This is a genomic window from Lacrimispora sp., from assembly GCF_047605665.1.
Classification (GTDB): domain Bacteria; phylum Bacillota; class Clostridia; order Lachnospirales; family Lachnospiraceae; genus Lacrimispora.
This window is the reverse complement of record NZ_JASGFH010000017.1, coordinates 1-103928: the sequence shown is the minus strand read 5'-3', so window position 1 is coordinate 103928 and position 103928 is coordinate 1. Positions and strand designations below refer to the sequence as shown.

The window sequence follows — 103928 nt, the reverse complement described above, 5'->3', positions numbered from 1 at the left end:
GAAACACCCCGCGGGTGTACCAAGATGCCCAGAAAGCATGGGCAGTAAATAGGAAACACCCCGCGGGTGTACCAAGATGCCCAGAAAGCATGGGCAGTAAATAGGAAGCACCCTGCGGGTATACCAAGATGCCCAGAAAGCATGGGCAAGAAATAGGAAAGGACATCGTAAGTGTACATATGAATCAAACGGCTGAAAAAGGCGTCAAAGCCTTGTCCGTTCTCGGACTGATTGTAACGACTATTATATGGGGCAGCGCCTTTGTTGTCATGAAAAATTCCATAGGGGTCATCTCGCCAACTTATGTGCTGGCCCTGCGCTTTACCATCGCCGCTGTTGGGCTGGTGATCATATTCTGGAAACGGATCAGGACCCTTAAAACGCCGGATTTATTAAGGGGCGGGCTTTTGGGAGTATTTTTGTTTATCAGCTACTTTTTACAGACCTACGGTTTAAAATATACCACAGCCAGTAAAAATGCCTTTATCACAACCCTGTATGTGATTCTGGTGCCCTTTCTCCACTGGTTTTTCAATAAAAAAAGCCCCTCCAAGAATCATGTGACAGCGGCTGTCATCGCTGTCATAGGGCTTGCGCTCTTATCTCTGGAGGGGGATTTATCTATTAATATCGGTGATTTTTTAACCTTTATATGCGGCATTTTCTATGCCATCCACATCGTGTTCATTGACCGCTATACCGCAGACCACGACCCCGTTGGCTTAACGGTCCTTCAGATGGTGGTCGCGGCTGCCTTAAGCTGGCTGGTGGCCCCTGTTTTAGAGGGCACTCTGGATTTTACCGTGATTCATGGGTCAATTCTGACTGGGATTTTGTATCTGGGTATTTTCAGCACCATGCTCTGCTTTTTATTTCAGAACGTGGGGCAGAAGCATTTAAGCCCCAACACTTCTTCTATTATATTATCCTTTGAAGCGGTGTTCGGATTGATATTTTCCGTCATATTTCTGGGAGAAGAGATTACCCCCAGGCTCATCGGAGGATGTGTGCTCATGTTTGCCGCAATCATTTTATCCGAATACAGAAAAAAGGGCACCTCATAACAGTTCAGGAGTTTTGCATACATCGATCCATTCCGCTGCCTTAGAAAGCTTTGTGAGCTCGTCGCAGGTCACTTCAACGGCTGAGTTAGAGCTTCCGGCAGCAGGAAATACGGTGTCAAAGCGTTTTAAGGAAATGTCTAAAAAGGTGGTGACGTGTTCTGGATTTGCAAATGGGCACACGCCGCCGATTTCATGTCCTGTGAGCATGGACACCTCATTAGCCCCCAGCATTTTGGCTTTAAAGCCGAACTGCTTTTTAAACTTTCCGTTATCGATTTTTGTATCCCCTGCCGTCACCACCAGAATGCAGCCATTTGTTTCATTTCCATGAAAGGACATGGTTTTTGCAATGCGGGCAGGCTCCACATCAAGGGCCTTAGCAGCCAGCTCCACAGTTGCGCTGGACACGGTAAATTCCTTTACAAGGCTGTCTTTACCAAATTCTTTTAAGTATTCTTTTACTGTTTGTACTGACATCGATCAAAAACTCCTTTTCATAAGCGTAATAAAATCATAAAGAAATTGTTTGTTATTGTACCATTGATAATCTGTTTTTTCAATGTTATAATAGGCTTTGCCGTAAAAATTTGCTATTCACGAGTTTTAATGATATAATAGTAGGGTTACTATTAAAACAAGCAGCAGGGTGATATATGTCGAAATCGTTATACATTGCAGAAAAACCGAGCGTGGCCCAGGAGTTTGCCAGTGCCCTAAAGGCAGGCGGAAGGCGCAAAGATGGATACATAGAATCGGATGAGGCTGTCATAACCTGGTGCGTCGGCCATCTGGTCACCATGAGCTATCCGGAAAGCTATGACCCGAAATACAAGCGGTGGAGTCTTTCCACCCTTCCATTTCTCCCAAAGGAATTTAAATACGAGGTAATTCCCGGCGTGGAAAAGCAGTTTCGGATCGTAAGCGGTCTTTTGAACCGGCCTGATGTGGACACTATTTACATTTGTACTGACTCAGGACGGGAAGGAGAATACATATACCGCCTGGTGGCTCAAATGGCAGGAGTGAAAGGGAAGGTCCAGAAACGGGTATGGATCGATTCCCAGACAGAAGAAGAGATATTAAGAGGAATCCGTGAAGCCAAAGATGCATCAGAATACGACAATCTTTCCGCATCAGCTTACTTAAGGGCCAAGGAAGATTATTTAATGGGAATTAATTTTTCCCGTCTGCTCACACTAAGGTATGGGCAGCATATTTCCAACTATTTAAAAAGCGGAAAAAATACGGTCATATCCGTGGGCCGTGTCATGACCTGCGTCATGGGAATGGTGGTGCGCAGGGAGCGGGAGATCAGGGAGTTTGTAAAAACACCGTTTTACCGTGTCATCGGAACATTTACCAATCAGGATATGGATTTTGACGGGGAGTGGAAAAGCGCTCCCGGTTCCAGGTACTTTGAATCCCCCTTCCTCTATAAGGAAAATGGCTTCAAGGAGAGAAAACACGCGGAAGAGCTGGTCGGGATTCTTGCGGAGATGGACCCTATGGAGGCGGCAGTCGCTTCTATAGAAAAGAAAAAGGAGACAAAAAATCCTCCCCTTCTTTATAACCTGGCAGAGCTTCAGAATGACTGCTCTAAGATGTTTAAGATCAGTCCCGATGAAACCTTAAAGGTGGTCCAGGAGCTCTACGAAAAAAAGCTGGTCACTTACCCCAGAACAGATGCCAGGGTTCTTTCCACAGCAGTGGCAAAGGAGATTCACAAAAACATCGGCGGGCTTAAGGGCTTTGAGCCTTTGTCCCCGGCAGCGTCAGAGGTGCTGGAAAAGGGTTCTTTTAAAACCATTGAAAAGACCAGATATGTCAATGACAAACAGATCACGGACCATTATGCTATTATCCCCACAGGACAGGGTATGGGAGCTTTAAGAAGCTTATCCGGCCTTTCCTCCAAGGTATATGAGGTCATAGCCAGGAGATTTTTGAGCATTTTTTATCCTCCGGCAGTGTACCAGAAGTATGCTCTGGAGCTGGAAGCCGACAGAGAACACTTTTTTGCCAATTTCCGGGTGATGCTGGAGGAAGGCTATTTAAAGGTGGCAGACGTGTCGGGCGGAAAGAAAAAGCAGGAGGAAAAAGGCGAGGGAACAGCTTCTGATGAAGAAACCCAGGAAGCCTCCCAAAACAATATGGATAATCCGGCCTTTATCGCCATGCTGGGTTCTTTGAAAAAGGGAATGAAGCTTCCCATAAAAGAACTGACCATCAAGGAAGGAGAGACTTCTCCTCCCAAGCGGTATACCTCCGGTTCCATGATCTTAGCCATGGAAAATGCGGGACAGTTAATTGAGGACGAGGAACTGCGGGCCCAGATCAAGGGCAGCGGCATCGGCACCAGTGCCACCAGAGCCGAGATTTTAAAAAAGCTGTGCCACATCAAATACCTTTCCTTAAATACCAAGACCCAGGTGATCATTCCCACCCTTTTGGGCGAGATGATCTTTGATGTGGTCAATACCTCCATCAAACAGCTCTTAAACCCGGAGCTGACGGCAAGCTGGGAAAAGGGGCTGACCTATGTGGCAGAGGGGAGCATAACCCCGGAGGAATATATGCAGAAACTTGAGAATTTTGTTGCCGGACGTACCTCAGGCGTGTTAAGGCTGAATAATCACTACGATCTTTTCAGTATATTTGATGCCGCGGCAGCTAATTATAAAAAACAAAAATAGGAGATTGTGAACATGAAAAAAGAAGATATGACAAACCAGGACTTGTTTGACACAAACCATACTCTGGCTAAATTATTATTTGAACAGACCACCTACCCATGGGAGGTTCTTCCTAAGATCAGCGAATTCATCGTTTCTTTAGGAGAGCGTCTTCCAAAGGATGAGTACGTTCATGTGGGAAAAGCCGTATGGATTCACAAATCTGTAAACCTTCCGCCTACCGCTTGTATGGGTGAAAATGTCATCATCGGCAAGGGAGCTCAGATCCGCCACTGTGCATTCATCAGAGGAAACGCCATTATCGGCGATTTTGCCGTGATCGGAAATTCCTCAGAAGTGAAGAATGCCATTGTCTTTGACGGCGCTCAGGTTCCTCACTTCAACTACCTGGGAGATTCCATTTTAGGCTTTAAGGCTCACATGGGCGCATCTTCTATCGCTTCCAACGTGAAATCAGATAAATCTCTGGTCACAGTTCACGCAGAAGACGGAGATATTGAAACAGGACTGAAGAAATTCGGTGCCATCATCGGTGACTTTGCAGAGATCGGCTGCGGCGCAGTCTTAAATCCAGGAACTGTTATCGGTCCTAAATCTAATATTTATCCTCTGTCCTGTGTCAGAGAATGTGTGGATGCAAACTCCATATATAAGAAGCAGGGTGAAGTTGTTGAAAAGGTTGTAACAGAGGAATAACTCGATCAAGAATAACGCTATTAAGAAATAAGGTATACCGGATATGCAGAGAACAAGCAGATTTGTTCTTTTCATATCCGGTATTTTTTTACTTGTTTTCTCTGAAAAACAAAAACATAGCTTTCTGGTATGAAAATAAGTGATGGGAGAAATGTTAAAAAGTTGTCTATTACATACAAAAGCAAGGAAGGTAATTTACCCATTTTTATTTATATTGACATATAGAAAAGATAGTGTTAAGATGAAAATAAGCACTAAAAAACTTTTTTTACTTCAAAAAATTTTTTAGATAAAAATCTTTTTCAGGGTCCTCAGGTGATGCGGACGCGAGTAAAAGAAACAGGGGGTGATTTCTTTCGAAAAGGCAAATGAAAAAATGAAAGATGTGACAGCCGCAATTTTATGCGGAGGAAAAAGCAAAAGGATGGGTTTTGATAAAGCATTTCTCATGGAAGAGGAACATTATCTGCTGCTGGAGACAGCCAGGAATTTAAAAAGCCTGTTTGAGCATGTGGTTCTCGTAAGTGATACAAAATCAAAATTCGCCGGTGTGAAAGGTTTTGAAGAGTTTGGTATTTTAGAGGACGGCTATATCCAGAAAGGTCCCATAGGAGGAGTCAGTACTGCCTTAGAACAGATTCAGACGGACTATGCTTTTGTCATGGCTTGTGACATGCCATTGATGAATCTGGACTTAATTGACCGGATGTACCGGAAGCTGGGTCAGAAACAGGTTTTACTTTGCAGCCATGGAGAAAAGCTGGAGCCTTTATTTGCTTTTTACCATAGGTCCTGTATTCCTGTTTTTAAGGAGCAGATTGAAAAAGGAGAGCTTAAGCTGCGCAGCGCTTTTTCCAGGCTGCAGGTGGGCACCTATTGTTTGAGTGAGGCCGAGATAAGCGCCATCACCAATTTAAACACACCGGAAGATGTGGAGAAATGGAACACGAACATATTAAAAAATAAGTGATCTTGAACAGGAGGCGAAATATGGGATTCTTAAGTCCGACAGAAGTTTTAGATATTTTAGGAGACAAAGCGAAAGCGAAAACAAAGTTATCTTTTTTAAAGTTATTTTTACTCTCTATTTTGGGAGGAACATTTATTGCAGAAGGATTTTTAGCCTGCATCCGCGTTTCAGGAACCATGCCGGCACAATGGGGAAGTTTTGCCACCTTCATGGGAGGCTGCCTGTTCCCGATCGGACTCGTGGCAATCATGATGGTAGGAGGAGAATTAGCTACCGGAAATATGATGACCATGACAATCGGCGTATTTCAGAAGAAAAATTCCATTGGAGATTTAATTTATAACTGGATCGTGGTTATGGTGGGAAATATGGTGGGAGGCTTTCTCATCGCTTTTCTTTTCGGCCATGTGGTTGGAATGACGGAAGGGGCCTTCCTGGATAAAACTCTTGCGATTGCCAATGCCCGTATCAATGATTCACCTATGGTGGCACTGATTTCCGCCATTGGCTGCAATATCTTCGTCTGTATGGCCGTATGGATTGCAACCGGCGCCAGGGACTCTGTAGGCAAGGTTTTCGGAATGTGGTTCCCGATCATGGTTTTTGTGACCATCGGATTTCAGCACGTGGTGGCAAACGCTTTTGTCATTCCGGCAGCGATCTTTTCAGGTGCATCTGATATCACCTGGGCAGCTTACATGGAAAATTTCGTTATTGTGTTCATCGGCAATGCCATTGGAGGAGCCCTGGCCTTTGCTTTACCCTGCTGCCTGATGCACAACAGCCAGAAGGTGAAACAAGCCAGTGAATGTGAGGCAAAAAAAGTCATAGAAAGGATTAGTTAAATGGATACAAGGGTAAGAGAAGAAAAACTGAGAATCATTCGTCAGGACAGGAAAGAACAGGAAAATATTTTAGAGATTTTAATTGATCTCCAGTTCGCCTCAGAAGGCGGCTACATTGACCAGGAAACAGCAGCCCTGGTGGCAAAAGAACTGCATATGACGGAAACCCGTGTGTATGAGATTGTCAGCTATTACGCCATGTTAAAGGATAAACCGCAGGCAAAATACGTTCTCAAAATCTGCAACAGCTCACCTTGTCATTTTTCCCGTTCCGAAGAGGTGGCCTTATCTCTGGAGAAAAAGCTGGGCGTGCCCATGGGAAAGACAACCGATGACGGACTTTTTGCCTATCACTACATTCCCTGTGTGGGAGCCTGTGATATCGGCCCGGTCATTAAAATCAAGGATACTGTATTCGGCAATCTCAGCGACGAAAAAGTATCTTCTTTGATTGATGATCTGCGCAGAGACAAAATAGTTGTTTAAGAGGAAAGGGGAAAAGACAATGGCAATGAAAGAACCGGTCCTGTTAAAACGAGTTGGGAAAATGAAAGACCCTACCTCTATTAACGAATTCATAGAATACGGCGGCTTTGACGGGCTGAAAAAAGCCGTAACAATGGACAGAGAAGATATTTTAAAAGAATTGGATACTGCTTTGCTTCGCGGAAGAGGCGGCGCAGCTTATCCTTTAGGACGCAAATGGCGCCATTTATACGAAAGTGCTGATACTCCCAAATACATTGTCTGTAATGCAGATGAAGGAGAGCCAGGCACCTTCAAGGATAAAATGCTTTTAGATAAAGATCCCCTCAGCATTATCGAAGGCATGCTGATCGCTGCATATGTCTTTGGCTCCAATGACGGATTTATCTATATCCGCGGGGAATACCGCCACATTCAGGCAGTTTTCCATCAGGCAGTGAGCAATGCACAGGATGCCGGATATCTGGGAAATAACATCATGGGCATAGAGGGCTTTGACTTTCAGCTTCACATCGTTTCCGGCGGCGGCGCTTATGTCTGCGGAGAAAACTCCGCACTCTTAAACTCCGTGGAAGGAAAAACAGGACGTCCAAGAGTAAAGCCGCCTCATCTGGCTGATGTGGGACTTTACTTAAAACCAACCCTTGTAAACAATGTGGAATCCTTTGCCTGCGTTCCCAACATCATCAACATGGGCGGAGAGGCATTTTTCCAGCTCGGCACAAAGGATGGCGGCGGCACTAAGCTGATCTGCTTATCCGGGCATATTAAAAACAGAGGTATTTACGAGGTTCCCCTTGGAACTTCTTTGGATGAGATTCTTTACAGCGAAGAATACGGCGGCGGCACTTCCACCGGAAGGCCCATCAAATTCTGTCATTTCGGCGGACAATCCGGTCCTATCGGAACCAGCGAGCAGATCAAAGGCCGTATGTATGATTACGGCGATTTCTGGTTTAACAAACTGGCTATTGGCTCCGGTGCTATTGTGGTCATGGATGACAGCGTGAATGTAGTAGACTATATTGCCAGTGTCATAGAATTTTTTGTTCATGAGTCCTGCGGCAAATGTACACCCTGCCGTCTTGGAACCACCCGTCTTTTGGAAATGATCCATAACTTCCAGCGCCACAAAGGAAAACCGGGCGATCTGGAAAGAATGGAACAAATGCTGGAACATATCACTTATCTGTCCGCATGCGGACTTGGTCAATCGGTATCGGTTTCTGTGAACTCTGCCTTAGCGGGCTACAGAGATGAATTCGAAGCCTGTATCAATTAATGGAGAAGGAGGAAAAAACTGTGTTATCAACAGAGAATAATAACTCTATGATTGAACTGGAAATCGACGGTCACGCCATTTCCGTACAAAAAGGAACTACCATTTTAGAAGCCTGTAAAACACTTGGTATTGAAGTTCCAACCCTTTGCCATATGAAGGAACTGGCTCCGGATGGCTCCTGCCGTATGTGCGTGGTGGAAATTGAAGGCGGAAGAAAAGGCGGACTCGTTCCTTCCTGTGCCGAGCACTGCGCTTCCGGAATGAAGGTGCACACCCGTTCCCAGAAGGTAGTGGAATCCCGGAAATTTATCCTGGACCTTCTCAGCAGCAACCATGTGTTTACATGCTTTAACTGCGCCGCCAACGGTGACTGCAGGCTCCAGGATTACTGCCTGGAATATGGAGTGGATAAAACCAGCTTTACTTATGGAAAGCGTGTGGGAATCAACGAATCAGACAGAAGCAATCCATTTTTCACCTTTTACCCGGAAAAATGTGTTATGTGCCGCCGCTGTACCAGAGTATGTCAGAAGCTTCAGGGCCGGGATGTAATCAGCGTTTCTAACCGCGGCTTTGATGTCCGCATGAGCCCCAGCTATCAGCTTCCCTGGAGAGAGTCTACCTGCGAATCCTGCGGAAACTGTGTGTCCAACTGTCCTACAGGCGCTCTTTCTTCCAAAGATCAGGAGAGAAATTACAGAGCCTGGGAAGTGAAAAAGGTGCGTACCACCTGTCCTCACTGCGCCACCGGATGTCAGATGGATCTTCTTGTAAAGAATAACAAGGTAGTGGGCGTAGACCCTGCCGACGGCCCGTCAAACAGAGGACTCCTCTGCGTAAAGGGCAAATTCGGTTCCTATAAATTCGTTCATTCAGGAGACCGTCTCACCCATCCGTTAATCAAGCGCAACGGCCAGTTTGAAAAGGCCAGTTGGGATGAGGCTCTGGATTTAATCGCCAGCCGTTTTAAGGAAATCAAAAAGAAATACGGAGCAGATGCCAATGCAGGATTTTCCTGTTCCCGTGCTCCAAATGAAGACAACTACGTATTCCAGAAAATGATGCGCGCTGCCTTTGGAACCAACAATGTGGATAACTGTGCGAGAGTCTGCCATTCCGCATCTGTTCACGGCCTTGCCACCACCTTAGGTTCCGGTGCCATGACGAATCCCATCCGGGATATTACAGAGGATATTGATATGATCCTTCTGGTAGGTTCCAATCCTACAGAGGCCCATCCGGTCGTAGGTGCTCAGATTCGTCAGGCTATCCAAAGAGGTACAAAAATTGTTGTAGTAGATCCCCGTAAAATTGATTTGGTAAAAGATGCGACCATTCATATGCCTATTAAGGCAGGAACCAACATCGCCTTTGCTAATGCGATGATTCACGTGATCATCGAAGAGGGGCTTGCAGATATGGACTTCATCCGTGAGCGGACCGAAGGCTTTGAAGAATTGGCTGAAATCGTAAAAGATTACACTCCTGAAAAGGTTGCCGAAATCTGCCATATCGATGCCGAAGACATCCGCCAGGCTGCAAGAATGTATGCCAACGCGAAAAAAGCGCCTATCATCTACTGTCTGGGCGTGACAGAGCATTCTTCAGGAACAGAAGGCGTTATGAGCTTATCCAACCTGGCCATGGTAGTAGGAAAGCTTGGAAAATCCGGCTGCGGAATCAATCCTCTGCGCGGACAGAACAATGTTCAGGGAGCCTGCGACATGGGCTGTCTGCCTTATGACTTCCCAGGATACCAGAAGGTTGCCAACAAAGAGGTCCGGGAGAAATTTGAACGGGCATGGGGAGTTCCCCTCAGTGAAACCACTGGCCTTATGGCTACCCAGGTACTGCCGGGCGCCATTGACGGACGGATTAAGGGGCTTTACATTTTCGGGGAAGACCCGATAGTCACAGACCCGGATACCGCACACGTAATCAAGTCACTGGAAAGCCTGGAGTTTTTCGTGGTACAGGATCTGTTTATGACTGAAACAGCCAAGTACGCTGATGTGGTTCTGCCCGGTACCAGCTACACGGAAAAAGAGGGTACCTTCACCAATACGGAGCGCCGCGTTCAGAGAGTGCGCAAGGCCGTAACTTTAGAGGGCGAGATGCGTCTCGATACGGATGTGTTCTACGATGTGATGAACCGCATGGGCTATGCCTGTGAAAGAAAGACCGCATCTGAAATCATGGATGAAATCTCCAGCGTGACACCGTCCTTTGGAGGAATCAGCTTTGAACGTCTCGATAACGGTGAGACACTCCAGTGGCCTTGCCTGGACAAAGAGAGCAAGGGCACATATATCATGCACGTTGGAAAGTTCTCCCGCGGCCTCGGTTATTTCTATCCTGCAAAATACCGTCCTTCTCAGGAAATGCCTGATGAAGAGTATCCGTTTATGATGGTTACCGGACGTATGCTCTATCATTATAACACCAGGGCAATGACGGGACGGACAGAAGGCCTTAATGAAATCTGCGGAGATTCTTACATTGAGATCAACGAGGGAGATGCTGCTGTTTTGGGAATTAAAAACGGAGACAGAGTTAAGGTAGCTTCCCGCCGCGGCGAAATTGAAACAAGAGCCGTAGTAGGAGATAAGATGTTCCCGTCAGAGGTATTTATGACCTTCCACTTTGAAGATGGAAATGTAAATAAAATTACGAATTTTGCAATTGATGACATCGCCCGCATTCCGGAATACAAAGTCTGCGCAGTGACTGTAAAGCGCGCTTAAACTTATTATTTAAGAAAATCCGGTGTTTCGAAATGCTGAAACGCCGGATTTTATATAGAAAGGAAGAGCCTGATTGATTGAGTTGGAAGAAGCTATCGATCTGTTGGTAAACAGCGTAAAAAGTAAAACAGAGACGGAAAGACTGGATATTTTATCTGCATCGGGAAGAATTGCGGCAGAAGATGTGACTGCCCTGTTTCCCGTTCCCCATTTCCCTAAATCGGGAATGGACGGATATGCGGTCAGAAGCCAGGATACCAGGGGGGCATCAAAAGAAACGCCAATACACCTTCAGGTGATTGGTGAAATTTGTGCGGGGGAATACCTTTCTGTTTCAGCAAAGCCTATGACAGCGGTCCGGGTGATGACAGGCGCCCTCATACCGGAGGGCTACGACAGTGTCATCCGCCAGGAGGATACGGACTACGGCAAGGAGAAGTCTGCCATATATGCAGAAGTGAGGGCAGGACAGAATTACTGCGGGATTGGAGAAGATATTGAGGCGAAAAGCCTGATCATTCCCCGCAGCACCCGTCTGGAGGCAGGCCATATCGGTGTGCTGGCCAGCATGGGGATCATGGAAATCGAGGTGTTTCAGAAGCTGGAGGTTGGCATCATTTCAACGGGAAGCGAGCTGGTGCCTTTGGCAGGCTCCCTTGGAAAAGTGGGGGTATATCCCAGCAGTGCGTATGCCCTTGCCGCCAAATTAAAGGAACAGGGTGCTCAGGTGACTTTTATGGAAATCTGTCCCGATGATCCGGAACTGTTTTTTTCAATGCTGGATCAGAAAATCGGTCAGGCAGATGTGATCATCACCACGGGAGCGCTATCCGTAGGAAAAAAAGATTTTCTTCCCGAAGCTTTGGAAAAAATGGGAGCAAAAAGGCTGTTTCATGGGGTGAATATGCGTCCCGGAACGCCTGTGATGGCCAGTGAGTATAAGGACAAGCTCATCTTAAGTCTGTCAGGCTATCCGCTTGCGGCCATGGTCAATTTTCAGTTGTTTTTCTGGCCTGTGATGGCGAAGATTACGGGGGATGAATCCCTTTTTGGGAAAAAGACAACGCGCACGGTTGTGGAGGGAAGCACCAATGAAGCGAACCGGAGACGGTTTGTCCAGGCTTTCTGCGATGAAGCCGGGGTTCACATTTTAGAGAGAAAGCACCACTCTTCTGTTTTATCCGGCATCCTCAGTTCAAACTGCATCATTGACCAGAAGCAGGGGACCGTAATCCTGCCGGGAGAGACGGTGGAGATTCTCTATTGGAAATAAAACGTGAAAGGGAGCGGAGAGATTATGCCCAGACTTGTTTTTAAAAATATGGAAAAAGAAGAGGTGAAAAAATTCTCTCTGGAAATGTCGGAGGAATTATCCCGGATCATCGGCTGTCCCCAGGACTGGCTCACCTTTGAGCACCTTGAAAACACTGTTTTTGGCGGAGGAAGCGATATTACAATGCAAAGCCTTTACGTTGAAATCAGTTGGTTTAAGAGAGAACAGGAGATTCAGGACCGGCTTGCCGCTGAAATTCACGGCGCTCTGGACAGACAGTTTAAAGGCACGAGAGAAATCACCATCATTTTTTATGAACTGGCAAAAGAAAATTATTATGAAAACGGAGAGCATTATTAATCCGTTTCTTCTATTAAAGATTAAAAAGCTGCCCGGTCAGGAACCTTATACAAAAGGTTTCATGGCCGGGCAGCTTTTTGATCTTTATTTTTTGTTTCGATTTTATTTGGTTCCGAAAATACGGTCTCCTGCATCGCCAAGTCCAGGGCAGATGTAGGCGTTTTCATTTAACTGGCGGTCCAGATGTCCGACGTAGATCTGAATGTCCGGGTGAGCTTCCTGAAGCCTTTTTAAGCCTTCCGGAGCTGCGATGATGGCCATGAATTTGATATGCTTGCCTCCATGGGCCTTGATGAAGTCAACAGCAGCAACAGCGGAGCCGCCGGTTGCCAGCATGGGATCGGTGACCACAATGGTTCTCAGCTCAATAGGGCTTGGCAGCTTGCAGTAGTATTCGTGAGGCTCATGAGTGACCTCATCCCGGTACAGTCCGATGTGTCCAACCTTTGCAGAAGGAACCAGGGCTAAAATGCCGTTTACCATTCCAAGTCCTGCACGGAGAATGGGGACAACAGCCATTTTTTTGCCTGCAATCATAGGAGTCATACATGTTTCTATGGGAGTTTCCACTTCTACATCCTGTAAGGGAAGGTCTCTCAATGCTTCAAAGCCCATAAGCATGGCTATCTCTTCAATGAGGGAACGGAATTCGTTGGTTCCGGTTCTCTTATCTCTTAAGATGGATATTTTATGCTGGATCAGGGGATGGGTGAAAATTGTGACATTGTTCATGGAATAGTTCATAGTAGTTTGTCCTTTCTTTAGTCATTTGCTACATCAGGCGTTTCCGGCAGGATCAGGTTCGTAAGGACACCTATCACAACTGCGATGAAAAGACCTGAAATGTTTAAGGTAACAGTACCAATTTCTATATCAAGGCCTCCAATCTGAGCAAAGCCAAGGCCAAATACCAAAATCAATCCCACGATGGTTAAGTTTCTGCTGTGGGTAAAATCCAGGTTGGATTCCACAAGAGAGCGGACACCAACGGCGGCGATCATGCCAAAGAGCATGATTTCCACTCCGCCCTTTACAGGTCCCGGAATGGTCTGCAAAACAGCGCCTATTTTTCCGAGTAATCCCAGGAAGATGGCAAATACTGCAGTGAGCCGCAAAAGCTTTGGGTTATAGTTTTTGGTCGTTGCCAGAACTCCGGTGTTTTCCGCATAGGTGGTGTTGGCCGGTCCTCCGATAAAACCTGCAAATAAGGTGGCCAGACCGTCCCCTGCAAGAGTACGGTGAAGTCCGGGATCTTTTAAAAAGTCTTTTCCAACTACTGCTCCATTGGTGGTGATATCTCCGATGTGTTCCATAAAAGTGACACAGGCGATGGGAGCGATGGAAAGGATGGGGCCCAGGCTGAATTTCGGAAGTGACATAAAGGATACTCCGTTTAAATCCTTGGTCTGGAATGGAATATTGATCCATGCTGCGGCAGAAATGGCTGAATAATCCATTTCAAATATGCCAAAAGCCCCTAAGATGGCACATAAGAGATAGCCTGATGTGATTCCGATGAGGATTGGAACCAGCTTGAAAAAGCCGCGGGCGAAAATGGAGCATAGAATTACCACAAAGAGGGTAAAGAAGGCAATTCCCAGATTTAAGGCAATGGTTGGAGTCACTCCGTCTGCAAGGCTTAAATTGTTGGTGGCATCGTTGAGGGCAGTGCTTGCCAGGTTAATTCCGATGACCACAATGACCGGCCCTGTAACGACTGCCGGAAATACTCTTTTAATCTTGTCCGCACCGATGCGGTAAACGATTAAGGCGAACATAAAATAGACGAGACCGGCAACCACTATTCCGCCCTGCGCTAAAGGTATGTTTTCCGGTATGATGGTTCCTTCCGGACGGATCACTGCTGTGACAGCCGGCAGAAAAGCAAAGGAAGAGCCAAGAAAAACAGGAACCTTGAATTTAGTGCAAAAGTGGAAGATCAGTGTGCCCACACCGGCAGAGAACAAAGCCAGAGCTGGATTGAGACCTGTCAGCAGAGGCACCAGTATGGTGGCCCCGAACATTGCAAATAAATGCTGAATACTGAGTAAATAATCTCGTGTTGTAAGTTTTGTGCTGTTACTCATTTGTTTACTCCATTTCTTTTTATTTTCCGAATAATTTTAACAGAGATAGCCATAAATAGCAACTGTAAAACCGTGGCTTTCAATAAAAAAATTGATTTTTGGGATGACTTGTAATATAATTAATATTTAGCTTAGAAATATCTGGAATAGGAAAAGGAGACCAGGAACCGATGAAGAAGATTCTTGATTTAATTACGGCAGAGATGAAGACAGCCTTTGCAGAATGCGGCTATGACGAGGCTTATGCAAAGGTGACCTTATCAAACCGCCCGGATCTTTGTGAATACCAGTGCAACGGCGCCATGGCAGCAGCCAAGGCTTATAAAAAGAAACCCTTTGATATTGCGGCAGAGGCAGTGGAAAAGCTTTCCGGCAGCGAGGTGTTTGCTGCGGTGGAAGCAGTGATGCCGGGCTTTATCAATTTAAAGCTCAATCCGCAATATTTAGCAGAATATATGAACGCAATGGCTGACAGCGGACGGGGCGGATGTGAAACCAGCGAAAACCCTCATACCATTGTGGTGGATTACGGCGGCGCCAATGTGGCAAAACCTCTTCACGTGGGACATCTCCGTTCCGCAGTCATCGGTGAGAGCATCAAGCGGATGGGCCGTTTCCTGGGCCATACAGTCATCGGCGATGTTCATTTAGGAGACTGGGGTCTTCAGATGGGACTGATCATTGAGGAATTAAAGGACAGGAAGCCTGAGCTGGTTTATTTTGACCAGGCCTATGAAGGCGAATATCCAAAGGAAGCGCCTTTTACCATCAGCGAGCTGGAGGAAATCTACCCGGCAGCCAGCGCAAAGGCTAAAGCGGACGAGGCATTCAGCGCAAGAGCTCACGAAGCTACCTTAAAGCTTCAAAACGGCTATCAGCCATACAGGGCCATCTGGCAGCATATTATAGAAGTGTCTGTTGCTGATTTAAAGAAGAATTACGGAAACTTAAACGTTTCCTTTGATTTGTGGAAAGGGGAAAGCGATGCAGAACCCTATATTCCGGGACTGATTAAGGAGCTGGAGGAAAAAGGCCTTGCCTACGAAAGCCAGGGCGCTTTGGTGGTGGACATCGCCCAGGAAGGCGATTCCAAGGAACTGCCTCCCTGTATTGTGAGAAAATCAGACGGCGCAGCCCTTTATTCCACCTCTGATTTGGGAACTATCATTGAGAGAGAAAAAGATATTAAACCGGACTGGTATATTTATATCACGGACAAGCGTCAGGAGCTTCACTTTATCCAGGTATTCCGGGTGGCAAAAAAAGCCGGTTTCGTAGTTCAGGATAAGAAGATGTCTCACTTGTGCTTCGGAACCATGAACGGAAAGGATGGAAAGCCTTTTAAGACGAGAGACGGCGGAGTGATGCGTCTGGAGACACTGATTGCGGACATCAGCCAGGCGGCTTATGAAAAGATCATGGAAAACCGCACCGTTTCCGAGGAGGAGGCAAGAGAGACCTCCAAGATCGTGGGAATGGCGGCTTTAAAGTACGGAGATTTATCCAACCAGGCTTCCAAGGACTACGTCTTTGACATGGACCGCTTTGTATCCTTTGAGGGAAATACGGGACCTTATATCCTTTATACCATTGTGCGGATCAATTCCATTCTGGCAAAATACAGGGGACTGGAAGACAAGTACGAAGGAAAGGAAGAGATTCTTCCCGCCTTATCGGCTGCGGAAAAGGATTTGATGCTTCAGCTTTCCAGATACAATGAAGTCATGGAAACCAGCTTTGCAGAGCTGGCGCCTCATAAAATCTGCCAGTATGTATATGAATTGTCCAATGCCTTCAACCGGTTCTATCACGATACCAAGATCATATCCGAAGAGGACAAAAAGCAGCAGGCCTCCTGGATACGTCTGATCGGCCTCACCAAAGAGGTATTGAATGGCTGCATCAATGTACTGGGAATTGAGGCTCCGGAACGAATGTAAAAAGGGGAACGGATGTGAGACGCTATGAAAATATCGCAGATGACCACAAATGCCTTTTGGAAGGGCGAATCAGGCGTCAGAGCCCTGGTGGAAGATCAGGGAAAAGAATATAAGGCTGTCCTGCACTTAAAAGGGGATCAGGTTCTGGATTATTCCTGCACCTGCGCGGCGGGAAACTCCTACAAAGGCATGTGCCCCCACTGCCGGGTTCTCCATAAAGTCTATCAGGAGCAGGCGGCCGAGAGGCAGGTAAAACCTGTCACCACTTCCCCAAGAGCCAGGTCCATGATCCGGGAATACACCAACCGTGAGGTATCCCGGATCATGAGCGAGGGAGAAGAGGAGCAGATCAGGCTTTCGGTGTCCATGCTGTTAGGACGGCAGGACATCAGGCTGGAATTCAAGCTGGGCAGGGACCGCCTTTACCTGATCCGGGACCTGGTGGCTTTTGCAAAGGCAGTGGAGAGCGGAACGTATGTGGAGTACGGGAAGAATCTGGCCTTTCACCATGACCGCACCGTCTTTGTAAAGGAGAGCAGACCCCTTCTGGAATTCATCCTGGAGGTGGTAAACCTTTACTGTGAACATTATGAGCAGTTTCAGAAAAGCTCTTTTTCCACCCCTCCTGTCCTCCGGTTTTTGAGCTTGAATCAGGTGAACAGGGACCGCTTCTTCAGCATTATGAAGGGAAATATCCTGGAGACAGAGGATTATAAGGGAAAGAAGCGGAATCTGGAAATCCTGGATCAGAACCCGGATTTAAAGGTCAATGTGAGAAGGCAGGGACAGAGCGGGGTGCTGGTGTCCATTGACAGGGAGATCATGGCCTTTCAGGGGGAACACCATTTATATCTGGCGGTTGGGGATCACTTATACCGCTGCGACCAGTCCTGCAGTGAAAACCTGGGTGTATTTTTGGAACAGATGATGGAGGGCTTTGACGCCTCCTGCAGGCTGGAGATCAATGACAAGGATATGCCTCTTTTTTATGAACGGGTGTTAAAACGGATTGCCTCTGACTGCAGCATTGATTCCGGTGATCTTGACCTGGAAATCTTTAAGCCTGAGGAGTTAAAGGCCAGATTTGACTTCGATTCCAACGGTCCTGATGAGCTGGTTTTAAAGCCCACCCTGTCCTACGGGGATTACTCCTTTCAGCCGGTAGAGGATGAAAAGCTTCCCCGCACGGTTTGCCGTGATGTGCCGGGAGAGTTTCGCATCAGCCAGCTCATTACCCGGTATTTTAAGTACAAGGAACAGGATTCTCTATATCCGGTGATTCGAGAGGATGAGGATGGGGTTTACCGCCTGCTGTCAGAAGGCATGAGTGAATTCATGGCTTTGGGCGAGGTGTATTTCTCAGAATCCTTTAAAAGCTTAAAGGTGCTTCCGCCTCCCAAGGTTTCCATCGGCATCCGCAGCAGCGGAAACTGGCTGGAGCTTCAGGTGGATACAGCCGGTTTATCAGCCGCAGAGCTTTCCGGGCTCCTGGCGGGATACAACCGGAAAAAGAAGTATTACCGTCTGAAAAACGGCGAATTTATCAGCCTGGATGACAATGGCCTCATGACGGTGGCAAAGCTGGTGGAGGGACTTTCCATCGGCCGCAGCGAATTAGAGGGCAAGGAGATCCGCCTTCCTAAATACAGGGCTCTTTATCTGGACAGCCTGTTAAAAGAGGGAAGCGGCATCACCCTTTACAGGGACCAGCTCTATAAAGCGGTGGTCCGGGGGATGAAGTCGGTGGAAGACAGTGATTTTGAAGTTCCGCCCTCTCTGAGCCAGATTTTAAGAGGATATCAAAAGACCGGATACCGGTGGCTTAAGACCTTGGACAGCTATGGCTTTGGAGGAATCCTGGCAGACGACATGGGCCTTGGAAAGACCATTCAGATCATTGCCCTGCTTCTTGATGAAGCGGGAAAAGAGGAGCATACCACCTCTCTTATCATCTGTCCGGCTTCTCTCGTCTACAACTGGGAAAATGAATTCCGCACCTATGCTCCTTCCCTTAAGATACGGACCGTTACAGGCACCTCCCAGGAGCGGGAAGCCATGCTGGCCCACACGGAGGAAGCGGATGTGCTCATCACCTCCTATGATCTGCTAAAACGGGACAGGGACCTTTATAAAGGCAAGACCTTCCGCTTCCAGGTCATTGACGAGGCTCAGTATATTAAAAATGCATCGACCCAAAGTGCCAGAGCGGTGAAAGGCATTGACGCAGGCTGTCGCTTTGCCCTGACCGGAACGCCTATTGAAAACCGTTTATCTGAGCTGTGGAGCATATTTGATTTTCTGATGCCGGGATTTTTATTCAGCTATCAGCGGTTTAAAAAGCAGTATGAGGCACCCATTGTCAAAGAACAGGATGCATCGGCCTTAGAGGAGCTTCACCGCCTCATCAGCCCTTTTCTCCTGCGCCGCTTGAAACGGGATGTGCTGAAAGAGCTGCCGGATAAGCTGGAAACCGTGATTTACTCTGCCTTTGACAAGGAGCAGCAGGCCCTTTACGGAGCCAATGCCCTTCGCTTAAAGGAGGAGCTGGAAAGCCTGGGAAGCCAGACGGGAAGAGATCAGATACAGATACTGGCAGAGCTCACCAGACTCCGCCAGATTTGCTGCGATCCCCATTTGTGCTATGAAAATTACAAGGGAGCTTCGGCAAAGCTGGAGACCTGCATTGACATGGTGCGAAACGCTGTGGAGGGGGGCCATAAGATTCTGCTCTTTTCCCAGTTCACCTCCATGCTGGGAATCATTGAGGAAAGGCTGAAAAAGGAGAACATCCCCTATTACATGCTGACCGGCTCCACTCCGAAAGAGGAGAGGCTGCGCATGGTGAACTCCTTTAAAAATGATCAGATACCCCTGTTTCTAATCTCCTTAAAGGCGGGCGGAACAGGACTTAATTTAACTTCTGCCGACGTGGTCATCCACTATGATCCATGGTGGAATGTGGCGGCCCAGAATCAGGCCACAGACCGGGCTCACAGAATCGGCCAGGAAAAACAGGTGTCTGTGTTTAAGCTGATTGCAAAGGGAACCATTGAAGAGAATATTTTAAAGCTGCAGGAGTCGAAAAAGGATCTGGCGGATCAGATTATCGCAGAGGGAACCATTTCTCTGAGCAGTCTGACGAAAGAGGATTTGATGGAGCTTCTGGGCACCAAAGACGAAAGGATGGATGAGTGATGAAAGTACTGATGTTAAACGGAAGCCCTCATGAGAGAGGATGTACCAGCAGGGCCCTTATTGAAGTGGGAAGGGCTTTAAATGCAGAAGGCATTGACACAGAATATTTCCATGTGGGAGGGCAGACCATCCATGGCTGCATTGCCTGTCAAAAGTGCGCTCAGACTGGCAGATGCGTGTTTACGTATGACATGGTCAATCAGGTGCTTGATGAGATGGAAACGGCCTCAGGAATCGTGGTAGGCTCTCCGGTTCACTACGCTTCCCCTAACGGCACCATAATTTCCTTTTTAGACCGTCTGTTTTATGCGGGAAGGAATTTTGCTTTTAAACCGGCGGCAGCCGTTGTTTCTGCCAGAAGAGCGGGAACCACCGCTTCCCTTGACGCGTTAAATAAGTATTTTACCATTGCCCAGATGCCTGTGGTATCGTCCTCTTACTGGAATATGGTCCATGGGTTTACCCCTCAGGAGGTGGAGCAGGATTTGGAAGGGCTGCACACCATGAGGACTCTTGGAAGAAATATGGCCTGGATGTTAAAATGCATTGAGGTGGGAAAAGCAGCAGGAATCGAGCCTCCGTCCTGGGAAGAAATTCCGCGGACAAATTTTATCAGGTAAGGATGGAAAAATCTCCTTTACTTTTTTTCTATGTGGTGTATAATGATATAGACACTATATCTAGTGGTTATAAATTTTACGATACAAAATATAGAATGGGTTAAGGTGAGAGAGTTATGATTAAGGTTCAAAAGCGTGATGGAAGAATTGTGGAGTATGACAGAGAAAAGATTATTACAGCGATCCGGAAGGCCAATGCAGAGGTGGAAGTTTCTGAGCGGGCCGAAGAGGACATGATTAACGTCATACTGGACCATGTGGAGAAGGAAAATGACGGAGTCGTCAACGTAGAAGCCATTCAGGATATGATTGAAAGCGCTCTGGTGAACAAAAATAAATACGTCCTTTCCAAAAAGTACATCATTTACCGCTATCAGAGAGCACTGCTTCGAAAGGCAAACACAACGGACGAATCTATTTTAAAGCTGATCAAGAATGAGAACAAGGAGCTGGCAGAGGAAAATTCCAACAAGAATACGATTCTGGCTTCCACGCAGAGAGATTACATTGCAGGAGAGGTATCCAGGGACTTGACCAGAAGAATGCTGCTCCCGGAGAGAATTTCCATTGCCCATGACCAGGGGGCCATTCATTTCCACGATGCAGACTATTTTGTGCAACCCATATTCAACTGCTGTCTGATCAATATCGGGGACATGCTGGATAATGGAACCGTGATGAATGAGAAGATGATCGAAAGCCCCAGAAGCTTTCAGGTGGCCTGTACGGTCATGACTCAGATCATCGCCGCTGTTGCCAGCAACCAGTACGGGGGACAGTCTGTAGATGTCCGCCATCTGGGGAAATATTTAAGAAAGAGCAATGATAAATTCCATAAGCAGATCCGTGAGGAATTTGGAGATACAGTAACCGGTGAGGTGGCAGAGCGGATGGCTAATATCCGCCTTATGGATGAGCTGAAATCCGGTGTCCAGACCATACAGTACCAGATCAACACCCTGATGACTACCAACGGCCAGGCTCCTTTTGTGACCCTTTTCCTCTGTCTTGACGACCAGGATGAGTACATTGAGGAAAATGCCATGATCGTGGAGGAAATCCTTCGCCAGCGTCTGGAGGGAATTAAAAACGAGGCCGGAGTTTATGTGACTCCTGCATTCCCCAAACTGGTTTATGTGCTGGATGAGAATAACTGCTTAAAGGGCGGAAGATATGACTATATCACAAAGCTGGCGGTTAAGTGCTCTGCCAAGAGGATGTATCCGGACTATATCTCTGCCAGAAAGATGAGAGAGCATTATGAAGGCAATGTGTTCAGCCCTATGGGGTGCCGCAGCTTTTTGGCTCCATGGAAGGATGAAAACGGCAATTATAAGTTTGAGGGAAGGTTTAATCAGGGAGTGGTGAGCTTAAACCTGCCTCAGATCGGCATCCTGGCTAAGGGAGATGAGGAAACCTTCTGGAAGATTTTAGAAGAGCGTCTGGATCTGTGTTATGAAGCTCTTATGTGCAGGCATAAATCCCTGCTGGGAATCCTTTCCGACGTGAGCCCCATCCACTGGCAGTACGGCGCCATTGCAAGACTTAAAAAGGGAGAAAAGATCGATCCCCTGCTTGATAAAGGCTATTCCACCATTTCTCTGGGTTACATCGGCCTTTATGAGGTGACAAAGCTCATGAAGGGAGTCAGCCAGACGGTTCCTGAGGGCGAAGAATTCGCCTTAAAGATCATGAACCGCATGCGCAGGGCTACGGACAAGTGGAAAGCGGACACCGGACTTGGCTTTGCCTTATACGGCACCCCGGCGGAATCCCTGTGCTACCGTTTTGCCAGAATTGACAGGGAAAGATTTGGAAATATACCTGATGTGACCGACAAGGGATATTACACCAATTCTTATCACGTTGATGTTCGGGAGGATATTGATGCCTTCTCCAAGTTCACCTTTGAAAGCCAGTTCCAGAAAATTTCTTCCGGCGGGTCTATTTCCTATGTGGAAGTTCCCAACATGCAGAACAATCCGGAGGCCATGGAGGAAGTGGTGAAGTTCATTTACGACAACATCCAGTATGCGGAGTTTAACACCAAGTCCGATTACTGCCGGGAATGCGGTTTTGACGGGGAAATCATCATCAATGAGGATATGGAATGGGAGTGCCCTCAGTGCCATAACAAAGATAAAGCCAAGATGAACGTAACGAGAAGAACCTGCGGTTATCTGGGAGAAAATTTCTGGAATGCCGGAAAGACCAAGGAAATCAAATCCAGGGTTCTTCATCTGTAAGGTAATGTGAGCAGGAGGCAGTGCCATGAATTACGCGGCCATAAAGCCTAATGATGTAGCCAACGGGCCGGGCGTCAGGGTGTCCCTGTTTGTCAGCGGATGTACCCACGGCTGTCCGGAATGCTTTAATCAGGAGGCATGGGATTTTCAGTACGGCCAGAAGTACACACCGGAAATCCAGGAAAAAATACTGGGGTATTTAGACCGTAATTATATTGCAGGCTTAAGCCTTTTGGGCGGAGAGCCTTTGCACCCGGCAAACCAGAAAGAGGTTCTCTCTCTGGCGGAGGCGGTGAAAAGTCGGTTTCCTGAAAAGACCGTCTGGTGCTATACCGGCTATGATTTTGAACGGGATATTCTCGGAGATATGGCGTCCAGATATGAGGAAACCAGCAGGCTTTTAAGGTGTATTGATGTGCTGGTGGACGGAAAGTTCGAAGTTGCAAAAAAAGATTTAACGCTGCGGTTTCGAGGCTCGTCAAACCAGAGGCTGATTAAGGTTCCTGAGTCTCTGGCTTCGGGGAAAATCGTGGTGTGGGAATAAAGAATATGAGGCGCATTGCCTTTCCGGAATTCGGAAGGCAATGCGCCTTCTTTTATGGGTTTTAGACATGAAAGATATCCACAGTCCGATTGCCATGGAAAAAGAACTTGCAATATTATCTGAATCAGTTATTCTGGAAGTAGAATAACTAGATAAGGAGAAAACCGAGATGAATGCTGTACTGGAAAAAGCGGAGTCAGTTTTAGAGCTGCTGCCCGGTTTCCAATATCTCTATAGTGGAAAAACCGATGATTCCATTTTGGAATATCTGCTAAAAAGGGGCTGGGCCATAGAAGCCCGGAATGAGGAAACTGTTTTACAGGCAGAAAGGGCAGGAATGGACCGGTATGATATCTATTACACAGCACCCTGTAAAGATCGGGCCATTATAGAAGCAAACATTGGAAAATGCAGGTTTGTAGCCTCTGATTTTAAAGAAATGGAGCTGATCAATGAGGCTGCCGCCCGGATTTTGGCTCCGGGGTATCTGGAGGTGGTTGGACTTTCTGTAATTCCTGAAAAATATGACGATGGAAAACAATCGGGATTTCCCGTAGAAGAATTATCCCAACTGTCAGTATCGGCCAGAAAGCTGCGTTCCATATCCATACGGGGCTGCTTTGTCCAGGGCGGTACAAATGGTTTATACGGAGAAAGCCTTGGAAGATATTTGCGGGATTGTTATGAGACGGCCAAACAGGTTACGACCATCATCCCTTGCGGTATGTCCTATGTAAATGCCGGCAATTGTATGGAGCCTCTTTTCCGGACTCTTCAATCCGGCGGTAAAGCACAGGAAGAACTCAGGACTGCTGCTGAAATCCTTGCCAAGCAGAATCAGACGGCGTTTTATGCCAAACTTCTGATACAATAAAAAACGGCTGCCATTTGCCCCCTCTGGGGCAGTGTGCAGCCGTTCTTTTAATTACTTTTTATAATAAGTTTCTTTTAAAGGCAGACTCTGTCTGAACTTTTCATCCAGCCTGTAATATGCATGGGCACAAGCTGGAGCAGTGGGTATCATGCACAGTTCTCCGCAGCCTTTGGCGCCGAGAGAGTAGGGGAGTTTATCCTCTTCTTTTGGCTGGCAGAGGATGACTTCCAGCTCAGGCGCTTCGTCAGCTCTCATAAAGCCAATGGAACCCAGTTTGCTTACCGGATAACCGTCTTTGCATTTGAATTCTTCCGTTACGCCATAACCGATTCCCATAATCATACCGCCTTCAATCTGGCCTTCCACGGATTGGATATTCACCGGAGTTCCTACGTCGAAAGCGGAAACTGCCTTGGTGATTTTTCCTTCCTCGTTTAAGATGATAACCTGAGTGCCGTAGGAATAGGACACATGGCTGATGGGATTATCCTTAATGGCTCCGAGGGGATCTGTTTTTGCGGAGTATTCCCCAAAGAATTCCTGGCCCTCTAAGTCAGAGACGGTCTTTCCTGCATCGAGAACGCATTTTAATTTTTCCCCTACCCGGCGGGCTGCTTCTCCGGTCACCACTGTCTGGCGGGAAGCCGTTGAAGTTCCGGAGTTTGGCGTGCGTATGGTATCTGCGTGTTCAAAGACGAAGAGGGCAGGATCAAGCCCTGTGACATGGCAGATTTCCGTTAAAACCATTTGGCCGATTCCCTGTCCCATACAGGAAGCAGAGGTACGGATGTGAATTTTCCCCTGTTCTACAGATAAGAGGACACGGCCCACATCCATCTTGCCCATTCCGGTTCCTGAGTTTTTAAAGCCGCAGGCAATTCCGGCATAAGGATTGGAATAATAAATATCCTTTACAGCATCGAGACATGCTTCCATATTGGTATTGGCATCAGCGGTCTGGCCGTTTGGAAGAACATCTCCCGGTTTAATGGCATTGCGGCGGCGGATTTCCCATGGGTCAAGACCGGCCATTTCTGCCAGCAGGTTAATATTCATTTCTGTGGCAAAACAGCTCTGAGTCACTCCGAAACCGCGGAACGCGCCGGAAACCACGTTGTTGGTGTAGACGGACATGCCGAAGATATCAATATTCTGGTAGTTGTAAGGGCCGGCGGCATGGGTACAGGCACGGTGAAGCACAGGCCCTCCCAGGGAAGCGTATGCACCGGTATCGGCAATGATAACCCCCTTCATGGCGGTCAAATGGCCGTTTTCATCACAGGCGGTGGTGAATTCCATTTCTATGGGATGACGTTTTACGTGGTAATCTAAGGATTCCTGACGGCTGTATTTTACCTTAACCGGTTTTTTTGTATACCATGCCATTAAAGCGGCATACTGCTGTACAGACATATCCTCCTTGCCGCCAAAGCCTCCACCCACTAAAGGTGCATGGCAATGAACTTTTTCTTTGGGAATCTGGAGCATCTGAGCGCACTCTCTTTGGACGTCATATACAGACTGGCTGGTGGTATAGATGAGCAGTCCGTCTTCGTCTTCCGGAAGTGCCACACAGCACTCCGGTTCCATAAATCCATGTTCCTGCCAGGAGGTTTTGTATTTTCTTGTGACCGCATATTTTGAATTTTTAATAGCTTCATCCGCATTGCCCCGCACCAGACCTGCACGGCTCATGATATTTCCGTCTTCGTGGATGAGAGGGGCGTCTCCTTTTAAAGCCTCATAAGGGTTTGTGAGAGGGGATAGTTCGGTATAATCCACTTCGATGAGAGAAAGAATCTCTTCCAGTGATTCCATACGGTTTGTTGCGACCACTGCCAGAGCATTTCCAACATAGCGGGTGATATCCCCTTCGCCCATAAGCACATCCCAGTCCTGCTTGATATGGCCGATTTTATTGCAGGGTACATCTTTTTTTGTCAGGATTTCCACACAGTCCGGATGCTCTAATGCCTTTGATACATCGATCCGGTTGATCAGTGCCCTGGGATATTTGGAGTAAAGGCACTTCGCATAGAGCATGCCGGGCAAGTAGATATCATCTGTGAAAATACCGGTTCCATTTACTTTTTCTGCGGCATCAATGCGTTTAAAATGTTCATTCATCTGCAGGGTAGAAGGAGGAAGAGGGATTTCTAAATGTTCCCTGAAAAAGCTGGCAGCCAAAAGAATGGCATCCTCGATTTTCTTATAACCGGTACAGCGGCATAAGTTACCTCGTATGGCTTTTTTAACTTCTTCCCGTGTTGGCTCTAAATTGGTATCCAGAAGACTTTTGGCAGATAAGATCATGCCTGGAATACAAAAGCCGCATTGAACGGCGCCTGCATCTGCAAAGCAGTGTTCGTAAATTTCCATTTCCGCAGGATCAATTCCTTCGATGGTGAGAATGTTTTTTCCCTCCAATGTGCTGATTTTCGGAACACAGGCTTTTACCTTCTTTCCGTCAACCAGAACGGTACATGTTCCACAGGCGCCCTCGCTGCATCCATCCTTTGTTCCTGTCAGCATCAGATCATCTCTCAGAAAGCGCAGGAGCTTTTTATCATGAGGTGCTTCGTAAATTTTCCCATTAATATGCAGTGTGTACATATATGGCTCCTTTCGATTAAATCCCTTTTTCTTCTAAAAAATCCTTAAACAGGTTCATACAGACAGTTTTCCTGTATTCTGCAGAAACCCGGCCTCTGGTCAATACCATACGTTCCTCGTATGCAGCCAGAAGTTTTTCCTTTACAGCTCTGGCTTCCTCCAGAGTTTTTCCTGTTATCATGTCCTCCAAATCCCGGAACCGCAAAACCGTGTCAGATACTGCCCCGAAGGCTGCAGCCACGTTTTTAATCAGTCCTTCTTCTACGGTAATTAACCCTGCAAAGGAAACACGGGAGATGGCAAGAGCATTCCGGCCGCCTACTTTTTTATAGTAATAATTGTCCAGGCCCTTTTTGGGCATGAGAATTTCCACGATCAATTCCTCTGGCTTTAAATCCAGTTTTTTTCTGCCCTTATAAAAATCGTTGATATCAACAATCCGTTCTCCCTGAAGAGAGGCAAGGCGCAGCTTTGCACCGCAGATGTAGAAGATCAGGACAGAGTCGGCTTTGGCTGAACCATTGCCGATATTGCCTCCAAAGGTTCCGGTGTTGCGAATGGCGGGGGCGGCAATCCTGGATACGGCTTCTTTCATCAGGGGATGAATGAGGCTGGATTCCAGCGCCTGGGTGAAGGTGACGCAGGAGCCGATAGAAATATAATCTGCGTCCTCCCTGATCTGCTTTAATTCTTCCAGCCCGTTTAAAAACAGATAGGAGACATCTTTCCTGTTTTCCACCATAAGGTCAGTTCCGCCTGCATAGGGGACAACGGTGTTCATGTTATTTTTTATTTCCAATGCTTCCTGTAAGGAAGCCGGTCTGTATCCATTTACCATAATCCATTTCCCTCCTCTGCAGCTATATGAACTGCTTTTACAATGGCGTTGTAGCCGGTACAGCGGCATAAATTACCGGAAAGCCCTTCCCTTATTTCGCTGTCCGTTGGGTGAGGTATCTTGCTTAAGAGAGCCTCGGCAGCTAAAACCATGCCTGGAATGCAGAAGCCGCATTGAACCGCTGACATGGATGCAAAGGCTTTATCCAGTACGGCAAACCGCTCTGTTTCACGAAAACCTTCCATAGTGACGATGCTTGCTCCTTCTATGGCTCCCATAGCTACGCAGCAGGAGTTGACCAGTATTCCGTCTATCAGGACGGAACAGGCGCCGCATTCTCCTTCTTTACAGCCGCATTTGACACTGACGGCATGATAAGTATCTCTTAAAACGTCCAGAAGACGGTCGGCAGCGCTGCCATGATAGGCAGTTTTGGTGCCGTTTAACAGAAAATTAATTCCTTCCATTATAAACCCTCCTTCATAATCACTTTTATAGTATCCTCTGCTGTAAATGGAGCATGATTTAACTTCACTTTCCGGCCTAAGGCTTGTTCTATAGCTTCCACATAAGCTCCGGGGGCTCCTACCAGGGGAAGCTCTCCCGCACCTTTGGCTCCGTAAGGTCCGTCAGGATATTTTTCCACATGCAGCATACATGTTAAGTTGGATACATCGGCAGCAGTGGGAATTAAATAATCGGAGAAAGAGTTGTTGCGGATTCTCCCTTTCTGATCGTAATCCATATATTCGGTTGAGGCGTAACCGATTCCCTGGAGGAAGCCGCCCTCCATTTGTCCCATGACAATGTTGTAGTCAATGGGAGTTCCCACATCAAAGCAGCCGTAGGCTCCAAGAATTTCTGTCAATCCTGTATAAGTATCCACCTCTACTTCAATGGCGCTGACGCCCCAGGCATAAGTGGGGTAAGCATCACCCTGGAATTTATCCAGATAGAAAGGAATGACAAAATCCGGTTCCTTAAAATGTTCTTCCACAATCTGATCTTCCCCTTCTTTCCATTCCGTGCGGAGTTTGATGGCGCAGCGGCGGAGAAGTTCTCCCACGACCATCAGAGAACGGGATGCAACGGTGGGGCCTGAGTCCGGGACCCGTGCCGTATCCGGCTGATCGTAATAAACCTTTTCCAGAGGCAAATTCAACTCTTTGGCAACAATTTTTGGAAATGTGGTGCGAAGCCCCTGGCCGATTTCTCCGTTGGAGGCAAGGATTTCCACAGTGCCGTCGGGATACTTATGGAGTTTGCATACTGCTTTGATGTGATCCCGTTCACCGGAGCCCGTAAAGCCTGCTCCGTGGAAATGCATGGAAATGCCGATTCCTCTGCGGTAGCGTCCGGTCTGAGGCTTTGTGTATTCCCGGCGTTTTCTGCGGAAATCACAGGCCTGGTCAATTTCGCCGATCATGGCAGGAATGGGCACGGGGAAATGGTATCTGCCGGAGGTGGAAGTGGAATCTCCCTGTTTTACAATGTGTTTTTCCTTAAATTCCAGGCTGTCAATTCCCAGGTCCATGGCGATATGAGCCATCATCATCTCAACGGCAAAAAATGTCTGGGGAGCGCCAAATCCACGGTAGGCTCCTGTCGGAGTTGTATTGGTTTTTAAAGCCCTGCCTCTTACATGAAGGTTTTCAACGTCGTAAATTCCGCTTGAACAGATGATTCCCCGTTGAAGCACCACGGCAGAGAGTGTGGTGTAGGCGCCGCTGTTGAATTTTATATCAATATCCATGGCAGTCACTTTGCCGTCTTTCACAGCAACTTTGTATTTGCAGAGGGAAGGGTGGCGCTTGGAGCTGAACTCCAAATCCTCCCGGCGGTCAAAGATACAGCGTACCGGAGCATTGGCTTTTTTGGCGGCAACAGCCACCTGGCAGCCGAGAACCGATGGAAAGGCCTCTTTTCCTCCAAATCCGCCTCCGGTCACATCCTGTTTAACATGTACCCGGTCCGGTCCGCAGCCAAGGGCGCGTATAACGGCTCCGTGAACGTAGTAGGGACATTGGAGGGAGCCGTGGATAAACATCCGGCCATCTTCCTCAAGCTCTGCCATCATTCCCTGAGGCTCTAAATAGGCCTGCTCCTGGTAACCGGTGGTAAATTCCTCTTCGTAAATTTTGTCAGCTTCAGAAAAGGCTTTTTCCATATCCCCTTTGCCGTATTCATAATCAAAGAATACTGTTTCTGATTTGCGGATGTCCAGGACAGGCTCCAGTTCTTCGTAATCAACCTGGATTTCAGATAAGATGCGGTCCACCACGGATTCCTCCGGTCCAACCACCATTCCTATGGGCTCTCCTATGTATTCTACGGTTTCCCTGGCATAGACAGGCGTGTCATCCATAACGATGTTTACGTTGTTGTCTCCGGGAACATCGGACTGGTCAACGTAGAAATATCCATGGGGAAGAGGGGGCACCTGTACGGCTGAAAGCCTTGCATGTGCCAGGGTTGAGCGAAGCATTTTCCCCACCAGAACCCCGTTGCTTTCATAGTCGCCCACATAAACAGAGTGGCCGCTCATCTTTGGTGCATGATCTTTTTTAACTACTGGCTGGCTGATATGTTCCATTTTACATTTCCTCCTTTTATATTTTGGCCGGGCAAAACCGGCTGATGCAGATATCATAATCTTCTCTGGTATCCAGATCCATCCAGACTCCTTCGTCATCCACAGGTACGTGAATGATGGAATCTTCCTGCTGTTTCCAGATCTGTCTTAAACCGCCTTCTCCGTTAAAACTCAAAATGGCCTCCCGAAAGCTGTAGTCAATCAAAGGCGGGTGCTTCCGGTGTCCTTCCAGAGTGGGGAAGAGGACAGCAGGCCGGACAGTGGGACAGGCTTTCATCAGCTTTATAAAAGTGCCTTTTTTCACAACCGGCATATCCCCCGGAAGCAGGAAAAAGGACTTGCAGCAGGGCATGGCCTGAATTCCGTATTTTATGGAGGTCAGCATGTCGGTTGTTTCATAGTGGGGATTGCGGGTATAAATGATTTCTTTCCCATAGTGATGGCGAAGAACTGATTCAATATCATCTCCCCGGTATCCCAGAACGATTACAATCCGCTTTACTCCTGCTGACAGCAGGCTGTCAACTGTGCTTTCAATCATGGTCTTTCCCTTAAAAGGCATCAGCGGCTTAAAATCTCCCATGCGGCTGGATAAGCCTGCAGCGAGTATGAGACCACAGGTGGAACTGGATTTTCGCATAAAAATCACCCCTTTTATAACGACACTGTTAGTTATATTGCTTAGTGTTATTATAAAAAGGGTGTGAAAATGTTTCAAATTCTTTCTTGAAAGAACTCGCTTTATGTGAAAAGACCACTATCGTGGAACAGAAGGGTAAATTCATTCTGGGTAAACCGGAAAACCTTATCCTCCAGCAGGAGCCAGGTCTTTAAAAACTGGATTCCTTTTGGAGTCAGGGTGGTATTCCCTCCCCGGCTGCCTCCGTGTCTTCGCTCTACAATTGGATAACCGGCTTCGGCTTCCAGTTTATTTAACATATCCCAGGCTTTGCCATAGGATAAGGCCATGCGGTCACAAGCCTGACGCACGGAATGAGTGTCCAGTATGAGGTACAGCAGAAGTTTGATCCTGGTATTAAAAAAGACAGACTCCTTTTGAAGGCTCAGTTGGACTGTTGGATGCAAAAGTGCCTGATTATGGTTTGCCAGATGGGTCTCCAACTGACTGGAGTCCCGCACTGTCATATGGATTCCCTGGTCGTTTACCGGAACAAAGGTGCGGCGGTCAGCCAGGGAAGATACAGCTCCCCTCAATCCGTCTTTTCCTGAATAAGAAATGATATGGGGAACGATCTCATCGGAGAGGACAATCGGATGTCCGCCCCGGTTCCCGCAGGATGGAACGGCAATATCACCTTTTGATTCCAGCAGACGGTTTAAAGTATCCGGAGTGAACATGGGAACATTTACCGGTGTGAAAACAATTCTCTCACATTTTCCCAAGAGATATTGGAGGCCGATTTTTACTGAATCAAAAAGTTCCGGCTGGTCACAGTCCTCGTTGGGAATAAAGATGACACCGTAGCTGGATAACTGGTACCTTACCTCATCCTCCTCTGTTCCGGTTACAACTACAATAGGGAAGATACCTGCCTGCTGAAAGGAAATGACGATCCGTTTAATGATGGGAATTGTTCCGATATGCAGCAAAGGCTCTGCATCTTTTTTGCTGGCGGCGGCAATAATTCCGCCAATTCGGTTGATTTTCATGTCAGATTCGCCTCCTGAATCAAATGATTTTTCCTAATCATAGCATGATATCTTTAACCGGACAAGCTTAGTTTTTATTAATTATAGATATATAGGAGTTCCTAAAATTCCATTAATTTTATAAAATTACTATTAAAAATAATTAGAGAACTCATAAAAATAGCAATTTTACACAAAGGGCTTTACCCGATATAATGAGATTCAGAAAGCACTGCAGAGCTTGGATTAATAAAATATTGATTTAGGAGGATGGAAACGTGGGGATTGGTTTTATCAGTTTAATCGCAATCGTAGTAGGTCTGGCCCTGCTGGTATATCTGGTCTGTAAGGATACTTCACTGGTAGTGGCTCCGCTTCTGGCATCTTTGCTGGTACTGCTCATTTCGGGCATGGATATTGTAGGAGGTATTACGGGAGCATACTCTTCTTCCATGGGAAGTTTTATCAGCAAGAACATGCTGATCATCATGATGGGAAGCATTTTTGGCGCCATGATGGGAGAAACAGGAGCAGCTCAGGACATAGCCCACAGCATGACGGGCGTTATTGACCGGATGAAATTCGGCAATAAAAAGTTTACTGCCATGATGATTCTGACGGCAGTATTCATGGTGTTGAATTATGGAGGAATCAGCGGTTATGTTATCGTGTTCACCATGGTTCCCATATGCAAACGCGTTTTTAAAGAGTACGATATTCCCTGGCATCTCTACCTCGCCGTACATTCCTTCGGAAGCCTGGTGACACAGGCCATGCTGCCGGGAACCCCTGCGGTACAGAATTTGATTCCCATTGAATATCTGGGAACCACACCTATGGCCGCTCCCTGGCTTGGGACCGCCACAGCTATTGTATTCTGTATTCCGGTATCCGTTATTTACTGCTATTGGGCTTTGAGAAGAACAGAAAAGGTGCAGGAAGGCTTTTTAAAAACAGGAAACAAGATCAATGAAACGATCATGGAAGAGGACAATGCCGGTCAGGGACAGCACGGGCCGTTTCTCAAGGCTATTATCGCTCCGGTGGTGGTTCTTATCCTGCTGAATGTGGTGGATATGAGTGCTCCCTTTGCTCTTTTCCTGGGCACTGTAACTGCATTAGGCCTTTACTTCAAGCAAGTGAAATCCCCAATGGCCGCCGTCAGCAAAAGCTCTTTAAGCGGTTCTAAAATTGCCATCGGCATCGCCTCTATCGTGGGATTTGGCGGTGTGGTTGCCCAGACTCCCGGATATGAGCTTTTGATCAGCGGACTCCAGTCCATTCCCGGCTCTCCGCTCATCCAGTTGGTGCTGGCCGTCAATGCGGTTGCTGCGATTACGGGTTCTGCATCAGGAGGAGAGAGCATTGCCCTTGAGACATTCGGACAGCATTATATGTCCATGGGCTATCCGCCGGAGGTCCTTCACCGTTTGACCGCCATATCATCTCTCGGCCTGGATTCCCTGCCTCATAACGGCTCTGTCGTCAACCAGATGGAATATACCAGACTGACCTATGCCCAGGGATACTTCCATGTATTCATGATCGCCTGCCTGATCCCCTTTATTGCAGGATTTGTGGCAGTAGGCTTTTATTCCATGGGAATTATATAGGAAAAAACGGAAAGACCGTCTTCAGGAGCTTTAAGGAGGCGGTCTTGTCATAAAGGAAAAGGAGAGGCGGCAGTGAAGAATTTTGATGTAGTGATCATTGGTGCCGGTGTGGTAGGCTCTGCGGCAGCCAGGGAGCTGTCCAGATATAAGCTTTCAATCGGGGTGGTGGAGAAGGAGCTGGATGTGGCCTGCGGCAATTCCAGCCGCAATACAGGCATGGTTCACGCCGGTTTCACCTATAAGCCGGGAAGCTTAAAAGCGGAGTGCGCCGTGGAAGGCAACCGGGAATTCGACCAAGTGGCAGAAGAGCTTGATATTCCTTTTCACCGGACGGGAAAGCTGGTGGTGGGATTTACGGAACAGGATATGAAGAATATTCTAAAATTCAAGGAAATAGGGGAGAGAAACGGCGTTGAGGGCATGGAAATCATCAGCAAGGAGAAGATGAACCGGATCGACCCCAGCGCAGGAGGAGAGTTTGCCATGTACGTCCCATCCTCCGGAATTCTGGACCCAATGCAGTATACCATCGCTCTGGCGGAAAATGCCTGCTTAAACGGTGTCCAATTCTTGTTTGGGCATAAAGCGGTGAACATAGAGAGAGACAGGGAAAGCGGCCTCTACTGCATCGACATGGAACACAATGGAGAAAGAAAAGAAATCAGAAGCCGCTGGATTGTCAATTGTGCAGGAATGTATGCGTCAGAAATTTCACAGATGCTGGGATATCCTTATTATCCGGTGAAAGGGTTTAAGGGAGAATACTATGTTCTGGATAAAAAGGCAGGCAGATATCTTTCCATTCCCGTATATCCGGCGCCCAACGACAAGGGCGGATTTTCCACTCATGCCACCCCTACCATGGACGGCAATGTGCTGGTAGGGCCTGACTCTTATATTACAGAGGACAGGGAAGATTATAAAGTGACCAGGGAACATATGGACGGCTTATTTGAGGATGGAAAGAAAATGTTTCCTCAGATGAAGCGGGAGTATTTTATCCGGAACTTTGCAGGCATCCGCTGGAAACGGTATGATCCTGATACAGGGGAAATCCTGGATTTTCTGTTGGAATCTGACGAGGACCATCCCTGTACTGTAAATCTGGTGGGCATCGAATCCCCCGGCGTGACGTGTGCTCTGCCTTTGGCCCGCCGTGTGGCCTCCATCATAGCCAAAAAGGAAAACCCTGAGCCAAACCGGGAATTCACCCCGTTCAGAAAGGGGATCAGACGGTTTGGTGAAATGACTCTGGAACAGAAAAGAAATGCAATTGAGGAAAACGGGGATTATGGAGAAATCGTGTGCCGCTGTGAGAATGTGACAAAGGCGGAGATTCTGGAAGCCATCCATAATCCATTGGGAGTCCATACTGTAGCCGGAATCAAAAACAGGACCAGAGCTTCCATGGGAAGATGCCAGGGCGGCTACTGCGAAACCAGGATAACGGCCCTCATTGAAAAGGAATGGGAGATTTCGGAAACCCAGGTGAGGTACAATAAAGAACATTCTTATTTGTTCACAGGAAAGGTCAGGTGAGGGGCTTGAAACCGGTTGACGTTATCATCATTGGAGGCGGTCCGGCAGGTCTGGCAGCCGCAGTGGAACTATATAAACAGGGAATTACAGATATCTGCATACTGGAGAGGGAGCACCATTTGGGAGGAATCCTCCGCCAGTGCATCCATGACGGTTTTGGGCTGACCCGTTTTCAGGAAACGCTCAGCGGCCCGGAATACGCCCAGCGCTTTATCGATCAGGTGAAGGAGTGGGGGATTCCCTATGTGACCGATACCACCGTCATGGAAGTGACGGCGGATAAGGCCGTGTATGCTGCATCCAGAATGGGACTTTTGGAATTTAAGGCAAAAGCAGTGGTTCTGGCTATGGGATGCAGGGAGAGGACGAGAGGTGCGCTGAGCATACCGGGGGAACGCCCTTCCGGTGTTATGACGGCAGGAGTGGCCCAGGCCTACATGAATCTTCATAATAAGATGGTAGGCAAAGAGGCCGTCATCCTGGGCTCCGGAGACATTGGGATGATCATGGCACGCCGCATGACTTTAGAAGGAGTCCGTGTCAAGGCAGTATTTGAGATACAGCCCTATGCCAGCGGGCTTCCCAGAAATGTGGAACAATGCCTTAACGATTACGGCATTCCCCTCTATTTGCGCCATACCGTGACGGACATCATCGGAAAGGAACGGCTGGAAGGTGTAACAGTGTCTGAGGTGGATGAGCAGATGAAGCCCATACCCGGAACAGAAAAGATATGGAGCTGCGATACTCTGATCCTTTCCGTAGGGCTCATTCCGGAAAATGAACTGTCTCTTGGGGCAGGGGTGATTCTGGATGACAGAAGCAAAGGCCCGGTTGTGGATGACAGCTATCAGACCAGTGTTACCGGAATCTTTGCAGCCGGAAATGTGCTTCACGTTCATGATCTGGTGGATTTTGTATCCATGGAGGCGGAAAGCCTGGCAAGGGCGGCGGCAGAGTATATACGCATGGAGAAGACGGAAGCTTTTTCAGAGACAGATACTCTGGAAGTGAAAGCGGATGAGAATATCACTCACACCATCCCCCAGAAAATCAGCGGAGCCAGGGACTTTAAACTGTCCATGAGGGTCAGAAGGCCCATGAAGGACTGCGTCATTGAGCTGGTTCAAAACGGCAGGCTGATCCAAAGCAGGAAGATGAAAAAAGCTCTGCCTGCGGAAATGATACAGATTCCGGTGAAGTCTTCCCTTCTGGATAAAAAAGGCGCTTTGGAGGTGAGGGTGATATGCTGAGAGAATATGTGTGCATCATGTGCCCCAGAGGCTGTGAGATGGAGGCTGAGACAGAAGGGAAAGAGCTGCTTTCTGTCACGGGGAATTTTTGTTCCAAAGGAAGGGATTACATTTTCCAGGAGCTGACAGCCCCCAAACGAAACATTGCCACCTCAGTGCTGGTAAAGGGAGGAGAGCTGCCTTTGGCAAGCGTCCGACTGACGAAGCCCATACCGAGGGAGGATATTTTCCGGGCTATGGAGCAGATCAAAAGGGCTGCGGTACAGGCCCCTGTTTTCACAGGCCAGGTGGTTATTAAGAATCTTCTGGGAACAGGCAGTGATGTGATTGCAACAAAGAATGTAGAAAAAATGGATTTATAAAAACAGGAGGTGCCAGCCATATGGAGGTAGTAAAGGGAGGAACAGTTTCCAGACTTGTCCGGGATGTGAAGATTCCCAGGATGTTTCATGCAAGACAGACATTTCCCAGGGAGAAGATCGAACCGGATCAAATACCTGCTGCTATAGACGCCCAGTTAAGCCAGCCCCAGTTCGCGTCCAAGATCAAGCCGGGAATGCGCATTGCCATTACTGCCGGAAGCCGGGGAATCAGAAATGTGGATATTATAACCAGGGCTATTGTGGATTTTGTGAAAGCAAGAGGGGGAAGTCCCTTTATTGTCCCTGCAATGGGAAGCCATGGAGGGGCTACGGCAGAGGGGCAGAAGGAAATTCTGGCCGGATACGGCATTACGGAAATGACCATGGGATGTCCCATCCAGTCTTCCATGGAAGTGGTGGAGCTGGGCTATTCCAGCTTAGGCCGCAGGGTAGTCATGGATAAGAATGCGTATGAATCCGATGGAATCATCATTTCCTGCCGTCTAAAACCCCATAACGCATTCCGTGGAACCCATGAAAGCGGTCCCTGCAAAATGATGACCGTGGGCCTTGGAAAGCAGGCGGGGGCAGAGGTGGTTCACAGCGACGGAATGGGAAAGATCGCTCAAAACATCCCCACCATGGCCGCCGTTGTTCTGGAAAAAGCTCCTATCCTGTTCGCCATTCCCTGCATTGAAAATGCTTATGACGAAACCTGCCGTATGGAGGCAATTCTTCCTGAGAATATATTGGAGAGGGAAGCAGAATTATTGAAATACGCCTTTTCCCAGATGCCCCGCCTGATCGTAGAGGAAGGGGATGTGCTGATCGTGGATAAGATAGGCAAGAATTTCAGCGGAACCGGAGTGGACCCCAACATTACGGGAACCTTTTCCACGGAATACGCCACAGGCGGCATTCAGGTTCAGAGGACCTGCTTTCTCAATTTGAGTGAGGAATCCCACGGAAATGCCCTGGGCTGCGGTTTAGCCAGCGCTATCACCAAAAAGATTTTCGATCAGATGGACATTGAACAGATGTATCCCAACTGCATCACCAGCACTGTGCTGGCATCGGCCCGGATTCCATGTGTGTTAGCCACAGATCAGGAAGCCATACAGCTTTGCATCCGCACCTGCAACGGTTTGGAAGGAAAGGATGTGAGAGCAGTCCGCATCGCCAACAGCCTGCATATTGCAGATATTATGCTGTCGGAGGCGTACTATGAAGATGTGGTAAGGGGAAAGTATCAGGGGCTGGAGGCTTTGGATAAACCGTCAGACTTGAAATTTGACGAAGAAGGGAATCTGATTACAGTGATGTAGCAAATACCTCCTATGCAGGTGTTTGGATTTTTCGCATAGGAGGCATGTTTTCGGTATGTTAAGAGTTCCAATACTGGGAGGCCAGATCAATAAAACGCCTTGCAGCCCGTGAAAGATAACTTCCGCCCTTGTAAGCTGCAACCGTTTCCCAGGAAGGATGGCCTGGAAGGGAAAAGGAAGAAATGCCGTCAGAACAGGCTTTGGCATAATATTCCGGAAGGATGCCGCAGCAGAGGCGGGCCTGTATCATGCGGGTGATGGTATTGTAGCGGGAGGTTTCAAACAGTATGTTGGGCTTGACCCCTGCTTCCTCGAAAATGCGGTCAATCAGGGCCCGGTTGGTGGATTCCTTGTAAATCAGCACGAATGGCTCATACTGGACGGAGGAGATGTCCAGGGTGATGGCTTTGTTTAAACCTTCACAGGCACCGGAGGCCAGAGGATGTCCCGATGGGATGGAAAGAAGCATTTCCTCAGAACAAATGGGTATGTAATAACTATCAGGCATTTGATCCCTGCATAAGGTCTGGAAGCCGATATCCACTTCACCGCTGGCAATGGCGGCCATCTGTTTTCTCACGCTCAGTTCAAAGGGAATTACGGTGATTTCAGGGTATTCAGCGTGAAAAACAGGATATACATGAATGAACATATCACTGCCCCTTCCGGGAGGAAAGGCGATGGAAAGATATCCTTTTTTCTGCTTTAAGAGATCGCTTATCATGGCATACGTATCTTTTTTCATCTGGAGCATCTCTTTTGCATTGGCAATGTAGATTTCTCCGGCAGGGGTGAGGCGCCAGTTGGTGCGGGACCGGTAAAAGAGGGGAGTTCCCAGTTCTTTTTCCAGACGCAGCAGTTGCTGGTTTAAAGCCGGCTGGGTGATGAAAAGCTTTTCGGCTGCCCGTGTGATGTTGTTTTCCTCGGCTATTGCCAGAATATACTCAATCTGCTTTGTGTCCATGGGTCTATGCCTCCTGAGTCCAATAATCTGTCCTAATCATATCACGGCGGAAGGGCTCAAAGCAAGGCTGTGCAATCAAAGAAAAATTTAGAGACATATAACATCTATTAATTTTACACGAGTCGGAATTGTATATATAATCAAAGTAAAACAGTAAAAGACAATATCTGACAAAATAAAGGAGGGCATAAATATGAGTAAACCACTATATATAAAGATCAAAGAGCAGGATAACGTAGCCATTGCAGTAGATGAAATTAAGGCCGGTACCGAGGTTATGGAAGGGGTGCAGGCCCGCCAGAATATTCCCCAGGCCCATAAGATCGCCCTTGTTGACATACCAGAGGGAGGGGAAATCATCCGTTATGGGGTGATTCTGGGCTACGCCGTAAATCCCATATCAAAAGGGGAATGGATCAATGAGCATATGCTGGAACTGCCGGAGCCTCCTGATGTGGACAGCATGGAATTCGGAACCAACCTGGTCACCGATCTGCCGAAACCGCCTGTTACGGTCTGGGAAGGATATGTGAATCCATATGGAGGGCCTGCCGGAACCCGCAACCTTCTGGGAATCAGTACTACGGTCCAATGCGTAACCAGCGTGTTAAATGTAGCAGTTGAAAAGATGAAACGGGAGCTGCTGCCCAAATACCCAAATGTGGACGACATTGTGCCAATCAACCACGCTTACGGCTGCGGCGTCGCCATCAACGCACCGGAAGCAAAGGTTCCCATCCGGGCTCTCCGCAATTTATCCAAGCACCCCAACTTTGGAGGCCAGATGATGGTGGTGGGACTTGGATGTGAAAAATTTACAGTGGATATGCTCTGCGACGAGGCGGACATTACAGAGGAAAATGTGATCATATTGCAGGAGAAAAAAGGGTTTGACGATATGATCGGTTCCTTGATGGACATGGCGGAAAAAAAGCTGAGAATCTTAAATGAGAGAAAGCGGGAATCCCTTCCCCTGTCTGATCTGCTGGTGGGAATGCAGTGCGGAGGCAGCGATGCATTTTCCGGTGTGACAGCGAATCCGGCAGCAGGCTATGCCTCTGACATGCTGGTAAAGGGAGGGGCTACAGTCTTATTTTCTGAAGTTACGGAAGTGCGGGACGGCGTATATCTGCTGGCTCAGCGCTGTGTGAATGAAGAGGTGGGAAAAAAGCTGGCGGAAGAAATGAAATGGTATGATAATTATCTAAAAGAAGGTGAAGTAGACCGGAGCGCAAACCCCACCCCTGGAAATAAAAAAGGCGGGTTAGCCAATATTGTGGAAAAAGCCATGGGTTCCATTGCAAAGTCAGGCACATCTCCCATTGTAGAAGTGCTGTCCCCGGCGGAAAAGCCCACAAAAAAAGGCCTCATCTATGCGGCAACTCCTGCCAGCGATATTGTCTGCGGTCCATGCCAGCTTGCAAGCGGCATCGGGCTTCAGGTGTTCATGACAGGAAGGGGAACCCCTTACGGCCTTGCCATGGCTCCTGTAATCAAGGTATGTTCCAGAAATGACATGAAAGACCAGTGGATGGACTTAATCGACGTAAACGCAGGCCCCATTGCAACCGGAGAGGCCACCATAGAGGAGATCGGCACACTGCTGTTCCATGAGATCATTGATGTGGCAAGCGGGCGCAAGCAGACTTATGCGGAAAAATACAGGCTTCATAACGACATGTGTATTTTCAATCCGGCTCCCATCACTTAAATTTTCTGCCTTTCGCAACTGTTTTCTTCGTAAGGGGGATTGCGGCCTTAATTTTCTAAAGGAATTATTTCAGTGTAGAATATAGATAAAATAGAAGAAACTGAGGATAAGGAGGGCTTCCATATGGAATATCGAAAGTTTGAGCATACATTTGTGGTGCGGCTGGACCCAGGCGATGAGATTCTTCTCAGCCTGATAAAGCTTTGCAGGGAGGAAGGGATAAAGCTTGCGTCTGTGACCGGTCTTGGGGCAGTGGACACAGTTCAGCTTGGAGTTTTTGATACAGAAAAGAAGCAGTATTACAGCCGGGAGTATCGAGGGCTTTATGAGATCGCTTCGCTGATGGGAAGCATCACCCAAAAGGATGGAGCCCCTTATCTGCACCTGCATATGGTAATCGGAAATCCCCATACAGGGGAATGCCATGGAGGCCATTTGAGCCGTGGAGTGATCAGCGCCACCGGTGAACTGATCATAACGGAAATTCCCGGAACAGTGGAACGGAGAGAAGACGAAGATATAGGGCTGAATTTATTTCAGTTTCATGAGTGAAAAGGCTGATAAAAGAGAATAAATGCAATCGGTCATAACAGGCTGCCGCAAAAGAAGGAGATTCTTTGCAGCAGCCTGTCCTTGCATGAAGGAGGAAAAAGGGGATGCAAAAACAGGGGGATGGTGGTATGATAAATAAAGATGAGATAAAAACGGGAAATTACTTAATCAATGACAGAACAAAGGCGGAGAAGAAAACAGAAAGAAGGCAGTAAGGAAATGACTGATACAAAAAATGATTTTTCACAAGGAAGCATAGTGGGAAACATATTGAAGCTGGCCCTTCCCATGACTCTGGCCCAGTTTATCAATGTGCTTTATAATATTGTGGACCGGGTATACATAGGAATGATACCTGAAAATTCCACCCTGGCCTTAACGGGCCTTGGTTTGTGCCTTCCCATCATTTCCATGGTCATCGCTTTTGCCAATTTATTCGGAATGGGCGGCGCTCCCTTGTGCTCCATTGAACGGGGCCGGGGAAACGTAAAGGAAGCGGAACGGATCATGGGCAATTCCTTTGTGCTTTTAATGGCTGCCGGAGTCATACTGACAGTTTTGGGATTGATATTTAAAAAGCCCATGCTGTATCTGTTCGGGGCCAGTGACCTGACTTATCCCTACGCGGACCAGTACATCACCATTTATCTGTTCGGAAATATCTTTGTGATGATCGGACTTGGAATGAACAGCTTCATCAACTCCCAGGGCTTTGGAACCATCGGGATGATGACGGTTCTTTTGGGAGCAGTTGCCAATATTATTTTAGACCCCATATTCATTTTTGTTCTGGACATGGGGGTCAGAGGGGCGGCTCTCGCCACCATCATATCCCAGTTTCTTTCTGCGGTCTGGATTGTTAAGTTCCTGACTGGTAAAAAGGCCATCATAAGGCTTAAAAGCTCCTGTTTCCGTTTGGAAAAGTACAGAGTGAGAAATATTACAGGCCTTGGCATGTCAGGCTTTACCATGTCCATCACCAACAGTCTGGTCCAGATTTTATATAATTCCTCCCTCCAGCGCTACGGTGGTGACCTATACGTTGGAATCATGACTGTCGTCAATTCAGTCCGGGAGGTAATTACCATGCCTGTAAACGGGGTGACCAGCGGCGCACAGCCTGTTATGGGATATAATTATGGGGCAGAAAAGTATGACAGGGTAAAGCGGTCCATCGTATTTGTTTCGATTGTGTCCATCGCGTACACCACACTTATGTGGATATTGATCCATAGCTTTCCGGAATTTTTCATCCGGATATTCAACCGGGATGCAGAGCTTTTAAAAGAAGGGGTTGCGGCCATGAGAATCTATTATTTTGGATTTTTCTTCATGTCCCTGCAATTTGCGGCCCAGTCTGTGTTTGTTGCCTTGGGAAAAGCGAGGAAGGCGGTGTTCTTTTCCGTTTTCCGCAAGGTGGTGATCGTGGCTCCTTTGATCCTGATCCTGCCTGTCATTCTGGGAAACGGCCCGGCAGGAATCCTGATGTCAGAGCCCATATCCAACTTAATCGGAGGATGTGCCTGTTTTATCACCATGCTGGCTACGGTATGGCCGGAACTTGGCAGGAAAACGATAGATAAAGAAACCAATAAATAGAGAAACCAATAAATAGAGAATTCAGAGGTATTAACATATGAAAACCATAACCAGAAATCATATTACCAATATCCTGTCCAAGGAGAACCCTCCCTGTGACAGCATAAAGTCGGGAGAGACGGTTGTATTTGAAACATATGACTGCTTCACCAACCAGTTTCTGCCTGAGGAGGCCACCTTTGAAAACGTGGTTAGAAAGCCGGGAAATCCGGCTACAGGCCCCCTTTACGTGGAAGGCGCCATGCCGGGAGACATGTTAAAGATCGAGATTCTGGACATTGAAATGGGCCCTGTAGGCATTGTCATGCTGGGACCGGGAAGCGGAAGTGAAAAGGAAGAATTCCCCCATAAGGTCTTAAAGAGAGTTCCTGTAAAAGACGGATTTGCCCTGTATAACGAAAAGCTTCAGATTCCGGTAAAGCCTATGATCGGGGTCATCGGCGTGGCTCCGCAAGGAGAGGGCGTTTCTACCATCACCCCCATGGACCACGGCGGAAATATGGACTGTACCCAGATCAGAAAAGGCGTTACTCTCTATCTGCCTGTATTTGTGGAAGGAGCCCTTTTGTCCATGGGAGACTTCCATGGAGTGATGGGTGACGGAGAAGTGGAAGACTGCGGACTGGAAATTGAAGGGCGGGCTGCGGTCCGGGTAGAGGTGATCAGGAACAAAAACTGTGTTCCCTATCCCATGATCGAAACCGAAGATAAGCTGATTACCATTGCCTCCAAAGAGAGCGTGGAGGAGGCCTGGCGGGCGGCTTCCAGACAGATGTTTGACTTTATAAAAGAAAAGGCGGGCATGGGCAGTGAAGATGCAGGCATGCTTTTGACTGTGGCCGGTGATCTGGTGATCTGTCAGACTGTGAATCCCATGAAGACTGTGAGAATGGAATTTCCCCGGTATATAACTCAGAGTTATGGTTTTGATTCCATTTCGGCAGAGTAAAACAGACTGAAATTTCTTGACAGAAGATGGTTTTTGGACCATAATGATAAACAAATTATAAAAACTGACAGATATGCCGGTATGGAAAGCACCCTCCGGGTATGATGTTATACCCAGACAGCGTGGAGCCTTAAGAGGAAGCACCCTGCGGGTATACCGCGATGCCCAGAGCGCGTGGGTAGGAAAGGAAGAGTACAAGATGCAGACAATCAGAATTGAAAAAACCGCTTGTCCCAAGGAAAAACCAGGCAAAGAAAATCCATTGGTATTTGGAACCATTTTTACAGACCACATGTTTGAAATGGATTATGAGGAAGGAAAAGGCTGGTATGATCCCAGAGTCGTGCCTTATCACAAGCTGGAGCTGGAGCCTTCTGCCATGGTATTCCACTACGGACAGGAGATGTTCGAGGGATTAAAGGCCTATAAAGCGGAAGATGGACGTATTCTGCTGTTCCGCCCGGATAAGAATATTGAGCGTGCCAATAAGAGCAACCGCCGCCTTTGCATTCCCCAGATTCCGGAGGATTTATTCTTAGAGGCATTAAAGACCGTGGTGTCTGTGGATCAGGACTGGATTCCCACAAAGCCGGGAACCTCCCTTTATGTACGGCCTTTTGTCATCGCTACAGACCCATATTTGGGAGTGAGAGCATCCCATACGTATAAATTCATGATCATTTTATCCCCTGTAGGCGCTTATTACGCCAGCGGCCTTAATCCGGTCAAAATCTGGATTGAGGACGAATACGTCAGAGCGGTTAAGGGCGGAATCGGAGAGGCGAAGACAGGCGGAAATTATGTGGCTTCCCTGGCCTCTCAGGTAAAGGCACATGATGAAGGATATTCCCAGGTGTTATGGCTTGACGGAGTTCACCGGAAGTATATTGAAGAAGTAGGAGCCATGAACATCTTCTTTAAGATCAACGGCGTTGTGGTCACACCTGAATTAAACGGAAGCATTCTCCAGGGAGTCACCAGAGATTCTGTCCTCACCCTTTGCAGGCAGTGGGGCGTTCCCGTGGAGGAGCGGAAGGTTTCCGTAGAGGAAGTGGTTGCTGCCGCAGAGTCAGGAGCCCTGGAAGAGTGCTTCGGAACCGGAACAGCCGCCGTTATTTCTCCGGTAGGAGAGCTTCGTTTTGAGGAAGACAGGATGTCCATCGGAGGCGGAAAGATCGGAGAACTGACCCAGAAGCTTTACGACACCATAACCGGAATCCAGCTTGGCGCAGTGGAAGGGCCAAAGGGCTGGGCTGTGGAAGTGAAATAAATATCTTAGTATCCGGCGGGGCCCATTGCGGCGCCGCCCAAACTTTGGTATGAGCAGACAGATTCCTTCAAACATAAAATACAGAAAGAAAAGAGAGCGTTCTATGGCAGCAGTATTGGCAAAGGCAGTTGCATTTGTAGCGATTATTGCAATGGGCTACCTGCTTAAACTGGCAGGATTTTTTCGTGCAAAGGATTTTTACTTATTTTCTAAAGTGGTCATTAAAATCACTCTTCCGGCAGCTATTGTGTCTAATTTCAGCAAGATTGCCATGGAGTATTCCCTGTTAGCCATGTGTGCGATCGGGCTTTTATGCAATCTGGTCACCATTGTCATCGGTTATGTGATGAACCTTTCAAAATCAAAGGAAACGAAAGCCTTTGCAATGATCAACATGTCGGGATACAATGTGGGAAACTTCACCGTGCCTTTTGTCCAGAGCTTTTTAAGCCCCATGGGATTTGCGGTCACAAGCCTTTTTGATGCGGGAAACGCCGTTATGTGCACAGGAATCAATTATACCTTGGGCAGCATAGTAATGGGAGAAGAGGAAAAGCCTTCTTTAAAAAATATTCTGCGGAAGCTGTTTTCCTCTATTCCCTTTGACGCTTATGTGGTCATGACTGTTTTAGCCATGTTAAAGATCAAGCTTCCCGCTGTGATTCTCAGCTTTGCAGAAACAGCAGGAGCGGCCAATGGATTCATCGCCCTGCTCATGCTGGGAATTGGCTTTGAAATACAGATGGAAAAAGAAAAAATCGCCCAGGTCATTAAAATTTTAGCTGTCAGGTACGGGCTTGCCCTTCTCATGGCTCTGGGATTTTATTTCCTCACTCCCTTTGGTCTGGAAATACGCCAGGCTTTGGCCATTGTTTCCTTAGGGCCCATATCTTCCGTAGCTCCGGCCTTTACAGGAGCCTTAAAAGGAGATGTCGAGATGGCCAGTGCCATCAATTCCATGTCAATTATCATCAGTATTGTGGCGATGACAGCTGCCCTTATTATCCTGCTGTGAAAAAATCTGCCGCCTACTTGACAAACAATTTCATCGTGCTATAATTTGAATAGAAATGAATATAAAAAGCGTTGATGAGACCAGTATCATATCAGGAAAGTTCAGAGAGAGGCCCGTTTGGTGAAAGTGCCTTACCGGAATGCTATGAGAAGACCAGCTCGGAGCGTCCCTTAATGGGGAACGGTGATTCCGTTATCATCACAATGAAGTGGTTTGAACGTTTTTTGTTCATTCAATCAAGGGTGGAACCGCGATTCCTGTAGTTGAGTCGTCCCTTTCTGTGTGGAAGCATATGGAAAGGGACTTTTTTATTTGTCAGAAAAGGAGATTAAAAGATGAAGATTACATTAAAAGACGGCTCAGTCAAAGAATATGAGCATTCAATGTCAGTCATTGACATTGCCTCCGATATAAGCGAAGGCCTGGCCAGAAATGCATGTGCAGGCGAGGTGGATGGAACTGTTGTGGATTTAAGGACTGTTGTGGATAAGGACAGCAGTTTGAGCATTCTGACTGTCAGTGATCCGGCAGGTCTTTCCGCTTACCGCCATACAACGAGCCACGTCCTGGCTCAGGCAGTGAAGAGGCTGTACCCGGAGGCAAAGCTGGCAATCGGACCTTCCATTGAAAACGGCTTTTATTACGATTTTGATATCCCCTCTTTTTCAAGAGAGGACTTGGACAAAATTGAGGCCGAAATGAAGAAGATCATAAAGGAAGGCGCTAAAATCGAGCGGTTTACTCTTCCGAGAGATGAAGCCATCAAGTTTATGGAAGAAAAGGGTGAGCCCTATAAGGTGGAGCTGATTCAGGACCTGCCGGAAGGAGCGGAGATTTCCTTCTACAGCCAGGGAGACTTTACAGACCTCTGCGCAGGACCTCATCTGATGAGCACAAAAGCCATCAAGGCATTTAAGCTGACTTCTTCTTCAGGCGCTTACTGGAGAGGCAGCGAGAAAAACGCCATGCTGACACGTGTTTACGGAACGGCATTTTCCAAGAAGGAAGAATTGAATGAATATCTGGAGTACCTTGCAAACATCAAAAACCGGGATCACAACAAGCTGGGCCGGGATTTGGAAATCTTTGCAACGGTTGATGTCATCGGCCAGGGTCTTCCCCTCCTGATGCCAAAGGGCGCCAAGATCGTCCAGACCATGCAGAGATGGATCGAGGATGAGGAAGAGAAGAGGGGCTATATGAGAACAAAAACTCCTCTTATGGCTAAAAAGGACCTCTATGTCATTTCCGACCATTGGGATCATTATAAGGAAGGAATGTTTGTGCTGGGAGATGAGGAGCATGACGATGAGGTGTTTGCACTCCGTCCTATGACCTGCCCATTCCAGTATTACGTTTACAAGCAGAGCCAGAAATCCTACCGTGACTTGCCATGCAGATACGGCGAGACTTCCACCCTGTTTAGAAATGAGGATTCCGGAGAAATGCACGGCTTGACCCGTGTGCGCCAGTTCACCATTTCTGAGGGACATTTGATCGTCCGTCCTGACCAGATCGAGGAAGAATTTAAGGGCTGCGTGGATTTGGCAAAGTACTGTCTGACAACACTCGGTCTGGAAGGCGATGTAACGTACCAGATGTCCAAATGGGACCCTGACAAAGCGGATAAATATCTGGGAAATCCTGAAATGTGGGATGAAGTCCAGGATATGATGAGAAAGATTCTGGACCACATCGGAATCGAATATACAGAAGCAGTAGGAGAAGCGGCTTTCTACGGACCTAAGCTGGATATTCAGGCTAAAAACGTGTACGGCAAGGAAGACACCATGATCACCATTCAGCTTGACATGTTCCTGGCAGAGCGGTTTGACATGAGCTTTGTGGACAGAGACGGAACCAAGAAACGCCCTTATATCATTCACAGAACTTCCATGGGCTGCTATGAGAGAACTCTGGCATGGCTCATTGAAAAATACGAAGGTGCATTCCCCACATGGTTATGTCCGGAGCAGGTTCGTGTGCTTCCTATTTCTGAGAAGTATCATGAGTATGCCGAGAAGGTGGAAGCCCAGTTAAAGGAAAACGGCATTCTGGCAACGGTTGATGAGAGAGCGGAGAAGATCGGCTACAAGATCAGAGAAGCCCGCTTGTCAAAAATTCCTTATATGCTGGTAGTAGGACAGAAGGAAGAGGAGGAAGGCGTGGTATCAGTCCGCAGCCGCTTTAACGGCGACGAAGGACAGCGTCCTCTGGGCGATTTTATCGACGATATCTGCCGTGAAATCCGCACAAAAGAAATCAAAAAAGTAAATGTGACAGAAGAAGCAAAATAAATTTATATTTTCAAATGGTCAGGAAGTATTCGTGAGAATATTTTCCTGACCATTTGCGCACACTACCTCCTGAACCATCAGTTCAAATTTCTTTCAGAAATCAAAGGAGGTCACAGGTCATGACAAAATTAGACTGTAATGTTACAAGCTGTATTCATAATTCCGATAACTGCTGCTGTAAATCTGCTATTATAGTAGAAGGGAACCAGGCAAAGGATTCCTACGATACATTTTGCGGCAGCTTTGATGAGAATAAGGACGGTTCCTTCCGGAACGTGTTCAAGACTCCGGAAAGCAGGCTGGAAGTGGACTGCGAAGCATCTAACTGCGTATATAATGAAGACCGCCACTGTTCAGCGTCTCACATTGGAATTGCAGGAGATGGAGCCAGAGAAGCTGGACATACGGAATGTTCCACCTTTAAGACGAGATAAAGACAGGAAAAAGTAAAATGCGCCGGGGGCTGTCCCTGGCGCATTTTATTTTTATGTTTTTCATGCTTTTTATAATGACCTTTTATGCGGTAAAATAAGCAGCTTCCCGCCTCCTGGTACTTGGAACAAATCAGATTTATGATAAAATAAATAAAAACAACTTGTGCAGTGGTGCATACAAGTTGTAAATTGGTATTAAGAGGATGACCGGATCGCTCTCATGGAAATTCAATAAAACAAATACATAGAAAAGCGAGGGGTAATTAATATGAAAAGTAAAACGTATCAGTTTTGGTTTGCCACGGGTTCACAGGATCTTTATGGGGAAGAGTGCTTGCGGGATGTGGCGGAGCATTCCCGGATCATAGTGGAAAGGCTCAATGCATGCGGCCGCCTTTCTTTTGAAGTGGTTTTAAAGCCGGTACTTATTGACAATATTTCCATCCGCAGCCTGTTTAATCAGGCCAACGGGGACGAGGAATGTGCGGGGGTTATTACCTGGATGCACACCTTTTCTCCGGCAAAGTCCTGGATTTTAGGGCTTCAGGAATACAGAAAGCCCCTGCTTCACCTTCACACCCAGTTTAACCGGGAGATTCCTTATGATGCCATTGACATGGATTTTATGAACGAAAACCAGTCTGCACACGGGGACAGGGAGTTCGGCCATATGGTTACAAGAATGGGAATTGAGAGAAAGGTTATTGCAGGCTTCTGGGATGACGAAAAGGTTCAGGACCGGATAGACTCCTGGATGCGGACTGCGGTAGGAATCATGGAAAGCAGCCATATCCGCGTGCTCCGGGTGGCGGACAACATGAGAAATGTTGCCGTTACCGAGGGAGATAAGGTAGAGGCTCAGATGAAGTTCGGCTGGGAGATCGATGCTTATCCGGTCAATGAAATCGAAGCTTACGTAAAGGATGTGGCAGCAGGGGATATCTCGGCTCTGGTGGAGGAGTATTACAGCAAATATGAAATCCTGCTGGAAGGAAGAGATCCTCAGGAGTTTAAAAACCACGTGGCTGTCCAGGCACAGATTGAGCTGGGCTTTGAACGGTTCTTAAAGGAGAAGAATTACCAGGCCATTGTTACCCATTTCGGAGATTTAGGCGCATTAAAGCAGCTTCCGGGCCTTGCAATCCAGCGTCTGATGGAAAAGGGTTACGGCTTTGGCGGCGAAGGGGACTGGAAGACAGCGGCCATGGTCCGTCTGATGAAAATCATGACAGCCGATATGAAGGATGCAAAGGGTACTTCCTTTATGGAAGACTACACCTACAACCTGGTTCCCGGAAAGGAAGGTATTCTTCAGGCTCATATGCTGGAGGTTTGCCCCTCCGTTGCCGACGGGAAAATAGGAATTAAGGTAAATCCTCTGTCCATGGGACAAAGGGAAGATCCTGCCCGCCTTGTATTTACGGCAAAGGAAGGAAGGGGAATCGCAACCTCCCTCATTGATCTTGGCAGCCGTTTCCGCCTGATTATCAATACTGTGAACTGCAAAAAGACGGAGCAGTCAATGCCTAAGCTTCCTGTTGCAACCGCTTTCTGGACACCGGAGCCAAACCTGACTACAGGAGCGGAAAGCTGGATTCTGGCCGGTGGAGCCCATCATACGGCATTTTCCTATGATCTGACAGCAGAACAGATGGGAGACTGGGCTGATGCCATGGGCATTGAAGCTGTTTACATAGACGAGAACACAACCATCAGAGATTTGAAAAATGAATTAAAGTGGAATTCTGCAGTATTCCGTTAAACAGGTCATGAAAGGCAAGAGGAGGGGGTTTCAATGGAGAAAAATATAATTGGGGCGGCTATACGGGAAGGCAGGACTGCCCTTGGAGTGGAGCTGGGCTCTACCAGGATCAAAGCTGTGCTGGTGGATGAAAATCATGAACCCATTGCTTCCGGAAGTCATGAGTGGGAAAATCAGTACATAGATGGAATCTGGACCTATTCGATTTCCGATATATGGAAAGGGGTGCAGGACAGCTACCGGAAGATGGCGGAAGCTGTAAAAGAGCAGTACGGAGAAACCCTGACAAATGTAGGCGCTATCTGCTTTTCTGCTATGATGCATGGATATATGGCCTCTGATAAAGCGGGGGAAATTCTGGTTCCTTTCCGTACCTGGAGAAATACCATGACAGAGGACGCTTCAAAAAAGCTGACGGAGTTGTTTTCCTACCAAATTCCCCAGAGATGGAGCATCGCCCATTTATACCAGGCCATTCTCAATAAAGAAGCACATGTGCCGGAGATTGATTATCTCGTCACTCTGGAAGGGTATGTGCACTGGAAGCTGACAGGAAAAAGAGTGCTGGGAATCGGAGACTGTTCAGGCATGTTTCCGGTGGACAGCGGCACAAAGGATTATCATGAACGGATGGTGAGGCAGTTTGACCAGCTGGTTTCCTCTGAAAATCTGCCCTGGAAGCTTCGGGATATTCTACCTCAGGTGCTGACCGCAGGAGAGGAAGCAGGTACCCTGACAGAAGAAGGAGCAAGACTCCTCGATCCAAGCGGCAATTTAAAGGCTGGAATACCCTTGTGTCCCCCGGAAGGAGACGCAGGGACCGGAATGACTGCCACCAACAGCGTAGCAAGAAGGACGGGAAATGTATCCGCCGGAACCAGTGTGTTTGCCATGGTGGTGCTGGAAAAAGAGCTTTCAAGGGTTTACCCAGAAATTGATCTGGTGACAACCCCTGCCGGGGATCCGGTTGCCATGGTCCACTGCAACAACTGTACTTCGGATTTAAATGCCTGGGTATCCCTGTTTGCGGAATTTGCGGAAACCATGGGAATAGAAACCGATAAAAACGTCCTGTTTTCCAATCTCTACCGGAAAGCCCTGGAAGGTGACAAAGACGGCGGAGGCCTCCTTTCTTACGGATATCTTTCAGGAGAGCATATCACTCATTTTGAAGAGGGGCGGCCTTTGTTTATCCGCACGCCGGAAAGCCGCTTTAATCTGGCAAATTTTATGAGGGTCCACTTATATACGGCTCTGGGAGCCTTAAAGATCGGAATGGATATTCTGTACGGCGAAGGGGTTGAACTGGATGCTCTTTTAGGTCATGGCGGTCTCTTTAAGACAAAGGAAGCAGGACAGCGGATCATGGCTGCTGCCATGGGTGTTCCGGTCTCTGTTATGGAGACTGCAGGAGAAGGAGGCGCCTGGGGAGCTGCTCTTCTGGCTTCTTACATGATCCAAAAGGGTGAGGAAGAGACTTTGGATCACTATCTGGCAGAAAAAGTATTTCATGGGAAATCGGGAATCAGAATAGAACCGGACCTTGAGGATGAAGCCGGCTTTGCCGTTTTTATGGAGCGGTACAAAAAAGGACTTTCTATTGAGCGGGCTGCAGTGGACAGCTTAAAGTGATTCTGGAAGAAGAAAGGAAGGGTTTGACATGTTGAAGGAATTGAAACGAGAAGTATATGAGGCCAACATGGAGCTTCCCAGAAAAGGACTTATTACTTACACATGGGGCAATGTCAGCGGCATTGACCGCAAAATGGGTCTTTTCGTTATCAAGCCCAGCGGAGTGGATTACGAAAAACTTACGCCGGAGGATATGGTGGTCATAGATATGGAGGGCAATAAGGTAGAGGGGAAATTAAATCCTTCCTCAGATACTGCCACTCATTTAGAGATATACAAGGCATTTGAAGCTGTCGGCGGAATCGTCCACACCCATTCTCCTATGGCAACCTCCTGGGCTCAGGCAGGAAGGGTTCTGCCTTGCTACGGCACCACCCATGCAGATTATTTCTCCGGTGAAATTCCCTGTGCCCGGAATCTCACCAGAGAAGAGATTGAGGAAGGATATGAAAAAAATACGGGACTGGTCATTATTGAGACGTTCAAAGGAATGGACCCCATGCACGTGCCTGCTGTTCTATGCAAAAACCACGGCCCTTTTACATGGGGAACCAATGCGGCCGATGCGGTTCATAATGCCGTTGTTTTGGAGGAGACCGCTAAGATGAGTCTCATGACTGAACTGTTAAATCCTCAGGTAACATCGGCTCCCCAGTGCATGCAGGATAAGCATTTTATGCGGAAGCATGGGCCCAATGCATATTACGGACAGAATTAATAGTAAGGAGTGCTATATGGCGGAGGACAATGGAAAAACAAAATATTACATGTTGATGGAAGAACTGAAAAAAGACATTATTTCAGGAAAAAGAAAGCCGGGGGACCGTTTGCCCTCGGAAAATGAACTGTCGTCCTCCTGCCATGTCAGCCGCCATACGGTGAGAAAAGCCCTTTCCATTCTGGAACAGGAGGGATTCATCGAGGCGGAGCATGGCCGGGGAACTTTTGTTTCCAGAAAAAGGTTTGGAAAAAAAGGTTCGGGCAACATTGCGGTAATTACTACCTACTTATCCGATTACATTTTCCCCCGGCTGATCCAGGGAATTGACCGGGTGCTTACTGCGGAGGGTTACAGCATCATACTGAAGAATACGGGAAACAGCAGGCGCCGGGAAATCAAGTGCATAGAGGAAATCCTTGAAAAGGATGTTGACGGCCTTATTATAGAGCCAAGCAAAAGCGAGATCATGTGCAGGCATAAGGGGCTGTATGACAAGCTGGATTTTTACGGCATTCCTTATGTGTTCATACAGGGATATTATGACCAGATGAAAGATAAGCCCCATATCCTGATGGATGACCGTATGGGCGGTTATCTGGTCACCAAACATCTGCTGGATCTGGGACATAAGCATATTCTGGGAATATTCAAAGCAGATGACAGCCAGGGAAAGGATCGGCACAAGGGCTATGTAAAGGCCATTCAGGAAGCAGAAATTCTTTATGATCCGGATATGGTGATCTGGTTCCATACGGAAGACCGCATGGCGAAGCCGTCAAGCATCTTAACGTATATGCTTGAGAAAGGCGCCCCCATAGACGGGATTGTCTGCTACAATGACCAGATTGCATTGGAGATCATAAAAACCATTGAAGAAAGCGGACGGTCGGTGCCGGGAGATATTTCCGTTACAGGCTATGACAATTCCTTTATAGCAGAAAACGGAAAGGTAAAACTGACCACCATTGCCCACCCCCAAGAGCGCTTGGGAGCCGTGGCAGCGGAGCTTCTTTTGGAAAAGATGAATGGCATCTCTGATGAAGAAAGTAAAGTGGAACGTATCCTGAAACCAGAGCTGGTGGTCCGGGAATCCTGCAGGGACCGCAGAGAGAAGACCGGATTGCCGAAGGGGGAAGGAAAATGATGAAGGTTTTTCTTGTAGAAGATGAAAAAATAGTCCGGGAGGGTATTAAGAACGGAATTCCATGGGGGAAATACGGGTTTGACTTTGCAGGCGAGGCCTCTGACGGAGAGCTGGCTTATCCGCTGATTTTGAAGTCAAAACCGGATATTCTGCTGACCGACATCCGGATGCCCTTTATGGATGGACTGGAACTGGCCGAAATGGTGAAAAAGGAGATCCCAGGCATTCATATCATATTTTTCAGCGGCTACGATGATTTTGAGTACGCAAAGCGGGCCATAAAAATAGGGGCATCGGATTACCTGTTAAAGCCTGTGACCAGTGTCCATCTTTTGGAGGCCCTGGAGCGCATGAGCGACACCATTATGCAGGAGAGAAGCGAAAGGGGCTACAAGCTGGAGTTTTTAAAGCAGCAGGAAGAGCGGAAGCGGATGGAAAGGGACAGGCTGTTTGACACCATTCTGTCGGGAAAAATGGGACTTCAGGAAATTCTTTTAAAAGGACAGGAGCACAGCCTGTCTTTAAGTGCGCCTATGTATAATTTGATCCTGTTCCAGGCAAAGGACTCCGGCGGTCAGGAGCAGTATTCGGACGAAGGGGTGATCTTTGACGAAAGGCTAAAGGAGGAGCTGGACAGCAGGGGAGATATAATCGGCTTTAACCGGCTGACGGAAGGCTATGCTTTCCTGGTCATGGGAAATGATCCGGAGGATTTAGAGAGGAAAGTTTTCTCCTGGAAACAGCTTCTGGCAGAGCTGGTGAGGGACTGTCCGGAGCTGGAGTATTTCGGGGGAATCGGAATGCCTGTCTCCAGACTCAGCGAGATTAAGTCCTGTTTTAAGGGAGCAAGCAGGGCTTATGCCTGCCGCTACATGCTGGAGCACAACCAGTTTCTTACGGCAGAGGAGGCGGTCCGGCTTCATGACGATTCCCAAAGAATCAGCATGGCCGGAATGGATATGAGCCGGCTGAGCAGGGACATCGTTCCCAACTTTCTTAAGAATGGTTCAGCGCCTGAGGTAAAGTATTTTGTGGAAGAATATGTAGACGCCTGCGGAAATAATTTTAAATCCCTGATATTCAGGCAGTACATTTTAATGGATGTGTATCTGGCGGCGGTGGGGTTTGTGACCCAGTTAGGCTTTGAACCGGAGCAGGTCATAAATGAGCTTGGAGATGCTCAGACCCTTCAGCCCAGCGCAGGCTCTGAGGAGTCGGCGGTTTCCTATACCCGGTCCATTCTTTCCAAAGCCATTAACTTAAGGAATACCTGCTCCCGGAAAAAGTACCGGCTGGTCCTTGAAAAAGCCAGGGATTATATGGGAGCCCATTACCAGGATGAAGACATTTCCTTAAATGCGGTGGCTTCTGTGGTCAACATCAGTCCCAACCATTTCAGCACCATTTTCAGTCAGGAAATGGGCATCACCTTTGTAGAATGTTTAACAAAACTTCGGATGGATGCGGCAAGGGAACTTCTATTAAAGACAGATTTAAGAACCTCGGAAATCGGTTACCAGGTGGGCTATAAGGACCCTCATTATTTCAGCTACTTATTTAAGAAGACTCATGGAATCACCCCAAAGGCATTTCGGTCAGGAGGAGAAAATGAAGCGCAAGCGTGATTCAATCAAAGCAAAAATACGGTCTATGCAGGCCATTGTCTTTATCCCAGTCATCATCATGATTGGGATATTGCTGTATGTAATGGCGTGGCAGAATGAACAGTACCGGCAGAGCATCCGGAATTTAACCATGGCTACGGAGTTTAATTTCGATTTTAAATCCAACATTGATTATAAGATGTACCGTATTGCCATAGGGGCGGATTCCTTTGATTCCTTAAATCCTTACGAGGACTTGGAAAGCTACAGAAAGCTGTTTGAACAGCTAAAGGACTCCACCCCTCAGGAGAGCAGCAAAAAGGGGCTGGACGGTATTCTGGTACTCATCGGCATCCTGGAAAAACGGATTGAGGATATCCGCACCAGCAGCGTCATCGGTGATTATGACCGGAATATGGAGCGTCTGGACAAGGACATTTACGTCATTACCGATTTGATTGAGGAAACCATGTCCGACTACATATACAGCGAGACAAATAACCTGGAGGCCATGCGAAAGAAGCTGGATGCCCAGATCCGGCAGGTCATTGCCTTGTGTATTGTGATTTGCGCTTACATCATCGTGTTCCTTATGATTTCCTTCACCACCTTTGGAAAGAAGATCACAAAGCCCATTGAGGAATTGTGCGCCTATACCATGGAGATTGCCAGCGGAAGCTTAAAGGTCAGCGCCCCTAAGAGCAATATTGAGGAAATTCAGACCTTAAGCGACCAGTATGACCATATGGTGTTCCGCATCGGGGAGCTGCTTGACCATGTGAGGCAGGAGCAGGAACTGAAAAGGAAGACGGAGCTGAAGCTTCTCCAGGCTCAGATCAACCCTCATTTTCTTTATAATACCCTGGACACCATTGTCTGGCTGGCAGAGGGAAAACGCCATCAGGAGGTGGTGGAAATGGTAACGGCCCTTTCTTCTTTCCTGCGGATGGGACTTAACAACGGGCGGGATTTTATTGCTATAAGAGGGGAGGCGGAGCACATAAACAGCTACCTCCAGATCCAGCATTTCCGGTATGAGGATATTCTGGATTATGAAATTGACTTTGAAGAGGGAATCATGGATTTTTCCATTATGAAGCTGACCCTTCAGCCCATTGTGGAAAATGCCCTTTATCACGGCATCAAGAACTGCAGGAAAAAGGGTTTTTTAAAGATCAGCGGCTGGCAGGAAGGAAATGACATTTTTTTAAGGGTAGAGGATAATGGAATCGGCATGAAGCCTGAGTCCCTCTTAAAAATGCAGAAGCTGGTGAGCAGGGGAGGAGAGGATGTGGACATGCGGGAAGGCTTTGGCATAGCCAATGTGGCGGAGAGGATCAGGCTTAATTTCGGAGCAGACTACGGCCTTTCTGTAGAAAGCCAATACGGGGTGGGGACCTCTGTTACGGTACAGATTCCGGCGGTTCAGAGATCTGCCTAAAAAAATCAACCTTTTTCCGAAAAAATCCAACTTTTTGAAGGAATAGGCTTTAAAGGCGTAAGAAACTCAACTGTTTGCAAAAGATTTTCCATTGAGAAATATGGGGCAAAAAGCTATGATACAGGCAGATACAAAAACAGCAGACACTATATCAAACGGAGGGAAAGATATGAAGAGAAGATTACTCAGCTTTATGACGGCGGCAACCATGACCGCAGCCGTGGTTTTATCCGGATGCAGCGGCTCCCAGACAGCCACCACCACAGCGGCGGCTTCCGCGGAAACCAAGGCAGCCGAAACTACAAAGGCAGAAGCAGGGGGAACCGCAGGGGAACAGATCGCAGTAGGCTTTTCACAGGTAGGTGCGGAGTCTGACTGGAGAACGGCAAATACCGAATCCATGAAATCCACCTTTACGGAAGCCAACGGCTATAAGCTGATTTTTGACGATGCCCAGCAGAAACAGGAAAACCAGTTAAAGGCGGTCCGCAACTTTATTCAGCAGGATGTGGATTATATCGTAATCGCTCCGGTTACGGAAACCGGATGGGATACTGTGTTACAGGAAGCAAAGGATGCCGGAATACCGGTCATTATCGTTGACCGTATGATCGACGTATCCGACGATTCCTTATATACCGCATGGGTTGGCTCCAACTTCCTTCAGGAAGGCTATGATGCGGTTGCATGGCTTGATGATTACTTAAAGAAAAATAACCGTGCAGACGAGGACATCAATATTGTAACTCTTCAGGGTACCATCGGCTCCTCCGCACAGATCGGACGTACTGACGGTGTGGAAGAAAAGATGAAGGATCACCCCAGCTGGAAGATGTTAGAGCGCCAGACCGGCGAATTCACCCAGGCAAAGGGCCAGGAGGTTATGGAATCCTTCTTAAAGACTTATGATGACATCGATGTTGTAATTGCAGAGAATGACAATATGGCTTTCGGAGCCATTGATGCCATCAAGGCGGCTGGAAAGACCTGCGGACCTGATGGAGACATTATCATCATTTCCTTTGATGCGGTTGCGGCAGCCTTTGACGCCATGATCGCCGGAGACATGAACGTATCCGTAGAATGCAACCCGCTTCACGGTCCCCGCGTATCTGAAATCATTCAGAAGCTGGAAAAGGGCGAAAGCGTTGACAAGATTGCATACGTACAGGAAGGCGTATATCCGGCAGATACTGCAGCAGCAGAGAAACCAAAGCGCGCATATTAATCCCCCGGCCGTCTGCGGCAGAAAGAGGATGAAAGCAGAATAAACAGGTGCAGGGGCAGGGAGGTTTTTAGTTCTCCTCCCCGCACCTTTTTTAATCCCAAAGGCTGTCCGCAAGGCAGAGAGCGGGAGGAAAGGAAGAGGTTTCAATGGCGAAGGAAATTGTATTAACCATGCGCAGCATATCGAAAACATTTCCAGGCGTCCAGGCCCTGGATCATGTGGATTTTACCTTGAGAGGCGGGGAAATCCATGCTCTCATGGGGGAAAACGGAGCGGGAAAGTCCACCCTCATCAAGGTCCTAACAGGGGTGGAAGAGTTTGAAACAGGAGAAATAATCATTGCCGGAATCGAGGGCAGCATTATAAACCACTCGCCTCAGGAGGCCCAGGCACATGGGATCAGTACTGTGTACCAGGAGGTAAACCTCTGTCCCAATTTATCTGTGGCCGAGAACTTATTTATCGGGAGGGAGCCCAGACATGGGGGGCTGATCGACTGGAAGACCATGAATAAAAAGGCAAAGGAGCTTTTGGAAAGCCTGGATATCCACATCGACGTTACCAGAGCCCTGGAGAATTACTCCATTGCCTTACAGCAGATGTTTGCCATTGCAAGGGCAGTGGATATGTCGGCAAAGGTTCTGATTTTAGATGAACCCACCTCTTCTCTTGACGACAATGAGGTGGAGAAGCTGTTTAAACTGATGAACCGCTTAAAGGGGGAAGGAGTGGGTATTATATTTGTCACTCATTTTCTGGAACAGGTCTATGCGGTCTGCGACAGGATCACCGTCTTAAGAAACGGAGGTCTGGTAGGGGAATATGAAACAGAAAAGCTTCCAAGGGTACAACTGGTGGCAAAAATGATGGGAAAGGATTTCGACGATCTGTCTGCCATAAAGAAGGGGGAAGAGGCAAAGGTCCAATCCCGGGATGTGGTTATTGACGCAAAGGGCGTCGGAAGGCAGGGTACTATAAAGCCTTATGACTTACAGGTGCATAAGGGAGAAGTAATCGGCCTTACGGGCCTCTTAGGCTCCGGCCGCTCGGAGCTTGCCAGAAGCTTATACGGTGCGGATAAGCCGGACAGCGGGGAGCTGAAAGTAAACGGAAAGGCGGTTTCGGTCAATACTCCCCTTGATGCCATGATGGCCGGAATGGCTTATCTTCCTGAGAACCGGAAGGAGGAGGGGATTGTGGCGGATTTGTCTGTCAGGGACAATATCATCCTGGCCCTTCAGGCAAAAAGGGGAATGTTTCGCTTGATTGGAAGAAAAGAGCAGGAAGAGCTTGCGGATAAATATATAAAGCTTTTACAGATCAAGACAGCCACCATGGAAACTCCCATCAAGAGCTTAAGCGGAGGAAACCAGCAAAAAGTCATCTTAGGCAGGTGGCTTCTCACAGACCCGGATTTTCTCATTCTGGATGAACCGACGCGGGGAATTGATGTGGGAACCAAGACAGAGATCCAGAAGCTGGTGGTAAAGCTGGCCCAGGAGGGGAAGTCGGTGATGTTCATTTCCTCTGAAATAGAAGAGATGCTGCGCACCTGCAGCCGTATGGCGGTGCTCCGGGATGGGCAGAAGGTGGGAGAGCTGGGAGAGGAAGAACTGGGCCAGAACAGCATTATGAAAGCCATTGCAGGAGGTGAGAGAGATGAATAAGATACCGGTAATTATAAAGAGATTAACAGGATACCGCCTGTTTCTGCCTCTGTTCTGCCTCGTTCTTGTGCTGCTTTCAAACCTTATAAAGACTCCTGGTTTTTTTGATGTGACCATAAAAAACGGTGTTTTGTATGGCTACATCATTGATGTGATCAACCGGGCCAGCGATCTGGTGATTCTGGCTGTGGGGATGACCCTGGTGGTGGCTGCGTCAGGAGGTACGGATATTTCCGTGGGAGCAGTCATGTCCGTGGCAGGGGCGGTGTGCTGCTTTATTCTGGCAGGGGGTCAGCAGACAGTCAATGAGTTTCAGAATCCTTATTTGCTGGGAGTCCTGGCAGCAGCAGGGGCCGGAATTTTATGCGGCTGTTTTAACGGATTTCTGGTGGCAAGGCTGCGGATTCAGCCTATGGTGGCCACCCTCATATTATTTACGGCAGGCAGGGGGATTGCCCAGCTCATCACAAAGGGACAGATTACGTATATCCGTGTGGAGTCCTATAAGATGCTGGGAGCCAGCATTCCGGGAATTCCAATTCCCACTCCGGTTTTTGTGGCACTGATCGTGGTGGTGCTGACTTATGTCCTGTTAAAAAAAACCACTCTGGGGCTTTATATCCAGACGGTGGGCATTAATTCCAGGGCCTCCAGGCTTATGGGAATTAAGTCTGCCAGGATTATATTCCTTTCTTATGCATTCTGCGGCTTATGTGCCGGCATATCAGGGCTGGTGGCCTCTTCCAGGATTTATTCGGCGGATGCCAACAACATCGGTCTGAACCTGGAACTGGATGCCATCCTTGCGGTAGCTCTGGGAGGAAACAGCCTGGGAGGCGGTAAATTTTCCCTGCTGGGAAGCGTTATCGGCGCTTATACCATTCAGGCCTTAAGCACCACCTTATACGCTATGGGAGTTTCTCCGGACCAGATTCCTGTTTACAAGGCTGCGGTGGTGGTCATTATTGTGGCTCTCCAGTCGGCAGAGCTTAAGAGGCTGGTAAAAAAGCTTCAGGCAGGCCGTGAAGCCGGAAGGAAGGTGGCTTAGATGAAGAACAAGGGAAAAATCGACGGAAAAGTATTTCTGCTCATGATTACCATTGCCCTGTTTGCAGTGATGTACATAGCCGGAATGGTTATCTTCAGCGGCAAGGGGTTTGCAAAGCCCCAGGTATTTTTAAACCTTTTTATTTCCAATGCAGGCCTGATCGTCATTGCTGCAGGCATGACCATGGTCATGATCACCGGAGGAATTGATATTTCCGTCGGTTCGGTGGTAGCACTGACCTGTATGATGATGGCCTGGATGATGGAAATAAAGGGAATAGGAGCTGTTCCAGCCCTTCTGGCAGTTCTGGTCATGGGCCTTGTTTTCGGTCTGGCACAGGGATTTTTCATCGCATATTTAAAAATACAGCCCTTTATCGTGACCCTGGCGGGGATGTTTTTTGCAAGAGGAATGACGGCCATCATCAGCCAGGAAATGATAAGCGTGAAAAATGAGATGTTTTTGAAGTGGGCAAAAAGCAAGATCAATTTAACCTTTCTGGGGGGCACTGTCAATAAAAAGGGTGTGGTTAACTATCCCTTTATTTATCCCAGCGTAATAATCGCCCTGGCGGTGCTGGTACTGGTGTTTGTGCTGTTGAAATATACAAAATTCGGCCGGGCCGTTTATGCAGTAGGCGGAAATGAACAGTCGGCCCTGATGATGGGACTGAATGTGAGGAAAACAAAACTTCTGGTGTATGTTATGAACGGTTTTTTATGTGCCCTGGGCGGTTTTCTGTTTGCCTTAAATACCTGTGCCGGGTTTGTGGAGCAGGCCAAAGGATTTGAAATGGAGGCCATTGCCTCTGCGGTCATTGGCGGAACTCTTTTGACCGGCGGTGTGGGAAATGTGTTCGGAAGCCTGTTTGGGGTTTTGATAAAGGGGACGATTGAAACATTTATCACCTTTCAGGGAACACTATCCTCCTGGTGGACTAAGATTACCATTGCGGCACTGCTGGCTTTCTTTATTATTTTGCAAAGTTTGTTTGCAAAAGCAAAGGAGAAGTAGAACCAGATAAAGATAAGAAAAAGCAAAATGCGCCAGGGATTGTTCCTGACGCATTTTGCTTTTTGCCCCGCTTATAAGATCATGACGAAGGTTCCTGCTGTAATCAGAAGAATTCCAATGAGCTTTTTTATGGTGATCTGCTCATGGAGAATCAAAAAAGCCAGAAGAACCGTCAGGACAATGCTCAGCTTATCCACAGGGGCTACCTTTGAAGCTTCTCCCATCTGGAGGGCTTTGTAATAACAGATCCAGGATGCTCCGGTGGCAATGCCGGACAGGATGAGAAACATCCAGCTTTTTTTGCTGATTTCAGAAATTCCGCTTTGGGCTCCCGTTAAGAAGACGATCAGCCATGCCATCAGCACCACAACAATCGTCCGGATTGCCGTAGCCAGATTGGAATTGACTCCGTTGATGCCCATTTTAGCCAGAATAGAAGTGAAGGCGGCAAAAATAGAGGAAAGAAGAGCAAAAAAGAACCACATAAACAAGCCTCCTGTATGAATGTATTTACTGTATATTTTATTGTAGCTCTGTTTGGGAAAAGCTGCAATACAATTTTTAAAGAAAACCGGTTGACAGATGGAAACAAATGTAGTATCATAAATAAAGTTGTGAGAACAACAGACAGGAAAGTAGGTATCCGCCTCACCACGGCACGAGTAAGTGACCCTGGTTCATAGCCTTTGGTACGTAGGTGTACTGTGTAGAGACTTTGGTGGTGGATAGCGTTTGTCTATCTACTTTTTTTATGCCTTCGGGCGCATGTGGATTCCAGCCAACACACACTATATGATGGAGGTGCACGACAATTAGCGATTTAATGATTAATGAACAGATCAGAGACAAGGAAATTCTGTTGATTGGTGAAAACGGTGAAAAATTAGGAGTTATGGCTACCAAGGATGCTATGCAGATGGCAAAAGATGCAGAACTGGATTTGGTAAAGATCGCCCCAACCGCAAAGCCGCCGGTTTGTAAGATTATCGATTACGGTAAATACCGCTATGAATTGGCAAGAAAAGAAAAAGAAGCTAAAAAGAAACAGAAGGTAATCGAAATAAAAGAAGTTCGCTTATCTCCGAACATTGATACCAACGATTTAAATACAAAGATGGGCGCCGCAAGGAAGTTCCTCGAAAAAGGAGATAAAGTAAAGGTAACCTTACGTTTCAGAGGTCGTGAGATGGCGCATATGTCAAAGTCAAAGTATATTCTGGATGATTTTGCTGAGAAATTATCAGATATTGCAACCATTGACAAGCCATCTAAAGTAGAAGGAAGAAGCATGGTTATGTTTTTAAATGCTAAACGCTGACGAACATTATCAAGGAGGAAAATACAATGCCTAAATTAAAAACAAGCAAAGCAGCTGCAAAACGTTTCAAAGTTACAGGAACAGGAAAGCTTGTAAGAAATAAAGCTTACAAATCTCACATCTTAACTAAGAAATCCGCTAAGAGAAAAAGAAATCTTAGAAAAGATATTGTTACTGATGCAACCAACGCAAAAGTAATGAAGAAGATTTTACCATATTTATAATTTCTTAGATTAAGAAGGAGGAAAAACCGATGGCAAGAATTAAAGGCGGTATGAACGCTAGAAAAAAACATAACAGAGTGTTAAAGATGGCTAAAGGCTACAGAGGCGCTCGTTCCAAACAGTATAGAATTGCAAAGCAGTCCGTAATGAGAGCATTAACAAGCTCCTATGCAGGCAGAAAAGAAAGAAAGAGACAGTTCAGACAGTTATGGATTGCACGTATCAACGCTGCAGCCCGTATCAATGGATTATCTTACAGCGTATTTATGCACGGCTTAAAGCTGGCAGGCGTTGACTTAAACAGAAAAGTTCTGGCTGACATGGCAGTTAACGATGCAGCAGGCTTTGCTAAGCTGGCAGAAGTAGCTAAGAGCAAGGTAGCTTAATAGAAAAAAGACAGAAACTCCGTATACCCCATGGGTGCGGAGTTTTTTTGCTATTCACACCTCGTCTATGCGTCCCATATCATATAATATAATCCATAGAAGAGAGGTACTGAGTATGAGTTGTTTTGGTGGATGCAGAAATAACTGCGGCTGCAATAACAATTGCAATAATAGCTGTAATAATAATTGTAACAATAGCTGTAATAATAATTGTAACAATAGCTGTAGAGATAAAGAAAAAGAGTGGGAAGAAGCAAGGAACAGAGCTTACTGGGCCGGTTATAAAGATGGATGTAAAAATTCCTGCTGCCGCTGGCTTAACGAAGATGACAATAATTGCCGCTGATCATGATACTGCTGAAATAAAAAGAGTGCAGATGTTTATCTGCACTTTTTGCATGAAAAAACTCCCCGAGTAGGACTTGAACCTACGACCCAACGGTTAACAGCCGTTTGCTCTACCGACTGAGCTATCGAGGAATACATGATATATTATACTCAAAAAAAGAAATCTGTCAATAGAAAAGCAATAAAAAAAGTGCGGGAGATGGGACTTGAACCCACACGATCATACAACCACAAGATCCTTAGTCTTGCCTGTCTGCCAATTCCAGCACTCCCGCACAACGATAGTAATTTTATCACTTCCGGAAGGAATTGTCAATGTTTTTTGAAAAGTATATACAAAAAAATAATTTTAAAAATATGGGAAAATGTTGTTGACATATGAGGGCCTGTATAATATAATAACTATTGTTGCTGCGGAAGCGGTAACAAAATGCAGAAGTGGCGGAATTGGCAGACGCGCACGGTTCAGGTCCGTGTGGTAGCAATACCTTGAGGGTTCGACTCCCTTCTTCTGCATGAAACCTTACAGAAAGTCATGGCTGTTGGGTTTGACATTTACATGACATGCGGGAGTGCTGGAATTGGCAGACAGGCAAGACTAAGGATCTTGTGGTTGTATGATCGTGTGGGTTCAAGTCCCATCTCCCGCATTATTATTTTTATAAGAAGAGGCTGATTACTGATGATCGGCCTCTTTTGTTTTTATAATAAAATACAGAAATCAAATAAATTTTCAGGAGGGGTACGTACCGATGGGATATAAGGTACTGGTAGCGGACGATGAATACATCATCCGCCGGGGGATTATCAGTTTTTTAAAACAATACGGTGATTTTGAGCTGGCAGCAGAGGCAGAGGATGGGGAAATGGCCCTTGAGCTGGCAAAGAGCATTTCTCCGGATGTCTATTTCGTTGACATTAACATGCCGTTTCTAAATGGCCTGCAATTTATAAAACAATTAAAGGAAACGAATCCAAAGGCTGTGGTGGTGATCATCACCGGGTATGACCGGTTTGATTATGCCAGGGAAGCCCTGAAGCTGGGGGTCTTTGAATATCTTCTCAAGCCTCTCATGGAAGGTCCCTTTGATGAGATGATGAAACGGGTCCGGGAAAGGCTCCAGAAAGAGGAGAGCGAAGACAAGTACTTAGACTGGGCGAAAAGCATGCTGGCACAAAACCGCACCTATCTTGCCTCCAACTTTTTACAGAAAGCTCTGGAAGGCCATTATACGAGGGAAGAAATTAGAGAGCGTGCCCAATACTTAAATCTGCTCCTTCCCGAACCCTTTACGGTCACGGTTGTTTCTCTGGAATATTTGAAAACAGAAGACGTAAAAAGCACCTGGAATGAAGACCTGCTTTTCTTTGTTGCTGAAAACATTGCAAATGAAATGTTCCTGGGCCTTGAAAATCCCTGCAGTTGTCAGGACAGGCATGGAAATCTGGTAGTGGTCTCAAAAGCTGCGGCTCAGGAAAGGGCAGAAGGACAGGTGGCGGCCTACTGCAATATGCTGGAGACTCATTTACCGGTGCGCAGTACGGTCATGCAGGTAAACGGCGATGATTACGGGACTCTGGCTGAGACGTATGAAACGGCTGTCAGCCGCTTAAAGGAGCTGGAAACAGGTTCTTCCGTCATCAAGGATGTGAAACTCTATATTGAAGACAACTATTCCAGAGAGGACTTTTCCTTCCAGGATGCGGCAGGCCATGTGAACCTGTCTGTTCCCCATTTAAGCCGGATGTTCCGAAAAGAGATGGGAGTCACCTTTATCGATTACCTGACCAGCGTGAGAATCCGCAAGGCCATCGAGCTTTTGCACAACAATGAATTGAAGATTTACGAAATTGCGGAGATGACCGGGTATGCGAACCAGCATTATTTCAGCAATGTATTTAAAAAGAATTTAGGGGTCAGCCCTGCGGAATACCGCAGGTTTATAAAAAATGACAGCCAGCCTTCCGCCATGCAATGATTTTATACCTTTTACTCAAATTATTGCAAAGACTTTTTATCCTCCTTCCTGCATAATAAATATATAGTTGAAAGAAAAAAGGAGGATCATGAAAATGAAAAAAAGATTTTTAAGCGTATTGCTTTGTGCGTCCATGGCAGCGGTTTCCTTAGCAGCCTGCGGCGGAGCCAGCACTTCAGCGACCACAGCAGCTCCCCAGACCACAGCGGCACAGAGCGAGACCACAGCAAAGGCAGAGGAGACAACTGCCAAAGCTGCTGACACAGCAGGAGAAAAGCTGGTAGTAGGATTTGCCCAGATCGGCCAGGAATCCGGATGGCGTGATGCAGAAACCCTTTCTATCCAGACGTATGCATCTGAGAATGCGGATAAGGTAGAACTTCTTTTTGCTGATGCACAGCAGAAGCAGGAAAACCAGATCAAGGCAATCAAGAACTTCATTGAGCAGGGCGTAGATGTCATCGGTCTTGCACCGGTAGTAGAAACCGGATGGGACCAGGTATTTGCTGAGGCTAAAGAAGCCGGAATCCCGATCATTCTTCTGGACCGCAGAGCAGATGTGGGCGAAGACTTATACGCAACCTTCATCGGTTCCGACTTCATTGAAGAAGGAAAGATGGCAGCTCAGGAAATGGCAAAACTGATTGGCGAAGAAGGCAAGATCGTTGAGCTGGAAGGAACCGTAGGCGCTTCCGCAGCAACTGACCGTAAGACCGGATTTGACGATGAAATCAAAGCAACCTATCCTAAAATTGAAATCGTAGCTTCCCAGACCGGTGATTTCACCAGAGCTTTGGGAAAAGAAGTTATGGAGTCTTTCTTAAAGTCCAACAAGGACATCAAGGGTGTTTATGCACATAACGACGATATGGCTCTTGGAGCAATCGAAGCAATCAAAGAAGCTGGATTAAAGCCAGGCGAAGACATCAAGATCGTTTCTATCGACGGTGTACGCGCAATCTTTGAAGCAATGGCAGCCGGAGAGGCTAACTGTACCGTAGAGTGCAATCCTCTGCTTGGACCGCTTTTATTTGAAACTGCAGCAAAGCTGAAAGCTGGCGAGACTGTTGAGAAATGGGTAAAATCGGTTGATGGCGTATTCACTGCTGACATGGCAGCCGAAGCACTTCCAAACCGTAAATATTAAACCGCGGGGCTGTTGCAAAAGTATATCATTATTTTTGCAGCAGCCCTTTTTTTATCAGAGGATATGCCCTCTTAATTTGAAAGCGAGGAGGAAAGACCATGAGTGCTGGGAACCAGTTGCTGACAGCAAGAAATATATCCAAGTCCTTTGGAAAAGCGGTGATTGCTTTATCTGACGTGCAGTTTGATTTGAACCGGGGAGAAATCCATGCCCTGTTAGGAGAAAATGGTGCAGGAAAGTCAACTCTCATTAAGGTGCTGACAGGAGTAGAGGCCAAGGATCAGGGAACCATTGAACTGGAGGGAAAACAGATCAATCCAAGATCCACACAGGAAGCGCAGAATCAAGGAATATCCACAGTATATCAGGAGGTAAATCTCTGTCCCAACCTTTCCGTGGCGGAAAATATTTACATCGGACGGGAACCGAGAAACCGTTTTGGAACTATTAATTGGAAAAAAATCAATGCCGATGCCAGTGAACTGCTGGAAAAATTTGATTTACATATAAATGTTACGAAAAATCTGGATCATTACTCTGTGGCAATTCAGCAGATGGTGGCCATTGCAAGAGCCAGTGATATTGATGCAAAGGTTTTGATCTTAGACGAACCCACCAGCAGCCTTTCTGCCACAGAGGTTGAAAAGCTGTTCCAGATCATGAAAAAGCTTCGTGAGGAAGGCATGGGAATCATTTTCGTCACCCACTTTCTGGATCAGGTTTATGAGGTCACGGACCGGATTACCGTGCTCCGGAATGGAAAATATGTGGGGACTTATTTGACGAAAGAGCTGCCCAGAGTGGAGCTGGTAGGAAAAATGATAGGCAAGGACTATGCAGGCCTTAAGGAAACCATGAGCTCCAAGCGGACCGAGGAAGCAGAGGAAGAGGAGCAGGAAGCATTTATTGAACTGATCAACGTCAGCAGCCCCGGAACGGTCAAAGGATTCGGGCTTAAGGTGAAAAAGGGAGAGGTTTTAGGCCTTTCCGGGCTTTTGGGCTCCGGACGTTCTGAGACGGCCAGGGTCTTATTTGGAATAGATTCCATCAGCGAAGGAGAAGTAAAGGTAAAAAGTGAGGCGGCTCACCTTCATTCTCCTTTGGACGCAATCCGAAGCGGTATCGCTTTCTGCCCGGAAAACAGGAAGACAGAAGGAATTATCGGCGAACTTTCCATCTGGGAGAATATCATACTCGCCCTTCAGGTGAAAAAAGGCGTATTCCATAAGATTTCCAGAAAAGAAGCGGAAGAGCTGGCAAAGGAATACATTGAAAAGCTTCAGATTAAAACGCCGGGAACAGAGCAGTTGATTAAGAACTTAAGCGGCGGAAACCAGCAGAAGGTGATTCTCGCCAGGTGGCTTGCCACGGAGCCGGAGTTTTTGATGCTTGATGAGCCCACCAGAGGAATTGATATCGGAACAAAGGCGGAGATTCAGAAAATCGTCATGGAGCTGGCAGGAAGAGGGATGGCAGTGCTCTTTATTTCCTCAGAGATTGACGAGATGCTCCGCTGCTGCAGCAGAATGATCGTGCTCCGGGATATGAAGCAGGTGGGAGAGTTAAACGGAAAAGAAATATCAGAAGAAGCGATTATGCGGATTATGGCGGGAGGTGAAGCATCATGAGAGAAACCTGGAATCGTTTGTCAGGAAAGCAGTATTTCCGCCCTCTGGTCATTTTTATCATGATCCTGCTTTTTAACGGCATTGTCAGCAAGGGAGAATTTTTTGCCCTTTCCATTGTGGATGGGCATTTATACGGACGTATCATTGATATCGTGAGAAACGGAAGCAAGCTCATGATACTGGCCGGGGGCATGACCATGATACTGGCGACAGGAGGAACCGACATTTCCGTTGGTTCTGTTATGGCCATCAGCGGAGCCATTGCCTGCAGCATTGTAAACGGGAACATTTTCCCTTCATTAAACGGAAGTGTTGCGGCAGCGATTGTGATCGCAATTCTCGCAGGAGTTGTCAGCGGCATCTGGAACGGACTTTTGGTCGCAAAGGTCAAGATTCAGCCTATTGTGGCTACCATGATTTTAATGGTGGCTGGAAGGGGTATTGCCCAGTTGATCACCAGGGGAAAGATCGTTACGATCACTTCAGACGCCTATTATTTTATCAATGGCGGTTATGTGCTCGGACTGCCTTTTCCGCTGTTTCTGGTGATTATTCTGGTGGGACTTTTGGTGTTATTTACAGGAAGAACGGCCTTTGGCCTGTTTTTGGAATCCGTAGGCTGTAATCCCACTGCTTCTAAATATGTGGGAATTAAGGTAGACCGGATGCTTTTGGCAATCTATACCCTTTCCGGAGCCTTTGCTGCTGTGGCGGGATTGATTGAAAGTGCGGGAATTAAGGGAGCGGACTGCAACAATGCAGGCCTTGGAATTGAAATGGATGCCATTCTTGCGGTGGCAATCGGCGGAACCAACTTAATGGGCGGGCGCTTTTCCATTCCAGCCAGCGTCATCGGTGCACTGATCGTGCAGAGCATCACCACAACGGTATTGGCCCTGGGAGTTCCGGCAGCTTATATCCGTGTGTTAAAGGCGCTGCTGATCATCGTCATCTGTCTGTCCCAGTCAAAGCAGTTTAAGGACTTGATCCTCAAACGGAAAACAGTAAACAGAAAGGTGGTTGATAACTGATGAAGCAGACGGGAAAAAGATTTCAGATTAATAATATTTCACTGGTTATCACGGTTGTGCTGTTTGTCCTGATGTTTGTGTTTGGCTCTGTGAAATACAAAAACTTTTTATCTCTGTCGACTTTTTTAAACCTTTTTAATGACAATGCATACTTGATGATCGCAGCGATCGGAGCCACTTTTGTGCTCATAAGCGGAGGGATTGATATTTCCATCGCCTCCACTATCGCCTTTACCGGCGTAAGCTCTGCTTTTTTATTGGAGCGGGGTGTTCCGGCAGTTCTAGTCATTGTTCTGATGCTTGTTGTGGGGATTATCGTAGGCTGTACTCAGGGAGCTTTGATTCATTATTTTAAGCTTCAGCCCTTTATCGTGACTTTGGCAGGCCAGTTCCTGATGCGGGGGCTCTGCGTTGTAATCAGTGAACGCTCGATTCCCATCAGTGACCCGTTTTTTAAGACAATGGCTCTTGGAAAGGTAGCGGTCCGCCTGGGAGAAGCAAAAGCGCTGAATGGAAAGATTTACTATTATGTGTTTATCCTTGTGATTGTTTTTGCCGCGGCAGTCTATACTTTGAGATATACGAAGTTTGGAAGGTGTCTCTATGCTCTGGGAGGCGGTGAAACTTCCGCAAGCCTTATGGGATTAAATGTGGCGAAAACGAAAATTGCGGCGTATGGGATCAGCGGCTTTTGTGCTGCTCTCGGAGGAATCGTGTTCAGCTTTTACACTCTGGCAGGCTTTGGCCTTCAAAACATGGGCCTGGAGCTGGATGCACTTTCTTCTGCCGTTATCGGCGGAACACTGCTGACGGGAGGCGTAGGCACTGTGGCGGGTACGGTTGTGGGTGTCATGATAGAAGGAATTATCCAGACAATTGTCACTTACCAGAATTTAAATACCTGGTGGACTAAGGTTACGATTGCGGCTCTTCTCTGTTTCTTTATTGTCATCCAGAGAATTATCGCAATCCGTGCAGAAAAATCGAAGGGGAAGAACGGTCAATAAAGCAGTTGCAGGAAACAGTTAACTTGGGTATACTGGATGGGCGGGATATATGATATGAAAACAGGAGTGAGCGCAATGAAATATTGGAAGACACGGTTCATGAATATGAAAATTCGTGACAAAATGATTAATTCTCATATTCTTATTGCCCTCATTCCTTTTTTCTTTGTGGGAATTTTAGGGGTCATCAGCTCAACCAGAGAGGCGGAGCGGAATGTGACCCAGCATACCTCCCTTTTGGTGGGACAGGTACAGCATACAACGGACATTTATATAAACAGTATTGAAAAGACGGCCAATATGCTCATCCAGGTCATTGAGCCGATGCATCTTGGCAGGATTCCTTCTGCCGGGGACATGCGCTGGAAGGAGTATGAAGCAGCCTTAAAAGACAGCTTTGAGACGGTGGCGGACACCCACGATGAAATTGCGGGCATTTTTTTTGCTACAGAGCATGATATGTACGTGGGAACCGGGATGTCCAGAATCTCCAGGGACCCCTTTGTCAAAGAGGTGTGGTATGAAAGGGCAGCGTCATTTCCCGGAGAAATGCAGATCATGAGCAATGTTGCCGGAAGAAATATTATTACGGAGGCCGCTTATAGTATTGACGATGTGTTTTCCGTGATGAAAGCGGTTATTGACCCGGATACGGGGGAGAGGATCGGCGTGCTGCTCTTTGATGTGAAGCATGAAATCATTTCTTCCGCCATTCAGGATGCCAATATCGGTGAAAATGGGTTCGTATTCGTTTTGGATGAGCAGAATCACTTAGTCTATGCGCCGACCAATAAAATCGTCTACCGCATCCGTCCGGAATGGCTTTGGAATGAGGAAGAGCCTGTAACAGCCGTGATCAATGGGGAAAAATACCAGATCAGCTATCAGAAATCCGCTTATACGGGCTGGAAGACTGTCAGCGTTTCTTCTTACAGGGAAATCATGGGCGGAATCAACACCATGCTTTTCATGTTTGGCTGGGTTCTGGTTCTGACCATTCTCACGGTATTTATCGTGGCGGTAAAAATTTCAGAGACAGTGACAAAACCCATTGTCAGACTGCGAAATCTGATGAAGGAGACGGAAAAAGGCGACTTATCCGTCCGGTTTGAAGGGAATTATCTCGATGAGGTCAGCGAGCTTGGCCGCCGGTTCAATCAGATGCTGGAGCGCATACAGGAGCTGATGGAAGAGGTGTATAAGGAACAGGAGAACAAGCGCAAGGCGCAGCTTAAGGCGGTTCAGGAGCAGTTTAAGCCTCATTTCCTATACAATACTCTGGATACCATAGGCTGGATGGCGAGAGAGCATTCCGCTTATGACATCGTTCATATCGTGGATGCCCTCACCAATGTTTTCCGCATCAGCTTGAGCAAGGGAAAAGATTATATTACCATTGAAGAGGAAATCTGTTATATTTCCAATTATCTGTATATACAAAAAATCCGTTACGGCCCCAAGGTGCAGTACGAAATTCAGGTGGAAGAAGAGTGCAAGAAGGTGATTCTGCCTAAAATGATCCTTCAGCCTCTGGTTGAAAACTCCATTTACCACGGGGTGAAGATGAAGAGCGGGGACGGGCATTTGAAGGTAACCGGAAGGGCGGAAGATGACTGGGTGAGCCTGGAGGTCTGGGATGACGGAAGGGGAATGGAAGAAGAAAAGGTCTGGGAGCTGTCCAGACTGTTAAATGAGCCGGGAGAAGCCGGCAAAAACAGGAGCTTTGGTTTGTTTTATATTAAGGAACGGCTGCGCATCCGGTATGGAGAGCAGTTTCAGGTGCTGGTGGAAAGCAAAGAGGAGCAGGGAACGCGTATTATAATACGGATTCCGAAAGAAGTTCAAGGCGATGTTGAAAAAGGGTAAAATGGAAAAACGAGCGAAATTACTTGTGGTATTATTAATAACGGTATTTGTTTTTCTGGGATACCGGATTTATAACGGGTCAATTACGAAAACGGTTTATGAAAGCGATGTGGAATATGTGATCGGCGTTTCCCAGGCCAATATGAGGGAAGCGTGGAGGATTGCGCTGATTCATGAGATTCAGGAAGAGGCAGGGAAGTATCCAAACATCAGGATCGTTACGGCAGATGCCACTTCCAGCGTGGAGAAGCAGGAGAAGGATGTTGACAGGCTTCTGGCCTTTGGCATTGATCTTTTAATCATTTCCCCCTGTGATTCCAGCCGTCTGACAAAGAAGGTGGCTGAGGTCTATCAGGAGGGCGTTCCGGTCATTGTTATGGACCGGAGCGTGGAAGGATTTGACTATAACCTGTTTATCGGCCCGGATAATAACCTCATCGGAAAGCAGGGCGGAGAATGTGCGGTCCAGCTTCTTGGAAATGGCAAAGGGAAAATTCTGGAGCTTCGCGCGACTGCCGGTTCTCTTCAGAGCGAGGAGAGAAGCGAGGGATTTGACTCTGTGATCAGGGATTACCCTGATATTGAAAAGACCGTCTGTGATTTGAAAAATGACATGAAGGACCCGGCCTATGATGCGGTTTTTGCCATGGAGAAAGAGTTGAAAGGTGTTTCCCTCATATTCGCCAACAATGATTCCGTGGCTTTTGGAGCGTATGAGGCCTTAAAGGACAGGAATCTGGCTGATAAGATAAAGGTCATTGGCTGTGATGGCTTTACCGGGGAAAATGAAGGCGTGGACCTGGTGCGGAAAGGAAAGCTTGCGGCAACGATTTCCTGTCCCACAGGAGGAAAAGAGGCGGTGCAGTATGCCATTAATATTCTGCGCAGTGAAAGCGGTGTTCCCAAGCAGGTGATTTTAAGAAGCCATACCATCTATCCCCAGAATGCCAGCGAATATCTGGCTTCTCTTGACAGAGAAACGGTTGACGATGGCAGGAGAATCACCGTGGGATATTCCCAGGTGGGACAGGAGAGCCAGTGGAGGCTTGCCAATACCCGCTCGATCCAGGAGGCTGCCAAGGAATTTAACGTGGAGCTTCTTTTTGACAGCGCAGACCAGTCCCAGCAGAAGCAGATTGAGGCTATCCGAATGTTTATTAAGGAAAAGGCGGATGTCATCGTGGTTTCTCCGGTGGTGGAAACCGGCTGGGATGAGGTTTTAAAAGAGGCCAAGGAAGCTGATATTCCTGTGGTCATGTCTGACCGAAGGATTGAGGCGGGGGATGATTTGACTACCACTTATATCGGGGCTGACTTTTTAGAGGAAGGGCGAAGGGCCATGCGCTGGCTCAAGGCACATGTAAAGCCGGAGCAGAAGAATCTCCATATCTTGGAGATTCAGGGAAGCGAAGGCGCCACGCCTACGGAAGAGAGAAAGAAAGGATTTTTTGAAATACTGGAAGAGAATCCCCAATACCAGATCGTCTATACGGATTATGGAGATTTTACGTATGATGGAGGAAAACGGGTGGTTGAGGAATACATCAGCAGCCACAACTGGGGTGTGGACATTATCTTTTGCCACAACGATGACATGGCCCTTGGGGCAATTGAAGCCCTGGAGGCACATAAGTTGAATCCGGGGACGGATATCATCATCGTTTCCGTGGATGCGACCAAGGAAGCGTTTCAGGCGATGATAGACGGCAAGCTCAACTGTGCGGTGGAGTGCAGTCCTCTTTTGGGGCCTCCGCTTATGAAGGCGATCAGGGATATGATGGCAGGGAAGGAAATGCCTCTTCGGATTATAACGGAAGAAAAGGTGTACGATCAGTCTGATGCGGAAACAGTTATAAAAACCAGGGAATATTAAGCGTTTTTAAGAGGGACCCGGCTGTCGTCCTCTGGTTTTGGAGACTTGTAAAAGATGAGGAAGTTTGTAAAAAACGCTTGATTATTGGCTGAAAATATAGTATTATACTTGTGCAAATTGATTTGTCAATTTACACAATTGAAAAGCATAAGCGGGGGAATTGGCAGATGCGCACGATTTTATTTTGTGTGGCAGAAATACCTTAAGGGGTTTAAGTCCTGTTTTCCGCGTTTGGAAAAGACATACTTTCCTGACAAGGTGAGGTATGTCTTTTTGTGAACTGTTGAGATAGAGCCGTGTAAAGGGCAGCAGGACGAAAAAAGTCTTATGTAATTTTGCGAAATCGCGCAAGAAAGGGATCGGTATGCCGGAAGAGAAGAACAAAAACAGAATATTGATTGTTGAAGACAGCATATTTAATCAGAAGATATTGGAAAATATTCTGATGGATAGCTATATTCTGGAGACAGCCGCAAGTGCCAGGGAAGTGTTTTCTATTGTGGAAACCTTTGATCCCCATCTGATTCTGCTGGATATTATTCTGCCCGATGCAAATGGCTTTGACGTTCTCCGTTCCCTGGGGGAATGCGAACGCACGAAACATATCCCTGTCATTATCATCAGCGGTCTGGATAGAGAAAAGGATGAAGAAAAGGGCTTTTTGCTGGGAGCGGTGGATTATATAAAGAAGCCATTTAAGAAGGCCATCGTAAAAGCCCGGATCAGCACTCAGATTCAGATTATCAATCAGATGCGGGCCATTGAAGAGATGAGCCTGCTTGATGGCCTGACAGGTATTTTCAACCGCAGGGCCTTTGACAGAAAGCTGCGGGCTGAATGGGACAGTGCTCATGAAAAGGCCGCTCCTTTAAGCATGCTGATGATCGATGTGGACATGTTTAAATGTTACAATGATACATATGGCCATCCCCAGGGGGATATGATGCTGCAGGCGGTGGCAATTACCATAAAATCCATGTTAAGACCGGGAACGGGCATTCTTTGCCGTTATGGTGGAGAAGAATTTGCGGTGATTTTGCCGGAAACCGATTTGTCGGAGGCTGTTATCACTGCGGAGAAAATACGTCTCAGCATCAAGGCTCTGCACCTACCTTCCCCTGATTCCGGTACCGCAACCAAGGCTACCATCAGTATTGGGGCGGCTTCTTTGTATCCGGGGGATTCGGGAAATCCGAAGGAGCTGATTGAAGCAGCAGACAACATGCTTTACAGGGCCAAGGAGATGGGGCGCAATCAGGTGCAGTATGAAGGAAAATAGAGCCTGAGAGGGCGAGAAACAAAATAAAAAAAGTGCTTGATTATTTTGGAAAAATGTAGTATTATAATTGTACAAATTGATTCGTCAATTTAGACAATTAAAAAGCAGAAGTGGCGGAATTGGCAGACGCGCACGGTTCAGGTCCGTGTGGTAGCAATACCCTGAGGGTTCGACTCCCTTCTTCTGCATAAGAAAAGATATACTTTCTCTGTAAGAGTAGGGTATGTCTTTTTTCATTATTATTCAATGATATGGTTTTAGAAAATGGGGGTGAAGCTGTGTTTGAAGAACTTCAAAAATCTGGAAAGTGGAAAAGAGTTGTGCCTATCCAAAAAGGCTGGTCTGATGACAGGAAATATTATATCGAAACCGCAGATGAGCAGAAATTGCTTTTGAGAACATCAGACATAAAGTATTACGAACAAAAGAAAAAAGAATTTGATATCATCAAAAAGTATTCTGCATTGAGTTTTGAGATGTCAGAACCTGTTGATTTTGGTACGCTTCATAGCCGGCAAAATGTATATATGCTGCTGACCTGGGTCGACGGTGATGATCTTGAACTGGCTCTGTCCAAACTTGACCGAGATGAACAGTATCGGTTAGGCAGGGAAGCCGGCGAAATATTAAGAGAAATTCACAGCCTTCAAATACCGGCTGACGAGTTTCCGGCGCAAACAAAAATTGCCAGGAAAGTCGCACTGCTTCAAAAATATATGGAATCCGAGCATAGAATTCAAGGCGACGAAGCTGTTATTAAATTTATCAATCAAAATATACATAAAATCTGGTCCAAGCCACCGGTCTATCAGCATGGAGATTTTCATCCGGGGAATTTAATATTGACCCCTGAAAATAAAATTGGTGTGATAGACTTCAATCGCTGGGAAATCGGAGACCCTTATGAGGAGTTTTACAAACTCGAAAGCTTTGGAACAGATGTGAGCATCCCTTATTGTATTGGGCAAATCGACGCATACTTTGACAATGATGTGCCGGCTGATTTCTGGGATATTCTGGCCGTCTATGTGGCACACGCCGCTCTGTATTCCATAAAATGGGCTGAAGGATTTGGACAAACTGAAATTGAAAATATGGTCAGAATATGTAATAAGTCCTTTGCTCATTATAACAACTTCGAAAAAAGTGTGCCAAATTGGTATAAAAAGTAAAAAAAATTCCCTGCGGTTTTTACAAATTAAGATAGGTTTTTCCTTCATTGTGCTCAAAAGACTTATCTTCCTCTTGATGGAAGATAGGTCTTTCTTTTACTTGAGAAAATGTGGTATGATGGATGAAATGTTTATGATATTATGGGAATAAACGGTAATTATAAGTATAACGTGTTTGGGGGAGCTAATGATGAGTGATGTTTTAGAATTTGCTGATAGAGAAGCGTTCAGGGACTGGCTGGATAAACACAGTGCTGACCACGATGGAATATGGCTGCTTTTTGGCAAAAAAGGTGGTCCAGTGACACTTTTAGCCAGTGAGGCCTTGGAAGAAGCTCTTTGCTTTGGGTGGATAGATGGGCGTATGCAAAGCCTTGATAATACCAAATACAGGAAATATTTTGCCCGCCGTACGGCGAAAAGCAATTGGTCCGATAAGAACAAAAGGTTGGCGCAATCCCTTATTGAACAAGGAAAAATGACTCAGCGAGGCATGGATGCCATTGAAAATGCTAAGAAAAGCGGTACATGGGATTTATTGGGACGTGTTAGCATCTGCGATGAACAAATACAGGCATTCAAACAAATCATCCAGCAGTATGAACCTGCATATACCAATTTATTGGCTATGCCTTTGTCCATACAAAAGACATACACCGGCTTTTATCTTGACGCAAAGACTGACAAAACACGCCAAACCCGATTAGAAAAAATCATTGACAGGTTAAATAAAAATTTAAAACCGATGTAAAGGTTACATTCCAATCTATCATCAGGTTATGAGCAATATACGATTCTGTCCTATCAAAGGGGGTACTAAAATGAAAAAAGGATATTCCGCGCTTATGGTTCTTTTGATAATCGCGCTGATTTGCACTGGCTGTAGTTCATCTCCGGACAATCCTGGGGAATCATCCCCTTCTTTTACAAACGCAGAGATATCGCCGCCAAAGCAGACCACGGAATCTGGTCAAAATATAACTGATCGCAAAGAGCCGCTGCCATCAGTTTCTCCAGAACCTCAACAGAAAGTATTAGATCTCAAAGCTTATTTTAATGGTATCAATGGATGTGCAGTTTTTTTTCGTCCCACTCGCAATGAATATCTCGTTTATAACGAGAGTTTGTGTAATCAGCCATCTTCTCCATGCTCTACATTTAAAATCGTTTCCTCATTAATTGGCTTACAGGAAGGGGAGATCGTTCCTGGTAATTCTCTGCCCTGGAGCGGTGAAAAGTATTGGAATGATGCCTGGAATAAGGATATAAATTTTCAGGAGGCATTTCAAACGTCCTGTGTATGGTATTTTCGGGAAATAATCAACAGGGTTGGAAAAGAAGCTACGGAAGAGGCCCTTCAAAAGCTTGAGTATGGTAATTCAGATATAAGCGACTGGGAAGGACGGCTCAATACAAACAACAGCAATAGAGATTTGACAGGTTTTTGGCTTGAATCTTCATTAAAAATTTCTCCACGGCAGCAAGTAGATGTACTGGCACGGATTTTTCAGGGCGAGAGTTTTTTCGCGGAGGAACATACGAAAACCGTGAAGGATGTGATGAAAATTGAAACGGGCGATACAGATATTACCCTGTATGGCAAAACGGGAATGGGTAAAATAGATGGAAAATGTGTGGATGCCTGGTTTGTTGGTTTTTTTGAGATTGAGGGTGAAGCGATTTATTTCGCTGTCCGCCTTGATGACCCGGAAAATAAAACTGTCACAAGCACGGTAGCTAAAGAAATCGCCATGGATATTATATTTAATGAGCAGTGGAATGATTAACTTTGCCTGATTCCAATTACCTGCCAAAACAAAAAACAGGAGGTTTTCTCATGAACCACGCTGCCGATACACCCGAAACATATATAGAGAATCTGCCGGAAGAAAAGAGACAGGCGATTGAACTGCTCAGAAAAACCATAAAGAAGAGCCTGCCCACGGGCTTTGAGGAAACAATGCAGTACGGTATGATAGGATATGTGATTCCACACAGCCTATATCCAGCGGGCTACCATGTAAATCCGCAAGAGCCGCTGCCCTTTATATCTCTTGGAGCTCAGAAAAACCATATTGCCCTATATCACATGGGTCTGTACGCCTTTCCTGATACGCTGGAATGGTTCACAACAGAATATTCAAAGCATGTAAAGACTAAATTGGACATGGGTAAGAGCTGCCTCCGGTTTAAAAAGCCGGATACGATTCCCTATGAATTGATTGGGGAACTTTGCCAAAAGATCACTCCCCAGGACTATATAGAAAAATATGAAATGATGGCGAAAGGGCAGGGAGAAACAGGCAAATAAGTTTAAAGTTTGCGGTATCTCATGGATAAAAAGGATTTGGTTTGTTTATTATTTTATTTTGCATAAAGGGGATGGTGATAGTTGAACGGTCAAATGTATCAGATTTGCTGTATTACTGCCGCAGCAAAAAAAGCATTAAGAGAGAAATCAGCACTATTATATACACCGCTTAAATATGAGAATAAAATAGAATTTCAGTTTCTGCCGGAAAAGAAACTGTTTGGCACCAAAGAATATAAGGCGGAAAATGTACCCGCATGGTATGATTATTGCCTGAAAAAGGGACTGTATGACTTAAAGTTTTTGGCCCCGGCTGCAGTCGGGGATATCAGTATTCTTGGCTTTTCCAATACAACACAAAGTTCTATGGTATGCTTTTATGAAGACGGCAAAATCACTTATTTCTCTGCACAATGGGACTTTAATTCCATTCAAAAAATGTGGGATATTCTTTATACAGAGCAGGAGTGGAAAGATGCCCCTTCGGGAAAACCGCATTTTGAAAACAATATTGACAGTTTCAAATCTATCTTATCCGAAATAAAAGAATTGGCCCGCAAAATTAATTGTGATGAATTTGCCGCAGTGTTTCAGAGGGCTCTTGATATTCTGTCAGGATGCTCTGATAATACGGATACCCCGTATCATATGCCGCTTTCGGAACTTCCAGAAGAGAATCTACGCCTTTTTGAGGCAGCCAGTACTGCCGATGTTTTTGGCGCAATGGGTTCTTGGAATGATAGTCCCCCCTATATGGCACATGAAAAAGGGCTGGATAAAGAATATGAGTTCTTATCCAATGAATTGCTGAAACAGATTCGGCTCGCAATTTTATATGCCATTAATGAATGGTAAGAATGTGAACATAACACATGCTTACCCTGCAATAAATTCTGCTAAGTTTGGAACCATTATTCCTGATGAGTTGCCAGCGTAACGGCCATATTTAAAGTAAGAATTTGCAATAGTCCAAAGGTTCTGGTAGAATAAAGATAAATAGCAGAGGGAAATCTTTTTGATAAAGATTTCATGCGGAATTATGGATAAGGAGAAATCAATTATGATAAGTAATGTGGATATGAAATATCTGAAACGTTGTGTTGAACTTGCTGAAACTGCACTGGAGAAAGGTAATGCGCCTTTTGGTTCCGTTCTTGTGGCAGCCAACGGTGAGCTGCTTGCAGAAGAGCATAACCGCATTGGAACCGGTGATCATACACAACACCCGGAATTTGCTCTGGCAAGATGGGCTGCTGAAAATATGACACCGGAAGAAAGAAGTCAAGCGACAGTATATACCTCCGGCGAACATTGCCCTATGTGTGCGGCAGCTCACGGCTGGGTTGGCTTAGGCCGAATTGTTTATGCATGTTCATGTAAACAACTGGCTGGGTGGTTGGATACGATGGGCGTTGAACCCTCCCGTGTTAAAAGTCTTCCCATTCAAGATATTATCCGTGATACAACCACAGATGGCCCCGTTCCTGAACTGGAAGAACAGGTTCGCGAGCTTCATCGTCTGTTTCACACAAAGGGACGTTAAGAATATTCACTCCTTTTTCTTAAAAGACATATTTTCCGCTATGGGAAGATATGTCTTTCTTTATGTGGTGGGCGTTTGATATTCTGGTTTTATCCATTATTATATGGTACGGGCAAACTTGACAATGATAATAATGTAATTACGGGAGAAAGTGCAGACGAAATAAATTGTGTAATCCAGTTCAGAGAAATCTTTACGGCTGTTTTACAGTAATAAAAATTTTTAATCCAAAAGTCTTTTTCTATCATTTCTTTTTTATATTCCATAGGCTATAATAAAAGGGTATATTGCTGTGCTTCAATAACTTAAATTCAGATATCATCTGAGTTTTATCAATGCTATCGAAGGGGGAATTACTATGGAAAAGGTTTACGAGAAGGCGAGAGAATTTATTTACTGCAACGCACTAACCTATTTGGGATAGTTTATTTCTTAGATGAAGTTATGTCTTTTTATAAGTGAAAAAATAGGAAAGTTATCGTTAATGATGGATTATAATAGAATTTATAGATGAATGGGGGAGATATTTATGAGAACAGCAGAGCAGATTTTTGAGTTTATTAGTAAGCAAAAGGTGGCTTTTATTGGTTCAGTCGATGATGACGGTTTTCCCAACATGAAAGCTATGCTGATGCCGCGTAAGATTGACGGTAGTTGTTTTTATTTTTCGACTAATACATCTTCTATGCGTATAGCGCAGTATCGAAAGAACCCGAAAGCAAGCGTTTATTTTTTTAATAAGGGGCGTTTTCGTTATGAAGGTGTTATGCTTACCGGTACAATGGAGGTTTTGGAAGATGCTCAGATAAAAGAGGAAATCTGGCAGACGGGTGATACGATGTTTTATAAAAAAGGGGTAAATGATCCTGATTACTGTGTCCTGAGGTTTACTGCCAGTAAAGGAAGGCATTACTGTGACCTTAAAACTGAAAGCTTTGAGCTGTAAACGGAAGACAGTTTACTTAAGAACAAAAATATTTTACATAAAAGTATAAAAAATAAAGATGATATGTGATGGGGGTAAAATGACTGAAATTTATTTCGTAAGGCATGCGGAACCCAATTATATGAATCATAACGATGAGTTACGGGAACTTACTGCGAAAGGCTTGGCAGATCGAAAGCTTGTTACGGATTTTTTGAGTGACAAAAATATTGATGTGGTTTTGTCGAGTCCTTATAAACGTTCTATTGATACTGTAAAGGAGTTTGCAGACAAATACGGTCATCAAGTAGTAACTGTTTCTGATTTCAGGGAAAGAAAAATTGACAGTGTTTGGATTGATGACTTTACTGCATTCAGCCAACGGCAATGGAATGATTTTGATTATAAACTTACCGATGGTGAAACATTGAGAGAGGTACAAACAAGGAATATTGATGCTCTGAAACGGGTTCTGGACCAATATAGAAATAAACACATCGTTGTCGGCAGCCATGGCACTGCACTGAGTACGATTATTAATTATTATGATGCCTCTTTTGGGTATTCCTCTTTTAAGAATATAAAAAAACTTATGCCTTGGATTGCAAAATTTACATTTGACGGGGATTATTTGCAAAGGATTGAGATGTTTGATGTTTTTGCAGGACAAGTTTAAAATTTTTTTCTCAGTCCTATTCCGATAAGACATATTTTCCACTAGAGGAGAGTGTGTCTTTTCTTAATATGAAGTACTGTGAACAAACGGGACATCTGATTGCGGACTGTGCAGTCTAACCGCGAGGTAATGGGATATTTGTTCAGGGCACTCAGAGATGATTGAAAAGTTAAAAAAAGTTTCTAAGAACTGTTGACATTAACGTTACGTAATAGTCTATACTTCTTTTTGCAGGGAGGTGAAGAAATGGAGTACACCATTAATAAACTGGCGAAATTAGCGGGAGTAAGCACCCGGACGCTGCGGTATTACGATGAGTTCGGTCTGCTTTCGCCGGTACGGATGAGTTCAAATGATTACCGTATCTACGGACAAAAGGAAGTTGACCGGCTGCAGCAAATCCTTTTTTACCGTGAGTTTGGCGTATCCCTTGAAGAAATCAAGAGAATTCTGTCTTCTGAAAATTTTGACGGGCAGGCTGCACTGGAAAGCCATTTGTCGGCCCTGCTGGCAAAGCAAAAACAATTAAGCACATTGATCGCTAATGTGGAAAAAACCATAAAAGCGGCGAAAGGAGAAACTATTATGAATGATCAGGAAAAATTTGACGGCTTCCTTCAGAAGCTGGTCGATGACAATGAGCGGCAGTACGGTGAAGAAATCCGGGAAAAATACGGCGATGACACTGTTGACCGCTCCAATGCCAAGGTTAAAGGAATGAGCAAGGAACAGTATGCTCAAGTTGAAAAGTTGTCGGATGAGCTGAACGAGACGCTGAAAGCCGCCTTTGAACAGGGTGACCCTGCAAGCGAACTCGCACAAAAAGCATGTGAACTGCATAAAAAATGGCTGTGTTTCTTTTGGGACCAGTACAGTAAGGAAGCTCATATCGGTGTAACACAGATGTATGTGGATGATCCCCGTTTTACTGAATATTATGATAAAATTGCGGTTGGATGCGCGGTATTCCTGCGGGATGCAGTATTGATATACTGCAAATAATCCTATAAGTTTTGAATGTGAAGAAGCCAGCACTTATTAAAAAGTGTTGGCTTCTTTATGTTCGGATTTCAGGAGATAAGCAAGGGTTTTATGATCATTGATTCTTGCATGTTCTTCTAAAGTAGTATAAACTAATAAATTATAAGGTTTTTCAAATCTTTTCACATATATTTTCTTCAATATTATCAAACAAATATTCTTGATGAGCAACGCAGTCAGAATGGATATGTCCCTAAAAGATATAGCTTCTTTCATTGATCAAAGTCATATTTTTGTATAATAAATCCAGGAGGCACTCCAATGATCATATATTATAGCTCAACCGGCAATTCGAAACATGTTGCTTTAAAATTACATGAAGCATTTAAGGGAGATATTATCGATGTCTGTGACTTTGAACAGCCATCCTCATTTTACCTGGCAGATGGCGAAACATTATTTTTGGTGACCTTTAACTGTTTTTGGGGTATTTCCAACAAAATCGAGACGTTTATCCGAAACAGCGAATTTAGGAACGTTAAGAAAATTGTGGCAATCATCACCTGCGGTGGATATTTAGGCGGTGGGGATGATTTGATAGAAAAGCTGTTTTTGGAAAAAGGGCTTCCTAAGCCCGTTGTTTATTCACTGATCATGGTTACGAATTATTCGATATTACATAATGTGCCGTCTTTTGAGGCACAGAAAAGGAAATTGCTTCGGGCAGAAAAAACGCTTGACAGGATTATTGAGGGGATACAAAGGCCTTATCATAGCAATGGTCTTATTTGCAAAATAACACCCAAGATTCACGATCAATATGAACAAGTGCGAACCACTGTACCTTTTCACGCCAATAATTCATGCATCGGATGTGGGATATGCATGAAAAATTGTCCAGTCCATGCAATTGAAATGATAGGAAACAAGCCCTCCTGGGTGCAGCCAAAGTGCGATCATTGTCTGAGATGTCTGCATCGTTGCCCGGCTGAGGCCATCAACTACGGAACTACCACCCAGAATCGTTTGAGATACACCTATGAAGCTCACAATTCCGGGCATTTATAGATGATGAGTGTCTGCGGGTCAGGCTGTGGGCAATCTTAATGAGCGGTTAACCCGATATGGAAAGATAAGGATGTACTGTAAAATCATTTTACAGCACGTCCTTTATTTGTATGGAAATACATGGTATTATGGATACAAGATTCTTATGTCACATAAATAAATGGGAAAATGGCGAGGTAAAATATATGAAATACGATGCATTGCTTATTGTAGATGTGCAAATTGCTTTGATGGAAGAGCGTCCGTTTAATGAGAAAATGATGATTTCTAATATAAAACGAATCATAAATGCCTTTAGAGAAAAGAACATCCCCATTATATATGTCCGCCATGACGGAGGAAAAGGTGATGAGTTAGAAAAGGACAGCAGGGGCTGGCAGATTTATGATGAAATAGCACCGGAAGATAACGATAAAATAATTGATAAAAAATATAATAGCGCATTCAGACAAACGGAACTGCATCAGTACTTGCAGTCAATTGGTGCAAAAAATATAATCATATGCGGTATGCAGACGGAGTACTGTATAGATGCTACCTGCAAAGTTGCATTTGAAATGGACTATCATGTTACGATTCCTAAAAAAGCTACCACAACATATGACAATGACTTTGCCAAAGCAGAGGATTTGCTGGAATACTATGAAGAAAAGATATGGAATAACCGATATGCACAGGTTTTATCTGTGGATGAAATTATAATGGGTTGATTATGGATATCTAAAAAATAAATTGCATTTTTCTATAATTAACAGATAGATAAATAAAAACATGACGAGGTTGATTATGAATATAAGGAATGCCAGCCTTACCGATTTAGGGGATATAAAGAACATCGTGTGTCAAACAATACAAACAATATATTCCCGTTACTATCCAAAGGGAGCCGTTGAATTTTTCCTTTCCCATCATTGTGAGGCGAACATAAGAAGTGATATTGTGTCACAGACTGTATCCGTTCTTGAAATCGAAGACGTCCCGGTTGGAACTGTAACTATTAAGGAATTTGAGATATGCCGCCTTTTTGTTTTACCTCAATACCAGGGAAACGGATATGGAAGGGCATTACTGGATTTTGCAGAGCAGATAATAGCAGATAAACACACAAAAATCCGATTGGATGCCTCCCTCCCTGCAAAAGAAATTTATTTAAAACGTGGTTATAAGGAAATAGAATCTCATTCTATTTTAACTGAAAACGGAGATTACCTGTTTTATGATATAATGGAAAAGAGCGTATCTATATCAAATTCCCAAATAGATTACAACGGAAAGGTTTTTATTCCAAAAGTCAATAGCGAAAATGGGGAAGCAGACGGGGACACGATTTTTCAATATCATCAAAGCCGCAATCTTTTGTGGGCTGAATATGCCGGGGGTGAAGTTGTCAGAGGGCATTTGATTGGAACGGTGTCTGATGATGGATTATTGGACTTTCATTATCAGCACATGAATGAAAAAGGCCAAATAAGAATTGGAAAATGCCATACTGTTCCCCGTGTTTTAAAGAATGGGAAGTTAGAACTTCACGAAGAATGGCAATGGTTAAATGGAGATAAATCAATGGGCTCATCAATTTTAATCGAAAGATAAACCTGTATTTCCGCTCCACCATAATCTGACGAAAGGAGAACGTTAATCATAAAACACGTACCCAACATCATTTCTTTTATCCGGCTGCTGATTTCCATTGCTTTGATATTCCTGTTTCAGCACCAGGGTTTATTTATAACAGGATATTTTTTGTGCGGTATCAGTGATGTGGCAGACGGATATTTAGCCCGCCGCTGTAAGTTAGAGACAAGGATTGGAGAGCGGCTGGACAGCTTGGGCGATACCGCTTTCTGCGGAGCTGTCCTATATCTGTTAGTTGCTCATACCGATACTATTGAAACACCGTGGGCCATGACCGGCATAGCCATCGTCACGGTTTTAAGGGTGATTAACTTCATAATCACAAAAGTGAAATTTAAAACGTGGGCGGCAATGCATACCTGGGGGAACAAAGCTACCGGAATCCTTTTATTTTTATATGCTCCGGCTGTGCTTATCTTCAATACAATTTTATTGATCCCCGGACTTGCGCTCTGTTTCATTGCTGCCGCTTCCTCCATAGAGGAAATGGCTATCCTCTTGACCTCCAAGCAGTATGATGCTAACTGTAAGAGTATTTTTATAAGGTGAATGCAGATGCCGTGCTGAAAAAAGCTGTAGAAAACGGCGCAGCGGTTGGACAGGAGCCGTCTGAGTTCTGTGGAGAACCAGGAGAGTAAAGAAGAATAAATTTTCACAAAAAAGGCAGCCAGTCAGATTATCATTCATAATCCTGACCCGCTGCCTTTGCACAATCACTGATTTGGCATAGACATCCCTGCTTCATAGACCGCGTACTGGTTCCTCCCCTGAGATTTGGCATGGTAAAGCGCAATATCAGCCTTTTCATACAATTCCTCAAAGGCAGTTCCGTTCTCCGGATATGCCGCCGTTCCCAGGCTTCCGGAAATAAATGCTTCCGGCTCTAAAGAACTGGAGATAAGTCCGCAGAACTTTTCCAGCCTTGAATACAAATCCATGCAATAGGACACATCTTTTAAAAGAATAATAAATTCATCTCCTCCCATACGGCCCAGTACATCATCACGCCTTAAAGCGGATTTCAGCCTTGAAGCTGCCCGGTGAAGGGCCTTATCCCCAAACATGTGCCCGTATTTGTCATTGAGCTGCTTAAAACGGTCAATATCCAGCATAATGAGGATATGGTGGCCCTGGCTGTCTTTTAATATGCTTCGGATTGTCCGTATGGCTGCGGCCCGGTTTAAAAGCCCTGTCAGGGAATCCCGCTCCGACATTTCCTGGAGACTTAAAGCTTCCTGCTTGGATTTGTCAATATCCTTGATGAAAATAAAGGCCTTGATGGTGTCCGTATAAGGATCAGAAACGAGCTGAATAAGGCCAAGACTCCAGTAAACAGTCCCATCCGCCCTCAAACGGCGGTGTTCCAGGCGCAGGGACCGGCAGCCCCGGTAATAGTCGTAGAGAAGCTGGTTTTTATTAAAAAACTTCAAATAAATTTCCCTGTCCTCTTCGAAAATGTGATGTTCAGCGATGTAATTTACCATATCGGAAAAAGAATTGGAAATGCTTTCCGGTATGTTATGGGTCGTTTCTCCTATGATTTCCTCAAATAAATCAAATTTCAAATTATATTCATAATAGCCGATACAGTCTTTTTTCTGCTCCTCCATATACTCCATCCACCGTTGGTAGGCGAGCTCTTTTTCGTACTGGTCCGTAATATCCTGATAAGATATGATCCCTCTGAGCGGCCTTTGATCCTCCGTATAAACGAGGGAGTAACGGGCGGAAAACCAGCGGTAGTCCCCGCAAATCGTTTTCAGCCGGAGGATGGATCTCCCGTTTGGAATACCCTGATCCATTTTTTTATAAAGCTCCCAGGCATCCAGGACGCTTTCCTTATGTACCATGCCGTTTTGTGCCAGAGATTCAGAAGAGAGCGGCTGGGTATAGGGAAATGGAAACGTTTTGGAAAATTCGGGAGAGGGTATCAGGGTTTTGGAGTGGATGTCATAAATGCTCACAAGGCAGCCGGAATGCTGGCTTGCCAGCCGGTATTGCTCCTCGCGTACCCGAAGCTGTTCCTGGAGTTTTTTTGGATACGTGATATCAGAAAGGGAGCAGTATAACAGTTCTTCCTCAGGGATGAGTTTTATCTGTATGGAATACCACATATAAGGTTTTGGTTTTCTGGCTCTGAACTCGTATTCCGCCTTATCTGCCTGCCCTGATAGATATCTGCGTATCCCTTCTGAAAGTCCGGGATAATCTGCTTCCAAAACCATGTCCTCCAGGAGAGCAGGAGTCTGAAACCATGTTTTGATCGTTGAATTGCAGGAAAGGACAGTAAAGCATTGGTCGGTTTTAAGCGTCAGTATGCCGCAAGGAATTCGGTCTAAAAAGGATTCTTCGTTCATTGTTTGAGCTCTCCTATAAATGCTTAAAGTAGAAAGATTTTATTTAAAGTATATGAGACAAGTTTCCAAAAAATACATGAAGAATCAAGCATGAGATGGGAAAAAGAGGATTCGTAAGAAAGACTGGATAAGAAAAGACACAGCAGTTTCCGGCTGCTGTGCCTTCTGGGAAAATGAAAATATTGGAATTACTTCCGGTACAAATATAAGGGCCTTCCGTCTTCGATTTTTCTTTGAACCTCTCCCTGGATTAAGGGAAGAGCATATTCGAAAAAGTCGTCTGTCACATCGGTTCCATTGCCGCAGATCCACTGGCTTGGAAAAAGCTTTTCTTGGTTGCACACCTGATTGACGTCAACAGCCTTGCATTCTATGGAATAGGGAGAATTTCCGGTGCGGCAAAAGGCGATCATCATTCCGGTCAGGCCGTTTAAAGCGGCTTTTACACCTTCACATCCGGCTCTGGCGGATTCCTCAATATCGGTTGCAGAGGCCAGCATGCCGCTGCAGCGCTGGCTCACATTGAGCTCAACGGAGCGGACTTTTACGCCGAAACGGCTGCGCACGAAGTTTTCCAGAGTTTTTGCGCTTCCTGTCAGCATCTTATGTCCGAAGGCATCCCGGCGGACTTCCTCTCCGTATTCACAGATGAATGTTCCGCTGCCGTCAGAAAGACCTTCCGAGACGCAGATGATCAGGGAACTGCTCTTACGAAGAGCGGCTTCCACATCAGAAGCAAACTGTTCAAAATCAAAAGCTGTTTCAGGAAGATAGATGAGAAGGGGGTTATCCCCTTTAAACTTCCTGGCTAAGGCGCTGGCAGCAGTGAGCCAGCCTGCGTGGCGTCCCATCAGCTCGATGATTGTAACAGATTTCTGCTGGTAAACAGAAGCATCTAAAACGATTTCCCGGACTGTATCGGCCACGTATTTGGCGGCGCTTCCGTATCCGGGAGTGTGGTCTGTAAGGATCAGATCATTGTCAACGGTTTTTGGAATTCCGATAAAGCGGATATCGCTTTCGTGGTGAGCCGCATAGCGGGAGAGCTTGCTCACCGTATCCATGGAATCATTTCCGCCGATGTAAAAAAAGTATCCAATCTCCATGGTCCTGAATTTTTCAAACAGGGCCGGGTAAAAGGGAGAAGATAGGTCGTCGGGAAGTTTATAGCGGCAGGAGCCTAAATAGGCAGCGGGAGTTAATTTGAGAAGCTCCAGCTCTTCTTCTGTCAAATCCTTTGTCAAATCCATGTAATTGCCGGACATGAAGCCTTCAATACCGTTGATCATGCCGTAAACCCGGCCGATTTCTTCCCGTGCCATCCCTTCCCTGATGACGCCGTAAAGGCTTGCATTGATCACAGCGGTAGGTCCGCCGGACTGTCCTACGATTGCATTTTTCTTCATGTAAAGTATCCTCCAAGTTTGCATATGCCATGGGCATCTTCTCTATTTTATAATAGAACATGTTTCTTTGCAACGGTCATTGTCCAAAAAAATCTTTGCACTTCACAGTTTCTTCATAAGACGTACAAATATTATTTACATCTTCTCCAAACTTTTTTCATATCTTGGGTCTATAATAACTTTATAAACAAGAACAACGCCAAGACTTGTTTTATAATTAAAGACTTTTTTTCATAACTCGCCGGTGAAACCCACATTTCACCGGCTCCTCCCATTTTATGGATCATATGAGCCTTGACATTCCTGCATCGGAACAGTAAAATATGATCATAATATTGTGAACTACTTTGAGAGGAGCGGTATTTATGGGAAAAACAAAAGGAATGGCAAGTGAATTTAAGGAATTTGTTTTGCGGGGAAATGTGGTGGATCTGGCTGTCGGTGTGATTATCGGTGCCGCTTTTCAGGCTATCGTCAATTCTCTGGTAAAGGATATTATTTCCCCTTTGATTGGAGTTGTTACTGGAGGCGTGGATTTTTCGGGAAAGTTCGTCCTTTTATATGAGGCTCCCCAGGGTGCGGATGTTTCCACTTTAGAAGCTGCCCAGGCTCTCGGCCCGGTATTTGCCTACGGTTCGTTTATTACATCGATCATTAATTTTCTTATTATGGCTTTGGTTATCTTCCTGATGGTCAAGGCTATCAATTCCCTGCACGGCAAAAAGCAGGAAGCAGCACCGGCTGTGGCCAAGGAAAAAAACTGTCCTTACTGCCTTAAGCCTGTGGATATCAATGCCACCCGCTGCCCCTACTGCACAAGCCAGTTGGACAACCAGTAAAATAGGATTTACATCTTATAAGAGACAGATTTAAAAACAGGTAATTGCAGAATAAGCCCGCAATTACCTGTTATTTTTATATGATCAGAAGAATTCTCTCCAGGGTATTGTATAAATCCAGCATGCCGTTGCCCCATATATTGTTGGGATAGGAAAATGCGCTGCTGCGCCTTGCCCCTCTTATGAGAAGCCGGCTGGCCTGCTCTCCGGCCATATCCGTTAAGTGTCCGGTGGCCTGGGTCCATTGGAAGAGGACAGCCACAGCACCGGCAGCCGAAGCTGCACCGGCTCCTGTGCCGGTTAATGTTCCATACTCTCCTCCCGGCAGAGCGCATGGAATCTGATAGCCCGGAGCAGCGATATTGGGTTTGACCAGCCCTTTTCTGGAATAGCCTCTGCTGGATTCATCCAGGATGTTTCCGGTTATCTGGTTATAAGCCGTAACAGCCATGGCATGCCTGCTGTTGGCAGGAGCCGTTATTGTGGTGTCCGGATTGGGACTTAAAAAGAAGGTTTTGTCTGAAATCAGGTTTCCGGCAGGAAGCCAGGAGTGGAAGGAAAATGGCTCATTTTCCGTGCTCTGGACCAGGAGGTGCCAGATTCCCGGCAGAGGATTCTTAAACCGCAGCAAAATGAGCTGATCTCCGGTGTTGCGCTCAAATATCATATTGTTTACGATGACCTGGCTGCTGCTGTTTTGAAACTCATAATGATAGCATTTGTCAAAGGTGGGATAGAAAAATGGCGTGGTTTCCTGGTTCGGAGAGGCGATTTCAATGGAAAGCCTTCCCGGAACCTGGGTCCAAAGCTCCATGGCAAACTCCCTGTCTTCTTTTCCTATATTTAATTGGAATTCGTGGAGAAATGGAGGGGAAAGGGTTTCATTGTAATAATGCCTTTTATTGTCCGCCTCATTTCCGGCTGATACGGAAAAACCGGTTTTGGGAAACTGGACAAGAGTGTCCAAATAACCGCTCAACACTCCCAGGCCGTCATGGCTTCCCTGGCTGCTTCCCATAGCAACGCAGATGACGATGGGCTTTTTTAACTTCTGGGCTACAGAAACTAAGTACCGGATTCCGAGCACAATATCTGATTCCTGAAAACAAATCTTATCCTCTGGAACACAGAATATTTTCTTCAAGCTGTTTTTCGCTTCCTTCAGCTTCACAACCGCTAAATCCGCTTTCGGGACAACGCTGGTAAAGGCGCGCTCCGGGTTTGGAGTGCCTGCGGCAATGCTGGCAATGGCGCTCCCATGGCCTAAAATATCGGTGGAAGGAACGACGGAAAGAGGGTCCTCCTGTCCAAGGGCTTCATTAATGTGGGCGCTGGTGTATTCGGTGCCAAAGGTGAACCCATAGGGCGGAAGGCCCTCCTGTATGGTCTGATCCCATATGGAGAGAATCCGGGTGGTATGATCTGTATTTAAAAATGCGGGATGCCGGTAATCGATACCGGTATCTACGACTCCGACAATGATATCGTTTCCGTAGAAAGGCTCGCTTACAGCCGGCTGGGTGGTTCCGATGGAGTTGCTGTCACAGTCAATGGCAGCAGTGGGGATATAAATGGAAGGGAACAGATGGTATGGATAAAGTCCTAAGTCACAGGGCTGCATATTTTCCGCAGAAACATGCACCAGAGAAAGACGGTCATTCAGCGGAGTGACATCGCTGTTTTCGCCAAAGGAAGAGATCAGAAGATTGTTTACAATCAGATCATAATAATTATTATCTAAAATTTTTTCCATAACGAAATCTCCCTGAGCATATTGATTCGAACATATGATACAGTTTATGCGGCGGTCCGGGCGATATGAATGAAGAAGGCCGGGAAGTTTTCCAGGCTCATAATAAAGAATCAGGCGCATAAAATATATCATATGTGCCATTTACAGAATGCAGGGAGGCCTGGCCGTGGAAAAAGTAGTGGATGATAATTACTATGATATCATTATCAGCAATGGTATGATACCGGCTTATGATACCGGGGACAATATAACGAATATGAATTTCCGCCATTCCCTTGTCCATGTACCCGTTTCCTCCATGAATCCCTGTGAATTGGGGATATATCCTTACAATGCATTTCCCTCCGTGCTGACTCTCAGCTCCACCATCAGCCTGGAGAAGTCGGGAATAGGAACCGTGCAGAGAAATCCTTATCTGGCCCTATTCGGGCGTGGGATCATTGTGGCAATTCTGGATACCGGAATCGATTACCAGCATCAGGCGTTCCGGTATAATGACGGGACCACCCGCATCCTTTCCATATGGGACCAGACCCGGCAGGAGGGCGTACCTCCGGCAGGCTTTACCTATGGTACAGAGTATACGAGAGATATCATCAATACCGCATTGAAGTCAGAAAATCCCTTAGCCATTGTTCCTTCCGTGGATACCAACGGACACGGCACCGCCATAGCCAGCGTAGCCGCGGGAAAAATCAATTTAGATGAGGCTTTCAGCGGCGTTGTTCCGGAGGCTGATTTGCTGATCGTAAAGCTGAAACCGGCAAAAAATAACTTAAAGAGGATATTTTTTGTGGCCGAGGATGCGGAATGCTATCAGGAATCTGACTTGATTATCGGGTTAAATTATGTGACTTCTTATGCCCAGAGCTTAAACCGCCCTATTGCCATCTGCGTTGCCATGGGAACCAACCAGTCCAGCCACGACGGGCGGGGGGCCACCAGTTATTTTACCAATTATCTTTCCCAGCTTCCCCATACAGGCGTTACCATCACCACTGGAAATGAGGCAAATAAGCGGAGACATTATTATAACAACACCACAGTGACCCCTTTTTATAATGAAGTGGAGTTTACGGTGGGAATCGAAGACCGGTTGTTTTCCTTAGAGCTGTGGACCTTTGCCCCGGCCAGACTGGCGATTCAAATAACAGCTCCAAACAGGGAAGCCACCAATGAAGTGCTTCCCACATTGGGCGGATGCAGCCAGTTTTCTTTTGGGGAAAATGGAAGCCAGGTTTGGATTAACAATTTTCTCTTTGAAGAAGAGACTGGGGACCCCATGATCCTGATGCGCTTTGAGAATGCCATTGCGGGAACCTGGACGATACGGATACGAAATATCGATGAAGAACCTTTTTCATTTCATATATGGATGCCGTCGGGGGACTTGATTTCAGAGGGAACATTTTTTTTAAGGCCAAATACGGATACCACCATAACTGCCCCCGGAACCTCCATGCATCCTCTGGCTGTCACGGCCTACAATCAGTTCAATGACAGCGTTTTACCGGAATCCGGCAGAGGCTATACGAGAACCGGCTTCGTCAAACCGGATATCGCCGCACCGGGATATGAGCTCACCTGCGCCGTTCCGGGAGGCAGGTACGGCACCATAACAGGAAGCGGATGTGCCGCCGCCCATGCCGCCGGCATCGTCGCCATGGTCTTTGAATGGGCTGTTCCAAGGGGAAATTATACCACCATTACGGGGAATGATGTAAACCGTCTGATTGTGCGGGGAGCCGTGCGGACCGCCACAAATATTTATCCCAATAATGTGTGGGGGTATGGACAGATTGAAATAAACAGCCTGTTTGAAAGGCTTGCCAATATTTAGAATTTGATATGAAAAATAATTTTTGAATGATTATGAATAAAACACACAGTTGAGGCAATAATAGGATTATACCAAAGAGAAGTGAATACTTATCCTCCCCTTTTTAATCCGGCCTGCTTACGTTTATCGCAAACAGGCCGGATTTTTTGTATGAAACCTTGTATTTACAAGGAAATCAGGTGTTTCAACCAATGTGCAGGAGGTTGTCATTCTTGTGTTTTGCTTGAGTTTGCCCCAACTTTGCCCCAACTTTGCCCCAACTTCTACAAAAAGGCCTGCTATTTTCTGAATTTCAACTGCCTTTGTGTCTGGAAGTACATGAGCGTATAAATCCATTGTTGTTGATAATTTACTATGTCCAAGGATTGTTTTTAATACCTGTGGCTGCATTCCATTTTCAATACATCTAGTTGCAAAGGTATGACGAAATGTATGAGGGTGGATAGCTTCAAATTCGTTGCCTGATAAGTGGATACGCTTAAGAGTTTTATCCATCTCTTTCTTTAATCTGTCCCGGTTTAATGGTCTCCCAAAGTCATTGGTAAAGACGAGGTTATCCAGTCCGACTAAGGGTTTCCATTCTGTACGGGTGAAGATACTCCATTCGGATTGTTTGGCTTTATGCCTTAATAATAGCTGATATACGTTATCTAACATTGGAATATCCCGTTTACTGGTAGGAGTTTTAGGTGAATCCTTTCTAAATTGTCCGCCATAATCTACGAGAGTTCCCGTTATATGAATGACTCTGTTTTTAAAATCTATATCACTCCATTCCAGACCTCTTAATTCACCGCTTCTCATGCCAGTAGAAAGTGCAAGTTCAAATAGACCATAAAGCTTACTTTCCTTTGCGTATGCCATGAAAAATTGTTGCTCCTCTAAAGACATTACTCTGCATTCCTTTTCCGTATATATTCTAGGCAGATTAGCAAGAGGGACAGGATTTTCCCTGATCACTTTGTTTTTTACTGCTTGTTTAAACATTCCGCTTAAAACGACAGAGGTAAGTTCCAGGGTGTTTTTTGAATAGCCTTGTTTGTATAAGTCGTTGTAAAGTTTTTGAATATGTTCTCCACGTATATCTTTTAGTCTCTTGTTTCCTATTACGGATTTAATATAGTTTTCGTAGGTGGTTTTATATGTATGTATGGCTCCGGCTTTAACAGACAATTCTTTATATTGAGTAATCCATGTTTGAAACCAGTTGTTCATTGTAATGTTTTCCTCTTTGGCATATATACCATTTTGGACTTCATAACGAAGATTGTTGAGCTTTTGCTCACATTCTTTACTGGTTTTTCCCAATACATTATAATCAGTTCCTGCATAGCGGAATCTGCCTTCGTATCGACCATCATTTCTTAAACGTATCCCCTTTGGTAATTCTTTTCCATTCTTGTCTTTTGACATAATAAATATTCCTTTCTGAAATTAGTAATAGAAAAGGATACCCATACATGTTATAATTAATCTGCATGGGTATCCCTTGCGTTTAGATGAGGTTAGGGGTTGACTTTGGACGGAAAACTCTTAACCTTCTTTTTTGAGTTGTGTAAATCATATTTCTGGTGTCACTTCCTTTCTAGTGTAATAATTTATGGCTATTCCGCAATATTATCTAGATATTGCTGGATTAGTTTTGTGCTCCATAAAATCCTTTTTCCAATATGAATTTTGGCTTGAGCCATAGTTCCAATATGGGTAGCTGTTGCCCGGCCACAGTCCAGTAGATTCATTAAAGTGGCGGTGCTGACTGTTATTTTGTCATGAATGGTATTATTTTCATTCTCTGTTTGAGGTGATTTATTCATGCTAATTAGATCCTTTCTCGCTTGTTAATAATGCGTATATACTTGGGATTTCGTCTATCTCGAAACTATCTGGGATTACAATAGGTTGTATGCCTAATGAGCGGATTTTTTTCAGCCAGCATTCCCGAAACGTCCGTAAATTACCATAGTGCGAAGGTGTGTAGGTATTTTTATCTTCAATGGCTTTTTCCAGTTCATACATTCCACCAAATTCCAATATCATATCAATAATGGATATCATCACCTCTTTTATGTAATCCGAGTATAAGCTTTCTTGTATGATTTTTATTGCTTTAGACCTACTGACATATTTTTGGGGGCCAAAGACTGGTAATATCTCCTTTTTAAGATAATCGTGACAAAAGTTTTTATCTAAAAACGGATTAATTCGGCGTTGGTCTGGAAATTTTAACTTTGAATTTAAAATGTGTTTTTTCATTATCTGTATTTCAATCCTAACAGTCTGCTTTAATTGTTTCCTTTCCTCATAACTAATCTTGACGTTTTTGTTACAATTTATGATAGCCCTCCATTTAGAGTAAATATTGAATCCCCTTAATTGGTTAGCAAAACAACAGCTTTCCTTATTTAGTATCTCACGTTCTTTTTTTATGGGTTTTCGAATCATATTACAGTGATGATATGGAAATGACATATTACAAAGATATACAATAATTTCCGGAAACTTATGGATTATATCTATAGCGATGTCAGCCCGTTCAACCTTAAAACTTTCGATTGAAGATAAATGTAAGCGAACATGACGAAACTCATTGATTTCAAAAAGACGTTTGTTCATTTGTTTGATAATTTCATTAGACGAATATTTATCCATGTCCAGTAGAAAATATTTGCTGTCGCCCATTATTATTGATAGATTACAACGTAAAGTGAGATAATACTTTTCGCAGGTTACTCCACAAGAGTTGTAACGCATTATTTTTAGCTCAATTTGTGTAATTCCTTTTCTGGAATAATAATTAGTACGTTTTACCCGCCTACTCACTGTTGATAAGCTTTTTAGGTTATTACATAGATAACTGTAGGTTGAAGGAGGGATTCTTTTAATTAGTTCTAAAGTATGTATAATTTTCACTTCCTTTGCTGACTTATACTATGTGTCTGAATCGCCCTGAATTAAAGTTATATGGATTTGTCAGGGGAACAATTTGATAAAATTATTCCCCTAATTATCCATGTAAAGATTAGAGTCAAATTGTATATAAAATACTGGATTTTATATTTCATGATTTGTTTGATATCATATATAATAGAGAATCCATTCTTACTTCTGTTCTTTTATTCGAGACAGTTTAATGTCCTGCATAGCTGATAGAACCTGGTTTTTTTGATATTCTGTTAGAGGGTATCGAAACCATTTTGACAGTACAGATTCATGCATGTTTAGTTTATCGGCCACCTGCCACAGATAGACATTTGACTTTCTCATTTCTCTTCTTATCTCATCATTGTTCATAATATGGCTCCTCCTTTCGTGATATTAATTATTAACATTGATTACTGGCCAGAAGTTAATAAAGTTGATGCTGAAAGCTTATCATGGTATGCTAAAGAAAATCTATCATAAAAATAGATATTATGAATTGTCAATTCTTATGTGATGGAATTTTTTGAGGAGGATAAAGATTATGAAAAGTTTTGATGTGATTGATTATGGGCGAGAAAAGGGTTTTTTATTAAAAGGAAATCAATATAATGGTTTAATACCATATGGTGAAATTTCTTTAATGATTGCCACTATTGATTTTAACGAAATAGGAGAAATTACGAAAGAGTACAGAGAGGGGGTTGAGATTCACCATAATGGAAAGATACAATATGATCGTAATAAATTGACACCCAACTACAAATATTTATTTTTAACAAGTAGGATATATAGATGTTTGGAGGAGAACTGTAAATCTTTTAGTAAAGATATAATACCTATAATAATTGATTTTGTGTCTTTGGGTGATGAAGAGGTATTTACTAAAAAGAGTAATGTCCTTGACGAAGAATTTGACATTTTTATAAAAGGCGTTTTCTGCATTCCTGGTGTATTATCACTTAATAAATGCTTTCAAGATTGTATACTAAGCATTTTGCGAAGAGAACAAAATTTAGAAGGGGCAGAAGAATTCTTTTCAGAAGTTAAAATGACTACATCTTTAAAAGTTAATTCTGATGACAGTGTAAGTATTATTTACCATTTTACTGATGTAATTTCCTTTGTGCTATTGGATTTACAAAAATATTTGGACAGTAATAAGGTAATTAATAATTGCGAGCGCTGCGGCCGCCCATACTTTCCAACGTCAGGGAATAATAAAAGATATTGTCGTTTTCCAAATAAAGGTACAAATAAGGACTGCGCTCAATTACAGCGCCTTATATTTGATGAATTTGCTTTGGTATGCAGGAAAGCCAGAAGTAATCAGAAAGGGTTCGTAGAAAACGCACTAAAGTCTGAAACCAAAAAAGATCAGAAAATAAAAAGAAAATATGATTATGATATAGAAAAACTAAACAGCGAATATGAATCTTGGAAAGAGGAACTTTGCAAAGTGCGTAAGGAATGTAAAGACAATAATGATTTACAAGGGTTAATTGATTGGGTAGAAAAAAGTAAATTTAAAATAAAGAGGTTGGAAGAGTTGGGGATAGCTATAAGAAAGTAGAGATGAAGTGTAAAACGGTTACTAAATTCGAATAGATATTACCACTTTTTAATAAAATATAATTTTTTCCGATGTATAGTGATTCATTTATAATATGCCACATAAAACAAGGGAATATCTACTTAAAACGTGCAGATATTCCCCCTAATGATCCCCAGAAGTCACACAATACTGTTACAATTTTAATCAATCTGTCTGGTATTCTGATTATGGAATAAGTACTCACTTCAAGAAAGTTAAGGAAATTAATATCGAATTATTTTAGGTCTATCACCTCTCCAATATTCTTCTCCACTAATAATTCCGCAATCTTTTGGAAGATAAATTATTTTTGGACCACCAGTGACTAAATTAAATCCTTCTCCTGTAAGCCATATTCCATTAACTGATTTATCTCCAATAGTTCTTGGGATGACCATTGTTTCTGGAGCGTCTTTGCAGTATTCATTTAAAAATCCTGTAATAAATACGGCGTTTTCATCAGAACGATAAGCATTATATTTCTGATACGGCGTCTTACTTGAAGAATATGGGCTACTTCCATCATATCCTATTGGATATCGCATAAAGAATCCGGCGTATGGAATTTGATCAACATCTGGAAGCCATGCCGGACAATAAAGAAATCTATCGGCTGCAACTTTTATATCAGTAAAATAATATTCTCTTGAAGATAAGTCTCCAGGAATCCATGTTACGATAAAATACTCTCTTCCGTGTTCTTTAATTAATCCATATTTATGATTTTGTTGGATAGTGTCTTGTAAAATTTCATTTGTAAACCATGGATAACATTTTTGGATTTTTTCTTCTGGGTAATCTTCCCATAATACACCTTCTTCGACGTCCGTAGGCCCTGGAATATCTCCTTGTGCCTGTTCCTCTGCAAAAGATACTTCCTTAAAAGCCGTAATAAATAATAAGATGATAGCCATAAAAGTTACAAGTTTTTTTCCTTTGTTTTTCATTTCTTCTTCTCCCTTAACTTAGGTTATTTTTGCCCAATTAGTAATAAAGAATTATGTATAGTTAATTCCGAGGTTTTGCAATGGTGTCTATATTTTTAGCCAATCTCACTTTGCCATATTTTTGCTACAAACCAAATGGCAAGAATAAAATTAATAATTGGAATTGGAATTGCCAAACATATTGCAAATGCTATACAAGAATATACACACTTTGCGGCAGTTCCTATAAAAAACCTTCCTTTAGCTGTTCCCCATATCAAAGCAAGTACTATTATTCCTATAATTATAGTCATTTTCTCAAATCCCTTTCATAGCATTAAAATTCCTTTTACTGCTCTTTTCTAAGCCTGAAACCTAAACCAGTAAAGAATGCACCAAATACACCACATCTTCCTGCGTTTCCCAAATTATCGAATGATGAATATCTACTCATGAAATCTGCTACAACATTTCCTACCATTGCAATTAGCAATAGGATTCCAATTACTAATAAAACTGTACCTAGTGTTTTTTTGCTTTTTGAGACTGCTTTTTTCTTCATATCAATTAAACTCATGGCTTTCATAAGCCTGGCACCACATCTTTCACAGGTTATCATGCTGCCGGTAGTGCTAGCGCCACATACCTGACAATAATCTGTTCCCACATTTTTCTTAACACCACATTTAACACAAATTTCTGCATTATCATGAATTTTGTTTCCACATGTTCTACAATACATCATTTTGCCTCCTTAATTGATTTAAGTATTTTTTTATATTGCCTTTTTATTACCCCGAAACTAATTCCAGCGCTTATTGACACATAAAAGCATAGGAATATATTGGCGATTAAATTTCTGCTTTGTATCCAATAGGATTGCACATCATAGTCGCCATACCCTATATAGTCATGAATATAAGCATTTGGTGAAATAGGAAGACTAGATGCTGACGGTATGTTATCAGGTTCTGGTCGTGCTATGAGTATAATAACGAGAACAATTGCTGTTAAAATGCCCAATAATGAAATAACCTTAGTAATCTTCATAAATTTCTTTTTACTGTTTGCCCGTTTTTGTAATTCCAATAAATAAGCATTTTTCATTTGTTCTGTAACTATGGTTCTTTGTTTAGCACCACAATTGGAACAAAATTCTGTTTTCACTGTAGTATGGTATCCGCACTCCTGACAGAACTTAGTTCCCTCGTATTTTTTAGTACCGCATTTAGCACAAATTATTTCGCTATCATTTATTTTATTGCCACATGCTCTACAATACATAATTTATCCTCCTTGTTTATAGACGGGTCTTGCACCGTTAATTCAAGAATTTCCTTTAGATATTCTCTTTCATCACTTACATTCATTCTCATTTTGCAATTCCTCCTATAAAAGTAACAAAGTGTTACATATTTTAATTTTTATTATATGTCACATTGTGGCACAATTCAATACATATTTTTATGAAGTTGCTATAATCAAATATATTATGATAAAAGGAGCAATTATGGTGAATAGCACTTTAGGGGAAAAACTCTTGGAATTGCGTACCAGCAGAAACTTAACACAACAACAGGTAAGTGACGCCCTCCATATTGGAAGAGTGACTTATACTTATTACGAGGGAAATAAAAGAACTCCTGATTTAAGTCTGTTGCTGTCCATTTGCAAATTTTATGGAATTGAAATAAAAGAATTGATTAATGAGAATACAATCCCTGTATTTAATCCAGAGGTAAGCGTGGAGGGGCCTATAAAAGCCACGGGTGTTGTTGGAACTTCAAACTTGGGAATAAATTTAATTTCTAATGTGTTAGAAGGAGCCTTGGGTGATTTGGGAGTAAAACCGCCTTTTACTAAGATGGAAAAAGAACTCATTACAAATTTTAGACAGTTAAATTCTGAGGATAAAGAAGAAGTGAGCCATTTGATCAAATATAAATTAAAAAAGCAAAAAAAGAAATGAGTTGTTTTTGATGAATATATTTTATCTATTTAGCAGATAAGTCATATAATCTAAGCCCAAAACAATACCTTCCCATTCTGCAATGGTAGCAGTGCAAAAAGCAGCCTCACCAATTTTTTCAAACTGTTCTGTAGAGAAGTTCTTTTTTTATGGCTCTAAAAGCGCATTTACCTGTTCAGTAACACGGTTTTCTGTTTCGGCGAGTTCCGGTATTTCCTGGGATAGTTTATCAAACAATTCATAATATAATGGATTCATTTGTTGACTCCTTTCTTTGCGAGTATTTATAATTATTAAAGATATACAGTGACCCTTATTCAATATCCTGAACGTATTATCATCGTTTTGCAGACGGATATCACATTCTTTTACTAATACGATATGAAATCAGGTGTTGACAATTAGAATCTGTCTGCATTGAAATTTTTACTTTCTTTTGAATAATCCCAATGGCTTAAAATATGTATAAATTCATACATCTGTTCATAGTTCAACTGTTTCCAGTCTGATAAATCATATAACTGGTATAGCAGAAAAGTAAAGAACGTTTCAGTGATTCTCTTTTGAATAATGATTCTACATAGAATCCGGTATTGTGCTTTGCTATATCCAGTAGACGGTTTTTCTTTAACAGTAGGGCGTAAATTTTGTTCAACCAAGCTTCTTACATCATAATTCAACAATTTCATGGTAATATCCTCCTTTCCTATATTAATGGACAATCTACATAATAACTGCAATACTCACAATAACAGAGGTCACATTCCCCAATGATATAGCCCTCCATGATAATAGGCATACAAGTGGTCAGATAATCAGGACAGGAGCCACAAGGACAGCTATATTCATTAACAGACTGATTATTTTTGAAACACATAGTAGATACCTTCCCTTCTTAGTTTAATGCGTGTTGTCTAGTTTCGTTTCCTACCTTTTGTGAGCCGTACTTGGCTCTTATATCATCAAGGCTTATTTCTCCCTTATGATGTCTGCGGTAATCTCCATAATGCCAGCACCATGCTTTTTTCTTTGGAGAAAACTTGAAACCGATTTCCTTTAATCTATCTTTGTATGCATAGCAATTAAAACACCATATCCAACTGCCAATTACTTCAATCTCCATATGGTAGCTGATGATGGTATTTAAAACCTCTTTAAAGGCTCTATTTTCCTCGTTTTCATCATGTTTGGGAGAATGTCCATCTGTTTCTTTTTTCGCCTTTAAATGAGCGAATAGAGCGTCATACTCTGTATTGATTTCCTGCATATCAGATACCTTTCCCCCATTGTCAGGGTGGTGGTTCATCAGCAGACCCTTGTAACGTACTCTTAATTCATTAATACTTGTCACTTCATTAAACCATTTCATTTTTTAGAACTCCTTTTCTTTAGATTTTCAGACATAAAAAATAAGCCTTTTAACGTCATGCTCAGGACGTAATAATGTTTAATGATAGCCGGGTTCAAAACGTTTTCTTTTGCTATTAATAAATGAGACCAGGTGTTCGGGAAAAATATATGATTTTTTGTGCATTCTATATGCCCCAATTATGCCCCAACTTTAATAACACTCTATGATACAAGATGAAAAGATGCTTTTTCATTTTCGAATAGAATTATACTCAATGACACATAATGAGATAAGACGAAAACATAAACTAATAACCTCCCCTTTTTAATGCCCTGTCTGTAACAGTCGTGTTGCCGGCGGGGTATTTTTTATTTAAGCCTTATTTTGTCAGGGGTTGAGAGGGGGGTGATTAAGAAATAAATCCTTGAATTTTTTTTGAACGGTTGTTCTGACACAAATTGACACAAGATATTGAATTAAGAAAAGAGATGGGCCAGTTTCTGCATTTCATTCACTTTTGTGTCTTTGAGTACATGGACATATGTAGCCATAGTGGTTACCAGGTCATTATGACCTAAAATCGTCTGTAATACCTTTGGAGTGATATCATTTTCAATATTTCGTGTAGCAAAGGTATGACGAAATGTATGTGGGGTGATATGTTTAGAATCAATACCATCTTTGCGTATTTCTTCTACAATATCATCTATGGATATTGAGGATAGTATAGCGATATGTCAGGCGGTTTGACCACCGAAAGTATACAAAAGGGCGGGGAGTGATACCTGCCCGGAAAGACAGACCGCTACTCCCGTTGCGA

94 protein-coding genes and 5 tRNA genes are annotated in these 103928 nt (G+C 45.2%); 72 read left to right on the top strand and 27 right to left on the bottom strand.

The features are described 5' to 3' along the window. Positions 1–179 precede the first annotated feature (179 nt). Complete coding sequence (locus tag QM657_RS14560; RefSeq protein WP_415067421.1) at positions 180–1064, top strand: DMT family transporter; 885 nt, start codon at positions 180–182, stop codon at positions 1062–1064. Here the strand turns inward: QM657_RS14560 and QM657_RS14555 are convergent. Next, positions 1059–1541 carry a YbaK/EbsC family protein gene (locus QM657_RS14555; protein WP_415067420.1) on the bottom strand — a complete coding sequence of 161 codons (483 nt, stop codon included), beginning with the start codon at positions 1539–1541 and terminating at the stop codon, positions 1059–1061. The two genes, QM657_RS14560 and QM657_RS14555, sit on opposite strands and share 6 nt — an antisense overlap. A gap of 176 nt (positions 1542–1717) precedes the next feature. Between QM657_RS14555 and QM657_RS14550 the strand changes: the two genes are divergently transcribed. From QM657_RS14550 to QM657_RS14510, 9 genes are all read left to right on the top strand, one after another. Beyond that, a complete protein-coding gene (locus QM657_RS14550; RefSeq protein WP_415067419.1) occupies positions 1718–3757 on the top strand; it encodes a DNA topoisomerase in 2040 nt (679 codons plus the stop codon). 12 nt (positions 3758–3769) lie between these two features. Further along, complete coding sequence (locus QM657_RS14545) at positions 3770–4453, top strand: UDP-N-acetylglucosamine pyrophosphorylase (RefSeq protein ID WP_415067418.1); 684 nt, start codon at positions 3770–3772, stop codon at positions 4451–4453. 376 nt (positions 4454–4829) lie between these two features. Then, positions 4830–5423, top strand: a complete 594-nt coding sequence (locus tag QM657_RS14540) for a molybdenum cofactor guanylyltransferase (protein WP_415067417.1) — start codon at positions 4830–4832, stop codon at positions 5421–5423. A gap of 20 nt (positions 5424–5443) precedes the next feature. Then, positions 5444–6268 (top strand): formate/nitrite transporter family protein, encoded by an 825-nt coding sequence (locus QM657_RS14535; RefSeq protein ID WP_415067416.1) that lies wholly within the window; start codon positions 5444–5446, stop codon positions 6266–6268. Continuing rightward, on the top strand, positions 6269–6754 hold the full coding sequence (locus QM657_RS14530; protein ID WP_415067415.1) for an NAD(P)H-dependent oxidoreductase subunit E: 486 nt from the start codon (positions 6269–6271) through the stop codon (positions 6752–6754). 19 nt (positions 6755–6773) lie between these two features. Next, positions 6774–8036 carry a complex I 51 kDa subunit family protein gene (locus tag QM657_RS14525; protein ID WP_415067414.1) on the top strand — a complete coding sequence of 421 codons (1263 nt, stop codon included), beginning with the start codon at positions 6774–6776 and terminating at the stop codon, positions 8034–8036. 47 nt (positions 8037–8083) lie between these two features. Then, positions 8084–10780 carry a formate dehydrogenase subunit alpha gene (gene fdhF, locus QM657_RS14520; RefSeq protein WP_415067425.1) on the top strand — a complete coding sequence of 899 codons (2697 nt, stop codon included), beginning with the start codon at positions 8084–8086 and terminating at the stop codon, positions 10778–10780. Between the two features lie 73 nt (positions 10781–10853). After that, positions 10854–12053 (top strand): gephyrin-like molybdotransferase Glp, encoded by a 1200-nt coding sequence (gene glp, locus QM657_RS14515; RefSeq protein WP_415067413.1) that lies wholly within the window; start codon positions 10854–10856, stop codon positions 12051–12053. A 24-nt stretch (positions 12054–12077) separates the two neighbouring features. Beyond that, on the top strand, positions 12078–12413 hold the full coding sequence (locus tag QM657_RS14510; protein WP_415067412.1) for a DUF1904 family protein: 336 nt from the start codon (positions 12078–12080) through the stop codon (positions 12411–12413). 102 nt (positions 12414–12515) lie between these two features. Here QM657_RS14510 and upp read toward each other — a convergent pair whose 3' ends face one another. Together upp and QM657_RS14500 are read right to left on the bottom strand one after the other, a co-directional pair. Next, entirely contained in the window at positions 12516–13145 is a 630-nt protein-coding gene (upp, locus tag QM657_RS14505) for a uracil phosphoribosyltransferase (RefSeq protein ID WP_415067411.1), read from the bottom strand. A gap of 29 nt (positions 13146–13174) precedes the next feature. Continuing rightward, entirely contained in the window at positions 13175–14500 is a 1326-nt protein-coding gene (locus tag QM657_RS14500; protein WP_415067410.1) for a uracil-xanthine permease family protein, read from the bottom strand. Between the two features lie 170 nt (positions 14501–14670). Here QM657_RS14500 and argS point away from each other — a divergent pair, with 170 nt between their 5' ends. The 6 genes from argS (at position 14671) to QM657_RS14470 (ending at position 23919) form a co-directional block, all read left to right on the top strand. Continuing rightward, positions 14671–16440, top strand: a complete 1770-nt coding sequence (gene argS / locus QM657_RS14495; protein ID WP_415067409.1) for an arginine--tRNA ligase — start codon at positions 14671–14673, stop codon at positions 16438–16440. Between the two features lie 24 nt (positions 16441–16464). Continuing rightward, a complete protein-coding gene (locus QM657_RS14490) occupies positions 16465–19635 on the top strand; it encodes an SNF2 helicase associated domain-containing protein (RefSeq protein ID WP_415067408.1) in 3171 nt (1056 codons plus the stop codon). After that, positions 19635–20255 (top strand): flavodoxin family protein, encoded by a 621-nt coding sequence (locus tag QM657_RS14485; RefSeq protein ID WP_415067407.1) that lies wholly within the window; start codon positions 19635–19637, stop codon positions 20253–20255. Before QM657_RS14490 ends, QM657_RS14485 begins: the two co-directional genes overlap by 1 nt. 116 nt (positions 20256–20371) lie before the next feature. Continuing rightward, complete coding sequence (gene nrdD / locus QM657_RS14480; RefSeq protein WP_415067406.1) at positions 20372–22501, top strand: anaerobic ribonucleoside-triphosphate reductase; 2130 nt, start codon at positions 20372–20374, stop codon at positions 22499–22501. 25 nt (positions 22502–22526) lie between these two features. Continuing rightward, a complete protein-coding gene (gene nrdG, locus QM657_RS14475) occupies positions 22527–23045 on the top strand; it encodes an anaerobic ribonucleoside-triphosphate reductase activating protein (protein ID WP_415067405.1) in 519 nt (172 codons plus the stop codon). A 169-nt stretch (positions 23046–23214) separates the two neighbouring features. Further along, the gene (locus QM657_RS14470; protein ID WP_415067404.1) at positions 23215–23919 is read left to right on the top strand and encodes a hypothetical protein; all 705 of its coding nucleotides are present in this window, start codon (positions 23215–23217) and stop codon (positions 23917–23919) included. Between the two features lie 51 nt (positions 23920–23970). Here the strand turns inward: QM657_RS14470 and xdh are convergent, their stop codons facing one another. From xdh to QM657_RS14440, 6 genes are all read right to left on the bottom strand, one after another. Further along, positions 23971–26532 (bottom strand): selenium-dependent xanthine dehydrogenase, encoded by a 2562-nt coding sequence (xdh, locus tag QM657_RS14465; RefSeq protein ID WP_415067403.1) that lies wholly within the window; start codon positions 26530–26532, stop codon positions 23971–23973. 16 nt (positions 26533–26548) lie between these two features. Then, positions 26549–27370, bottom strand: coding sequence for an FAD binding domain-containing protein (locus QM657_RS14460; protein WP_415067402.1), 822 nt, complete (start codon positions 27368–27370; stop codon positions 26549–26551). Further along, on the bottom strand, positions 27364–27837 hold the full coding sequence (locus tag QM657_RS14455; protein WP_415067401.1) for a (2Fe-2S)-binding protein: 474 nt from the start codon (positions 27835–27837) through the stop codon (positions 27364–27366). The genes QM657_RS14460 and QM657_RS14455 overlap by 7 nt, the downstream gene beginning before the upstream one ends. Beyond that, a complete protein-coding gene (locus tag QM657_RS14450; protein WP_415067400.1) occupies positions 27837–29963 on the bottom strand; it encodes a xanthine dehydrogenase family protein molybdopterin-binding subunit in 2127 nt (708 codons plus the stop codon). The genes QM657_RS14455 and QM657_RS14450 overlap by 1 nt, the downstream gene beginning before the upstream one ends. A gap of 16 nt (positions 29964–29979) precedes the next feature. Next, positions 29980–30603 carry a nucleotidyltransferase family protein gene (locus tag QM657_RS14445; protein ID WP_415067399.1) on the bottom strand — a complete coding sequence of 208 codons (624 nt, stop codon included), beginning with the start codon at positions 30601–30603 and terminating at the stop codon, positions 29980–29982. A 101-nt stretch (positions 30604–30704) separates the two neighbouring features. Next, positions 30705–31634, bottom strand: a complete 930-nt coding sequence (locus tag QM657_RS14440) for an NTP transferase domain-containing protein (protein WP_415067398.1) — start codon at positions 31632–31634, stop codon at positions 30705–30707. Positions 31635–31891: 257 nt separating this feature from the next. Between QM657_RS14440 and QM657_RS14435 the strand changes: the two genes are divergently transcribed. From QM657_RS14435 to QM657_RS14415, 5 genes are all read left to right on the top strand, one after another. Continuing rightward, the gene (locus QM657_RS14435; RefSeq protein ID WP_415067397.1) at positions 31892–33226 is read left to right on the top strand and encodes a GntP family permease; all 1335 of its coding nucleotides are present in this window, start codon (positions 31892–31894) and stop codon (positions 33224–33226) included. Positions 33227–33298: 72 nt separating this feature from the next. After that, positions 33299–34765, top strand: a complete 1467-nt coding sequence (locus QM657_RS14430) for an NAD(P)/FAD-dependent oxidoreductase (protein WP_415067396.1) — start codon at positions 33299–33301, stop codon at positions 34763–34765. 5 nt (positions 34766–34770) lie between these two features. Further along, entirely contained in the window at positions 34771–36018 is a 1248-nt protein-coding gene (locus QM657_RS14425; protein WP_415067395.1) for an NAD(P)/FAD-dependent oxidoreductase, read from the top strand. Next, the gene (locus QM657_RS14420; protein ID WP_415067394.1) at positions 36012–36380 is read left to right on the top strand and encodes a DUF1667 domain-containing protein; all 369 of its coding nucleotides are present in this window, start codon (positions 36012–36014) and stop codon (positions 36378–36380) included. Before QM657_RS14425 ends, QM657_RS14420 begins: the two co-directional genes overlap by 7 nt. Before the next feature lie 20 nt (positions 36381–36400). Continuing rightward, positions 36401–37705 (top strand): lactate racemase domain-containing protein, encoded by a 1305-nt coding sequence (locus tag QM657_RS14415; protein ID WP_415067393.1) that lies wholly within the window; start codon positions 36401–36403, stop codon positions 37703–37705. A 58-nt stretch (positions 37706–37763) separates the two neighbouring features. Here the strand turns inward: QM657_RS14415 and QM657_RS14410 are convergent, their stop codons facing one another. Beyond that, a complete protein-coding gene (locus tag QM657_RS14410) occupies positions 37764–38669 on the bottom strand; it encodes a LysR family transcriptional regulator (RefSeq protein WP_415067392.1) in 906 nt (301 codons plus the stop codon). A gap of 193 nt (positions 38670–38862) precedes the next feature. Here QM657_RS14410 and garD point away from each other — a divergent pair, with 193 nt between their 5' ends. The 18 genes from garD (at position 38863) to QM657_RS14320 (ending at position 61757) form a co-directional block, all read left to right on the top strand. Next, entirely contained in the window at positions 38863–40380 is a 1518-nt protein-coding gene (garD, locus tag QM657_RS14405) for a galactarate dehydratase (RefSeq protein ID WP_415067391.1), read from the top strand. A gap of 123 nt (positions 40381–40503) precedes the next feature. Next, entirely contained in the window at positions 40504–40932 is a 429-nt protein-coding gene (locus QM657_RS14400; RefSeq protein WP_415067390.1) for a PPC domain-containing DNA-binding protein, read from the top strand. Between the two features lie 219 nt (positions 40933–41151). Next, positions 41152–42531: an MATE family efflux transporter gene (locus tag QM657_RS14395; protein ID WP_415067389.1), complete on the top strand. Its 1380-nt coding sequence runs from the start codon at positions 41152–41154 to the stop codon at positions 42529–42531. Positions 42532–42568: 37 nt separating this feature from the next. Beyond that, positions 42569–43480, top strand: a complete 912-nt coding sequence (locus QM657_RS14390) for an acetamidase/formamidase family protein (protein WP_415067388.1) — start codon at positions 42569–42571, stop codon at positions 43478–43480. A 199-nt stretch (positions 43481–43679) separates the two neighbouring features. Then, positions 43680–44750, top strand: coding sequence for a branched-chain amino acid aminotransferase (locus QM657_RS14385; RefSeq protein WP_415067424.1), 1071 nt, complete (start codon positions 43680–43682; stop codon positions 44748–44750). Positions 44751–44799: 49 nt separating this feature from the next. After that, entirely contained in the window at positions 44800–45765 is a 966-nt protein-coding gene (locus tag QM657_RS14380; protein WP_415067387.1) for an AEC family transporter, read from the top strand. A 335-nt stretch (positions 45766–46100) separates the two neighbouring features. Beyond that, positions 46101–48062 (top strand): threonine--tRNA ligase, encoded by a 1962-nt coding sequence (gene thrS, locus QM657_RS14375; RefSeq protein ID WP_415067386.1) that lies wholly within the window; start codon positions 46101–46103, stop codon positions 48060–48062. Positions 48063–48181: 119 nt separating this feature from the next. Continuing rightward, complete coding sequence (locus tag QM657_RS14370; protein WP_415067385.1) at positions 48182–48496, top strand: DUF1540 domain-containing protein; 315 nt, start codon at positions 48182–48184, stop codon at positions 48494–48496. 268 nt (positions 48497–48764) lie between these two features. Next, positions 48765–50258, top strand: coding sequence for an L-arabinose isomerase (gene araA, locus QM657_RS14365; RefSeq protein ID WP_415067384.1), 1494 nt, complete (start codon positions 48765–48767; stop codon positions 50256–50258). A gap of 33 nt (positions 50259–50291) precedes the next feature. Next, positions 50292–51890: a xylulokinase gene (locus QM657_RS14360; protein WP_415067383.1), complete on the top strand. Its 1599-nt coding sequence runs from the start codon at positions 50292–50294 to the stop codon at positions 51888–51890. A 28-nt stretch (positions 51891–51918) separates the two neighbouring features. Next, a complete protein-coding gene (locus QM657_RS14355; protein WP_415067382.1) occupies positions 51919–52608 on the top strand; it encodes an L-ribulose-5-phosphate 4-epimerase in 690 nt (229 codons plus the stop codon). Positions 52609–52624: 16 nt separating this feature from the next. After that, positions 52625–53755, top strand: coding sequence for a GntR family transcriptional regulator (locus tag QM657_RS14350; protein WP_415067381.1), 1131 nt, complete (start codon positions 52625–52627; stop codon positions 53753–53755). Continuing rightward, positions 53752–55380, top strand: coding sequence for a response regulator transcription factor (locus QM657_RS14345; protein WP_415067380.1), 1629 nt, complete (start codon positions 53752–53754; stop codon positions 55378–55380). Before QM657_RS14350 ends, QM657_RS14345 begins: the two co-directional genes overlap by 4 nt. Further along, on the top strand, positions 55364–56800 hold the full coding sequence (locus tag QM657_RS14340) for a sensor histidine kinase (protein ID WP_415067379.1): 1437 nt from the start codon (positions 55364–55366) through the stop codon (positions 56798–56800). The genes QM657_RS14345 and QM657_RS14340 overlap by 17 nt, the downstream gene beginning before the upstream one ends. A 169-nt stretch (positions 56801–56969) precedes the next feature. Then, positions 56970–58028, top strand: a complete 1059-nt coding sequence (locus QM657_RS14335) for an ABC transporter substrate-binding protein (protein ID WP_415067378.1) — start codon at positions 56970–56972, stop codon at positions 58026–58028. Positions 58029–58174: 146 nt separating this feature from the next. Then, a complete protein-coding gene (locus tag QM657_RS14330) occupies positions 58175–59695 on the top strand; it encodes a sugar ABC transporter ATP-binding protein (RefSeq protein WP_415067377.1) in 1521 nt (506 codons plus the stop codon). After that, positions 59688–60743 (top strand): ABC transporter permease, encoded by a 1056-nt coding sequence (locus QM657_RS14325; protein WP_415067376.1) that lies wholly within the window; start codon positions 59688–59690, stop codon positions 60741–60743. Before QM657_RS14330 ends, QM657_RS14325 begins: the two co-directional genes overlap by 8 nt. Next, positions 60744–61757, top strand: coding sequence for an ABC transporter permease subunit (locus tag QM657_RS14320; RefSeq protein WP_415067375.1), 1014 nt, complete (start codon positions 60744–60746; stop codon positions 61755–61757). It abuts the gene before it with no gap. 71 nt (positions 61758–61828) lie between these two features. Here the strand turns inward: QM657_RS14320 and QM657_RS14315 are convergent, their stop codons facing one another. Then, positions 61829–62242 (bottom strand): EamA family transporter, encoded by a 414-nt coding sequence (locus QM657_RS14315; RefSeq protein WP_415067374.1) that lies wholly within the window; start codon positions 62240–62242, stop codon positions 61829–61831. Between the two features lie 338 nt (positions 62243–62580). Here QM657_RS14315 and infC point away from each other — a divergent pair, with 338 nt between their 5' ends. The 4 genes from infC (at position 62581) to QM657_RS14295 (ending at position 64104) form a co-directional block, all read left to right on the top strand. After that, entirely contained in the window at positions 62581–63075 is a 495-nt protein-coding gene (gene infC, locus QM657_RS14310; protein WP_415067373.1) for a translation initiation factor IF-3, read from the top strand. A gap of 26 nt (positions 63076–63101) precedes the next feature. After that, complete coding sequence (gene rpmI / locus QM657_RS14305) at positions 63102–63299, top strand: 50S ribosomal protein L35 (protein WP_158373643.1); 198 nt, start codon at positions 63102–63104, stop codon at positions 63297–63299. A 29-nt stretch (positions 63300–63328) separates the two neighbouring features. Continuing rightward, complete coding sequence (gene rplT / locus QM657_RS14300; protein ID WP_333649766.1) at positions 63329–63685, top strand: 50S ribosomal protein L20; 357 nt, start codon at positions 63329–63331, stop codon at positions 63683–63685. A 125-nt stretch (positions 63686–63810) separates the two neighbouring features. Then, entirely contained in the window at positions 63811–64104 is a 294-nt protein-coding gene (locus QM657_RS14295; protein ID WP_415067372.1) for a hypothetical protein, read from the top strand. Here the strand turns inward: QM657_RS14295 and QM657_RS14290 are convergent. Both QM657_RS14290 and QM657_RS14285 read right to left on the bottom strand, forming a co-directional pair. After that, positions 64093–64165, bottom strand: a tRNA-Asn gene (locus QM657_RS14290). The two genes, QM657_RS14295 and QM657_RS14290, sit on opposite strands and share 12 nt — an antisense overlap. A 59-nt stretch (positions 64166–64224) precedes the next feature. Next, positions 64225–64308 (bottom strand) — tRNA-Leu (locus tag QM657_RS14285). A gap of 157 nt (positions 64309–64465) precedes the next feature. On the opposite strand from QM657_RS14285, the gene QM657_RS14280 reads away from it, so the two are divergent. The 24 genes from QM657_RS14280 (at position 64466) to QM657_RS14165 (ending at position 86703) form a co-directional block, all read left to right on the top strand. Then, a tRNA-Leu gene (locus QM657_RS14280) sits at positions 64466–64549 on the top strand. Between the two features lie 50 nt (positions 64550–64599). Then, positions 64600–64683 (top strand) — tRNA-Leu (locus tag QM657_RS14275). A 102-nt stretch (positions 64684–64785) separates the two neighbouring features. After that, positions 64786–66012, top strand: a complete 1227-nt coding sequence (locus QM657_RS14270; RefSeq protein ID WP_415067371.1) for a response regulator — start codon at positions 64786–64788, stop codon at positions 66010–66012. A gap of 94 nt (positions 66013–66106) precedes the next feature. After that, a complete protein-coding gene (locus tag QM657_RS14265) occupies positions 66107–67159 on the top strand; it encodes a substrate-binding domain-containing protein (protein ID WP_415067370.1) in 1053 nt (350 codons plus the stop codon). Positions 67160–67257: 98 nt separating this feature from the next. Next, on the top strand, positions 67258–68787 hold the full coding sequence (locus QM657_RS14260; protein WP_415067369.1) for a sugar ABC transporter ATP-binding protein: 1530 nt from the start codon (positions 67258–67260) through the stop codon (positions 68785–68787). Beyond that, a complete protein-coding gene (locus tag QM657_RS14255; protein WP_415067368.1) occupies positions 68784–69818 on the top strand; it encodes an ABC transporter permease in 1035 nt (344 codons plus the stop codon). Before QM657_RS14260 ends, QM657_RS14255 begins: the two co-directional genes overlap by 4 nt. Then, positions 69818–70825, top strand: coding sequence for a galactofuranose ABC transporter, permease protein YjfF (gene yjfF, locus QM657_RS14250; RefSeq protein ID WP_415067367.1), 1008 nt, complete (start codon positions 69818–69820; stop codon positions 70823–70825). The genes QM657_RS14255 and yjfF overlap by 1 nt, the downstream gene beginning before the upstream one ends. Positions 70826–70948: 123 nt before the next feature. Continuing rightward, complete coding sequence (locus QM657_RS14245; RefSeq protein ID WP_415067366.1) at positions 70949–72691, top strand: cache domain-containing sensor histidine kinase; 1743 nt, start codon at positions 70949–70951, stop codon at positions 72689–72691. Positions 72692–72716: 25 nt separating this feature from the next. Next, positions 72717–74564 (top strand): substrate-binding domain-containing protein, encoded by a 1848-nt coding sequence (locus QM657_RS14240; RefSeq protein WP_415067365.1) that lies wholly within the window; start codon positions 72717–72719, stop codon positions 74562–74564. Between the two features lie 364 nt (positions 74565–74928). Next, positions 74929–75843, top strand: coding sequence for a diguanylate cyclase (locus QM657_RS14235; protein ID WP_415067364.1), 915 nt, complete (start codon positions 74929–74931; stop codon positions 75841–75843). Between the two features lie 104 nt (positions 75844–75947). Next, positions 75948–76031, top strand: a tRNA-Leu gene (locus QM657_RS14230). A 63-nt stretch (positions 76032–76094) separates the two neighbouring features. Continuing rightward, on the top strand, positions 76095–77015 hold the full coding sequence (locus QM657_RS14225) for an aminoglycoside phosphotransferase family protein (RefSeq protein ID WP_415067363.1): 921 nt from the start codon (positions 76095–76097) through the stop codon (positions 77013–77015). Between the two features lie 187 nt (positions 77016–77202). Then, positions 77203–77766, top strand: a complete 564-nt coding sequence (locus QM657_RS14220) for a YdeI/OmpD-associated family protein (protein ID WP_415067362.1) — start codon at positions 77203–77205, stop codon at positions 77764–77766. 70 nt (positions 77767–77836) lie between these two features. Next, positions 77837–78802 carry a penicillin-binding transpeptidase domain-containing protein gene (locus QM657_RS14215; RefSeq protein ID WP_415067361.1) on the top strand — a complete coding sequence of 322 codons (966 nt, stop codon included), beginning with the start codon at positions 77837–77839 and terminating at the stop codon, positions 78800–78802. 50 nt (positions 78803–78852) lie between these two features. Continuing rightward, positions 78853–79326 carry a DUF1801 domain-containing protein gene (locus QM657_RS14210; RefSeq protein ID WP_415067360.1) on the top strand — a complete coding sequence of 158 codons (474 nt, stop codon included), beginning with the start codon at positions 78853–78855 and terminating at the stop codon, positions 79324–79326. A gap of 81 nt (positions 79327–79407) precedes the next feature. Then, on the top strand, positions 79408–80181 hold the full coding sequence (locus tag QM657_RS14205) for a hypothetical protein (protein WP_415067359.1): 774 nt from the start codon (positions 79408–79410) through the stop codon (positions 80179–80181). 184 nt (positions 80182–80365) lie between these two features. Then, complete coding sequence (locus QM657_RS14200) at positions 80366–80869, top strand: nucleoside deaminase (protein ID WP_415067358.1); 504 nt, start codon at positions 80366–80368, stop codon at positions 80867–80869. Between the two features lie 529 nt (positions 80870–81398). After that, positions 81399–81815: a pyridoxamine 5'-phosphate oxidase family protein gene (locus QM657_RS14195; protein WP_415067357.1), complete on the top strand. Its 417-nt coding sequence runs from the start codon at positions 81399–81401 to the stop codon at positions 81813–81815. Between the two features lie 58 nt (positions 81816–81873). Continuing rightward, complete coding sequence (locus QM657_RS14190) at positions 81874–82470, top strand: histidine phosphatase family protein (RefSeq protein WP_415067356.1); 597 nt, start codon at positions 81874–81876, stop codon at positions 82468–82470. Positions 82471–82716: 246 nt separating this feature from the next. Beyond that, positions 82717–83472: a MerR family transcriptional regulator gene (locus QM657_RS14185; protein WP_415067355.1), complete on the top strand. Its 756-nt coding sequence runs from the start codon at positions 82717–82719 to the stop codon at positions 83470–83472. 300 nt (positions 83473–83772) lie between these two features. Beyond that, on the top strand, positions 83773–84519 hold the full coding sequence (locus QM657_RS14180; protein ID WP_415067354.1) for an EFR1 family ferrodoxin: 747 nt from the start codon (positions 83773–83775) through the stop codon (positions 84517–84519). A gap of 185 nt (positions 84520–84704) precedes the next feature. Beyond that, positions 84705–85229, top strand: a complete 525-nt coding sequence (locus tag QM657_RS14175; RefSeq protein ID WP_415067353.1) for a cysteine hydrolase family protein — start codon at positions 84705–84707, stop codon at positions 85227–85229. A 76-nt stretch (positions 85230–85305) separates the two neighbouring features. Beyond that, positions 85306–86112 (top strand): GNAT family N-acetyltransferase, encoded by an 807-nt coding sequence (locus tag QM657_RS14170; protein ID WP_415067352.1) that lies wholly within the window; start codon positions 85306–85308, stop codon positions 86110–86112. Between the two features lie 45 nt (positions 86113–86157). Further along, positions 86158–86703 carry a CDP-alcohol phosphatidyltransferase family protein gene (locus tag QM657_RS14165; protein ID WP_415067423.1) on the top strand — a complete coding sequence of 182 codons (546 nt, stop codon included), beginning with the start codon at positions 86158–86160 and terminating at the stop codon, positions 86701–86703. 164 nt (positions 86704–86867) lie between these two features. Here the strand turns inward: QM657_RS14165 and QM657_RS14160 are convergent, their stop codons facing one another. Next, positions 86868–88511, bottom strand: a complete 1644-nt coding sequence (locus QM657_RS14160) for a diguanylate cyclase domain-containing protein (protein WP_415067351.1) — start codon at positions 88509–88511, stop codon at positions 86868–86870. 188 nt (positions 88512–88699) lie between these two features. After that, a complete protein-coding gene (locus QM657_RS14155; RefSeq protein ID WP_415067350.1) occupies positions 88700–89917 on the bottom strand; it encodes a 6-phosphofructokinase in 1218 nt (405 codons plus the stop codon). Between the two features lie 365 nt (positions 89918–90282). Here QM657_RS14155 and mscL point away from each other — a divergent pair, with 365 nt between their 5' ends. Next, on the top strand, positions 90283–90756 hold the full coding sequence (gene mscL / locus QM657_RS14150; RefSeq protein WP_415067349.1) for a large conductance mechanosensitive channel protein MscL: 474 nt from the start codon (positions 90283–90285) through the stop codon (positions 90754–90756). Between the two features lie 76 nt (positions 90757–90832). Here mscL and QM657_RS14145 read toward each other — a convergent pair whose 3' ends face one another. After that, on the bottom strand, positions 90833–92509 hold the full coding sequence (locus tag QM657_RS14145; protein WP_415067348.1) for a S8 family peptidase: 1677 nt from the start codon (positions 92507–92509) through the stop codon (positions 90833–90835). Between the two features lie 166 nt (positions 92510–92675). Between QM657_RS14145 and QM657_RS14140 the strand changes: the two genes are divergently transcribed. After that, positions 92676–94349, top strand: a complete 1674-nt coding sequence (locus tag QM657_RS14140) for a S8 family peptidase (protein ID WP_415067347.1) — start codon at positions 92676–92678, stop codon at positions 94347–94349. A gap of 123 nt (positions 94350–94472) precedes the next feature. On the opposite strand, the gene QM657_RS14135 is transcribed toward QM657_RS14140, so the two are convergent. From QM657_RS14135 to QM657_RS14120, 4 genes are all read right to left on the bottom strand, one after another. Further along, a complete protein-coding gene (locus tag QM657_RS14135; protein ID WP_415067346.1) occupies positions 94473–95762 on the bottom strand; it encodes a tyrosine-type recombinase/integrase in 1290 nt (429 codons plus the stop codon). Positions 95763–95953: 191 nt separating this feature from the next. After that, positions 95954–96163 (bottom strand): hypothetical protein, encoded by a 210-nt coding sequence (locus QM657_RS14130; RefSeq protein WP_415067345.1) that lies wholly within the window; start codon positions 96161–96163, stop codon positions 95954–95956. Position 96164: 1 nt separating this feature from the next. Further along, positions 96165–96962, bottom strand: a complete 798-nt coding sequence (locus tag QM657_RS14125) for a hypothetical protein (RefSeq protein ID WP_415067344.1) — start codon at positions 96960–96962, stop codon at positions 96165–96167. Between the two features lie 486 nt (positions 96963–97448). Then, positions 97449–97640, bottom strand: coding sequence for a hypothetical protein (locus tag QM657_RS14120; RefSeq protein ID WP_415067343.1), 192 nt, complete (start codon positions 97638–97640; stop codon positions 97449–97451). Positions 97641–97812: 172 nt separating this feature from the next. Between QM657_RS14120 and QM657_RS14115 the strand changes: the two genes are divergently transcribed. Beyond that, positions 97813–98841, top strand: a complete 1029-nt coding sequence (locus QM657_RS14115; RefSeq protein ID WP_415067342.1) for a DUF6076 domain-containing protein — start codon at positions 97813–97815, stop codon at positions 98839–98841. Between the two features lie 245 nt (positions 98842–99086). Here QM657_RS14115 and QM657_RS14110 read toward each other — a convergent pair whose 3' ends face one another. Continuing rightward, positions 99087–99809, bottom strand: a complete 723-nt coding sequence (locus QM657_RS14110) for a hypothetical protein (RefSeq protein WP_415067341.1) — start codon at positions 99807–99809, stop codon at positions 99087–99089. Positions 99810–99944: 135 nt separating this feature from the next. Here QM657_RS14110 and QM657_RS14105 point away from each other — a divergent pair, with 135 nt between their 5' ends. Then, positions 99945–100154, top strand: coding sequence for a hypothetical protein (locus tag QM657_RS14105; protein ID WP_415067340.1), 210 nt, complete (start codon positions 99945–99947; stop codon positions 100152–100154). Here the strand turns inward: QM657_RS14105 and QM657_RS14100 are convergent. Genes QM657_RS14100 through QM657_RS14090 form a run of 3 tightly spaced genes read right to left on the bottom strand, consistent with a single transcriptional unit; the run spans position 100138 to position 101164 of the window. Then, positions 100138–100533, bottom strand: a complete 396-nt coding sequence (locus QM657_RS14100; RefSeq protein ID WP_415067339.1) for a hypothetical protein — start codon at positions 100531–100533, stop codon at positions 100138–100140. The genes QM657_RS14105 and QM657_RS14100 overlap by 17 nt on opposite strands. After that, positions 100530–101072 (bottom strand): double zinc ribbon domain-containing protein, encoded by a 543-nt coding sequence (locus QM657_RS14095; protein WP_415067338.1) that lies wholly within the window; start codon positions 101070–101072, stop codon positions 100530–100532. Before QM657_RS14095 ends, QM657_RS14100 begins: the two co-directional genes overlap by 4 nt. Continuing rightward, complete coding sequence (locus QM657_RS14090) at positions 101042–101164, bottom strand: hypothetical protein (protein ID WP_415067337.1); 123 nt, start codon at positions 101162–101164, stop codon at positions 101042–101044. Before QM657_RS14090 ends, QM657_RS14095 begins: the two co-directional genes overlap by 31 nt. Positions 101165–101280: 116 nt before the next feature. Between QM657_RS14090 and QM657_RS14085 the strand changes: the two genes are divergently transcribed. Further along, the gene (locus QM657_RS14085) at positions 101281–101757 is read left to right on the top strand and encodes a helix-turn-helix domain-containing protein (RefSeq protein ID WP_415067336.1); all 477 of its coding nucleotides are present in this window, start codon (positions 101281–101283) and stop codon (positions 101755–101757) included. Positions 101758–102158: 401 nt separating this feature from the next. On the opposite strand, the gene QM657_RS14080 is transcribed toward QM657_RS14085, so the two are convergent. From QM657_RS14080 to QM657_RS14070, 3 genes are all read right to left on the bottom strand, one after another. After that, the gene (locus tag QM657_RS14080; RefSeq protein WP_415067335.1) at positions 102159–102446 is read right to left on the bottom strand and encodes a hypothetical protein; all 288 of its coding nucleotides are present in this window, start codon (positions 102444–102446) and stop codon (positions 102159–102161) included. A 206-nt stretch (positions 102447–102652) separates the two neighbouring features. Next, the gene (locus QM657_RS14075; protein ID WP_415067334.1) at positions 102653–103126 is read right to left on the bottom strand and encodes a J domain-containing protein; all 474 of its coding nucleotides are present in this window, start codon (positions 103124–103126) and stop codon (positions 102653–102655) included. Positions 103127–103584: 458 nt separating this feature from the next. Further along, positions 103585–103824, bottom strand: a complete 240-nt coding sequence (locus tag QM657_RS14070; RefSeq protein WP_415067422.1) for a tyrosine-type recombinase/integrase — start codon at positions 103822–103824, stop codon at positions 103585–103587. Positions 103825–103928 lie beyond the last annotated feature (104 nt).

Coding starts and splice junctions, on each gene's coding strand:
- QM657_RS14115 (WP_415067342.1), top strand. CDS start 97,813: ATGAAAAGTTTTGATGTGATTGATTATGGGCGAGAAAAGGGTTTTTTA.
- rpmI (WP_158373643.1), top strand. CDS start 63,102: ATGCCTAAATTAAAAACAAGCAAAGCAGCTGCAAAACGTTTCAAAGTT.
- QM657_RS14555 (WP_415067420.1), bottom strand. CDS start 1,541: ATGTCAGTACAAACAGTAAAAGAATACTTAAAAGAATTTGGTAAAGAC.
- QM657_RS14415 (WP_415067393.1), top strand. CDS start 36,401: ATGGAGGTAGTAAAGGGAGGAACAGTTTCCAGACTTGTCCGGGATGTG.
- fdhF (WP_415067425.1), top strand. CDS start 8,084: ATGATTGAACTGGAAATCGACGGTCACGCCATTTCCGTACAAAAAGGA.
- QM657_RS14470 (WP_415067404.1), top strand. CDS start 23,215: ATGAATGCTGTACTGGAAAAAGCGGAGTCAGTTTTAGAGCTGCTGCCC.
- QM657_RS14410 (WP_415067392.1), bottom strand. CDS start 38,669: ATGGACACAAAGCAGATTGAGTATATTCTGGCAATAGCCGAGGAAAAC.
- QM657_RS14440 (WP_415067398.1), bottom strand. CDS start 31,634: ATGAAAATCAACCGAATTGGCGGAATTATTGCCGCCGCCAGCAAAAAA.
- QM657_RS14510 (WP_415067412.1), top strand. CDS start 12,078: ATGCCCAGACTTGTTTTTAAAAATATGGAAAAAGAAGAGGTGAAAAAA.
- QM657_RS14500 (WP_415067410.1), bottom strand. CDS start 14,500: ATGAGTAACAGCACAAAACTTACAACACGAGATTATTTACTCAGTATT.
- QM657_RS14190 (WP_415067356.1), top strand. CDS start 81,874: ATGATATGTGATGGGGGTAAAATGACTGAAATTTATTTCGTAAGGCAT.
- QM657_RS14335 (WP_415067378.1), top strand. CDS start 56,970: ATGAAGAGAAGATTACTCAGCTTTATGACGGCGGCAACCATGACCGCA.
- QM657_RS14105 (WP_415067340.1), top strand. CDS start 99,945: ATGGCAAGAATAAAATTAATAATTGGAATTGGAATTGCCAAACATATT.
- QM657_RS14540 (WP_415067417.1), top strand. CDS start 4,830: ATGAAAGATGTGACAGCCGCAATTTTATGCGGAGGAAAAAGCAAAAGG.
- QM657_RS14340 (WP_415067379.1), top strand. CDS start 55,364: ATGAAGCGCAAGCGTGATTCAATCAAAGCAAAAATACGGTCTATGCAG.
- QM657_RS14195 (WP_415067357.1), top strand. CDS start 81,399: ATGAGAACAGCAGAGCAGATTTTTGAGTTTATTAGTAAGCAAAAGGTG.
- QM657_RS14255 (WP_415067368.1), top strand. CDS start 68,784: ATGAGAGAAACCTGGAATCGTTTGTCAGGAAAGCAGTATTTCCGCCCT.
- rplT (WP_333649766.1), top strand. CDS start 63,329: ATGGCAAGAATTAAAGGCGGTATGAACGCTAGAAAAAAACATAACAGA.
- argS (WP_415067409.1), top strand. CDS start 14,671: ATGAAGAAGATTCTTGATTTAATTACGGCAGAGATGAAGACAGCCTTT.
- QM657_RS14130 (WP_415067345.1), bottom strand. CDS start 96,163: ATGAATAAATCACCTCAAACAGAGAATGAAAATAATACCATTCATGAC.
- QM657_RS14360 (WP_415067383.1), top strand. CDS start 50,292: ATGGAGAAAAATATAATTGGGGCGGCTATACGGGAAGGCAGGACTGCC.
- araA (WP_415067384.1), top strand. CDS start 48,765: ATGAAAAGTAAAACGTATCAGTTTTGGTTTGCCACGGGTTCACAGGAT.
- QM657_RS14355 (WP_415067382.1), top strand. CDS start 51,919: ATGTTGAAGGAATTGAAACGAGAAGTATATGAGGCCAACATGGAGCTT.
- QM657_RS14485 (WP_415067407.1), top strand. CDS start 19,635: ATGAAAGTACTGATGTTAAACGGAAGCCCTCATGAGAGAGGATGTACC.
- yjfF (WP_415067367.1), top strand. CDS start 69,818: ATGAAGCAGACGGGAAAAAGATTTCAGATTAATAATATTTCACTGGTT.
- upp (WP_415067411.1), bottom strand. CDS start 13,145: ATGAACAATGTCACAATTTTCACCCATCCCCTGATCCAGCATAAAATA.
- garD (WP_415067391.1), top strand. CDS start 38,863: ATGAGTAAACCACTATATATAAAGATCAAAGAGCAGGATAACGTAGCC.
- xdh (WP_415067403.1), bottom strand. CDS start 26,532: ATGTACACACTGCATATTAATGGGAAAATTTACGAAGCACCTCATGAT.
- QM657_RS14155 (WP_415067350.1), bottom strand. CDS start 89,917: ATGAAGAAAAATGCAATCGTAGGACAGTCCGGCGGACCTACCGCTGTG.
- QM657_RS14215 (WP_415067361.1), top strand. CDS start 77,837: ATGAAAAAAGGATATTCCGCGCTTATGGTTCTTTTGATAATCGCGCTG.
- QM657_RS14135 (WP_415067346.1), bottom strand. CDS start 95,762: ATGTCAAAAGACAAGAATGGAAAAGAATTACCAAAGGGGATACGTTTA.
- nrdG (WP_415067405.1), top strand. CDS start 22,527: ATGAATTACGCGGCCATAAAGCCTAATGATGTAGCCAACGGGCCGGGC.
- QM657_RS14225 (WP_415067363.1), top strand. CDS start 76,095: ATGGTTTTAGAAAATGGGGGTGAAGCTGTGTTTGAAGAACTTCAAAAA.
- QM657_RS14260 (WP_415067369.1), top strand. CDS start 67,258: ATGAGTGCTGGGAACCAGTTGCTGACAGCAAGAAATATATCCAAGTCC.
- nrdD (WP_415067406.1), top strand. CDS start 20,372: ATGATTAAGGTTCAAAAGCGTGATGGAAGAATTGTGGAGTATGACAGA.
- QM657_RS14085 (WP_415067336.1), top strand. CDS start 101,281: ATGATAAAAGGAGCAATTATGGTGAATAGCACTTTAGGGGAAAAACTC.
- QM657_RS14560 (WP_415067421.1), top strand. CDS start 180: ATGAATCAAACGGCTGAAAAAGGCGTCAAAGCCTTGTCCGTTCTCGGA.
- QM657_RS14535 (WP_415067416.1), top strand. CDS start 5,444: ATGGGATTCTTAAGTCCGACAGAAGTTTTAGATATTTTAGGAGACAAA.
- QM657_RS14400 (WP_415067390.1), top strand. CDS start 40,504: ATGGAATATCGAAAGTTTGAGCATACATTTGTGGTGCGGCTGGACCCA.
- QM657_RS14380 (WP_415067387.1), top strand. CDS start 44,800: ATGAGCAGACAGATTCCTTCAAACATAAAATACAGAAAGAAAAGAGAG.
- QM657_RS14220 (WP_415067362.1), top strand. CDS start 77,203: ATGATGAGTGATGTTTTAGAATTTGCTGATAGAGAAGCGTTCAGGGAC.
- QM657_RS14200 (WP_415067358.1), top strand. CDS start 80,366: ATGGATAAGGAGAAATCAATTATGATAAGTAATGTGGATATGAAATAT.
- QM657_RS14420 (WP_415067394.1), top strand. CDS start 36,012: ATGCTGAGAGAATATGTGTGCATCATGTGCCCCAGAGGCTGTGAGATG.
- QM657_RS14080 (WP_415067335.1), bottom strand. CDS start 102,446: ATGAAATTGTTGAATTATGATGTAAGAAGCTTGGTTGAACAAAATTTA.
- QM657_RS14075 (WP_415067334.1), bottom strand. CDS start 103,126: ATGAAATGGTTTAATGAAGTGACAAGTATTAATGAATTAAGAGTACGT.
- QM657_RS14110 (WP_415067341.1), bottom strand. CDS start 99,809: ATGAAAAACAAAGGAAAAAAACTTGTAACTTTTATGGCTATCATCTTA.
- QM657_RS14525 (WP_415067414.1), top strand. CDS start 6,774: ATGGCAATGAAAGAACCGGTCCTGTTAAAACGAGTTGGGAAAATGAAA.
- QM657_RS14545 (WP_415067418.1), top strand. CDS start 3,770: ATGAAAAAAGAAGATATGACAAACCAGGACTTGTTTGACACAAACCAT.
- QM657_RS14450 (WP_415067400.1), bottom strand. CDS start 29,963: ATGGAACATATCAGCCAGCCAGTAGTTAAAAAAGATCATGCACCAAAG.
- QM657_RS14170 (WP_415067352.1), top strand. CDS start 85,306: ATGAATATAAGGAATGCCAGCCTTACCGATTTAGGGGATATAAAGAAC.
- QM657_RS14550 (WP_415067419.1), top strand. CDS start 1,718: ATGTCGAAATCGTTATACATTGCAGAAAAACCGAGCGTGGCCCAGGAG.
- QM657_RS14175 (WP_415067353.1), top strand. CDS start 84,705: ATGAAATACGATGCATTGCTTATTGTAGATGTGCAAATTGCTTTGATG.
- QM657_RS14445 (WP_415067399.1), bottom strand. CDS start 30,603: ATGCGAAAATCCAGTTCCACCTGTGGTCTCATACTCGCTGCAGGCTTA.
- QM657_RS14265 (WP_415067370.1), top strand. CDS start 66,107: ATGAAAAAAAGATTTTTAAGCGTATTGCTTTGTGCGTCCATGGCAGCG.
- QM657_RS14490 (WP_415067408.1), top strand. CDS start 16,465: ATGAAAATATCGCAGATGACCACAAATGCCTTTTGGAAGGGCGAATCA.
- QM657_RS14330 (WP_415067377.1), top strand. CDS start 58,175: ATGGCGAAGGAAATTGTATTAACCATGCGCAGCATATCGAAAACATTT.
- QM657_RS14395 (WP_415067389.1), top strand. CDS start 41,152: ATGACTGATACAAAAAATGATTTTTCACAAGGAAGCATAGTGGGAAAC.
- QM657_RS14245 (WP_415067366.1), top strand. CDS start 70,949: ATGATTAATTCTCATATTCTTATTGCCCTCATTCCTTTTTTCTTTGTG.
- QM657_RS14145 (WP_415067348.1), bottom strand. CDS start 92,509: ATGGAAAAAATTTTAGATAATAATTATTATGATCTGATTGTAAACAAT.
- QM657_RS14100 (WP_415067339.1), bottom strand. CDS start 100,533: ATGATGTATTGTAGAACATGTGGAAACAAAATTCATGATAATGCAGAA.
- infC (WP_415067373.1), top strand. CDS start 62,581: ATGATTAATGAACAGATCAGAGACAAGGAAATTCTGTTGATTGGTGAA.
- QM657_RS14185 (WP_415067355.1), top strand. CDS start 82,717: ATGGAGTACACCATTAATAAACTGGCGAAATTAGCGGGAGTAAGCACC.
- QM657_RS14180 (WP_415067354.1), top strand. CDS start 83,773: ATGATCATATATTATAGCTCAACCGGCAATTCGAAACATGTTGCTTTA.
- QM657_RS14345 (WP_415067380.1), top strand. CDS start 53,752: ATGATGAAGGTTTTTCTTGTAGAAGATGAAAAAATAGTCCGGGAGGGT.
- QM657_RS14235 (WP_415067364.1), top strand. CDS start 74,929: ATGCCGGAAGAGAAGAACAAAAACAGAATATTGATTGTTGAAGACAGC.
- QM657_RS14325 (WP_415067376.1), top strand. CDS start 59,688: ATGAATAAGATACCGGTAATTATAAAGAGATTAACAGGATACCGCCTG.
- QM657_RS14390 (WP_415067388.1), top strand. CDS start 42,569: ATGAAAACCATAACCAGAAATCATATTACCAATATCCTGTCCAAGGAG.
- thrS (WP_415067386.1), top strand. CDS start 46,101: ATGAAGATTACATTAAAAGACGGCTCAGTCAAAGAATATGAGCATTCA.
- QM657_RS14125 (WP_415067344.1), bottom strand. CDS start 96,962: ATGAACAAACGTCTTTTTGAAATCAATGAGTTTCGTCATGTTCGCTTA.
- QM657_RS14210 (WP_415067360.1), top strand. CDS start 78,853: ATGAACCACGCTGCCGATACACCCGAAACATATATAGAGAATCTGCCG.
- QM657_RS14455 (WP_415067401.1), bottom strand. CDS start 27,837: ATGGAAGGAATTAATTTTCTGTTAAACGGCACCAAAACTGCCTATCAT.
- QM657_RS14120 (WP_415067343.1), bottom strand. CDS start 97,640: ATGAACAATGATGAGATAAGAAGAGAAATGAGAAAGTCAAATGTCTAT.
- QM657_RS14320 (WP_415067375.1), top strand. CDS start 60,744: ATGAAGAACAAGGGAAAAATCGACGGAAAAGTATTTCTGCTCATGATT.
- QM657_RS14090 (WP_415067337.1), bottom strand. CDS start 101,164: ATGAGAATGAATGTAAGTGATGAAAGAGAATATCTAAAGGAAATTCTT.
- QM657_RS14460 (WP_415067402.1), bottom strand. CDS start 27,370: ATGGTAAATGGATACAGACCGGCTTCCTTACAGGAAGCATTGGAAATA.
- QM657_RS14370 (WP_415067385.1), top strand. CDS start 48,182: ATGACAAAATTAGACTGTAATGTTACAAGCTGTATTCATAATTCCGAT.
- QM657_RS14160 (WP_415067351.1), bottom strand. CDS start 88,511: ATGAACGAAGAATCCTTTTTAGACCGAATTCCTTGCGGCATACTGACG.
- QM657_RS14530 (WP_415067415.1), top strand. CDS start 6,269: ATGGATACAAGGGTAAGAGAAGAAAAACTGAGAATCATTCGTCAGGAC.
- mscL (WP_415067349.1), top strand. CDS start 90,283: ATGGGAAAAACAAAAGGAATGGCAAGTGAATTTAAGGAATTTGTTTTG.
- QM657_RS14385 (WP_415067424.1), top strand. CDS start 43,680: ATGCAGACAATCAGAATTGAAAAAACCGCTTGTCCCAAGGAAAAACCA.
- QM657_RS14350 (WP_415067381.1), top strand. CDS start 52,625: ATGGCGGAGGACAATGGAAAAACAAAATATTACATGTTGATGGAAGAA.
- QM657_RS14315 (WP_415067374.1), bottom strand. CDS start 62,242: ATGTGGTTCTTTTTTGCTCTTCTTTCCTCTATTTTTGCCGCCTTCACT.
- QM657_RS14095 (WP_415067338.1), bottom strand. CDS start 101,072: ATGTATTGTAGAGCATGTGGCAATAAAATAAATGATAGCGAAATAATT.
- QM657_RS14270 (WP_415067371.1), top strand. CDS start 64,786: ATGGGATATAAGGTACTGGTAGCGGACGATGAATACATCATCCGCCGG.